Raw genomic sequence first — 109,403 nt, forward strand, 5'->3', positions numbered from 1 at the left:
GGAAGTGACCGATGCCGACGACACGCACGCCACCCGCCTGCGGCTCCATCCTCCGGTCGTCGAGGAAGTGGCGGAGGAGTAGGCGCGCTTTCGGTTCGATACGCGCGATTCGCGCTCGACAACGCCGCGGCGCCCTTCCATCGTTGCCGCCCATGACCCGTCGCCTGCCCCCCCTTCGCGCGCTCGAGGCGTTCCTGCGCGTGGTGCGCCTCGGCTCCGCCCGCGCGGCCGCGACGGAGCTCGGCCTCAGCCCGTCGGCCCTTTCGCGGCGGATCGGCACGCTGGAGGAATTCACCGGGCGCAAGCTGTTCACCCGGGCCCACCAGGCCATGCAGCTGACCGACGAAGGTCGCTCGTTCCACGATGCCGTCGCTCCGCACATCGAGGCGCTCGCTGCGGCGGTGGAGGCGCAGTCCGATGCCATCGGCGTCATGCGCCTGCATCTCGGCGTCCTGCCCCTGTTCGGCGGCCAGCGGCTGTTTCCCCGCCTGCCCGAACTGCGCAAGCTGCACCCGCGGCTTCACATCGACATCGACACCGGCCCGCACCTGCTGGACCGTGTGGGCGACACGCTGGACGCCGCCATCGTACTGATGGCCGAGCCCGAGAAATCGCTCCATGCGGTGCGGCTCGACCACAACTACGTATACGCGATCGCTTCGCAGGCATTGGCAGAAGAAATCGGCAAAACCCCGGATGCCAAGGTGCTGTCGAAGCAGACCTTCCTCGTCCATAACGAACTGCCCGACAGCTTCACCGCCTGGCGCGAGGCGATGGGCCTCAGGAATTTCGAGCCGGCGGCGATCGACCATTACGATTCCGGCCAGCTCATCCTCGAGGCGGCAGCGCAGGGACTGGGTGTCGCGATCATGCACGACGACCACATGAAACGCGCCGGAGACCGCCGGCTGGCGCGGCTGTTCGACGTCGATGTCGAGAGCCCCTATTCCTATTGGTTCGTCTGCCGCCCGCGCGATCTCGAACAGCGCCCGGTGCGCCTGTTCCACGAATGGCTGATCGGCGCAGGGCTGTAAGGAACGCAACCGGCAGTTCGTGGGTTCGCGCATCATGAACAGGATCGAAAAAGAACAGGCCGCCTATCGCAACGCCAGGCCCAGCATGCTGGGCCGCGGGATCGAGCGGCTGACGAACCCCTTCGGCAAGGCCATCGCCAGCGTCGTCCCGAACTCCGTCGTGGAGGCCGTGGTCAAGGGTATCGACCGCGCGGCCGGGTCGCCGTCGTTGGCCAAGCTTCGCCACGATCCCGCCGATCTGGAATCGAGCCGTGCGGCGGCCCGCCGGATCGAGCGCCTCTACAAGAACGTGAACGGTGCGACGGGCGCGGCAGCCGGTTTCGGCGGCGCGATCTCGGCAGGTCTCGACGTGCCTGCGACCATCGCCCTCGCTCTGCGGAACATCCGCGATACGGGGCGCGCCTTCGGTTACGAGGGCGGCGGAGAAGCGGAGAAGGTGTTCCGACTGCAGATCCTCGAACTCGCCGCGATCGACGATCCGGACCTGCGCGCCGACCGCATCGCCGCGCTGGAAGCGGCAATCGAGCCGGGCGGCACGCTGCGGCCTGTGACCGGCGATACCTCGACGCCCATGGTCGATGCGGTGGTGGAACGCATCAGTCGTGCGATCGCGTTCGCCAGTTTCCGCAAGCGGCTCGGCATGCTGGTGCCGGTTGCCGGTTCGGCGGTCGGCCTGATGGTCAACCGGTCGTTTCAGGAAGACGTGTCGAAGGCGGCGCGCTTCGCATTCCAGGCGCGCCGCCTCCGGGCACAGGCGACTTAGGAAACGGTCGCCTTCACGATCTTGCCGGGTTCGCGCGGCGGCTCGCCCTTGGGCAGCGCGTCCACGTGTTCCATGCCGCTCTCGACCTGACCCCACACGGTGTACTGCTTGTCGAGGAAGCGCGCGTCGTCGAAGCAGATGAAGAACTGGCTGTTCGCGCTGTCGGGGTTGTTGGTCCGCGCCATCGAGCAGGTGCCGCGCACGTGCGGCTCGGAATTGAATTCCTGCTTGAGGTCGGGCTTGTCGCTGCCGCTCATGCCGGTGCCGGTCGGGTCGCCGCCCTGCGCCATGAAGCCCGGGATGACGCGGTGGAACTTCACCCCGTCGTAGAATCCGTCGTTGGCGAGTTCGGTGATGCGCGCGACGTGATTGGGCGCGAGGTCCGGGCGCAGCTTGATGACGACGTCGCCGCCTTCTCCGTTGCCGGTGTCCAGGGTAAAGGTCAGGGTGTCGGCCATCGGTATCTCCTTGTGTGACTCGGCGCCGGATATAGGCACCTCCACCGCGAAGTCACCCGTGCGCTTGCGTTTCCGGAAGCCCCGCTTAAGGCCACGCGCATGGCGGACGAGCAGCTCTTGATCGAAGACGACCTGCGCCCCGGCGAGGAAGCCGGCCGCCCCGACGACCGGGTCGACGACGAACGCCACGACGAGGACAACCGGCTGAAGCCCGAATACGTCCGCAGCGTCGTCGAGGCGATCGATGCCGAGGACAAGGCCCGCGCCTACGACCTCGTCGAGCCGCTGCACCCGGCCGACGTGGCCGACCTGTTCGAAATCCTCGACGCCGACGATCGTCCGCGTCTCGCCGCGGCGATCTCCGACCTGCTTTCGGGCGAGGTGATCGCCGAACTCAACGATCACGTTCGCGAGGACATGATCGAGGCGCTGCCCGCCCACGCGGTCGCCGGCATCGCCGAACAGCTCGACACCGACGACGCGGTCCAGCTAATCGAGGACCTCGAGCCCGCCGACCAGGCCGCGGTTCTCGCGGAAATGGAACCGGCCGATCGCGCGGCGATCGAAAGTGCGCTGGCCTATCCGGAAGAAACCGCCGGCCGCCTGATGAGCCGCGAGTTCGTGGCCGTGCCCGAACACCTGACCGTCGGTGACCTCATCGATTACCTGCGCGAACCCGGCGCCGGCGAACTGCCGACCGAATTCTTCGAAGTCTTCGTGGTCGATCCGGCACACAAGCCGGTGGGGACCTGCCAGCTGAGTTGGATCCTGCGCACCCCGCGCGGCATCGCCCTCGCCGACGTGATGAAGCGCGACCAGACCCTGATCCCGGTGACGATGGACCAGGAAGAAGTCGGCAACATGTTTCAGAAATACGCACTGATCTCGGCCGCCGTGGTCGACGACGGTGGGCGTCTGGTGGGCCAGATGACGGCGGACGACGTCGTCCACATCGTCAGCGAGGAAGCCGGTGAGGACGTACTGCTGCTGTCGGGCGCTGGCGACGGCGACATCAACGAACCGATCCGCGAGGCCTATGCCGCGCGGGTCCGCTGGCTGGTCGCCAACCTCGGCACGGCGGTCGTCGCATCCGCGATCATCGCGATGTTCGGCGCGGCGATCGAGCAGCTTGTGGCGCTGGCAGTTCTAATGCCCATCGTCGCCAGCATCGGCGGCAATGCGGGCACGCAGACGATGGCGGTCACCGTGCGCGCGATCGCGATGAACCAGCTCACCCGCGCCAACACCCGCCGGATGATCTGGCGCGAGATGCGGGTCGCGATGCTGAACGGGGCCACGGTGGCGGTGCTGATCGGCGCGGCGGTCGCATTGCTGTTCACGCCGCAACTCGGTGTGGTGATCGCGGCTGCGATGATGGTCAATATCATGGTTGCGGGCTTCGCCGGGGTGGCGGTGCCGGTGGTCTTCGAACGGCTCGACCAGGACCCTGCCGTAGCGAGCAGCGTGTTCGTGACCATGATCACCGATTCGATGGGCTTTTTTGCCTTTCTGGGGCTCGCGGTGGCGGCAGGGCTCGCAGGCTGAGCGGTCACCGGGGTTGAGCGCGGGGTTGAGCGCGGCGCCGACCGGCCTATCTGGCATTCGTGCCGCTTCACATGACCAAGATCGCCTACACCTCGAAAAGCATCGGGGAACTGCGCGCATGGGTCGAGACGGGCGAGGAAGCGCACATGCGCACCCGCTATCGTCCGACACGGCACGAGGAGATGATCGGCGGCTCGCTGTACTGGATCATGGACCACGCAATCGTCGCGCGCACCGAGATCCTCGGGTTCGAGCAGCGTCCCGACACGCACTGGACCATCCGCCTGAAGCCGCAACTGGTGCTGGTGGATCCCAAGCACAAGCGCGCCCACCAGGGCTGGCGTTACCTGACCGAACGGCAGGCTCCGCGCGACCTCGAGGAAGGGGAGGAAGCGGGCGACGCGATCCCCGGCCGGCTCGCGGGCAGGCTGACGAGGCTGGGGCTCATCTGATCGTTACAGAGCCGGGATTTTCGGAACGCCGTGCTGCCGGCACCCGTTGGTCGGGAAAGGAGAAAACCATGCCCGACAGACAATCCATGCATCCCGACAACGAGATGATCGACGAAGTGACGAAGCCGGAACAGTCCGACGCGCAAGGCAGCCGCGCGGGCGGGACCGTCAACCGCGATGTCGGAACGCGCGCAGAGAAAAGGCAGGCCGAGGGAGACCTGACAGGCGACATGGTCGAACGCGCGACCGGTTCCGACAATCCGGAGCAGGACGCCGAGAAGGGACCGAAGACCCGCGCGGCCATCCAGGACGAGCGCAACAGCTAGCTTGTCTCGCTACGCTCGCTTCGACACCACCTTGCGCAGGACGTTGACGTAGGTCTCCGGCTCCTGCGCGCCGGGGACGATGAACTGCCGGTCGATCACCATCGCGGGCACGCCCGAGACGTTGTTCTCCCACGCCAGCATCTCTTCCCCTCGCACCGCGGCGGCGACTTGCGGATCGTCGAGTGCGGCCGCCGCACCCTCGCGGTCTAGGCCCTGTTCCGCCGCGATGTCGAGCAGCACCGCCCGATCGCCGACGTTGCGGCGCTGCTGGAAGTGCGCCGCGAACAGTGCGAGCTTGAGTGACGTCTGGGTCTTGGCCCCGTGCGCCTCGCGCGTCCAGTACAGCAGTTTGTGCGCATCGAACGTATTCCACAGCATCGAAGGCGGCGGATCGCCCTCGCCGATATAGTCGAACGGGAAGCCGGCGTCGGCGGCCCGCCCGGCCATCATCGCGCGCCCGGCCTCGGCCTGTTCGGGGGTCCGGCCGTACTTGCGGGCGATGTGCGCCCGGCTCTCCTCCCCCTCGGGCGGCATGTCGGGGTTGAGTTCGAACGGCAGCCAGCGGATCTCGGCCGCGATCTCGCCATTCAGCGACTGCAGCGCGGTCTCGAGATTTTTGTACCCGATCACGCACCACGGACACATCACGTCCGACCAGATGTCGATGGTGACACGCACCGGCCCTGCGTCACTCATCGGTCGAGCCACCAGTCGACGAGAGTGCGGGCGATGGCGAACGGACGGGGGAAGATAAGGTTACCCGTGCCTGCGTCGCCTGCCTTCTTCGCTTCCATCAACTCCTCCCGTGTAAACCAGCGCGCTTCCTCGAGCTCAGTGTGATCGATGGTGAGCGCGTCGTCCTCCGCAACCGAATGACATCCGATCATCAGCTGGCTGGGAAACGGCCACGGCTGGCTGGCGATGTACTTCACATCGCGCACGCGCACGCCGGCTTCCTCGAATACCTCGCGCGCGACAGCTTCCTCGATCGTCTCGCCGGGCTCCACGAAACCTGCGAGCGCCGAGAAGACCCGCGGCGGGAAGCGTGGCTGCCGGCCGAGCAGCAGGCGGTCGCCATGTTCGACCAGCATGATCGTGACGGGGTCGGTCCGGGGGAAATGGGGCGCACCGCAGTTGCCGCAATCGCGCTGCCAGCCGCCCTTCGCGACCTTCGTCGGCGCGCCGCAGCGGGCGCAGAACCGGTGCCGCGCGTGCCAGTCGACGAGGCTGCGCGCACCGCCGTAGAGCGCGAGGTCGCCGGGGCTCAGCACCTGCATCGCCTGCCATACCTGCGGCTGCGCGTAGGCGGGACCGTCGGCCCCCTCGCCCGGCACGGCCGCGAAACAGGCCTTGCCATCCAGCAGGCCGAGGAACACCAGATCGGCATCCTCTGGCGCGTCCGCCAGCGTGCCCCACCCCAGCGCGCCCGTCGCCGCATCGAACGTCGGCAGCAGCCCGTCGAGCCGCAACAGCCGGGCCTTCCAGTTGGTCAACCCGGCGAGCGCGTCGGGATCGCAGCGGATGTGGTCCGCCCGGTCGAGCGGCGAACCGCTGAAGGCGATCACCGGCCGGCCATCGCCACGAGGTCGCTCGCGACCGCCTTGCGGAAGCCGTCGTTGAGCGGATAAGTGCTGTCGGGCATAAACTGCGTCATCATCGTGGCGCGCAACTGGTGGCGGAAATCAACGAACCCGACCGTGCCCGCGGCCCCCGCCCAGCCGTAGGTGCCGGCCTGGTCGCCCAGCCCCACGCGGCCCCCCGCGCCGAAGCCGCCGCCGTCGACCCACGTACCCTTGAGGTCGACGCCATCGGGCAGCAGGTTCGACGTGCCGACCCGCACCGCCAGCTCGCTCATCACCCGCTTGCCGTCGATCGCGCCGTAGCCCAGCAGCATCCGCAGGAACCGGTCGTAGTCGCGCGCCGAGGATACCAGTCCCGCGCCGCCGAACGGGAATGCGGGCTTGTCGGCGTAGATCGAGTTCGTCGCCGGATCGATCGGCAGCAGCTGCCCGCCGACCACGCCGTAGTTCGTCGTCAGACGCGAAAGCTCGCTGGCCGGCACGGTGAAGAACGTGCTCGACATGCCGGCGGGATCGAAAATCGCCTGCTTGAGATAGGCGTCGAACGGCATGCCGCTTGCCACCTCGATCACCCGGCCCATCAGGTCGAGCCCCATCGAATAGATCCAGCGCGTGCCCGGCTGCGCGACGAGGGGCATCTTCGCCAGACCGTCGGCGAACAGCTCCAGGCTGCCCACCGGTTTGCCGCGCCCCAGTTCGGCAGGCAGTGGAAGCTTGCTGACCTGCCCGGCGATCAGACCGGCATCCTCGTAGGCCGTCTTGATCGGCCCCTTCTGGATGATCGTGTAGCCGATGCCGGCGGTATGGGTGAGGAGGTGTCGGATGGTAACCGGCCTCGCCGCCGGCTCGAGATCGCCCGCCCCGATGCCGCCGTCGTAGGTCTTTTGCACCTGCATGTTCGCAAAGGCGGGCAGGATTTCCGCGAGCGGCTGGTCGAGACCCAGCTTGCCCTCGTCGATCAGCATCATCGTCGCCATGCCGGTGACGGGCTTGGTCATCGAATAGATGCGGTAGAGGCTGTCGATGTCCGCTGCCGCCGTGGTGCCGATCGTCTGCATCCCGGCGGCGATCACCTCGGGCGGCATCTGCCCCCGCCCCATAGCCGCCACGATGTTGGCGAGCTTCCTGCTGCCCACGTAGTCCGTGACAAGCTTCGTCACCGCCGGCCAGCTCGTTTCCGCCGCCAGCGCAGCGCCGGCAAAGGGCAGCCCGCCCACCAGCGCGCCCGCGCCGAGATAAGCTCCGCCGCGCAGCAGCGAACGGCGAGAGAGCTGGGGGGTGTCGAATTCGCGAAATGCCATTGGGGATCCTCCCGGTTCCTGTTTGCAACGGATGTGCGGCATGGCGGCAGGTCGGTCAATCGGCTTGCAGCGCGGCATCGCGAGAGCCTGTCTTGGCGAGCGGACGCGAACTGCGCTAGCGGGGCGGGATGCGCCGCCTTTTCGTCGCCCTACGCCCGCCCGAACCTGTGCGCGAGGCGCTGCTTTCGGTCGCGGGCGGTGTCGAGGGCGCGCGCTGGCAGTCCGACGACCAGCTGCACCTGACTTTGCGGTTCGCCGGGGACGTGAGCAGGCGCGGCGAAGACGACCTTATCGAGTCGCTGTCGAAGATCGAGCACGAGCCGTTCCCGCTACAAGTCCGGGGGGTCGGTCATTTCGAGAAACGCGGACGCGCCAACGGCCTGTGGGCGGCATTCGCACCGTCGCCCTCACTCGCCTCGCTCCAGCGGAAGGTCGAGCGCGCATGTCGAGGCATGGGGCTCGCCGCGGAACCGCGGACGTTCGTCCCCCACGTCACCCTCGCCCGCCTCGGCGGCCGGGCGATCGGCGGCGGTGAATGGCTGGCGCGGCACGGCGATTTCGTCGTACCCGAATGGCTCGTCGAGGACTTCCGCCTCTACGAGAGCACGCTGCACCCCGACGGTTCGCGCTACACTCCCATTGCCGGATGGTCGCTTGGCCCAGATCGCTAACGAGAATGGCCGACGAACGACCTAGGAGACCCGACGAAAATCCGACGCGGCGCTTGCTTCGCAACCTATTGCCGTTCCATGCGTAACCATATCGTCGCCCGTCCGCCCCTCCGCGGCACGGGCTCAATCCATAACCGTCTTCCGAGGGACCGCAGACACATGAAACTTCGCCTTTTCGCCACGGCCGCGACGGCCGCACTGCTTGCAGGATGCACCACCATGGAAGCCGACCAGACTGTCGCCGCCGCGTACAATCCGCAGATTCCCGCTGCGACCGGATACTTCGCGCAGGACAGTGATCTGCCGTTCCATGCGCCCGACTTCACCAAGATTTCCGAGGCCGACTACATCCCCGCCTTCGAGCAGGGCATGGCGATCCAGAAGGCCGAGGTACAGGCCATCATCGACAACCCCGCCCCGCCGACGTTCGAGAACACCATCGTCGCGCTGGAGAAATCGGGCCGCTCGCTCGGCCGCGTGAGCCGGGTCTTCTTTCAGCTGACCGGCACCGTCACCAACGACAACCTCGACGCGATCGAGGAAGAGATCGGTCCCAAGCTGACCGCGCACGGCGACAGCATCACCCTGAACCCGGCGCTCTTCCAGCGGGTCAAGGCGGTCTACGACAACCGCTCGGCAATGAGCATGACGACCGAGGACGCCAAGCTCCTCGAGGACACCTACGAAGGCATGGTCCACGCCGGCGCGCTGCTGACCGAGGCCCAGCGCGACCGCGTGAAGGCGATCAATTCGGAACTGACCACGGTCACCACCGAAATGTCGCAGAAGATCCGCGCCGCGATGACCGACCAGCCGCTGATCGTGAACGACCGTGCCGCCCTCGCCGGCCTGTCGGACGCCGACATCAAAGCGGCCGCCGACCTCGCGACCGAACGCGGCCAGCCGGGCAAGTACGCCATCGCGCTCCAGAACACGACGCAGCAGCCGCTGCTGCCCTCGATGAGCGACCGCGCCACGCGGGAGGCTTTGTTCATGCGCAGCTTCCACCGCGCCGATGGCACGACTGCCATCGACACCCGCCCGCTGGTCGCCAAGATCGCGACCCTGCGCGCCGAGAAGGCCGCGCTGTTCGGAGCTCCCGACTGGGCGACGTATGCGATGTGGGACCGGATGGCCGAAAAGCCGAAGACCGCGCTCGACTTCATGGAAGGCATGGTCCCCGCCCTCGCCGCCACCCAGCGGCGCGAGGCTGCCGTCCTCAACGATGCGATCAAGGCCGACGGGCAGAACTTCACCGTCAAGCCGTGGGACTGGTACCGCTACGCCAACAAGGTGAAGGCGGAACGCTACGACCTCGACGAAGACAAAATGATGGAATACTTCCAGCTCGACAAGGTGCTGGAAGACGGGGTGTTCTACGCCGCGAACCAGCTCTACGGTCTCAGCTTCAAGCGCCGGACCGACATCCCGGTCTACAACCCCGACGTCTCCACCTACACCGTCTACGACCGCGACGGCTCGGAACTGGGCCTGTTCTACTTCGATCCGTTCCAGCGCACCGGCAAGCGCGGCGGCGCGTGGATGAGCAACTTCGTCGACCAGTCGAAGCTGTGGAACAACAAGCCAGTCATCTACAACGTGCTCAACATTCCCAAGGCGCCGGCCGGCCAGCCGCAGCTCGTCAGCTTCGACAACGTAAACACCATGTTCCACGAATTCGGGCATGCGCTGCACGGGTTCTTCGGCAACCAGACCTACGAGAGCCTGTCGGGCACCGCGGTCGCGCGCGACTTCGTTGAGTATCCGAGCCAGGTCAACGAGATGTGGGCGACCTACCCCACGGTGCTGGCGAACTATGCCAAGCACTACAAGACCGGCGAGACCATTCCGCAGTCGATGATCGACAAGATCGAGGCCGCAAGCCAGTTCAACCAGGGCTACGACTTCGGCGAGACGGTGGAAGCCGCGCTCCTCGACATGAAGTGGGCCGCGCTCTCGCCCGAACAGGCGCGGGCCATCGACACGCCCGAAAAGGTCGACGAATTCGAGCGCAAGTCGCTGCAGGACCTGGGGCTGGAGATCGACCTCGTGCCGCCGCGCTATCGCAGCACGTACTTCAGCCACATCTTCTCCGGCCCGATCGGGTATTCGGCGGGCTATTACAGCTATCTGTGGACCGCGATGCTCGATTTCGACAGCCGCAAGTGGTTCATGGACAACGGCGGCCTGACCCGGGCGAACGGCGATCACTACCGCGCCACCGTGCTCAGCCAGGGCGGCACGCAGGACTACTTCGACATGTACCAGAAGTTCGCCGGTCGCCAGCCGGACATCACCCCGCTGCTGAAGGCGCGCGGGCTGCTTCCCGGCGACGGTACGGCCGACAGCACGTCGGACGACGGCGCGGGCGCGGTGAGCAGCACGGCGACTACGCCGGGCGCCACGACTCCGGGCGCCAACTGACCGGGCCTATCGGCGGGGCGGCGCCCGGCGCTTGCCCCGCCACCCGAGCGACTTGTCGTTGAGCTCGGCAAGGTCGGCTTCCCCGCGAAGCGCGGCCTCGCCGAGCGCCACGGCCCGCCCCAGTATCGCATCGCTGGCGTTACGCCATGCGGGCGCGGCGATTTGCGTGCGCCACGCGGCCTCCACCGCGTTGTCGAGCAGGATGCGGTGGAAGCAGTGATCGAGGTGGACCGGCCAGCCTTTCTCCCGCGCCGCGGCGGGCATTCGGTTGCGGGTCAGGTCGAACCACAATTCGACGAGTTCGTCCCGCGTCATAAGGCGACCAGTGCCCGCGCGCCCGCTTCGCCGAGCCAGTTGGCCGAAACGCCCCAGACTTGCTCGATCGTCTCGACACACAGCGCGGTCTCCGGGGCTCCGTCGGCAGCCAGCGCACCCTCGTCCAGCACCAGGACCCGATCGGCGTGGTTCATCGCCAGCGCCAGATCGTGCAGCACGAGCACCACCCCCGCCCCGCCATCCGCCGCTCGCCGGAGGTGCCGCAGCAGGCCGAGTTGGTGACCGAGGTCGAGAGCGGCCAGCGGTTCGTCGGCGAGGATCCAGTTCGGCTCGCCCGCCAGCACCCGCGCCAGCAGCGCTCGCGCCCGTTCGCCGCCAGACAAGTGGGACACAGGGCGGGCCGCGAAGGGTTCCAGATCGAGCGCGGCCATCGCGGCGGTTACCTGCGCGTCGCCGCGGTCGCGGTGGGGCAGCCGGCCGAGCGCGACAAGGTTGCGAACCGACAGGTCCCACGCGATCTCGCCATCCTGCGGCAAATACCCGATCGCCTGCGCGCGTGTCCGGGGATGCAGGCCGGTCATATCTTCGCCACCCAGCGATACCGTGCCGCTGTCAGGAGCAAGCAGGCCGGCGAGACATTGCAGCAGGCTGGACTTCCCCGCCCCGTTCGGCCCGCAGATCGCGGTGATCGTGCCGGGCTCCAACGCCGCCGACACGTCGCGCAGGCGCCCGGCCAGCGACAGGTTGTGCGCCGCCAGCGTCATGCCGGCCACCCCCCGCCGCCGCGGCGCATCCGCATCAGCAGCCAAAGGAAGAACGGCGCGCCGATCAGGCTGAGCGCGATGCCGAGGCGTAGCTCGGTGACAAGCGGCAATATGCGGCACACGCAGTCGGCGACCAGCACCAGCAGCGCACCGGCAAGCGCGCTCGGCACGATGAGTTGCGAAGGCCTGCGGTCCGTGAAGGGGCGCACGAGGTGGGGCACGATCAGGCCGACGAAGCCCACGATGCCCGCCACCGCGACCCCGCCCCCGACCGTCAGCCCCACGCCCGCGATCAGCCACACCTGCAAGCGCCGCGGCTCCATCCCCAGGCTGCGCGCCGCCGCCTCGCCCAGCACCAGCGCGTCGAGACCGCGCGCCGCCACGAGCAGACAGCCGAGCCCGGCGACCGTCAACGGCGCAGCGATACGCACGTCGTCCCAGCTCCGGTCGGTCAACGCGCCCATCAACCAGGTGACGATGGCGCTGGTTGCGAAGGCATTGGGCGCAAGGCTGATGGCGAGGCTGGTGAGCGCGCCCGCCAGGCTCGCGATCATCATGCCCGCCAGCGTGAACAGCGCAATGCCCCCGGTCCTGCCCGCGATGGCGACGAGGAGCGCCATCGCACCCGCCGCCCCCGCTAGAGCGAAGGCCGGAAGCAGCCACGGCGAGGCAGCATAGCCGAACCACATGCTCGCCACTGCTCCCAGCGCGGCGCCGGGCGCAATGCCGAACAGCCCCGGATCGGCGAGGGGGTTGCGCAGGTATCCCTGCATTGCCGCCCCGCTGGCCCCCAGTCCCGCGCCGATCGCCAGCGCCAGCACCGCGCGCGGCAGGCGCAGTTCCGCAAGGATGGTCGCGGCATTGGGGGTCGTCGCGGGATCGAGCCAGATCCGGCCCGCCAACAGCGACAGCGGCACCGCGAGCGCCAGCAGGACAAGCAGGACGGCGACGGGCCGGGTCATGCCGCGCCCCGCCGGATCTCGGCCAGTCGACCGGCGGCGCGCTCTATGGTCGGCCCACCGCAATAGAGCAGCGAAGGATCGAAGGTGGCACGGCGGGTGCTCGAAAGCGCCGCCAGCGCCGGATGCTGCTGACCGCGCTCGTCGCCCGCCACGAGAAGAACCGCGGGCGGGTCCGCCAGCAGGTGTTCGAGCGAGAGATAATCCGCCTGCCCCATCCCGTGCGCCGCGGTCTGGTTGGAGAAACCCGTCCTGCGCATCAGGTCGCTGACGAGCTCGCTTTCCCCCGGTACGATCCCATCGGGCTGCCACAGCACGGCCGCGACCGGGGACTTGTCCGTAGAGGCGCGCGCGAGTGCCGTCTCGATCCGCGCCACAAGAGCGTCCCCGCGCGACGGATGACCGGATAGTTCCGCGAGCCGACGCACTTGCGCCATGCTGTCTTCCACGGTGTTCGCGATACCCATCGTCTCGACCTGGATGCCCAACCGGTCGAAAGCGGCCCGGGTCGCGGGGGCCATGAAGGTCGAGCCGACGACGATGTCCGGGTCCAGCGCCAGAACCTCCTCCACCGTGCCGCCGGTCGCGCGGAAACGGCGCGCCTGCGCCAGCGGCATCGAGGTTGCGCGGGGATCGTGGCTGTAGTGGCTGATCGCGAGGATCTGCCCCGCATCGGCGACTTCGGCGAGGATCGCGTCGGTGCAGGGATTGAGGCTGACGATCGTCGGCCCGCCCCCGGCCCGTTCCCCGGTACCGCCGCCCGCGCGCATTGTGGGGGGCGCGGCGCACCCCGCCAGCAGCAGCACGCAGGCGGCGAGCAGCGCCTTCACAGCTTGATACGCGCACCCACGAATGCGGTCCGTCCGCGCGTGCCGTAGCCGGCAACTTCGACATAGTCGGCATCGAACACGTTCTCGATGCGGCCATAGAGTTCCAGCCGCTCGCCCAGCGGCACGCTGGCGCGCACATCGACCAGAACGTGCCCGTCGATCCGCGTCGTGTTGCCGGCATCGTCGAAGCTGTCGCCTACAAGACGCACGTCACCCCCCAACGCCGCGAGGAACGGCGTCTGCCAGTCCGCCGAGGCGGTGAGCGCGTGTCGGGGGCGGCGGGCGAGATCGGTGCCCGCGTCACGGTCGATCGCTTCGACGTAGCTGTAGGCGACCTGCGTCCGCAGCGTCTCGGTGGGCGTCAGGCCGAACTCGACCTCGAAGCCCTGCGCCCGGGCGCGGCCGACATTGTCGTACGTACCGAACGGCCGGCCGGCGCAGATGCCGACGCTCGAACCGAAACACGATACGTAATCTATGAGGTCGGTGCTCGTCCGGCGGAACACGGTGACCCCGGCCCACGACGGATCGCCCCTGCCGCGCCATTCGAGCCCGGCATCGATGCTGCGGCTACGCTCCGGCTGCAGCGCCGGGTTGCCGTAGTCCGACAGGAGCTGGAACAACGACGGTGCCTTGAACCCTTCGCCATACGATGCGCGTAAGCGGATGTCGCCCGCCAGGCGGTAGCTGGCGTCGGCGCCGAAGCTCGTTTCCCCGCCGAAATCGGCATGTTCGTCGCGCCGCAGGCCGGCATGGGCGGCGATCCCGCCGAACTCGATCCCGGCCTGGGCATAGACGCCCCAGATGTGCGTCCGCTGCTCGGCATCGAACATGGTGGAGAATTGGGTCCACTCACCCTCGCCGCCGAAGTGCACGACCAGCGGACCGAGCGGCCGCCATTCGCCGCGCAGATCGACGCGCTGCGACTGCCCGTCGGTGGTGTAGGTCGGCGCGCTTCCGCTGGCCGGATCGAAGTTCTCGCGCGCCGTGTCCGACAGCGAGAAGGCGGCGCGCAGGAAAAGCGGCGCGGTCTCGTAGATCGCACCCAGCGCACCCGTGTATTGCCGGGTCTCCTGCGTCTCGGCGGTGTCGGCGAAGGCGTAGAGAGGGGGCGGGAAACCGTCGATATCGAGATCGCCCTTTGCGTAGCGCCCTTGTGCGAACAATTCGAAACGGTCCGACAGATAGGCCCGCGCCTGTCCGTTTACCGACCATTGCGCGAACCCGTCGGGCTCGGTGCCGGTAGCGGCGGCGGAAAAGCCGTCGGTCCGCTGCCAGCCGGCCGATCCGCCGACGAAGAAGCGGTCCCCGCCCGCGCCACCGCTGGCGGTCAGATAGCTTGAATCGTCGCCGCCGTATTCGGCACTGGCGGACAGGCCGCGGCGTGCGCGGGTGGTGACCGCCAGGACGCCGCCGATCGCATCCGACCCCCAAATCGTGGAGTTCGATCCCCGCAGCAAGTCGAGACTCTCGATCTCGCCGGCGGCCAGGTTGCCGAAGTCGAACCCACCGCTGGGTGCGGCAGGATCGGCCACGCGCACACCGTCGATCAGGACGAGCAGTTGCTCGGCCCCCGCGCCGCGTACCCGGACGCCGGTGAACGACCCCGGCGGGCCGTTGCGGGTGATCGTGACGCCGGGGGCCCGGCGCAAGACGCGGGTGAGGTCGGGGCCTTGTACCGCATCGACCTCTTCCTGGCCGATCACGGTGACCGACTGGCCGGTATCGGCGACATTGCCACGCGAACCGGTCGCGGTGACGGTGATCGTCGTGTCGAGGCCGTCCGCCGGCGCTTCCTGAGCAACGACCGGGGTAACGAACAGGGCGGAACTCAGAAGAAACAGGTATTTGGGCATGATGCCTCCCACGTTGGACGAAATGCCGTCCATGGCGGGAGGCGCGCCCCTGCGGGCGCGCCCTCGCTTGCATCCCGGTACACCCCGCCCGGCTGCGGAACGACCGTCGCGGGCAGGTCTCCTGACTCCCGGATCGCGGCGCCGCCCCGCCTTCCCATTTCCCGCCTCGCGCGAAACAGTGGCATTTGGGGACGGCACTCCCCGGTCACAGTTGCGGGGGCAGCGGAGGCATCGCACCCCCTTCCCTCTTCGGTCCATCCAGCCTGCCGAAGCAGGCCAGCCGGACAACCCATGACGTGGCGGCGCCGATAAGCGGAGATCGCCGCCCGTGCAAGTTTACCGCGCGGCAAGCATGCACCTTAATCGGCACTTGCGGCCTGTTCCGCCAAGGGACACCCGGCGAACCGCGTCTCGCGGCCAGACAACTCGCCCGCTACGCGCCATGCGCGGACCGAACCGACCGCCAGGCCCTGCAAGGATACGAATGACCCGAACGGCTACCCGACCTGCCTCTCTCCGCCGTGCGAAACGGCGGAGCTGGCGGCTGCCGCTCGCCTTCGATGGGCCGCATCGCGGGCGGCGGCTGCTGGCGCTCGCGGCCGCCGTGGCGGTACCCGCGATGGCCGCGCCGGGCGACTGGTCGGCGTTCGCCTTCGATCCGCAATCGGCTGCGCAGAAGCCAGCCCCGATGCCTTTCGAGACCGCCGGCGAGAGCTTCCCCGGATCGGCCTTCTTCTATCTCGAGGATCTGCCGCAGGCGCCCCAAGGCGAACTCGTGCTGTCGGACGATCTTCCGCCGCCACTCGACACGGGTGCGCATTCCGATGCGCAGCCCGCACCGGTCGGTCCCGGCGCCGCTAGCGCGTTTTCGGCGGCGGGTAGCGGCATCGACAAGGCGCGCGCACTCCAATGCATGACGTTGGCGCTGTACTACGAGGCGGCCAACGAACCGACCGACGGCCAGCGTGCGGTCGCGCAGGTCATTCTCAACCGCGTGGCGCATCCCAGCTACCCCAACAGCGTCTGCGGCGTCGTCTTTCAGGGCAGCGAGCGCAGTACGGGCTGCCAGTTCAGCTTCACCTGCGACGGGTCGCTTGCCCGAAAGCCCGCCCGCGCGACGTGGGACCGCGCGCGCTCGGTCGCAGCGGCCTCGCTCGCGGGATACGTCTATGCGCCGATCGGGCTCGCAACGCATTACCATGCGACTTATGTGCTGCCCTACTGGGCCTCGAGCCTCCAGAACGTCGGCACGATCGGCCTCCACACTTTCTACAAGTGGCGCGGCATCGCCGGCCGGTCCGACGCCTTCGCTGCGCGCTATCGGGGAGCAGAACCCGTCGCCGCGCCGCATTCGCGCAGCTTCACCGATCCCAAGGGGTCTGCGCCCGACCCGGTCGTGCTGGCCCAAGCCTACGAGGCGGCGCGTCGCCAAGCCGTGACTGCCACCGCCGCCGCCTACGTTCCCCCGCCCCCGCCGCCGGCTTATTCTCCGGCGGTCGAGGCACGCGGCGGGGACAGGCAGTTTACCGCGCAGGACCTGCCGGAAGCGAGCGGGATCAAGGCGGAATACGCCAACACGGGGCGCTGGATCACCAAGCCGAACTGAGGAAGCAGGCGTAAATATCGGTTTACCCTGCACTTTGCAGATTGCGTAACCCTGTCGGCACACCCGGGATTAGGCCGGCGCGACTAGAGGTCTTGCTCGTCCCAAACCCGAAGGATCGCAAACCGGATGTCCGTTCGCTTCGCCGCCGCCCGCCACGCCGCCCGCTCGCCCGTCGCGCGCGTGCTGGCCCGACCGGTCATCCTGCACGTCGCCAACGATGACGGAGACGCCGCCGCGGAGGAAACGCGCATTCTGCATGAGACCTTGCGCCATTTCGCAATTCACGGCTTGGGATCGTTCGCACAGGCGCGCCTTCGGGCCGATGCGGCAATGAACCGGGGGGACCGGGCCGAACACGCCCGTTGGATGAAGATTTGTCGATTACTGGACCGACGGCTGGCAGAACAAAAGAGGGTACCATACCGGCCGAGTTAGAACCCTGCCGATCCCGCCGCGACAATAGTCGAGGCAGTTGTTGCTAACGCGAACTATTCGCAAAGATAGTGCCGCCCCGCTCGTCTTTGCCGGTTGCAATACACACCCTGCGCGCCTAGGTCCGTGACCGAATTCTCGGGCCGCTCCCCTTTGCGGGACAGGTGCGCGCCCTTCTCGAGGCCGTTCCCGCGCGACGGAAGGATACGCTCCCCCCATGGCCCGCAAGAAGATCGCGCTCGTCGGCGCAGGAATGATCGGCGGCACACTCGCCCATCTCGCCGCCAAGAAGGAAATGGGCGACATCGTCCTGTTCGACATCGCCGAGGGCATTCCTCAAGGCAAGGCGCTCGACCTGTCGCAGTGCGGGCCGATCGAGGGATTCGATGCGCGGATAACCGGCACCAACTCTTACGAGGGCATCGCCGGCGCCGACGTCGTGATCGTCACCGCCGGCGTGCCGCGCAAGCCTGGCATGAGCCGCGACGACCTCCTCGGCATCAATCTCAAGGTCATGAAGGCGGTCGGCGAAGGCATTCGCGACAACTGCCCCGACGCGTTCGTGATCTGCATCACCAACCCGCTCGACGCAATGGTCTGGGCGCTGCGCGAATTCAGCGGCTTGCCGCACCACAAGGTCGTCGGCATGGCCGGAGTGCTCGACAGCGCCCGCTTCGCCACGTTCCTGGCCTGGGAATTCGGCGTATCGGTGAAGGACGTGAACGCCTTCGTACTCGGCGGCCACGGCGACACCATGGTCCCGGTCACCAGCTACACCACCATCAGCGGTATTCCGGTCAACGATCTCGCCAAGATCAAGGGCATCGACGCCGGCAAGATCGACGAGATCGTCCAGCGCACCCGCAGCGGCGGCGGCGAGATCGTCGGCTTGCTGAAGACCGGTTCGGCCTACTACGCGCCGGCCACCAGCGCGATCGCGATGGCCGAAGCCTATCTCGGCGACCAGAAGCGCATCCTGCCCTGCGCCGCCTACGTCGACGGCAAGTACGGGCTCGACGGCCTTTACGTCGGCGTCCCGGCGGTCATCGGTGCGAACGGCATCGAGGACGTGGTCGAGATCGAACTGAGCGATGAGGAAAAGTCCAATCTCAAGGTCTCGACCGACGCGGTCGAGGAACTGCTCGAGGTCTGCAAGGGCCTCGACGAGTCGCTCAAGTGACCCGCACGGCATTGTTTGCGGCTGTCGCGGCGCTTTCAGTCGCAGCGCCCGCTGCGGCGCAGGAGAAGCCCGCGACGACCGCCCAGATCGTGGAGGCGATCAATGCCTGCAAGGCGATCGTCAGTTCGACCTGGGTCGACCTCAAGAAGCTGCCGTCGATGGGGTGGGAGCCCTATCGCAAGAGCACGGGCTCGCGGCAGATGAAGGTCGGCGGCGCTTACGAGAAGCGCGGCAACGAAGCGCTTCTCGTGGTCGGTCATGACGAACTGAAGGACAAATCCTGCGTCGTTCTCGCACGGCTTGGCGGGGGCGGCGCCTACGGTGCCACCGCGCAGGGCGTGAGCGAGGTCATCGGCATGCCGATGGGCCAGCAGGACTTCACCTACACCTGGGACCAGGGCGCGCAGCGCGTGACGCTGGATCCGAGCGGCGACAAGGCGGCACCCAAGGCTCGCTTCGCCGTCATTGCAGTCAAGGGAGACGCCCGATGAGCATCCTCGTCGACAAGAATACCAAGGTCATCACGCAGGGCATGACCGGCGACACCGGCACGTTCCACACGCAGCAGGCGCTCGACTACGGGACGCAGATGGTCGGCGGCGTTACCCCCGGCAAGGGCGGCACGACGCACATCGGCTTGCCGGTCTACGACACCGTGGCCGAAGCCGTCCGCGCGACCGGCGCGACCGCGAGCTGTATCTACGTGCCACCACCGTTCGCCGCCGATTCGATCCTCGAGGCGATCGACGCCGAAGTGCCGCTGATCGTTTGCATCACCGAAGGCATTCCGGTGCTCGACATGGTGCGCGTGAAGCGCGCCCTGTCGGGATCGAAGAGCCGGTTGATCGGCCCGAACTGTCCGGGCGTGCTGACGCCGGGCGAATGTAAGATCGGCATCATGCCGGGCAGCATCTTCCAGAAGGGCACTGTGGGTGTCGTCTCGCGCAGCGGCACGCTGACCTACGAAGCCGTCCACCAGACCACGATGGTCGGTCTCGGCCAGACTACCGCGGTCGGCATCGGCGGCGATCCCGTCAACGGGACCAACTTCATCGACGTGCTCGACCTGTTCCTGTCCGACGACGCGACCAAGTCGATCATCATGATCGGCGAGATCGGTGGTTCGGCCGAAGAGGAAGCGGCCGAATTCCTCGCGCACCAGGCGAAGAAGGGCCGCACCAAGCCGGTCGTCGGCTTCATCGCCGGGCGCACCGCCCCCCCGGGTCGCCGGATGGGCCACGCCGGCGCCATCGTCAGCGGCGGCCAGGGCGGCGCGGAAGACAAGATCGCGGCGATGGAGGCGGCGGGCATCCGCGTCTCTCCCAGCCCCAGCGAACTCGGCACGACGCTCGACGCGCTGCTGAAGGAACTCGCCTGACGGACCGGGCGGCGTATCTCCTCCCCGGGACCGCCGCCACCGTTCGGGCATTACCTTTACAAAGGTAGGCCACCCGATGGGTAACGAAGCACACGATTTCCTCCCCGACGCCGAAGACGCGGGTCCGCAACCGGGCCCGAGCTGGGCGAACGCGCGCTGGCCGCTGGTCGGCGGCGAGAGCGAGGACGAGCTTACGCAGGCGCTCGATCCCACCGCGATGCAGATCGCGGTGAAGGCGGCCGCCGCGAAGGCTGGCAAGCCGATGGACGAGAAGGCGGTCGAGCAGGCCGCCGCCGATTCCATTCGGGCGATGATGCTGGTGCGGACCTACCGCGTTCGCGGACACCTTGCGGCCAACCTCGACCCGCTCGGCCTGAGCACGCGGGAATTGCCCGCCGACATGACGCCCGAATATCACGGGTTCTCCGGCGCCGCGCTCGAACGGCCGGTCTACGTCGGTGGCACACTGGGTCTCGAATGGACGACGATCACCGATCTCGTCGCGATCCTTCGCAAGAACTACTGCGGCGACATCGGCTTCGACTACATGCACATCGCCGACGTCGAGGAACGGCGCTTCATCCAGGAGCGGATCGAGGGCCCGGACAAGGTCATCACGTTCACCCCCGAGGGCAAGCGCGCGATCCTGGCGGCGGTGATCCGCGGCGAGCAGTACGAAAAATACCTCGGCAAGAAGTACGTCGGGACGAAGCGCTTCGGCCTCGACGGCGGTGAATCGATGATTCCCGCGCTCGAAAGCGTCATCAAGTACGGCGGGCAGCTCGGCGTGCGCGAGATCATCTACGGCATGGCCCACCGCGGCCGGCTGAACGTGCTCGCGAACGTGATGGCCAAGCCTTACCGCGTGATCTTCCACGAGTTCAGCGGCGGCAGCGCCAACCCCGACGACGTCGGCGGTTCGGGCGACGTGAAGTACCACCTCGGCACCAGCACCGACCGCGAGTTCGACGGCATCAAGGTTCACATGAGCCTCGTGCCCAACCCCTCGCACCTCGAGGCGGTGGATCCGGTCGTGCTCGGCAAGACCCGCGCGCAGCAGGCGATCCGCGACGATCTGAAGAAGCACGAACAGGTCCTCCCCGTTCTGATCCACGGGGACGCCGCCTTCGCCGGCCAGGGCATCGTGTGGGAGTGCCTCGGCTTCTCGGGCGTGCGCGGTTACAACACCGGCGGCTGCATCCACTTCGTCATCAACAACCAGATCGGCTTTACCACCAGCCCGCAGTTCGCGCGCAGCTCGCCCTACCCGAGCGACGTCGCGAAGGGCATCCAGGCGCCGATCCTGCACGTCAACGGCGACGATCCGGAAGCGGTGACCTTCGCCTGTAAGCTCGCCATCGAGTATCGCCAGCGCTTCGGCCGCGACATCGTGATCGACATGTGGTGCTATCGCCGCTTCGGCCACAACGAAGGCGACGAACCGAGCTTCACCCAGCCGCTGATGTATGCGGCCATCCGCAAGCACCCGAAAGTCAGCGAGCTCTACGACGCCCGCCTGCAGAAGGAAGGCGTGGTCAAAGCCGGCGATGCCGACGCGATGTGCGAGGAATTCAACGCGCATCTCGACGAGGCGTTCGACGGGGCCGACAGCTACAAGGCGAATGCCGCCGACTGGTTCGGCGGTCGCTGGGCCGGCCTCAACAAGCCCGCCGATCCCGAAGAGTCCCGTCGCAACGTCGACACCGCGATTTCGCGCAAGCTGCTCGACAGCTTGGGCCGGACGCTTACGACCGTTCCCGAAGGGCTGACGATCCACAAGACGTTGCAGCGCGTGCTCGACGCCAAGCGCCAGATGTTCACCGACGGGCAGGGTTTCGACTGGGCGACGGCGGAGGCACTCGCGTTCGGCAGCCTGGTGACCGAGGGCCACGGCGTGCGTCTGTCTGGTCAGGATTCCGGTCGCGGCACCTTCAGCCAACGGCACGCCGTCTGGACGGATCAGACCGACGAGCACAAGTACATCCCGCTTACCCAACTGCCGCACGGCAAGTTCGAGGTCTACGACAGCCCGCTGTCCGAATACGGAGTGCTCGGGTTCGAATACGGTTTCGCGATGGCCGATCCCAAGACGCTGGTCCTGTGGGAAGCGCAGTTCGGCGACTTCGCCAATGGCGCGCAGATCATCATCGACCAGTTCATCGCGAGCGGCGAAGCCAAGTGGCTGCGCGCAAACGGCCTCGTGATGCTGCTTCCGCATGGGTACGAAGGTCAGGGTCCGGAGCACAGCTCGGCGCGGCTCGAACGCTTCCTGCAACTGTGCGCAAACGACAACCTGCAGGTGTGCAACATCACCGTGCCGGGGAACTACTTCCACGTCCTGCGCCGCCAGATGCTGCGCCCGTTCCGCAAGCCGCTCATCATCATGACGCCCAAGTCGCTGCTGCGGCATCCGATGGCGAAAAGCGCGGTGGACGAGTTCACGGGGGAGAGTCATTTCCGCCGTATCGTCAGCGACACGATCGACGTTCCCGACGCGAACGTGAAGCGCCTCGTCCTGTGCAGCGGCAAGGTCGCCTACGACCTCATCCAGAAGCGCGACGAGGCAAAGCTCGAAGACGTGTCGATCGTGCGTATCGAACAGCTCTATCCCTTCCCCGGCGAACCGCTGGCGGTCCGGCTGAAGCGGATGACGGCGCTCGAAGAGGTCATCTGGTGCCAGGAAGAGCCCAGGAACAATGGCGCGTGGTTCTTCGTCGAGAGCAAGATCGAGGCCGCGCTCGCCGAAGCGGGTCGTGCCGGAATGCGCCCAACCTATGCCGGGCGCGAAGTTGCGGCCTCGCCGGCGACCGGCTTTGCCAAGCGGCACGAGGAACAGCAGCGCGCGCTGGTCGGAATGGCGCTCGGCCTCAATGACGGCGGTGAGGCTCTCCGCTCCGCCCCCAAGAAACCCGCCTGAGGAGGCGACAGATGTCCAAGGAAGTCAAAGTCCCCACGCTGGGCGAATCGGTCACCGAGGCCACCGTCGGCGAGTGGCTGAAGAAGCCGGGCGACCCGGTGAAGGTCGACGAGCCGATCGCCAGCCTCGAGACCGACAAAGTGGCGGTCGAAGTGCCGAGCCCGGTCGCGGGCGTCATGGGCGAACAGAAGGTCGGCGTCGGCGACACGGTCGAAGTCGGTGCGCTGCTGGCCACCATCGAGGACGATGTCGCGGCCGGCGAAACGACGACGATCGAACCGCGCGAGGCACCCCAGCCGGCCGCAACGGCCGCACAGGAAGCCGCGCGGGAACCCGCCCCCACCGGCGGCGCGCGCGCCGATGACGGCACGCTGGAAGACACCGCGCCCGCGCAGGGGAAGCTCCACGATCCGGAAGCGACCCAGACGCTGAGCCCGGCCGTCCGCCGCGCCGTTCTGGAACACGGTGTCGATCCTTCGAGCATCAAGGGCAGCGGCAAGGACGGTCGGTTGACCAAGGAAGACGTGCTCGCGGCGGCGGCAACCGCGAAGGCACCTGCACCCTCCCCGACGCCGGCAGCGACCTCGGCTGCGCCCGCTTCGACCGATGCCGCCATGCCGCAGGGCGAGCGCCGCGAGGAGCGGGTCAAGATGACCCGCATGCGCCAGACGATCGCCAAGCGCCTGAAGAGCGCGCAGGACACCGCAGCGCTGCTCACCACCTTCAACGACGTGGACATGACCGCGGTCATGGAGGCGCGCGAGAAGTTCAAGGACACGTTCGCCAAGAAGCACGACATCAAGCTGGGCTTCATGTCGTTCTTCGCGAAGGCCGCCTGCCTCGCGCTCAAGGACATCCCCAGCGTCAATGCGCAGATCGAAGGCGATGAAATCGTCTACTTCGATTACGTCGACATTTCCGTCGCGGTCAGTGCGCCCAACGGGCTCGTCGTGCCGGTGGTGCGCAATGCCGATGCCAAGTCCTTCGCGCAGATCGAGAAGGACATCGCCGACTTCGGCAAGCGTGCCAAGGACGGCACGCTCACCATGGAAGACATGAAGGGCGGCACCTTCACGATCTCCAACGGCGGCGTGTTCGGTGGCCTGATGTCCACCCCGATCATCAATCCACCGCAGAGCGCCGTGCTGGGCCTCCACCGCATCGAGGACCGCCCGGTCGTCCGCGACGGCGAGATCGTGATCCGCCCGATGATGTACATCGCGCTGTCCTACGACCACCGCCTGATCGACGGGCGCGAGGCGGTGACCGCATTGAAGACGATCAAGGAAGCGATCGAGGATCCCATGCGGATGCTGATCGACCTTTGAGGAACAGATAATGGCTGAATACGACTACGACGTCCTCGTCATCGGTGCCGGTCCGGGCGGCTACGTCGCCGCGATCCGCGCCGCGCAACTGGGCCTCAAGACCGCCTGCGTCGAAAGCCGCGAGGCGCTCGGCGGGACCTGTCTCAACGTCGGGTGCATCCCGTCGAAGGCGATGCTGCATGCCAGCGAGTATTTCGACGCGGCCGCAAACGGCACGATGAGCAAGATGGGCGTCGTGGTCGAGCCAAAGCTCGATCTGGAGGCGATGCACGCGCAGCGCCTCGACGCGATCAAGCAGCTGACCGGTGGCATCGCGTTCCTGTTCAAGAAGAACAAGGTCGACTGGAAGAAGGGCCATGCGACCTTCGTCGACCCACACACCGTGGATGTCGGCGGCGAGACCGTTACCGCAAAGAACGTGATCATCGCGACCGGTTCTACAGTTACCCCGCTCAAGGGCATCGAGGTCGACAACGAGAAGCAGGTCGTCGTCGACAGCACCGGCGCGCTCGAACTGCGCGAAGTGCCGAAGAAGATGGTTGTCATCGGCGGCGGCGTGATCGGGCTTGAGCTCGGCTCGGTCTGGCGGCGTCTGGGGGCCGAGGTGATCGTGGTCGAATTCCTCGACCAACTGCTTCCCGGCATGGACATGGACGTTCGCAAGGACGCGGCGAAGATCTTCAAGAAGCAGGGCATGACGATGATGCTCGGCCACAAGGTCACCGGATGCACGGTCGAAGGCGACACGGCGAGGCTAACGATCGAGCCCAGTGCCGGCGGCGAAGCGCAGGCCATTGAGGCGGATTGCGTCCTCGTGTCGATCGGACGACGCCCGAACACTGACGGTCTCGGCCTCGACAAGATCGGGCTAGAGGTCAACCAGCGCGGCCAGATCGAAACCGATCACGACTTCCGCACGAAAGTGGCCGGCGTGTGGGCGATCGGCGACGTGATCCCCGGCCCGATGCTGGCGCACAAGGCCGAGGACGAAGGAATCGCCTGTGCCGAGAACATCGCCGGGCAGACCGGCATCGTGAACCATGCGGTGATCCCGGGCGTGGTCTACACCTGGCCCGAGATGGCCGGTGTCGGTCTGACCGAGGACGAGGCGAAGGAAACCGGCAATGCCATCAAGGTCGGCAAGTTCCCGATGCTCGCCAACAGCCGCGCAAAGACCAATCACGAACCAGACGGCTTCGTGAAGATCATCGCCGAAGCGGAGAGCGACAAGGTGCTCGGCGTGTGGGCGATCGCCAGCGTCGCGGGCACCATGATCGCCGAGGCCGCCCTCGCGATGGAATTCGGCGCGACCAGCGAGGATATCGCCTACACCTGTCACGCGCACCCGACGCACTCGGAGGCGATCAAGGAGGCGGCGATGGGGGTTCAGGGCAAGCCCATCCACGTCTGATCCGACGGCAACATGCGCGTGTATCGGACACCATTCGACCGATACCGGCTCATGCTGGCGCTGGCGCTTCCGGCGCTCGGCGGGGTGTTTTACCTCGTTACGAACGGAGCGCCGCGCTCGTACGCAATTGCCAATGGTGCGGCGCTGGCGGTGGGTCTTGCGTGGATACGCTTCGGGCGGTTGCCGGACGGTCTCGGAGCGCGTCGTGCGTTCACTGGCGTCCTGCTTGTCCTGCTTGCCCTGCCGCTGCTGACGGGGCCTCATGTCGACGGAGTGAGCCGTTGGCTGCCCGCTGGCCCTTTCGCGCTTCATTCGGGCATGCTCGCAGTGCCGTATCTTTGCTTGCTTACTGCGCGCGACGAACATTGGGGCCCATTAGCATTGGCGATGGCGGCCTTCCTGTCTGCAGCCCAGCCGGATGCGGCCACCGCTTTGGCAATTGCATCGGCTGCCGCAGCGATCGCCTTGGCGAAGCGAGAGTTTGCATTCGTTGTAGTAGCAGCGCTCGCCGCCGCCGCTGCGATCTACAGCTACGGGATCGGCGACCTGCCACCGCAGCCGTTCGTCGAGGGTGTAATCCAAGAACTCTGGGCGGATCGCCCGATCCAGGCTTTCGCGGCCATGTTGCTGCTCGTGTCGAGCGCATGGCTTTTCCTCGTAGAGCCGCAGCTTCCGCGAGCAGAAGGCTTCGCACTCGCCGGAGTACTTGCAGGCTTCGTAGTCATGGCGATGATCGCGCCCTATCCGACACCGCTGATCGGATATGGCGTGGCTCCGATCCTGGGGTTTGCGTTGGCGATCGGTGCAGTACCCGGTAAACGCCAGCGCTCGACGGGCGACCTTCTGGATATCGCCTGGCGCGTCCGGCCATGAGACATACACGGGGGAAGCAATGCCGATACCGACACTGACCGACGAACCGGGCGCGATCCAACTCGCGGCGCAAATCCGCGATGGCGCCCTCTCGCCGCTCGAAGCCGTCGATGGCTGCATTGCACGGATCGAGGCGCTTGACGGGCCCATCAATGCAGTCGTCGTGCGCGACTTCGACCGGGCACGCGAGCAAGCGCAGCATTACACCCGGCAAGGCCCGGGCGTCGACCAGCCCCTGTTCGGCGTGCCGATGACGATCAAGGAAAGCTTCGACGTCGCCGGCTTGCCGACGACCTGGGGCCATCCCGAATACAAGGACAACGTCGCCCGGTCAGACTCGCTGGTCGTCCGGCGCCTGTTGCAGGCCGGCGCGATCATCGTCGGCAAGACGAACGTGCCGCCCGATCTTGCCGACTGGCAATCGACCAACCCGATCTACGGCCGGACGGCGAACCCTCACGATCTGTCACGCAGCCCCGGCGGTTCCTCCGGCGGATCGGCCGCCGCGGTCGCAAGCGGCATGGTGCCGTGCGAATTCGGCACCGACATCGGGGGATCAGTGCGCGTTCCGGCCCACTTCTGCGGTGTGTGGGGCCACAAGACCAGCTGGGGCGTCATTTCCAAACAGGGCCACGACCACCCCGCCTTTGCCGGCATCGGCGCCCATGACGGCGCCTTGTCGATCGCGGGACCGATCGCACGCAATGCTGACGATCTCGCGCTGTTGCTCGAACGGACCGCCAGCTTTCCGCTGCGCCGCTCGGACGATCCGATGCATCTGGCACGTTTTCTTGTGATCGACGACCTGCCCGGCAGCCCGGTCGCCGACGGCGTTCGCGCGCAGGTGCATGCCGTGGCCGATGCATTGGAGAAGGCCGGCGTGACCGTCGATCGAACGCCTCGCCGCACGATGCCCGATTTCGCCAAGGCCCATGCCGATTACCTCAAGATGCTCAACGTCGCGATGGCGCGCGGGGCCCCCGCCCCGGACGGCACGCGAGCGACCGCGACCGACTGGTTCGACCTGCTAGACGCGCAGGCCCGGCTGGAAGCGGCCTGGCAGGAAGTTTTCTCTGGGCACACATTTGTCCTCGCCCCGCCCGCCCCGGTCGTCGCGGTGCCCGAGCGCGAGGGACGCGTGTTCGACGGAACCATCGACATCGACGGCTGCGAGGAAAGCAGCGCGGCGGCACTCGCATGGGCCGGTATCGCGACGTTCCCGAACCTGCCGTCGACCGTCCTACCGGTGGGCGAGGTGGGCGGTTTGCCGTGCGGCCTGCAGGTCATCGGCGAGCGGTATGCCGACCTCGACTGTATCGGCGCGGCCGCCGCCATCGCGAAGATCATCGGCCGCTGACGTGGCGCACGGACGTTGGATGCGGCGTTACGCGCGCTGGCATATCTGGCTGGGCTGGCTGATCGGAGGTCCGCTACTGCTATGGACCGCCAGCGGGGTCGTCATGGTGCTGAAGCCGATCGAAGAAGTGCGCGGAAACGACCTTCGGATCGAGCGACCCAAAAAGACGATTGCCACCCCGCCGAACCCCGTCGCCTTACCCGCTGCTTCCTCCGACGGACCAATCGAATATCGCACCTTCGTCCAACGTCGGACGGCGGTGACCTTGCTTAGCTTTGCCGACGGTCGTGTCGAGCGGTATTCGGCCGCCACCGGCCGCCCCATTCCGCCCATGGACGAATCCGAGGCCCGCGCCGCCCTGTCGAGCGACATTCGCGGTGGCGAAGCTGTCTCCTCGTTGCGTGCCTTCCCGGCCAGCGCCCCGCCACTCGACTTTCGCAAGCCGGTCGATGTCTGGCAGGCGACCTTGCCGGACGGCGCGCATGTTTATCTCAATCGCCATACGGGCGAGATCGAGGCGGTCCGCACACGGTGGTGGCGCTTCTACGACTTCATGTGGGGCCTTCACATCATGGACCTCCGCACGCGTGAAGATGCGCACAACCCCTTTACCATCGCCTTCGGCATCCTGGCTTTTCTGGGCACCTTGATGGGGTTCGTCCTGCTGTTTCGGCGCCGCAGGGCGCGGGCCGCTGCGCGATGATGCCTGCCGCCGCCCCTGTCCTGCCGCCCCTCCTCGATCTCGCCGGAACCGCGATTTTCGCTCTCACGGGTGCGCTCCTCGCGGCGCGCTTGCGGCAGACTTTCGTTACGATGGCGTTCTTCGCGCTGGTAACCGGAGTCGGTGGCGGGTCCCTGCGCGACATGTTGCTAGGCGCTCCGGCTTTCTGGCTCCGCAATCCGTGGGTCGCCGCAGTGATCTTCGCAACGGCGCTGATCGCATGGTTCACGCCGCGCCGCTGGTGGGAGAACGAGTTGCTCGAATGGGCCGATGCGGCGGGCCTTGCCGCATTCGCCGTGCTGGGCGCGGCCAAGGCGCTCGCATTCGGCGTCGCGCCGCTGCCTGCGGCGGTGCTGGGCGTGGTCACGGGATGCGCGGGCGGCGTCGCGCGCGACGTCATCGCGGGCGTGCCGTCGATCATCATGCGGCCCGAGATTTACGTGACAGCCGCCGCCGCCTCCGCACTGCTGACGGTGCTGGGCACTGCAGCGGGACTACCCAACGCTGTGACCTGGACCATTGCATGGATCGTCGGGTTCGCACTGAGGGGCGCGGCGATACGCTGGAAGCTGGCGTTGCCCGCTTACGCCGAACGCACGGACGATCCAATCGCGTGAGGGCGAAGAGTTGCGCGAACTCTAGGCAGGTTGTATCCAAAAAGGCGGCCCAAGCTCATACAAACCTGGGCCGCCTCCTTGTTACCGGACAGTCTTACCAGCCGTAGCGGCCGGTGCCGTATCCGTAGCGATTGCGATACTGGCTGCTCGACTTCAGACCGCTGTAATCGAGGTCGACGACTCGGCCGTAGCGAACGTCGCAGCTGAAGTTGCCCTTGTCGTAATCGCGGCCGCCGTAGCGATAGTTGTAGTCGCGGCTCCAGCCGTTGTTGCGCTCGTTGACGACCAGTGTGCCCTTTACGCGGTACCCGTCGCGCTTCCGATCGATATCGCGCACGTCGGTCACCCGCGCGCCGCTGTAGCCGCGACGGCTGAGGTCCGAGCGAGCGGCATTGACGCACTGCTCGACCGCCTGCCGCGAGTTGCCGTACTGGTTGTAATTGTAGCCGTAACCGTTGTTGTACCCGGTATTGGAACCGCCATAATACGGACCGCCGTAAGTTCCGCCGTTGTAACCGCGGTTCTTGCCGATCGAACCGGCAACGGCAGCGATGCCACCGATCACGAGCGCACCGGCGATGATGTCACCCGCATCGATCCCGTCGTTGTTCCGGTTCTGGGCCAACGCGGGCGTGGCGGACGCCAGAGCCATCGCACCAGCCGCGACGGTTCCGACGAGGGCTTTTGAAATGGTCTTCATGGCTTCACCTCTAAGTCTGTCGAGAGAGGCTCTCTCGTCTTGCATCACCCGTTTTAGCGAACTGCCATGATCTTGGTCTGAATTGCGCCGTTACCTGCGGTTAAGATAACGAAGTGAGAACCTGAACGACCATGGCTCGATGCGCGCATAGGAAGGGTTTGGAAAACGTCGAGTGCAAACCCGAGTTCCCACGCGTGATGAGCGGTTGAACGTGACGGGTAGTTCCGTGATCCGTAACTTTTGCGGACGACGAGAAAGGGCCGGAGGATCGCCCCCGGCCCTTTCGCTACTCAGGCAATATCGGAGATGCCTTAGGCGTCCTCGAACTCGTCCTCGTCGGCGTTCATCACCGGGCCGGAGTCCTGGCCCTTGGCATCGACGTCGCGGTCGATGAATTCGATGATCGCGATGGGCGCGGCGTCGCTTTCGCGGATACCGGCCTTGATGATGCGGGTGTAGCCACCTTCACGATCGGCGTAGCGTTCGGCGAGCACGTCGAACAGCTTCTTCAGCTGGGTCTCGTCGCCCAGGCGGCTCATGGCCAGACGCCGGTTGCTGAGCCCGCCGCGCTTGGCGAGGGTCACCAGCTTTTCGACGTAGGGACGCAGTTCCTTCGCCTTGGGCGTCGTGGTGAGAATCTGCTCGTGCTTGACGAGCGCGGTGGCCAAATTGCGCAGCAGGGCGGCGCGATGGCCGGACTTGCGCTGCAGTTTGCGGCCCTTGATGCCGTGACGCATTATTCGTTACTCCGTTCGTAGGGGGCCCGTGCGAGGTAGCCCGATGCAGGCCGGAAGAAGGGGTCCGGCCCATGCCCCGTCAGGCTATCAGCCGAGCAGCTCCTGCTCGAGCTTCTTCGCCATTTCCTCGATGTTCTCGGGCGGCCAGCCCGGGATGTCCATGCCGAGGCGCAGGCCCATCGAGCTCAGGACTTCCTTGATCTCGTTGAGGCTCTTGCGGCCGAAGTTCGGCGTGCGGAGCATCTCGGCCTCGGTCTTCTGGACCAGGTCGCCGATGTATATGATGTTGTCGTTCTTGAGGCAGTTGGCCGAACGCACCGACAGCTCCAGCTCGTCCACCTTCTTGAGAAGGTAGCGATTGAGCTGGTTGGCATCCGATTCCTCGGGCTGCGCAGCCATGCCGATCATCGGGCTCGAAGCGGCCGGGATGCCTTCCTCGAAGTGGACGAAGAGCGCGAGCTGGTCCTGGAGGATGCGCGCGGCGTAGGCCACGGCATCTTCGGGGGTCACGGTGCCGTCGGTCTCGATGGTCAGCGACAGCTTGTCGAAGTCGAGCTCCTGCCCCACGCGGGCGTTCTCGACCTTGTAGCTGACCTGGCGAACCGGCGAGTACAGGCTGTCGACCGGAATGAGGCCGATCGGCGCATCGACCGGGCGGTTGCCCACGGCCGGCACGTAGCCCTTCCCGCTGTCGGCGGTCAGTTCCATGTTGAGGTTCGCGCCTTCGTCGAGGTGGCAGATCACGAGGTCCTTGTTCATGACCTCGATGTCACCGGAAACGGCGATGTCGCCGGCCTTGACCTCGCCCGGGCCGGTGGCGGCCAGTTGCAGGCGCTTGGGGCCTTCGCCCTCCATCTTCAGCGCGATCTGCTTCACGTTGAGGACGATGTCAGTCACGTCCTCGCGCACGCCGGCGAGCGAGGAAAATTCATGAAGTACATTCTCGATCTTGATCGAGGTGATTGCCGCGCCCTGGAGGCTCGACAGCAGCACGCGGCGCAGCGCGTTGCCGAGGGTGAGGCCGAACCCGCGCTCGAGCGGCTCGGCCACGAAGGTGGCCTTGCGGCCCTTGGCGGCATCCTTGACCTCGAGGGTGTTGGGCTTCTTGAGTTCCTGCCAGTTCTTGGTGTTGACGGCCATGGATATCCCCTGGGGTTCAAATGGGTTCAGGACCGGCGCCGGGCGGCGTCCGATCCTGCGAAAAGGCGGCGGCGGGGCCGGGCCCCTGCCGCCGGGCAGGCAATCAGACGCGGCGGCGCTTGGACGGCCGGACCCCGTTGTGCGGGATCGGGGTCACGTCGCGGATCGAGGTGATCGTGAAGCCGACCGCCTGCAATGCGCGCAGCGCGCTTTCGCGGCCCGAGCCGGGGCCCTTGACCTCGACCTCGAGCGTGCGGACACCGTGTTCGGCGGCCTTCTTGCCGGCATCGTCGGCGGCGACCTGGGCGGCATAGGGAGTCGACTTGCGGCTGCCCTTGAAACCCATCATGCCGGCCGAAGACCAGCTGATCGCGTTGCCCTGTGCGTCGGTGATGGTGATCATGGTGTTGTTGAAGCTGGCGTTCACGTGCGCGACGCCGCTGGAGATGTTCTTGCGCTCGCGCCGGCGAATACGCTGGGGTTCACGTGCCATGTGGGAATTCCTGTCCTAAATCCAAGAGAGAAGCTGCGCGCCCCGATGCGATCGGACGATCGCGAGGCGCAGCGACTTACTTCTTCTTGCCGGCGATCGGCTTGGCCTTGCCCTTGCGGGTACGGGCGTTGGTGTGGGTGCGCTGGCCGCGGACCGGGAGGCCCTTGCGGTGGCGCAGGCCGCGATAGCTGGCGAGATCCATCAGACGCTTGATGTTCATCGCGGTGTCGCGGCGAAGGTCGCCTTCGACCTGGTGGTCGGCGTCGATCGTCTCACGGATTTGCAGCACCTCGGCGTCGGTCAGGTCCTGCACGCGGCGGGTGTGATCGATGCCCAGCTTGTCGGCGATCTGGACGGCCGTCGTGCGGCCGATACCGTGGATGTAGGTCAGCGCGATGATCACGCGCTTGTTGGTGGGGAGGTTTACCCCGGCAATACGAGCCACTTAGTTCTCCATGCTCCACAGGGACACGAGGCGTAAGCCGTCCCTATCTCATCGCGGTTCGATACGGGGCCGGTCGGCCTTACGGCAAAAAGCCCGGTTGGCGCGCAAGGCACCGCCGGACCCGTTCCGCTGTATCGAATGTGCGCGCGACTATAGCGATTCGCCGCGCGGGTCAATGCCCGAGCGCGCATAAACGGACATGGCCACCCTATAGGGCGCCGTCAGGGTCACGGTCCTACACGCTCGGGGAGAGAAGGTCAAAACCTCGCACCGATCATACGGCCGATTTCAGGGTTCTGCTCCGCCCCGCCGGACCGACCGCTCGGCAGAACCGACAATCAGCTGGCGAGAATTTCCGCGATCGCCTCGCTCACGGCGTCGATGTCCGCCATCCCGTCGATCCGGTGGACGATCCCGCGCGCTTCGTAGACCGGCAGGATCGGCGCAGTCTTGGCTCGGTATTCGGCCATGCGGGTGCGGACCGTTTCCTCGTTGTCGTCCGGCCGCCGCTTGAACTCGGCCGATCCGCACTTGTCGCACACTCCGGCGACCGCCGGCTGCTTGAAAACATCGTGATAGCCCGCGCCGCAGTTGGCGCAGGTGAAGCGGCCGGTGATACGCTCGACCAGAGCGTCCTCGTTCACCTCGAGTTCGATCACGTGATCGAGCGTCCGACCGTGTAGCGCGAGGATTCCGTCGAGGGATCGGGCTTGTGCCTCGGTGCGGGGATACCCGTCGAAGATGGCGCCAGCGCCCTCGCCCATCGCGGCCAGTTCGGCGTCGATCAGCTTACTGACGATCTCGTCGCTGACGAGTTCGCCGCGCTCCATCACCGCTTTCGCCTCGAGCCCGACAGGCGTGCCGGCCTTGACCGCCGCGCGCAGCATGTCGCCGGTCGAGAGCTGGCGCATCCCGCGACGCTCCTCGAGGCGCTGGGCCTGGGTTCCCTTGCCCGCGCCCGGCGGACCCAACAGGATGATGTTCACGTCGCGCTTCCCCTTCGCACGCTCAATGCCCCAGCCAGGGCGGCCCTTCAACCCGGCCGTGCGCGACTAGCGCAAACGGCCCTTGAGCTTCGCCTTCTTGATCAGGTCGCCGTACTGGTGCGCCAGCAGGTGCGACTGGATCTGGCTGATGGTGTCGACGGTCACGTTCACGACGATCAGCAGGCTGGTGCCGCCCATGACCATCTGGATGCCCGTCTGGGTGAACATGAATTCGGGTATCACACAGACAAGCGTCAGGTAGATCGCGCCGATAACGGTGATGCGGGTGAGGACGTAATCGAGATAGTCCTGCGTCCGCTTGCCCGGGCGGATGCCGGGGATGAACCCGCCGTTCTTCTTCAGGTTCTCCGCCGTCTCCTCGGGGTTGAAGACCACCGCGGTGTAGAAGAACGCGAAGAAGATGATGCCCGCCGCGTACAGCGCGAGATACAGCGGCTGCCCATGCTGGAGGTAGAAGTTCAGCGTGTTGATGATCGAACCGCCGGTGCTCTCGGGATCGATGGCCTGCCCGGCGAACTGGCTGATGGTCAGCGGCAGCAGCAGCAGCGAACTCGCGAAGATCGGCGGAATAACGCCCGCGGTGTTGAGCTTGAGCGGGAGGTGGCTGCGATCGGCCTGCATCATGCCCTTGGCGCTCGCGCGCTTTGGGTACTGGATCAGCAGGCGGCGCTGGGCACGCTCCATGAAGGCGATAAACAGCACGAGGCCGACGATCATCACGATGAGGCCGACAATCACGAACCCACTGATCGAGCCCGAGCGGGCGCCTTCGAAGATGTTGGCGCCGAACTTCGGGAACTGGGCGACGATGCCCGCCATGATGATGAGCGAGACGCCGTTGCCGATGCCGCGACTGGTGATCTGCTCGCCCAGCCACAGGAGGAACATCGAGCCGCCGACGAGACTGATGACCGCGGTGACGCGGAACATCACGCCGGGTGCCACAACCGCCTGCAGTCCGCTCGACGCGCCATAGGCCTCGAGACCGGAGGCAAGGAACCAGCCCTGCACTGCGCACAGGAATACAGTGCCGTAGCGGGTGTACTGGTTGAGCTTCTGCCGGCCGCTGGCCCCTTCCTTCTTCATGGCGGCGAGCGCCGGATGGAGCGAAGCGGCAAGCTGTACCACGATCGACGCGGTGATGTAGGGCATGATGCCGAGCGCGATGAGGCTCATGCGCTCCAGGCTGCCGCCCGAGAAGGTGTTGAACAGGTCGAGGATGCCGCCCTGCGTCTGCGCGTACAACTGCTCCAGGATGAGCGGATTGACGCCCGGCAGCGGCACGAAGCTGAGGAAGCGGAAAACGATGAGCGCGGCGATCGTGAACCAGATGCGGTTCTTCAGTTCGGTCGCCTTGCCGAAGTTCGCGAGGGAAAGACTGCTCGCGATGTTGTCGGCGCGTGATGCCATGGGACTACCCGTAAATCCTTGTCAGCGCCGGCCCCTCCCGGCTTGGGGGGCTACATAGGAAGCGCGGGGTCCGATGTCGAACCCCGCGCCGCCGTTTTTCGTCAGGCGTTCTTCTTGGCCTTGTTGGCCGCGGTGCGCTCGGCCTTTTTCTCGGCTTCGGTGCGCGCGGCCTCGATAACCTCGACCGAACCGCCGGCCTTCTCGACAGCTTCGATCGCGCCCTTGCTAGCGCCGGTGACCTTGAGGCTGACCTTGCTGGTCAGTTCGCCCTTGCCGAGCAAGCGGACGCCGTCCTTGCCGCCACGCGCGAGGCCGGCGGCCTTGAGCGCGTCGTGGTCGAGCGTGCCGTCGGCCTTGAGGGTGCCGGCGTCGATGAACTTCTGGATCATGCCCAAGTTCACCTCGGCGTAGTCCTTGCCGTTCGGGTTGTTGAAGCCGCGCTTCGGCAGGCGCATGTGGAGCGGCATCTGGCCGCCCTCGAAGCCCTTGATGGCCACACCGGAACGGGCCTTCTGGCCCTTCTGGCCGCGGCCCGCAGTCTTGCCCTTGCCCGAACCGATGCCCCGGCCGACCCGCATCTTGCGGTGACGGGCGCCTTCGTTGTCGCGGATGTCGTTCAGTTTCATGTCAGTGCACTCGCTTTCGCTTTTGTCGCGCTATCCCCGCCCGGAGGCGGGGATACGATGTCAGTCGACGATCTCGACCATGTGGGGCAGCTTGGCGATGGCGCCGCGAACTTCCGGAGTGTCCTCCAGTTCGACTTCGCGGTGCATCTTGCCGAGACCCAGGCCGACCAGGATCTTCTTCTGGCTTTCCGGGCGGCGGATCGGGCTGCCGATCTGCTTGAGCTTGATCTTCGCCATTGCAGTTACTCCGTGATCGCGAGGGCGTCGGCTTCCGCCTCGGTCTCGCTCGCACCGCCGCGACCCAGGAGGTCGGCGACCTTCTTGCCGCGACGCTGCGCGACCGACTTCGGCGAAGTCTGGTCCTGCAGCGCGGCGAAGGTGGCGCGGATCATGTTGTAGGGGTTCGACGTGCCGACCGACTTGGTCACGACGTCGGCCACGCCCAGGCTCTCGAACACGGCGCGCATCGGGCCGCCGGCGATGATGCCGGTACCCGCAGGCGCGCTGCGTACGTTGACCTTGCCCGCACCGAAACGGCCCTTGCCGTCGTGGTGGAGGGTGCGGCCTTCCTTGAGCGGAACGCGGATCATCTTCTTCTTCGCCGAAGCGGTCGCCTTGGTAATGGCCTCGGGCACTTCGCGCGCCTTGCCATGACCGAAACCGACACGGCCCGAACCGTCGCCCACGACGACCAGCGCCGCGAAGCCGAAGCGCTTGCCGCCCTTCACCGTCTTGGAGACGCGGTTGATGTGGACCAGCTTCTCGATGATGCCGTCGTCTTCTTCCTCGCGGCGGTTGTCCCGGCGGCCATCGCGGCCGCCACGGCCACGACCGCCTTCGCGGTTGCCGCCCCGACCGCCCCGGTCGCCGCCGCCCCGGCCGCCGCGGCCACGCGGCTGCGTCGGATCGCCGCTCTCGGCGCTCTGGGTCTCGGCCGCTTCGGACGGCGTGTCGGCGATCGCCGGCTTCTCGTTGACGACAGCGTTCTGCGTTTCGGCAGTGGCTTCGTTGGTGGTGTTTTCGTCAGCCATCATCAGAACTCCAGGCCGCCTTCGCGGGCGGCGTCGGCCAGCGCCTTGACGCGGCCGTGGAACAGGAACCCGCCGCGATCGAACACGACGGAGAAAACGCCGGCCTTCTTGGCGGCTTCGGCGATATCCTTGCCGACCTTGGCGGCGGCATCGACGTTCGCACCCGATGTGTCACCGCCAAGCGTGCTGGCGGCGGCGACGGTCTTGCCGGCGGCATCGTCGATGATCTGCGCGTAGATGTGCTTGCCGGTGCGGTGCACCGACAGGCGGGGACGCGTGCCCGCACGCGCCTTGATCGCGGTGCGCACGCGGCGGCGGCGGCGCTCGAAGAGGGAAAGCTTGGCCATCTTACTTCTTCTTCCCTTCCTTGCGGAAGATGTACTCGCCGCGATAGGCGATACCCTTGCCCTTGTAGGGCTCGGGCTTGCGCCAGCGGCGGATTTCGGCGGCGAACTGGCCAACGGCCTGCTTGTCGATGCCCGAGACCTCGACCGTGGTCTGGTCCGGGGTCTTCACCTCGAGCCCTTCCGGCACGGGGAGATCGACGTCATGGCTGTAGCCGAGCTGCAGCTTGAGCGTCTTGCCCTGCGCCGAGGCGCGATAGCCGACGCCCTTGATGTCGAGCGTCTTCGAGAAACCCTCGGTGACGCCTGCAACCAGGTTCGAGACCAGCGTACGCTGCATGCCCCAGAAATTGCGAGCGGTGCGCGTGTCGTTGGCCGGCCTGATCGAAATCTTGCCGTCCTCGAGCGTATAGGTGACGTTGTCGCTAAGACCCATCGACAGGGTGCCCTTCGGCCCCTTGACGGTCAGCGTATCGCCTTCGATCCGGGCATCGACCCCGCTGGGGATCGTCACCGGCACTTTACCGATGCGGCTCATCAGAACACCTCCGCGAGCACTTCGCCGCCGACGTTCTGAGTCCGTGCCTCGGCATCCGAGAGCACGCCTCGGGGCGTCGAGACGATGGTGATGCCGAGGCCGTTGCGCACGATCGGCAGTTCCTTCGAACCCGAATAGACGCGGCGGCCGGGCTTCGAAACGCGGGCCACGTGCTTGATCGCGGGCTCGCCTTCGAAATACTTCAGTTCGATCCGCAACTGCGGATGCTTGCCCGAAGCGTCGTCGGAGAAGCCACGGATGTAGCCTTCCCGCTGGAGCACTTCGAGAACGTTCGCGCGCAGCTTGCTGGCGGGAGTCAGGACGCTGTCCTTCTTCGCCTGCTGGCCGTTGCGGATGCGGGTGAGCATGTCACCCAGGGGATCGGTCATAGCCATCGGTCAGTTCCTCACCAGCTCGACTTCGTGAGACCGGGGATCATGCCCTTGTTGCCAAGGTCCCGGAGCTCGACGCGGCAGAGGCCGAACTTGCGATAGTAGCCGCGCGGGCGGCCAGTGGTGGAGCAGCGGTTGCGCACCCGGGTCGGGTTCGCGTTGCGCGGGATCTCGGCCATCTTCAGGCGCGCGATCAAGCGCTCGGACTCGTCCTTCGACTCGTCGTCCGCGATTTCCTTCAGCCGGGCATACTTGCCGGCGTACTTCTTCACGAGCTTCTTGCGCCGCTCGTTCTTGTTGATCGAACTCAGTTTCGCCATGGACTTAAGCTCTCTTCCTCAAATCTGGGTCACGCCGCGGCCTGCTGCTCTTCAGCAGCTTCCTCGCGGGGGAACGGGAAACCGAACAGGCGCAAAAGCTCGCGCGCTTCGTCGTCGGTCTTCGCGGTGGTGGTGACGATGATGTCCATACCCCGGACCTTCTCGATCTTGTCGTACGAGATTTCCGGGAAGATGATCTGTTCCTTCAGGCCCATCGCATAGTTGCCGCGACCGTCGAAGCTCTTCGGGTTCAGCCCGCGGAAGTCGCGGATGCGGGGCATGGCGATCGTCACCAGGCGGTCGAGGAATTCGTACATCCGCTCGCGGCGAAGGGTCACCTTCGCACCGATCGGCATGCCCTCACGCAGCTTGAACTGCGCGATCGACTTCTTCGCCTTCGTGATGACCGGCTTCTGACCGGCGATCAGCGCCATTTCCTCGGCGGCGGTCTGGACCTTCTTCTTGTCCTGGCTCGCCTCGCCCACGCCCATGTTGAGCGTGATCTTGTCCAGCCTGGGCACTTCCATCGCGTTCTTGTAACCGAACTTCTCGGTCATCGCCTTCGCGATCTCGGTCTCGTACTTCGCCTTCAGGCGCGGAGCGGTGTTCTTGTCAGCCATCGATGGTCTCCCCGGACTTGACGGCGACGCGGACCTTGCGCCCGTCCTTCGTTTCGAAGCGGACGCGGGTCGGCTTGCCGTCCTTGGGATCGGCCAGCGCCACCTTGCTCATGTGCATCGGGGCCGGCTTGCGGTCGATGCCACCCTGCGGGTTCTGCTGGGTCGGCTTGCGGTGACGGGCGATCACGTTGATCCCGTCGACGACGACCTTGCCGTCCTTCGGCATCACGGTCTGGACGGTGCCGGTCAGGCCCTTGTCCTTGCCCGAGAGCACGACGACGCTGTCGCCCTTTTTGATCTTGGCGCCGGCCATTACAAAACCTCCGGTGCGAGCGAGATGATCTTCATGAAGCCGCGGCCGCGAAGTTCACGTACCACGGGGCCGAAGATACGGGTGCCGATCGGCTCCTCGTTCTTGTTCACGAGGACGGCGGCATTGCTGTCGAAACGGATCACGCTGCCGTCGGGACGGCGAACGTCCTTCTTGGTGCGCACGATCACCGCACGGTGGACGTCGCCCTTCTTGACGCGCGTGCGGGGCTGCGCCTCCTTGACGGAGACGACGATCACGTCGCCGACGCCCGCGGTCCGGCGCTTCGAGCCGCCCAGCACCTTGATGCACTGGACGCGCTTCGCGCCGCTGTTGTCCGCGACGTCGAGATTGGATTGCATCTGGATCATTGATCCGGTTCCTTCTCGTTCGGCTTACCGGGACCTCGTTCGACCGTGGCCCGGCAGTTCCTCAAAAACTCTTCTCGGGAAGTCGCTCAGCCTTCGGCTGCGGCGTCTTCCTTCTTGGCGGCCGGCTTGACCGGAGCACCGGTCGGCTTGGCTTCCATGACGTCGAGATCGGCGTCGACCGCCTGCACGCCGCCGGCCTGCACCCGGTCCTTCACGGCCCAGGTCTTGGTCTTGGAGATCGGCTTGGTCTCCTCGATGCGGACCACGTCGCCGGGCTTGTACTCGTTGCCCTCGTCGTGGGCGTGGTACTTCTTCGAACGACGGATGATCTTGCCGTAGAGCGGGTGCTTCACCTTGCGCTCGACCAGCACGGTCACGGTCTTCTCGGTCTTGTCGGAAACGACGGTCCCGATCAGGATACGCTTGGGCATATCGCTTTCCTTACTTCGCTTCGGCAGTGCGAGTACGCTCGCCCTGCAGCGTCTTGATGCGCGCGATGTCGCGGCGGACTTCCTTGATCCGCGCGGGCCGTTCGAGCTGGTTCGTCGCGGCCTGGAAGCGGAGGTTGAACGCCTCGCGCTTCAGGTCGACGAGCTGTTCGGACAGCTGGTCGTCGGTCTTGGCGCGCATGTCGGCGGCCTTGCCATTGCCGGCGTCGGCCTTGGTCGGCTTCTTGGCCATCATTCGCCTCCCAGGTGGCTGGTGTCGCCCAGGCGGGCGATGACCTTGGTCTTGATCGGCAGCTTCATCGCCGCACGCTCGAACGCTTCGGCCGCGAGCGGGCCGGGAACGCCGTCGAGTTCGAACAGGACGCGGCCCGGCTTCACGCGAGCGGCCCAGTATTCGATCGAGCCCTTGCCCTTGCCCTGGCGGACCTCGGCCGGCTTCTTCGAGACCGGAACGTCCGGGAAGATGCGGATCCACAAGCGACCCTGGCGCTTGATGTGGCGCGTGATCGCACGGCGCGCCGCCTCGATCTGGCGGGCGGTGACCCGCTCCGGCTCGAGCGCCTTGAGGCCGTACGAGCCGAAGTTCAGCGTCGTGCCGCCCTTGGCGTCGCCTTTGATCCGGCCCTTGAAGGCCTTGCGGAACTTGGTTTTCTTCGGTTGCAGCATGTCTCTTGCTCTACCTTAGCGGCGATCGCCGGCCGGGCGGACGCCGGAGGTCTGAGCCTCCATCATCAACCGGTCAGTTGCCATCGGATCGTGGCCGAGAATCTCGCCCTTGAAGATCCACACCTTGATGCCGATCACGCCGTACGCGGTCAGCGCCTCGGCCTCGGCATAGTCGACGTTGGCGCGCAGCGTGTGAAGCGGAACGCGACCTTCGCGGTACTGCTCGACACGGGCGATCTCCGCGCCGCCGAGACGGCCGCCGCACATCACCTTGATGCCTTCGGCACCGAGGCGCATCGCGGACTGCATCGCGCGCTTCATCGCCCGGCGGAACGCCACGCGGCGGATCAGCTGATCGGCGATACCCTGGGCGACGAGCTTGCTGTCGATCTCGGGCTTGCGGATCTCGACGATATTGAGCTTCACTTCGCTCTCGGTCATCGTGGCGAGCTTCGAACGAAGCTTCTCGATGTCCGCGCCCTTCTTGCCGATGATGACACCTGGGCGGGCAGCATAGATCGATACGCGGCACAGCTTCGCCGGACGCTCGATCACGACCTTGCTGATCGCGGCCTGCGGCAGGCTGTCGACGATGTGCTTGCGGATCTCGATGTCTTCGCTGAGCAGCTTGGCGTAGTCGTGCCCTTCGGCATACCAGCGGCTGTCCCAAGTCCGGTTGATCTGCAGGCGCAGGCCGATCGGGTTGCTCTTGTGACCCATGACTTAGGCCTCCTCGCTTTCGCGAACCACGATCCGGAGCCGGCTGAACGGCTTCAGGATGCGGGTCGATTTGCCGCGACCACGGGTGTGGAAGCGCTTCATGGTGACCGACTTGCCGACCGACGCCTCGGCGACGACGAGCGCGTCGACGTCGAGATTGTGGTTGTTCTCGGCGTTGGCGATCGCGGATGCGAGCACCTTCGACGCATCGCGCGCCATCGCCTTCTTGGAAAAGGCGAGGATGTTCAGCGCCTCTTCGGCCTTCTTGCCGCGGATCAGGCCCGCAACGAGGTTGAGCTTCTGCGCCGAACCACGGATCGTGGTGCCGACGGCCAGCGCCTCGTTGTCGCCCACGCGGCGGGGAGCTTTCTGCTTGCCCATCAGCGCTTGCCCTTCTTGTCGGCGGCGTGGCCGGGGAAGCTGCGCGTAGGCGCGAACTCGCCGAGCTTGTGGCCGACCATGTCTTCATTGACGGAGACCGGAATGAACTTCTGGCCGTTGTAGACGCTGAAGGTCAGACCGACGAACTGCGGCAGGATCGTCGAACGACGCGACCAGGTCTTGATCGCACCGCGCGCGCTCTTCTCCTGCGCGTCCTCGGCCTTCTTCAGCAGGTGGAGGTCGACGAACGGACCTTTCCAGACGGAACGAGCCATCTCGATTACCTCTTCTTCTTGGCGTGACGCGAACGGATGATCATCTTGTCCGTCGCCTTGTTCTTGCGGGTCCGGGCGCCCTTGGTCGGCTTGCCCCACGGGGTGACCGGGTGACGGCCGCCCGAGGTGCGGCCTTCACCACCGCCGTGCGGGTGGTCGACCGGGTTCTTCGCCACGCCGCGGGTCAGCGGACGCTTGCCCATCCAGCGGCTACGGCCGGCCTTGGCGAAGTTCTGGTTCTGGTTGTCGGGGTTCGACACCGCGCCCACCGTGCCCATGCAGTCGGCGCGCAGGTAGCGCTGCTCGCCGCTGTTGAGACGGACGATCACCATGCCGCGGTCGCGGCCGACGATCTGGACGTAGTTGCCGGCCGAACGGGCGATCTGGCCGCCCTTGCCCGGCTTCATCTCGACGTTGTGGCAGATCGTGCCGACCGGCATCTGGCCCAGCAGCATAGCGTTGCCCGGCTTGGTGTCGGTCTTCTCGCCCGCGATCACCTCGTCACCGACCGCAAGACGCTGCGGCGCGATGATGTAGGCCTGTTCGCCGTCGATGTACTTCACCAGCGCGATGAAGGCGGTGCGGTTGGGATCGTATTCGATCCGCTCCACGGTCGCGGCCATGTCCCACTTGCGACGCTTGAAGTCGATGTAGCGGTACTTCTGCTTGTGACCGCCGGCGATCCCGCGCGACGTGACGTGGCCCTTGTTGTTGCGGCCGCCCGTCTTGCGCTTGCCTTCGGTAAGCGCCTTGACCGGCTTGCCCTTCCACAGGCCCGACTTGTCGACCAGGATCAGGCCGCGGCGGGCCGGGCTGGTCGGCTTGTAGTTCTTGAGTGCCATTGCCTCAGATCCCGCTCGTGACGTCGATCGAGTCCTGGCCCTCGGCCAGCGTCACGATCGCCTTCTTCATGTCGGTGCGCGTGTAGGGACGACCCTTCCAGCGCTTCGTCTTGCCCTTGACGACGATGGTGTTCACCTTCGCCACCTTGCGATCGTAGATGGCCTCGACGGCCTCCTTGATCTGGCTCTTGGTGGCATCGCCCGCCACCTTGAAGACGACCGCGTTGTGCTCGGAAGCAAGCGTCGACTTCTCGGTGATGTGCGGGGCAACGATTACGTCGTAGTGACGCGCGTCCACCTGCTTTGCTGCCTTAGCCATTGAAACGGGCCTCCAGCTTCTCGACCGCGGCCTTGGTGAGGACCAGCGTGTCGTGCTTCAGGATGTCGTAGACGTTGGCGCCCACGGCCGGCAGGACGTTGACGCCCGGCAGGTTGCCCGCGGCCCGCGCGAACGAACCTTCGACCGCATCGCCGTCGATCACGAGGATCTTGCCGTTCCAACCGTTCTTGCCGAACTGCTCGGCCAGCGCCTTGGTCTTGGCATCCTTGAGCTCGAGACTGTCGACCACGACGAGGCCATCCCTGGCCTTGGTCGAGAGCGCCATCTTCATGCCGAGCGCACGGATCTTCTTGTTGAGCGAGATATTGAAATCGCGCTTCTTGGCACCGTGCGCCTTGCCGCCGCCGATGAACACGGGGGCCGCGCGGTCGCCGTGGCGAGCCGTGCCGCCGCCCTTCTGGCGACCGAACTTCTTGCCGGTGCGCGCGACATCGCTGCGCTCGCGCGTGGGACGCGCCGTCGCACGGCGGTTCCACAGCTGCCAGGTGACGACGCGGTGCAGGATGTCCTGCCGCGGTTCGACACCGAAGACGGCGTCGTTCAGTTCGACGTCGCCGGCGGCCCCCTGGACCTCCGTGCCGTCGAGATTCTGGACCTTCACCTTCACGGCTCAGCCCTCCTTGTTATCGTCCGAGCCGGCAGCGTCGCCGTTCTCGGGAGTTTCTTCGCCGACCGAGGGGGTGACATCGTCACCGGCGCCTGCCTGCTGCTGCTCGGCCAGTTGCTCCTGCATTTCAGGAGCGACCTGATCGACGACCTCATGCTCGGCGGCGGCTTCGACCATCCCGGGCGCGGCCTCGTCGTGCTCGGGCGCGGTCGACTTCTTGTCGAGGATCGCACCGGGGAACGGCAGATCTTCCGGCATCTTGAGCTTCACGGCGTCGCGGACGAGCAGCCAGCCGTTCTTCGAGCCCGGAACCGAGCCCTTCACGAACAGCAGACCGCGATCGGCGTCGGTGCGCACGATCTCGAGGTTCTGCTGAGTGCGCTGACGGTCACCCATGTGGCCTGCCATCTTCTTGTTCTTGAAGACGCGGCCCGGATCCTGGCGGTTACCCGTCGAACCGTGCGAACGGTGCGAGAGCGAGACGCCGTGCGTGGCGCGCAGACCACCGAAGCCCCAACGCTTCATGGCGCCGGCGAAGCCCTTGCCCTGCGTGTGACCGGTGATGTCGACCTTTTGGCCGGCGACGAAATGTTCGGCCGAGATGGTCGAGCCGACGGGGATTAGCCCGTCTTCACCTTCGACGCGGAATTCCGCGACGCGCATCTTCAGGCCGACATCCGCCTTCGCGAAAGCTTCGCGCTGCGGCTTGTTCACGTTCTTGTGCTTGGCCTCGCCCGCGCCGAGCTGGACGGCGAAATAGCCGTCCCGGTCGGAGGTGCGGTGCGATACGACCTGGCAGTCTTCCAGCGACAGGACGGTCACGGGAACGTGACGTCCGTCCTCCTGGAACAGGCGGGTCATCCCGACTTTCTTAGCGATCACGCCGGAGCGCATGATCCGTTCTCCTTACAGAGGCCTGTCGGGACCATCCCGAGAGGCTTGCTTGGCCCAGATTGTCATGCGTCGCCCCGTCCGGGCCAAAGTGCCTTCCCGAAACGGGAAGACGAGACGGGGGACGCTGCCCGGCTACGTGCCGGAGGTATCCCTTGTCCGTCGGATCAAGCCAGCTTGATCTCGACGTTTACGCCGGCTGCCAGGTCGAGCTTCATTAGCGCGTCCACGGTCTGGGCGTTGGGCTGCACGATGTCGAGCAGCCGCTTGTAGGTGCGCACCTCGAACTGCTCGCGCGACTTCTTGTCGATGTGCGGGCCGCGGTTCACGGTGAACTTCTCGATACGCGTCGGCATGGGAATGGGGCCGCGAATGAGAGCACCCGTACGACGCGCCGTGTCTGCGATTTCGCCAGTCGCCTGGTCGAGAACGCGGTGGTCGAACGCCTTGAGGCGGATGCGGATGTTCTGAGCTTCCATTACCTGTACCGATGCGAAAGAGCCAAGCGAGCCTTCACCGTCGTCCGGTTCCAACCCGCAAACAAAGAAAGGCCCGACCCGCTGGATCCCGGTTCCCCGGAACGGGCGACCTTTCCTGAAATTCGATTGTCCGAAGGTCCGCCGAAGCGACGAATCTCCGTCTGTGAGCGGGCCTATACGGTTGACGCCGGGCGCTGGCAACCCCCGATGGCCGGGAATTTGCTAGCCGGTGCTCCCTAGCGGCAAACCCAGGCGAAGGCCGCCCTGTCTCCGAAAAGGAAAGGGCCCGCCTCCCCGTAGGGAAGCGGGCCCGAACCTTGATCGGATCGCCAGTCTTACTTGGTGATCTTCGAGACGACGCCCGAGCCGACGGTGCGGCCGCCTTCGCGGATAGCGAAGCGCAGGCCTTCGTCCATGGCGATCGGCGCGATCAGCTTGACGCCGATCGTGACGTTGTCGCCCGGCATGACCATCTCGGTGCCCTCGGGGAGGACGACCTCACCGGTCACGTCGGTGGTGCGGAAGTAGAACTGCGGACGGTAGTTGGCGAAGAACGGCGTGTGACGGCCACCCTCGTCCTTCGACAGCACGTAGACTTCGGCATCGAAATCGGTGTGCGGCGTGACCGAACCCGGCTTGGCCAGAACCTGGCCACGCTCCACGTCCTCACGGCCGATGCCGCGGATCAGCGCGCCGATGTTGTCGCCGGCTTCGCCGCGATCGAGCAGCTTACGGAACATTTCGACGCCCGTGACGGTGGTCTTCTGGGTGTCCTTGATGCCGATGATCTCGACTTCGTCGCCCACGTTCACAACGCCGGTCTCAACGCGGCCGGTGACCACGGTACCGCGGCCCGAGATCGAGAACACGTCTTCGATCGGCATCAGGAACGGACGGTCGACCGGACGTTCCGGCTGCGGAATGTGCTCGTCCACGGCATCCATGAGCGCCTTGATCGAGCTCTCGCCAATCTCGGGGTCACGACCCTCGAGCGCGGCCAGGGCCGAACCCTTGACGATGGCGATGTTGTCGCCGTCGAAGTCGTACGAGCTGAGCAGCTCGCGGACTTCCAGCTCGACGAGTTCGAGGATTTCCTCGTCGTCGACCTGATCGACCTTGTTCATGTACACGACCAGCGCCGGCACGCCGACCTGGCGGGCGAGCAGGATGTGCTCGCGGGTCTGCGGCATCGGGCCGTCGGCGGCGTTCACGACCAGGATCGCGCCGTCCATCTGGGCGGCACCGGTGATCATGTTCTTCACGTAGTCGGCGTGACCCGGGCAGTCGACGTGCGCGTAGTGGCGGGCGTCGGTCTCGTACTCGACGTGTGCGGTCGAGATGGTGATGCCGCGCTCACGCTCTTCGGGCGCCTTGTCGATGTTTGCGAAGTCGACCGGGGCGCCGAGCACCTTGGTGATCGCGGCGGTCAGCGTGGTCTTGCCGTGGTCGACGTGACCGATGGTGCCGATGTTGCAGTGCGGCTTGTTCCGCTGGAATTTTTCCTTAGCCATTTTGACCTTAACCTCTGTCTGGAATTGAATTTCACCAAGTCGGGTTGCGGCACCCGGTGAATCGGGTGCCGCCCCTAGACGGATGACCTGCCTTAGGCAAGCTTCTCCTTGACTTCAGCCGCGACGTTCGCGGGGACTTCGTCGTAGTGCGAGAACTGCATCGAGTATTGCGCACGGCCCTGGGTGAAGGACCGCAGTTCGTTGACGTAGCCGAACATGTTCGCGAGCGGGACCATCGCCTCGACCGACTGCGCGTTGCCGCGGCTGTCGGTGCCCTGGATCTGGCCGCGCCGGCTGTTGATGTCGCCGATCACGTCGCCGAGATAATCCTCGGGAGTGACGACTTCCACCTTCATGATCGGCTCGAGCAGCTTGATGCCCGACTTCTGCGCCACTTCGCGCATCGCGCCGCGACCTGCGATTTCGAACGCGATCGCGCTCGAGTCGACGTCGTGGTACGCACCGTCGTAGAGTTCGACGGTGAAGTCGATGATCGGGAAGCCGACGAGATAGCCGCTTTCGGCCTGCTCGCGGAAACCCTTCTCGATCGCCGGGATGTATTCCTTGGGGATGTTGCCGCCCTTGATGTTGTCTTCGAAGACGAAGCCCTGGCCGCGCTCACCCGGGGTGACCTTGACCTTGACGCGGCCGAACTGGCCGGAGCCGCCCGACTGCTTCTTGTGGGTGTAGTCGACGTCGACCGGCTTACCGAGATACTCGCGGTAGGCCACCTGCGGCGCGCCCACGTTGGCCTCGACCTTGAACTCGCGCTTCATGCGATCGACGAGGATGTCGAGGTGAAGCTCGCCCATGCCCTTGATGATCGTCTGGCCGCTTTCGTGGTCGGTCGACACGCGGAAGGACGGATCCTCCTGCGCGAGGCGATTGAGCGCGATGCCCATCTTCTCCTGGTCGGCCTTGGTCTTGGGTTCCACCGAGAGTTCGATGACGGGCTCGGGGAATTCCATGCGCTCGAGGATGATCGGCTTGGCCGGATCGCACAGGGTGTCACCGGTGGTGGTGTCCTTCATGCCCGCCAGCGCGACGATGTCGCCCGCGAATGCCTCTTCGATGTCCTCGCGGTTGTTCGAGTGCATCAGCAGCATGCGGCCGATCTTTTCCTTCTTGTCCTTCACGCTGTTCAGGACCTGGCCCTTGGCCAGCTTGCCCGAATAGATGCGGGTGAAGGTCAGGCTGCCCACGAACGGGTCGTTCATGATCTTGAACGCCAGCGCGCTGAACGGCTCGTCGTCGCTCGAGGGGCGCTCGGCCTCCTCGTCGCTGTCGGGCAGGACGCCCTTGATCGCCGGCACGTCGAGCGGGCTCGGCATGTAATCGACGACCGCGTCGAGCAGGGGCTGGACGCCCTTGTTCTTGAACGCCGAGCCGCACGTCACGGGCACGAAGTCGCGCGCCATGGTCCCCTTGCGGATGAGCCTCTTGAGGGTCGCCGCGTCGGGCTCGTTGCCCTCGAGATAGGCTTCCATCACCTCGTCGTCCTGCTCGACGGCGAGTTCGATCATCTTCTCGCGGTATTCGGCGACCTTGTCGGCCATGTCGGCCGGCACGTCGATGAACTCGTACTTCGCACCGAGGTCTTCGGCCTGCCACACGATGCCGCGGTTGTTGACGAGGTCCACCACGCCCTTGAGCTGGCTTTCCGCACCGATCGGGAGATAGAGCACCAGCGGCTTGGCGCCGAGGCGGTCGACGATCGACTGGACGCAATAGTAGAAGTCCGCGCCGGTACGGTCGAGCTTGTTGATGAAGCACATCCGCGGAACGCCGTACTTGTCGGCCTGGCGCCAGACGGTTTCCGACTGGGGCTCCACGCCCGCGACGCCGTCGAACACCGCGACCGCGCCGTCGAGGACGCGCAAGCTGCGCTCGACTTCGATGGTGAAGTCGACGTGGCCGGGGGTGTCGATGATGTTGATGCGGTACTTCGGCATGTCCGCACGAAGCGCCTCGGGATCCGAGCGGGGGTCCATCGTGGCGTCTTCGGGCGTCCAGAAGGTCGTGGTCGCGGCCGAGGTGATCGTGATCCCGCGCTCCTGCTCCTGCTCCATCCAGTCCATCGTGGCGGCGCCGTCGTGGACTTCGCCGATCTTGTAGGACTTGCCGGTGTAGTAGAGGATACGCTCGGTCGTGGTGGTCTTGCCGGCATCGATGTGCGCCATGATGCCGATATTGCGATAGCGCTCCAGCGGATATTCGCGGGCCATTTCAAATTCCTCGGGGTCTGGGGGACGGCTGCCGAAGCAGCGCGCCCCCTATGTAGTGATTACCAGCGATAATGCGAGAAGGCGCGGTTCGCGTCCGCCATGCGGTGCGTGTCCTCGCGCTTCTTCACTGCGTTGCCGCGGTTGTTGGCGGCGTCCATCAGCTCGCCCGAGAGGCGTGCAGCCATCGTGGTTTCGGCACGGCCGCGGGCGGCGGTGATGAGCCAGCGGATGGCGAGCGCCTGGGCGCGTTCCGGACGGACCTCGACCGGCACCTGGTACGTCGCACCGCCGACGCGCCGCGAACGGACCTCGATTTGCGGGGCGATGTTGCCGAGCGCGTTGTGGAACACCTCCAGCGGGTTCGCCTTGGCACGGCTCTCGACGGTGTCGAGCGCGCCGTAGACGATGCTTTCGGCAGTGGACTTCTTGCCGTCGTACATGAGGTTGTTCATGAACTTCGACAGGACCTGATCTCCGAACTTCGGATCAGGCAGGATTTCCCGCTTCTCGGGACGACGACGACGTGACATTGTCTTGAACTCCTTCGGAGTGCGCCCCGACCTCCGTCGGGGCTTGCGGCTCCGGCCCGCTCCGCTTGTCCGGCTCTTTTGGCCGGCCACCCAAGGCACCCTTTCGTCGGGTGCCGGGCGCGGATTGAACTAGCGCCGGGCTGAAACCTTACTTCGGACGCTTGGCGCCGTACTTCGAGCGGCTCTGCTTGCGGTCCTTGACCCCTTGCGTGTCGAGCACGCCGCGCAGCACGTGGTAACGCACGCCGGGAAGGTCGCGCACACGCCCGCCGCGGATCAGCACGACGCTGTGTTCCTGCAGGTTGTGGCCTTCGCCCGGGATGTACGAGATGACCTCGCGCTGGTTGGTGAGGCGCACCTTGGCGACCTTGCGGAGCGCCGAGTTCGGCTTCTTCGGGGTCGTCGTATAGACGCGGGTGCACACGCCGCGCTTCTGCGGGTTCTGCTCCATCGCAGGGACCTTGGACTTGGCCTTCTGCGGTTCGCGGCCCTTGCGGACCAGCTGGTTGATCGTCGGCATTGAAATCTCTTCACCGGTTGGACGGTGTCACGATGGCCGAGGTGGAGAGGAAAGCACTTCCCCGTCATCCCGGCGGAAGCCGGGATCGCTCTGTCCAGGCGCAAAGCCCGAAGCATGCGGTTCCGGCACTGGCCGGAACGACGATGAAGCCGAAATCACTCCACCCGAGCCCAAGGACACCGGGTTACTTTGACGGCCGCCCCGACCTTTTGCGCCCCAACCGTCATCCCAGCGCACGCTGGGATCGCTCTCGGCAAGGCGATCAGGCCCCAATAGAAAAGAGCCCTCACGCTTGGCGTCGGGCCCCGGGACTCAACCGGCAATGTTCAGCTCTATCTACCCGAGGGAAGCGAAGCTGCCCTTGGATGGGGGCGCCCTTACGGGGATTCGGAAAGGGGGTCAAGGTTGACTGTTATTGGCGTGAGATGACACATCCGCTTATCGCATACCCGCTAGGGAGAGCAATTCCTCGACGACAACGCGCAAATCACCACGAATTGACTCAAGATCATTTTTGACGGCATTGAATCGTCGACTATGAGCGGACTTGTCACCGACATCTTTTAACTTTGGAAGAGCTCGCTTCGTGTTTCTGCTCAAGTTCCATGCCGACGAGACAATAGTTTGAGCGACTAAATCCCTCAAATAATAGAAATCTCCATCTGCATTTTGTATTTCCGAAGCTCGCCCATTTTTCTCAAAGGCTTCGATAATAAGTGTTTCAAGCAATCGGCGTATCATCACCGCAGCAGCATCGTACCAACCTGAAGAATATGCGCCGTTTGCTTGATTCGCGATTTTTACGAGATATCCGCGACTTTGTCGGAAGAGGATAGATGGAACGATGGCGTTGATGTTGCCCGCCTGCCTTCCCTCTTCGGGAGGACCCAAAGCCGTTGCAATTTCATGTTGGATCGCCTGAGCGGCACGCGCGGCGTTTCGCGAGAACTGGTCCACATCAATCTCTGCCGTACAGATGCTTCGCCATGCTCGCGAAAACTTGGTCGATTTGGTCAGCGGACGCTTCTGAGGATATGTGAACTTGCACATCAATATGGAGTGACGGCCCCCCCGAATTGTTACCGGATTTCTCCGCTGCTCTTGGAGTCACGACGGGAGCATGCAGTGTCTGTGATTCAAAATGAGTTTCACCGTCTGCCGCCCCGGCGGAGAATTCAGCTTCCGCGACTAAGTTTTTGAAAGTCGATACCGCTTTCTGAATGGCCTGCTTTCCTGCTTTGGAACTCGAGCTAAAAACGTGCTCAAGTTCTGTGCTCGATCGCAGATGTGCGTCGGGATAGACCGCGAAGAGTTCGGAGTATCCTTGACGTATTCCTTCTCCCAAAGCTTCTTTCCCTCGACCCCCACGAAATTGAGACCATCTTTCCGTGGGCAAGCCCGTAGAATCGACCAATCCCGCAACTCTTAATACGCCCACTAGAGAGCCGTCATTGCTCGACGTAAAACCTATGGTCTTTAGCCAAGCGTGAGTAACCTTTGGCGGGACCCCCGTCTGCTTAACCTTTGACAACAGCATCGGGATTTTCCCAGGAACCGTCGTGTATACCACATCGCTCATGCACCGCCTCGATTCAGTCTGATCGCCTATCCAGAAATCGCTTTCGCAACATCCGTATTCGGATCAAGAACGGGGTCAAGAACCCCCTCGGGTTTCTCACCACGAAATTCATTCCGTAACCTGTGGATACTGGCGGACAAATTACGAACCGCATCATCATATGATCGCGCTACACGACCATTGACTTTCGCGACCGTATCTTCGGAAAGTTGCAATCCCAATGTCTTTAACGAGACTTCGGCGAATCGTTGAAAAAAATCAATGCGGGCGGGTACATCATTGGGTAAGCTATCCGGTCGCCAAATACCTTTTTCAGCATTATCAGCAAGCATTCCGATATATCGGGCGTTATTTGCCGGAATATCTTTAGACTTCGGGGGTGTCTTGCTAAAATCCGGCTTCGTGATTTGCTTCACCCAGCTTAATGATTTCATCACATAGCTCGTAAAAAGCGGTTCTGATATAACGAGAGTGTCGATATCGCTATCCGTCGAGTACTCTTTATCAATATCTGACCCTTTCAAACTGCGCCCCGCCATCGCGCTTCCGACTATAAATACATTACTTGGATCAACGGAAAAGGCGTCGGCGATTGTCTTTCGAAAAAGAGCAAACTTTAGCGGCTCATCCTTGAAGACGTATGGTACTTGAGCAAGCAACAGCTTGTGAGCGATCCCCTCCGATGAAAACTGTTCGACCAGCTTCCGCCATTCGTCTGCACTTGGATATGGCTCTGCAAGTAAGCTGCCGGTCATGCCAACTCCCCTTATTTTCCTATGTGATCACGTTAGCGAGCAAACTGAAATTTTTGTAAAGAACCTGCAATTTCGCAAGATTCAATTTTCCTACACGCCCCAAATCTGCAACCTCCCCGCGGGCCATGCCCAAACCGTCCGCACCGCCCGCCCCTCCCCCGTCCCGCATCCTCCCCCTTCGACAGGTTCAGGGTAAGCAAAAGGCGGTAACCGTCGCCAAGCGCAAGACGCCGCGGCAGGCGACCTCCGCGGTTGCGCATGTCGGGGCCGAGCCGGAAGACGACGATCCGCTACTCGCGTTCGCGCCCTACCTCCACCCCGCCCCGCGCTCCAACTCGATCACGCCCGAGCGGCAGCGGCGGTTCGTCGCCACGTTGGCGGCGACGGGGATCGTGAACCAGGCGGCGCGCTCCATCGGGAAGAGCATGGAGGCGCTCTACAAGCTGCGCGCGCGGCCCGGGGCCGAGGGGTTCGCGGCGGCGTGGGACGCGGCGCTGCGATGGGGGGCGGAGCGGATCGAGGATTGCGCGCTCGAACGCGCGATGCGCGAGGACTGGGATTTCGACGGGTGGGCCGGGCGCGGCGATGCGTTGCTGCTCTACCTGATGCAGCGGCGCACCGCATGGCGCATCGACGAGCGGGAGATCGTGCCGGGCCACCCGTTCTACGAACGTATCCGGGCCGAGGTGCTGGGCGGAGCGGCCCGCTGACGCGCCCATCCCCCGCGGTCCTGCTTGCCGGCGATTGCCCGCGCCCCCGCGGTCAGGCGCCGATCATGTCGGAGAAGCGCGGGGGATAGGCGGGCGGCGGCAGGATGCGGCCGAAGCGGTCGCGCGGCGGGTCGTCCGCGCCGGGGCGGGCGCTGGTGCTCAGGGCGATGTGGAGCACGACCGCGCCGTGCAGCGGTTCGTCGAACGCGATGCCGCCGCGCCCTTCCCCCGCCCACGCGACCGTGCCCTCGATCATGCAGATGCCTTCGATCCGGATGCGCGTGCGCGCGCCGTGCCGGAGCGTCAGGTCTTCGCCCTCCACCAGGCAGCCCCCTTCGGAGATGTTGCAGATCGCGACCGAGCAGACCCCGCCGTTCGACAGGCACGTGGTCGCGTGCGCGGCCTCGCGGCGTTCGAATTGGCGTCCATCGATGTTCGACATTATCCCGACCCCAGGCATGTGATGACACATTGCGACCCGGTCGATTTCGCCCGGGTTGTAGGGGTGGCGGGTTAACGAAAGGTAATCGGCGCGCCCTCTAGGCGGAGAGGAAGGCGACGAGCGCGCGCACTTTCTTCTGGCGCCATTGCGGTAGCGGGGCGACCAGCCAGTAGGCGCGGCGCCCCTCGTCCGGGCCCTCCAGCACCTCGAGCCGGCCGGCCTCGATCGCCTCCTCCACCAGCAGGTAGGGGAGCATCGCCTTGCCGAGCCCGGCGATCGCGCTCGACAGCGCCTGGCCGGGGTTGGCGGCCTGGACCATGCCCTCGGCCCCCTGCGGCAGGGGCGCGCCGGGCCAGGCGATCCACTGGTCGGGCGCGCCGGGCGCGGCGACGACGACGCGCTGCGCGGGCGCGAGTTCCACCCCCTCGAGGTCGCCCGGGCCGTCGACCAGCCGCACCGCGACGTCGAGGTTGCTCTCGGTGAAGTCGGCGTTCTCGTCGGCGACCAGCGACAGACGGATGCCGGGGTTGGCGGCGGCGAAGGCGGCGAGGCGGTGGCTGAGCCACTGTGCCCAGAATTCGCGCGGGGCGGCGATGGTGTAGCGGTCGCTGGCCTGACCGGCCTGCATGTTCTGTACGGACTCCTCGAACTTCAGGAACCCTTCGCGCAAGGGTTCGAGGCCGGCCACCGCCTCGTCGGTGAGCTCCAGCCCCTTGCTCGTGCGGCGGAACAAGACGGTGCCGAGGTGATCCTCCAGCGCGCGGATCTGCTGGCCGACCGCGGCCGGGGTCACCGCCAGCTCGTCCGCCGCGCGGGTAAAGCTGAGGTGCCGCGCCGCCGCGTCGAATACGCGCAGGGCGTTCAGGGGAAGGTGCGTGCGCTTCATTGCAGCGCGCCACTAGCGCCGGATGCGCCCGTGCTCAACTGCGATGCGCAGCCTTCGTCAGTTCGCCTCGGCCGGGGCGGCGAGCGGGAAGAACGGGATGCGCACCTCCAGCGGTTCGCCGCCGGTGCGCCCGCCCTGCCCGTTCATCCGGCGGAAGGTGTAGAACCCCTCCATCGTGCCGTGCGGGGTGCCGAGCGGGCAGCCCGAGACGTAGTCGTGCGACTGGCCGGGTTCGAGCACCGGCTGTTCGCCGACCACGCCCTCCCCGTCGATCACGCTGACAGTGCCCGCGCCGTCGGTGATGCGCCAGTGGCGGCTGACGAGTTGCACCCGCTCGTGGCTGCCGTTCTCTATGCGGATGTGGTAGACCCAGAACCACTTGCCGTCCTGCGGGCGGGACTGTTCGGGCAGGAAGTTCACCGCCACCCGCACGGTGATCCCGTCGGTGATGGCGGCATGCTGGAAGAGCTGTTTCATTACACGGCGCAGCCTAGCGGACCGGAGCGCGGGGGTGCAAGGGGCGCACGTCCCCTTATTCGGCCGCCTCGGCCGCTTCGCGCACCGGGTCGGCGATAACCCCGCGTTCCGCCGACAGCCGCCAGACGATCCCGTCGGCCGCGAAATCGTACGTCACCTCGGCGCCGAGCCCGCGGCGGGGAATGTCCTCGATGAGCTGGCTGCCGAACCCGCGACGGGACGGCGGGGGCACGGGCGGGCCGCCACTCTCGCGCCATTCCATCTCGAACCCGTCGGGACAATCCCAGCGAATATCGACGAAGCCGCCGGGGACCGAAAGCGCGCCGTATTTGAGCGAGTTGGTGGCAAGTTCGTGCAGCGCCATCCCGACGATCTCCGCTGCGCGGGGCACCAGCGCGCAGCCGGGACCGGAATGACTGATCCGGACGCCCTTGCCCTCCACGAAGCGGAGCTGCAGGCGCACCAGTTCTTCGACGGGCACTTCCTTCCAGTCACGCCGGACGAGAATGTCCTGGTTGACCGCGAGGCTGCCGACCCGCTCGGCAAAGCGCTTCACGAGTTCCGGATCGCCCGCGATCGAGCTGCGGGCCAGCGCCTGTACCTTGGCCAGCATGTTCTTGCTGCGATGGTTCACTTCGCGCAGCAGCACGTTGATCTGTTCGGACTGCTCGCGCTGCTCGGTGATGTCGGTGTTGGTGCCGAACCAGCAGACGATATTACCGTCGGCATCGCGGATCGGCTTGGCCCGGCTCAGGAACCAGCGCCATTCCCCGTCGCAGCTCTTGAGGGGAAACAGGTCTTCCCATTCCTCCCCGGAATCGAGCGACTTGCGAAACTTCGCTTCCACCCGCTCGAGGTGATCGGCGTGATGGACCGCCCGCCAGCCCCATCCCCGCATCGCTGCCAGATCGGTGCCGGTATAATCGTACCAGCGCTGGTTGTACCACAAAATGTCGCCGTCGGCCTCGGCGATCCACGCCAGCTGCGAGATGTTGTCGGCCAGCATGCGAAAGCGATGCTCGCTGTCGCGAAGCTGGCGCTCGATGTCCAAACGCTCGCCCGCATCGCGGGCGATCTTGCTGGCGCCCACGATCCGGCCCTCGGCATCGCGCACCGGGGAGATGGTAACGACGACGGGCAACTCACTGCCATCCTTGTGCAGCCGGGTGGCGAGCGAGAGGGCGATCCTTTCGCCGTTACGGATGCGCGAGAGGATGAGGTCCTCTTCGTCCTGCCGGTCCGCAGGAAGCAGCCGCCGGATCGATTGCCCGACCATCTCCTCGCTGGACCAACCGAAAATGCGCTCCGCCGCCGGGTTCCAGCTGAGTACGATACCGTCGAGATCCTTCGCCACGATCGCATCGTCGGACGATTGCACGATCGCGGCGTAATGATCTTGCGGTTTCATCAAGCGCCTTTCGCGTCTGGGCTGCAACGCGCAATCCGACCGGCCGAACCTACACATGGATTATACGGTTGCGCAATATCGGGTGGTACGCAGTGCTTGTTTAGCGGCCCCGTCCCGTCTTCACGCTCGCCAGCACTGTCTCGGTTCGCGCGATGCGGGCGATCGGATCGTCGATAGCCTCGGCCAGGATGAACCGGTCGCCGCTGCGGGTCACGCCCTCGACGCCGGCGAGCGCATCGCCCTCGCCGCGCGGGGTAAAGGCCACTGCGGCGGGGCCGGCGTCGATCCGCTCGATCGACGCGCGCCGGGCGAGGATGCGCAGCTGGACCGCGCGCAGGAACGCCCGCGCTTCGGACGGCAGTACGCCGAACCGGTCGCGCAGTTCGGCGCGCAGGGCTTTGAGCTCGTCTTGCGTCTGGATGCGGGCGGCGCGCGCATAGAGGCCGACGCGCAGGTCATCGTCGCCGATCCAGTCGCCCGGCAGGCAGCCTTGGATGCCGAGCGTCAGTTCGGGCGCCCAGCGATCCTGCACCGGTTCGCCGCGAACCGTCCGCACCGATTGTTCGAGGAGGAAGCGGTAGAGGTCGGCACCGATCAGCTTCATGTGCCCGGTCTGGTCCGCGCCCACCAGATCGCCCGCCCCGCGCATGTCGAGATCGCGCGCGCTGATGGCGAACCCGGCGCCAAGGCTGTCGAAGGCCGACAGGGTCCCGAGCCGCTTCAGCGTATGATCGGCCAGGCTTTGCCCCGGCTCGGTCGCCAGCATGATGCTGCCGCGCCGGCGCCCGCGCCCGACCCGTCCGCGCAGCTGGTGAAGTTGGGCGAGGCCGAACCGATCGGCGTGGAGCACGATCATCGTGTTGGCGCGCGGCACGTCGAGCCCGGCCTCGATGATGTTAGTGGCCAGCAGCACGTCGCCGTCGCCCGCGGCGAAGCGGACCATCGCGTCCTCGAGTTCGGCGGCGGGCAGCTTTCCGTGGGCCTGAATGACTTCGAGTTCGGGGACGATCCCGGCGAGCTGATCGGCGATGGGGGGGAGGTCCTCGATGCGCGGCACGACGACGAAGCTCTGCCCATGGCGCACTTTCTCCCGCATTAGCGCCGCGCGCACGGTCTGGGGATCGAACTCGGCGATGCGGGTGCGGATCGGCTGGCGACGCGCAGGTGGCGTCGCGAGGATCGACAAGTCTTGGATGCCGAGCAGGGCGGACTGGAGCGTGCGCGGGATCGGGGTGGCCGACAGCGACAGCAGGTGGCCCGCCGACAGGTCGCGCAGGCGGTCCTTGTCCGCCTTTCCGAAGCGCTGCTCCTCGTCGATCACCACGAGCGCGAGATCGGCATACTCCACCGCCTTGCCGGCAACCGCGCTGGTGCCGACGACGATGCCGATCGACCCGTCCTTGAGGCCGGCGAGGACGCGCTTCTTGTCGGCTGCGCTGGTCAGGCGCGACAGCATCGCGACCTCGACCCCGCTCTTGGCGAAGCGCTGCTGGAACGTCTCGTAATGCTGGCGCGCGAGCACGCTGGTCGGCGCGGCAAGCGCAACCTGGCTGCCCGCAAGCGCCGCGGCGGCGGCGGCGCGCAGGGCGACCTCGGTCTTGCCGTAACCGACATCGCCCACGATGAGCCGGTCCATCGGCCTGCCCGATGCGAGATCCCCGAGCACCGCCTCGATCGCGCGGTGCTGGTCGGCGGTTTCGGAAAACGGAAATCGCGCGCAGAACCGTTCGTAGGCGTCGGTCTCGGGTTCGAGGACGGGGGCGGTCTGCCCGGCGCGTTCCTCCGCAAGCGCGACGAGCTTCCCGGCGGCGTCCTCCATCTCGTGTTGGATGGCGGCGCGGCGTTTCGTCCAGCTCGTGCCGTTCAGCGTATCGAGCGCGACACCGTCCGCATCGGCACCGTACCGCCAGACGCGGTCTAGGTCGAATACGGGGACCAGCCGCACGGTGTCCTTGGCGAAGGCGAGCTTGACCGCGTCGCCGCCGCCCGTACCCATCCCGTCCAGGTCGGGCATGGGCTCGATGCCGAGGACGCGTCCGAGACCGTGATCCTCGTGCACCACGACATCGCCGATGTGAATGTCCGACAGCCCGAGAAGATCGGCATGGGGGTTGGCCGCGCTTTCGGCATCGATCCGCTCGGCCCGTCCTCCCAGAAGATCCGCTCCGGCGACCGCGACGAGGCCGTCCATGCGGAAGCCGCGCTCGGCGGGTGCGGCAAGCAGGGTGACTTTCGCCTTCGACTTTTCGAGCTCCGCCCAGGAACCGGCGGTCGCGACGCGGCCGATGCCGGATGGTAGGCGCGCGGCGATGAAGCGCAGGTCGCGGTTCCCGGCAAGGATCGCGATCCGGTTGCCGGCGCCGGTTTCGGCACGCAGGAATGCTTCGGCCGCCTCGGCCGCATCGGCGCTTTCCACGAAACGCGGGACCGGTTCGCCGGCGGCGGGCAGTTCGATGCGATGGGCTTCCTCCAGCGCGCCGTTCCATCGCTTTTCAGACAGGAGCGTCTTGCATCCCGCCTTGCCCACCGTGTCCTCCGCCAGCGCGCGGACGGACTGGCGGCGGCGGTCCGCCTTCGCCGGAAGCGACAGCGCCGCGCCGGGGAGGTGATCGAGCAGCGAGACGCCGCGGGCCGGCACGTCGGGCTCGCAAGCGCGCCCGATTTCGCAAGTTTCGAGTTCGGCGACGGTCCGCTGGTCGAGGGGGTCGTAGGTGCGGATGCCGGCGACGATGCCGTCCTTCGCCTCGATCCGGAAGGGCAGGTCGCCGTCGACGGGAAAGACGTTGAGGACCTTTTCGTGAACGCCGACCTCGCCCGGCTCGTCCACTCGCTCGTCCATGACGTAACCGACCGCGACGAGTTCCTCGGCAAGCGTAGCAAGATCCACCGCCTGCCCCGCCTCGATCCGTGGGGGGAGCGCGGCGTAGGCTTTTGGATCGGCGTAGGAGTACGCCAGCGCCTCGCCGGTGGTGACGAGCGCGATGGGCGGGCGCTTCGTGCCGTCTTGCGCCTCGGCCAGCGAGCGCAGCGCGGAAATGCGCGAACCGATGTTGGTCGCCGAAGCGGGCGTCGTTTCACCGGGAAGGACGTCGGTCGCCGGCATAGTGACGACGTGGGCGGCGGGCGCAAAGGCGCGCAGCAGGCCGGCGATGGCGCGGGCCTCGGTATCGTCCTTCGCGGCGTGGACGACGTCGCCCGTCGCCAGCCGCTCGGCCAGCACCGCGGCGACATGCGCCGGGTTGAATATCGCCTTCGCCTGCCCGGCCGTTTTCCTGTCGCGCACCCTGTTGGTCGTCCTTGTCCGATTGTGCTGTACGAACCTTCGACGCGCATCTTGCGTTCCGCGCGCGTGACCCGTGGCACGCACAATGAAGGTTGCCTCCAGCGCAAGCGCGTTGATGTAGCGACCAGGGTGCGGCATGGCCGCGGAGATTACCCTCCCACAAGCCGGACCGGAGCCCTCTCTTGCGCATCGCCGTGATCGCCCATTTGCGCCATCCCGTCGCGCCTCCGTTCAAAGGGGGGATGGAAGCGCATTGCGCGACGTTATGCGCCGGGTTGGTGGAGCGCGGGCACGAGGTGATACTGTTCGCCGCACCGGGGAGCGGCTGCGCCGGCGAGGTCCGCACGATCTGCGAGGCACCCTACGAGGACGTACTCCCCTGGCACGATTGGCACGGCACCCCCGAACTCAACGACTGGCAGCGCTCCGCCTACGCGAGGGCATGGGACGCGATCGGTGACGGCGAGTTCGACGTCGTCCACAACAACACGCTGTTTCCTGCGCTGATCGAATGGGCGCGGAGCGACGGCGTACCGATGCTGACCTCCCAGCACGTGCCCCCGTTCGGCCGGATGCACGACGCGGTCATCGCCGCGGCCGGCGATGCGCGGGCGCAAGTGAGCGTCACCTCGGCCAGCCAGGTGCCGCTGTGGTTCGACGAAGCGCCCGCGAACCTGTCGGTCGTCCACAACGGCATCGACACCGCGTGGTGGTCCCCCGCCGAGCGCGGCGAGCGGCTGGTGTGGTCGGGCCGGATCACCGCGAACAAGGGTACGGACCATGCGCTCGAGGCCGCGCGCCGGGCGGATGTCGCGCTCGATATCGTGGGTACGATCGAGGATGCCGCCTACTTCGCCGCCGAGGTCGAGCCGTTACTCGACGAGCGCCGCCGCTATCTCGGCCACCTGTCCGCCGAGGCTCTGCGCGAGGCGATCGCGGGCGCGGCGGCCTGCGTGGTGACGCCGATGTGGCCCGAACCGTTCGGCCTCGTCGCCGCAGAAGCGCTGTCGTGCGACGTGCCCGTGATCGCCTACGCCAACGGTGCGATGGCCGAGGTGGTCGGCCCGGCCGGTATCCTCGTGCCGCCGGGCGACATCGACGCGCTGGCGGCCGCGATGCGCGCGGGCGTCACGCTCGATCCCGGCGCGGCACGGCAGCGGGCGCTCGATCTCTTTTCCATCCCCACGATGATCGCCGGGTACGAACGGCTTTACGACCGTGCCAAGCGCGCTACGGCCCTGGCTCCGGAGCCGGTCGCGTGACCGTGCCGCCCCCGCATCGCTACGTGTTCGTCGGCGGCCTGCATCGCTCGGGCACGAGCCTGCTTGCGCGTCTGCTCGCCGCCCATCCGGCGATCGGTGCCATCGAAGGTGCGCCGGTGCCCGAAAACGAAGGGTGCTACCTCCAGGGCGCGATCCCGCACACCGCCCGCCACGGCGTGCCCGCCCACTTCGCGACCGATCCGGCGCAGCACATGACCGAGGGGCACCCCCTCGACACGCTCGCCACCCGCGAGCGGCTGGAGGCCGACTGGGCCCCGTGGTTTCCGCAAGACACGCCGTGGCGCGTGGAGAAGTCGCCGGTCAACTGCACCCGCACCCGGCTGCTCCAGTCGCTCTACCCGCTGGCGCAGTTCGTCATCGTGACCCGGCACCCGGCCTTCGTCGACCAGGCGATGCGCAAATGGGGCATCGGGGCCGACGCCGATTTTCCTGCCCACTGGCGCGCCGCGCACGAAACGATCCTCGGCGATGTCGAGCACCTCCATGCGGCCGCAGTGGTACGGTACGAGGATCTCGTCGCCGATCCCGACCGCACGCTGGCCGCGCTGTTCGCCTTCCTCGATCTCGATCCGGTACCGGCGACGGAGGTCGTAGAGGACGGTAATGCGGCATACGCCGACGCGGCGCGGGCGAGCGATGCGGCTTACGACCGGCTCGGCTACCTGGCGGGCGGCAAGACAGCCCCCTTTACTCCGATAGTCCGCCATCCGTTGCGCGCCGTGCGCGAGAAGGCCGTGAGCCTTACTCCCGCGTCAGTTCGTCGCCCAGCTTGAGCGGCCCCTCCCCGTAAAGGTAGCGGGGATCGAACTTCGCTGTGTCTTCCAGCCGGGCCCGGTCGTGGATCGTCACCCTTCCGCGCGACAGGGTGACGATCTCGGCCTCACGCAACTGACGCACGATGCGGTTGAGATGGACGGGCGTCGTCCCGCAGGCGTCGGCCATCTCGACCTGGGTGAGCGGCATGGCATAACCGTCCTCCTCGGCCAGGCCGACGAAATTGAGCCGGTGCCACATCTCGCAAAGGAAATGAGCGAACCGCCCGTCGAGGGCGAGGTGTTCCATCGTGAGGATCCATTCGCGATGGATTGCCGCTTCCAAGGCGGACGCGAACCACAGCAACCGCCCGATATGGGGCTGGCGGGCGATCACCTCCTCCAGTTTGTCATGGGCGACATATCCCACCTTTGCCGGTCCGATCGCGACGACATCGTGATCCACACGCTTGAGGGCGAAGGCATGAAGGTCCACGAAATCGCCCGGCACTTGGAGCGAAACGATGTGTCGGCGTCCATCGCGCCAAACCATGCGGGCAATCCATCCTTCGAGAAGGATGGTGCTGCGGCTCGCCAGCGTGCCGGCCTTCAGTATCGTATGGTTATGATCCAGCCGCTCGACATCGCCGATCATATTCTCGATCGTTGCCCGCTCTTCCGGGGACAAGGCATGCCGGGCGCGACCCTTCAGGAACATCCAGGTCTTGGGGCAGACTGTCTCCACCATGGTGTCGGGGCTCGTCATGAGTCTGCTCCTACCCGATGCCCCCCGGCATACAGTTATCAATTATCAGCTCAAACCGGCGGTTCCGGTTGGCTGTGGACGGTTCATCCGACTGGCGCGGCCTCGCTTTCGAGCTGCTCGAGTACGACGCGGGTCGAGGCGTACGGCTGGTCTTCCTGCTGACGCGTCAGGGCGCGGTCGGCCTCGGTCACCTCGCGCAGGCGGGTCCAGCGGCCATCCACGGGTTCGGCCAGCCCCATCAGGCGAAACGCACGCAGCCAGTGCTGCATCGTCGGCTCGCCCCATTTCGATGCGAAGTATTCGGCATTGGCGATGACGCTGTCGACGTGATGCACCGGCGGCATGTGGTGGGGGTGGTATTGGTGATAGGCCTTGGCCCCGCGCACCCACCACAGCGGCAGCCCCTTCTCTGAGCAGACCCGGCCGAAGTCGGTATCCTCCCCGCCGTAGCCCACGTATCCCTCGTCGAAACCGCCCGACCGCGCGAACGCATCGGCGGTCATAGCGAAATTGAGCGACCAGAAGCAGCGATAGTCGCGGCAGCGGCCGAGCACGTCCTCCGGCGGGCCGGCGCGTTCCGAATGCTGGACGCCGAGTTCGTCAAGCGCCCGGAAATCGAAGGTGTCGAGCGGCGCATCCTTCGGCAGGTAGGCGACCTCGCCCATGAAGACGCCGTCCTCCTGCCCCGCGACCCAAGCGTAGTCACCCACGAGTGCAGGGTGCGGTATGCAATCGACGTCGAGAAACACCAGCAGGTCGCCGGTCGCGGCGCGCGCGGCGGCGTTGCGCGCGGCGGCGAGCGACAGCCCCTCGCCCGGACGGTGGATCTGCCGGATGGGAAAATCGGTTTCGGGAAGATCGTACAGGTCGTCCTGCAAGACGGTCACCACGAGTTCCGCCGGCTGCCATGCACTGCCGGCAAGACCGCGCACGAGGTTGACGAGATGTCCGGCGCGCCCGTGCGCCAGGGTGCAGACCGATATGTTCATGCCGCGATGATTCCGTGTTCTTCCGCCGCGGGTTCGCCGCAGCATTTGCGTGCAAGGTTCTCGAGCCACAGCGCCGCGCCCTCGGCCGCATGGGGATCGGCGAAGCCGGGGCCGAGCGCAGGATCGACCCGCGCCGCTTCGGCCCACAGGCGCGCCCATTCGTCCGCATGGGACGGCCAGACCGGTGCGAAGGCGCACACGCCCGCGGCGGCGAGCGCCTCGGCCTTGCGCTGCTGCTCGGCGAAATAGCGCCACTCGGGCACGGCGATCCACGGCTTGCCGGTAGCCAGCACCTGGTGGACCGTGGTGTTGCCGCAGCTCGACACGATGCGGTCAGCGGCGGCGATCCAGTCGTCGGCGTCGTCCACCCAGCCGCGCAGCTCGAGATTGCCCGGCGGGGTTTCGTGCCATTCGGAAAACGTCTTGCCGATGACGACCCATTGCGTACCGGGCTCCGCCCGTGCACCCAGCGTCAGCGGCGCGGTCGGTGTGCCCTGCCCGCCGCCGCCGGCCAGCACCAACACGACATCGCGCGATGGGGGAATGCCGAGCTTGCGCCGCGCGGCCTCGCGGTCCCGCGGGGCGGCGTCGATGCCGATGCCGCCGCAGTAATGCGTCTTGCGCCGCAGATGCTCGGGCCGGTCCGGCTGCTCCAGCCTCTCGTCGAAGGGGGCGAGGAGACCGACGGCCGCTTCGTAGGATGCCATATGGCCGGGATCGCCACGATCGCCGTGCTGGACGACCGCAACGTGCGGTATCGAGGCAATGCGGGCAAGCTGGCCGAGTTCCGCCGACACGTCGGTCACGAACAGCGCGGGGCGCGCCTTCGCGAACCAGTCCGTCAACGTGGCGATCGCCTGCGTAATGGTCGGCCAGCCGAGCGGCGCGCAGTGCAGTGTCGGCGGGGTCGGCTGCGCAGCGAGGAAGGGTTCCTCGGCGCCCTCCCCTTCGAACAGCGAGGGGATGCGGACGACCGAGACATGATCGGCCAAGGGCGGGAAGATGTCGTCGCGGGCTGCGAACAGCACGACTGGCCGGGTCGGCGGCATCGCGTTCGCGAGCGCGGCGATCCGTTCGGCATGGCCGCGCCCCTGGTGGTGGACGAAGACGCCGACGGGCCGCCGCCCCGCCGTGCCGCTGGCGTCAGGCTGCTGCATCGAGCACCCGCTTCGCCGAGCCGCGCCGGGCGTGCCACAGCAGCCCTTCCAGCACGCCTGCGGCATGGGCGCGGCTGGCGCGGTAGACGTGCTGGAGTTCCGCGATCCGCGCGAGGTCTGGGTCGTGGTTCGCCACCACGACCGCGCCGGGGCAGGCGGCGAGCATATCGGCGTCGTTTCCGCTGTCGCCCGCGGCGATCACCCGCTCGCACGGCAAGCCGAGCACCCGCGTGACGTGGCGCATCGCCGCGCCCTTGCCGGCGTTGGGCGGAAGTACGTCGAGCAGGCGGCCGTGGCTGTAGACGACGCGCGCCTCGATACCGTTTCTCTCCAGGGCGCGCTCGACCGCCGCGGCGACGTCGGGTCCGTCCGCGAAATAACTGAGCTTGAAGGGGCGCTGATCGATGTCGGCCTGCGGAGCGAGGCCGGGGATGGCGGCCAGTGCGGCGCCTGCGGCCTCGGGCCGCCAGGCATTCTCGATCGCTTGCCGGAAGTCCTCGTCGCGGCGGTAGTCCCGCCCGTCGCGCCAATAGATCTCGGTCCCGACCGAAGAGACGATGACGTCGGGTTCGGGCAGGCTCCACTCCAGAAGGAGCCGCCGCGCCTCGGTGAGCGAGCGGCCGGTGGCGACCCCGAACGCGGTCGTCGCAGCGTGGCGGCGAAGATAGGTCGCGAGCCGCAGCGCGCCGTCCGGGCAGCCCGTCAGCGTGTTGTCGATGTCGCTCAGCAGCAGGCGCGCGGGCGTCGCGAGGCGCAGGGCCACGGTCCGGTCGGTCAGCCGCTTCGTCAAAGTCGCAAAACCGGCGGCGTACGCATCCCACGACATCGCGGGTGCGTTGCGCCGGGCGTTGGCGGAGAATGCCCGCCAGCGCGCAGGGGTCGCTATCACGTCCTCGATGGCGCGGGCGATGGCGGCGGGGGAACGGGGATCGACGAGCAAACCGTGCTCGATCTCGCCGACGATGTCCTGCGGGCCGCCGCAATTGGTGGCGACGACCGGCAGCCCATGCATCGCGGCCTCGACAAGCGTCAGGCCATAGGGTTCGTTGAGCGCGGGATTGACGAACACGCCGCCGCTTTCGCGAGCAAGATCGTAGAGGCCCGCGACCTCGGCCTGCGTATGCCGGCGCGGGAAAGCGACCTGGCCGTGGAGGTCGTGCCGGTCGATCGCATCGACGATCCCGTGCAGCACCGCGCGCTGCTCCTCGCCGCCGTCGGCCAGCCCTTCGCGCAAGCCAGCGAGGATCACGAGATTCGCGCGGGCGCGCAGCGACGGGCTAGATGCGAAGGCTTCGACCAGGGCGACGAGGTTCTTCTTGTGCACGGGACGCGCTATCGCAAGCACCATGCGGCGGCAGGGATCGCGCAGGAACGGGGCGATGAGTGCCTTTGCGGCATCGCGGTCGACCTCTGTCGAGGGCACGGCATCGACCCCGGGGCGCAGCCGGAAGATACGCCCCGGCGCCGCGGACCGGTAATCGGGCAGCTGGCGCTCGCATTCGTCGCGCGAGGACGCGACGATCGCATCGGCCGCGCCGATCGCGCGCTCTTCCTCCAGAACCCGTGCCGCAAGGAGGTCGCCGCCGAGCCCGGTCTTGAGCTTGTCCCGGCCCAGCGAGTGGGCGGTGTAGACGAAGGGAATGCCGAACCGTTCGCGCACCGCTTGCGCGACTTCGGCGGCGTCGGCGAAATGCGCGTGAATGACGTCGGGGAGCTGCGGCTGGCGCTCGAGATAGCGGCACAACTCGGCGGTGAACGCGGGCCGGTCCTGCGCCAGCGCTTCCTTGGCGAGATAGGCGCGGTTCCCGCTGTCGATTCGCACGATGCGCAGGGTGGGCGAAAGATCCTCGACCGCGCGGGCGTATTCGGGACCGAGCGCAGGTTCTTCGAACAACCGGGTGACGACCTCGACCGCTTCGACACCGTCGAGCTCGGACAAAGCCCGCGCCGCGCCCAGCACATAGGCGATATGGCCGCCGGTATCCTCGGTCAGACCGTATGCCACTGGAGGTGCCTTGAGGCATCCGCCGAGGGCGAGGCTCATTATCCGCATATATTCCCCTCGGTAAACAACCCTAACCGGGGGTCGGCCCTATTGTTCCTGCATCAAGTCTCTTGATTCAGTAACATATGTTGGGTGAGGCCTTCGTGCTTCCAGCCATCGAGCGCCTCAGCAGCGGCATCTGCGCCGCCGAACTGGAAGCCGAGCTGGCTGCGATAGGCCAGCAAAGCGGTGCGTTTGCGCCGGGCCGGCTCGCCGCTAACGGGCACGCGCACGATTCCCCGTGGCGCAGCCGCCTCGCGCATGGCGTAGGGGTAGTCCTCCCACCAGACGACCGGAAGCGCGCTCGCGACCGCTTCCAGCGCAGCGCGGACGGCGAGGTGGTCGACATGATTGCCGACGCCGAAGGGAGCATAGATCGTATCGGGCGCGAAGGCGGCGATCTCGCGCGCCAGCGCCTCGCGCAGGGGCGGTGCGATATCGTCGCCGGGGTGCGCGCCCGCGAACAGTGCCGCCGCGCTATCGTAACCCCGGTGCGGCGCTTCGAGCAGCGGCAGATGCGCGGCCTCGGCCCCGATCGCGGCGCATGCCTCACGGTCTTCCGCGCGGCGCAGGGCCATGTAGTCGGCCTCGGCCTCCAGCCCCTTGTCGCGCTGGCACGCGAGCGCGAAGCCGGTCGGGCTCGCGACGCTACCGGTGAAGCAGGTCACCACCCGAACCGTATCGCCCCCCAGCGCATGCGCGGCGAGCGTCGCACCGGCGGAGAACACCGCATCGTCGAGATGGGGCGAGAACGCGAGGACGCGCATCGTCACAGCAGGTGCGGTTCGGCGCGGAAACGGCAGGCGGGGTCGAGCGGCAGGTTCGTCTCGAACGGCGCCGGCCCTCCCCCGGACTCGACGGCAGCGTAAATCCCGGCGATCTGCCGCGCGACGATGTCCCAGCCGTAAGTCGCGCGGCATTCGGCGAGCGCCGCATCGGCAAGCCGCCGGCGCTCCGCCGGATCGTCGATCAGGCGCTGGAGCGCGGCGGCCTGCGCGCCGATATGGCCGGGCTGGACGAGCAGCCCGTTCTCGCCGTCGCGCACACAGTCCGACACCCCGACCGCGTGACAGGACACCACGGCAAGCCCCGAGGCCATCGCCTCCAGGATCGTGTTCGAGAATCCCTCGGCATAAGTCGGCGAGGCGAAGATCGCGTGCCTGCGGTAGATCGCGGGGACGTCGGCGTATTCGGCATAACCGGTGAGCGCGATGCGGCCTTTCAGCCCGGCATCCGCGACCGCCTGCCGCGCCGGCTCGAGATCGGGTCCGATGCCCGAGATCGTCGAGCGCCACTCGCCCGACAGGCGCGCGCAGGCGGCGACGAAATCGAGCACGCCTTTCCGCCGGTCGACCCGGCCGTGGTAGAGGATCGGCGAGGGTCCGTCTGGCAAGCGACCGCCGGGCGTGAAGCGCGCGGTATCGACCGCCCCGGGCACGATGGTGAACCGCTCCATCGGCGTGCCGAGCCGTTCGTGGACTTCCTCGGCGAAGCTCGCCCCGCCGATCAGCACCGCGTCGGCATGGTCGAGCACGCGCACCATCGCGAGACGGTGGGTTTCGCAGCACGAGCCGACCCAATGCCCGTCCCCGCCCTGGATCGACACGACCACCGGCAGGCCGAGCCGCCGGCCGGCGATCACCGTCGCCCAGCCCGTGGGATAGCCGTATTGCGCGTGCAGCACGTCGAACGGCGCCGCGTCGTGCTCTGCCTCGATCCTGGCGACGAGCGTGTTGATGTCGCGCTCGAAATCCCCGCCGTCCTGCTCGCCGATCTGCTCCATCCCGACGACGCGCACGCCGGGCACATCGGGCGGCGGGCCCCCGCCGTAGACGCCGCGTCCGAATGCATCGCCGCGGTACTGGCTGATCATCGTGACGTCGTGGCCCAGCGCGACGAGTTCGCGCAGAAGGTTCGCGGCGTAGATCGACATGCCGCTGATCGCCGGAAAGAACCGCCGGCTGACGAAGCATATCCTCATGCGCGCCGCTCCGCCCCGCCCTCGCGGACACGCAGCCAGGCGATGCTTTCGGGAATGGCGAGATGCGCGCGCGGGCTCTCGCGCGAGAGTTCGACCGATACGAGCCGGTCGTAGCCGACCTCCCGCAACGCCAGAAGGATCGCCGGCACGTCCATGTCGCCTTCGCCGAAGGGCAGATGGACGTGGACGCCGCGCGCCATGTCCTCGATCGCGACGGTGCCCAGGTGGTCGGCGTATCGCCGCACCGCGTCCGCCGGGTCGATGTCGCCGCTGACGATGCAGTGCCCGGTATCGAGCGCAAGACGCAGCCGGGGGTGACGGGCCCGAAGCGCTTCCCACTCGCCGCAGGTTTCGATCAGCATGCCGGGTTCCGGCTCGAACGCGGCGACGACGCCCGCCGCCTTGGCGTGGTCGAGCACGCGGGCAAGACCCTCGTCGAGCCAGCCGCGCACCGCCGCATCCCCCACCCCGGGGCGCGGCACGCCCGCCCAGAAGCTGACCGCGTCCGCACGCCAGATTGCAGCGATTTCGCACGCCCGGGCGAGGAAGGCCACGCGGCGGTCGCGCCCGTCCGCCTCGGGCGAGATCAGCGTCGGTTCGTGCTTGGCCCGGGGATCGAGCAGGTAGCGCGCCCCCGTCTCCACAATGGCTCCCATTCCGAGGTCGTCGAGCAGGCGGCCGATCCGCTCGGCCTCGCCGCGCCAGTCGGGGGCGAAGGGATCGCAATGGTGATGGTCGAGCGTGATCGCCGCCCCGACATACCCGCTGTCGGCCATCAGCCGCAGCGCATCGTCCAGCCGGTGGTTGGCTGCGCCGTTGGTGTTGTAAGCGTAACGCAGGCTCACGCGCTTGGCCGTGCTTCGGCGGCAGCGGCGGCGTGATGCGCCTCGGGCTCGCGGTAGAGCGGATAGAGCGGCCCCACGATTTCGCGCGCCCTGGCCATGTCGAACAGCGGCCGGCCGCCCAGCCTTTCCATTGCCGCTTCGGTCACCCGCACCGGCTCCAGCCCCTCGCGCGCTTCGCCGAAGCGGATCAGCGGACTGTCCATCGCCATGAGCTTGGCGACCCCGCGCTCGCCGATCCGGCCATAGCTCATCGTCTCGACCTCCATGCCCGGCACGATCAACTTGACCGTGGAGACCGGGCAGCCCGGCGGGGTCATGTCGACGTAGAGAACGTCGAACCCCGCCGCCGCGACCCGGTCGAGCGCGATGCGCCCGCGGTCGCGCGCGCCGGGGCACGGCGTGTGCGGAAGCTCGGAGAACGGTTTGCGGGTGCGCTCCGACAGCATGTTGGGGGCCAGCCATCCGCGAATGGTCGCCGCGTCGCGCGACTGCCAGTCGATCATCGCGGCGAGCGCACGGGTGTCGCTGCTCTTCGCCGCACCGCCGCTTTCGGCGAGGAAGCGGTCCACGTAACCGGCGGGGCTCAGCGCCCGGGTGCGTGCGTCGTCGCCGTGGGCATACGCCTTGCGCGATCGGCTGGCGGCGTATTCGGTCAGCGCCTTTTCCAGCGCTGCCCAGGCATCGGGATGCGCCGCCTCGCCGCACGCCGAAACCATGATGGGTTCGGCCGGTTCGCCGCGTTCGTCGATGCCGACGCAGTAGAGATTGGCGATGCCGAACTCGTCGGTCGCGAATTTCGGGATGGGGCGCACGCCCGCCGCCTTCGTAACGGGCCAGGAGGTCCGCGATGGAAGACGGAAGATCGGCCGGAAGATCGAGCGCGACACCGCGGTCGAGCGCGCGGAACAGTAGGCCGTTGCCGTCGCGCTGGAGGATTTCGCACAGGCCGTGGCCGACCCCCCAGTCGATGTCCGGCCCCGCGCCCATCCCGTTCGAGATGATCGTCGTGAACGGCACGTAGCCGTCCGACAGCTCGGACCGGTTGTAGGCGGCAAGATCGATCGGCACGAGCACCGCCGAACCGTCGGCATGGCGCACCGCCTCCACCCATTCCAGCACGGTATCGCGGCCCACCGGGCTTCCCGCCGGCAGGCACAGCGTCAGCGGATCGGCGACCGCGCGCGGCCCCAGCGATGCGACGAGGTCGGCGTAGGACGCGCGGGTCTTCTTGCGCAGCGACAGCGACAGCGCGGGAAACGCCATCTCGGCGATCTCGCCCATTGCGCCGAGGATCGCCTGCCCGGCATCCGCGCCGTAGCCGACACCGTAAGGCATGACGCCGCGCAAGGCCCGCTCGCCATCGGGAAACAGCGCCACGATCCAGACCGGTATGCCGATCCGGTCGATCGGATCGATCGGAAAGGCGACGATCTCGCCGGCGGGAAACGCATCGAGATAGGCGCGCGCCGCGTCGGGCAGGTCGGTCGGGAGCATGCCCGAAGGCAGGCGGGCGGTCATAGCGGATACCTCGTCACTTGCGGCGGGACGGCGAGCGCGGCGTCGAGCACCGCCAGCGCCTTGGCGGTGTCGATGCCGGGGGCGTATTCTAAGGGGGTCAGCACGGCCTCGAAATCGAGCGGCGCGACCGCGTCGCGGTAGGTCTGTAGCTCGCGGTGGGTGAGGGGGATGTTGCGGTGGAAGGCCTTGTGGCTCGAGACGTGGGTCGAACGGCCGTCCGCATCCTGGTCGATCTTGAACATGTCGCCGCAGAACAGTCGCCGCCCGCGGGCATCGTGGAGCGCGGCCTGCCCGGCGTAGTGGCCGCCGACGTGGTGCAGCACGACATCGCCTGTGAGCGCAAGCGTATCGTCGAACGGCGCGGTGACGCGGAACGCCTTGGTGTAGGCGAGGTCCTCTCGCTGGATCGCCACCACCGGCGGCGCGAAGGCGCGCTGGAGCTGGAACAGCGCGCCGTAGCCGTGCGGGTGGCTCGCCGCGAGGCTGGCGATACCGCCCAGCGCCCCTATCCGCGCCAGCATCGCCTCGCTGTAATACGGCGCCGCTTCGAAGGCGATGTTGCCTTCGGGTCGGACGATGAGCCAACCGGTCCCGCCGAGGCCGAGATGCGGCGTGGTGGTGAAGGCCCACAGATCGTCGGCGATCTGTCGCGCGTCCCCTTCGTGGGTCGCGGCGACTTCGCTTTCCGGCAGGAAATGCCAGCCGTCGGGCGGCAGGTCGTTGCGCACATCGGTGCAGACCGGGCAGTCGGGCGGCGCGAAATGCTCCTGCCAGAACCCGCAGTTGGCACAGGCGTAATGGGTCAGAGGCATTGCCGGGCCTTTGCGTGGGCAGCATCGAAAAGGCGCATCAGCGCGATGTCGCGGCGGTGGGAAAAATCGTGCGAAGCGCCCCCGACGGCGTCCGCGAAGGCGGCGACCTGTGCTGCGAACGGGCTCTGCGCGTCATCGAAGGCGGCCGGTTCTGCCGGTCCGCCGTCACGCTGAAGGGTGAGCTGGCCCCCGGCGGTCTGGCCCATTGTGTCGAGCGCCGTGAGAAGGCCCGTTTCGCCCAGTACTTCCAACCGACGGCGGGGAAGCGTCTCTGCACAGTTGTAGGCGACGTGCTGCGTCAGCAGGGCCCCGCCCGCGAACCGTCCGGCCAGCGCGCCGCCGTCGTCGACCGCATAGTCGTGGATGCGCCGCTGCAGCACGATCGACAGGTCCTCGAGGGGTTCGCCCAGCAGCATCTGCGACAGATCGAGTCCGTGAAGCGCGAGATCGATCGTCGCCCCGCCGCCCGCCTCCTCCTCGCGAATGCGCCAGTTGGCGTGGCCCGGCGCGGGCGCGAACAACGGATCGACCCAGCACGCATAGACGATGCGCACCGCTACCGGGCGGCCGATGGCCCCGTCACCGATCAGGTCGGCCATGCGGCGATGCGCCGGATGATGCCGCTGATCGAAGGCGGTGGCATAAAGTGTACCGGTCGCTTCGGCCGCAGCCGCGATCGCTTCCGCATCGTCCAGCCGGGCGGCCATCGGCTTCTCGCACAACACCGGAATGCCCGCCTCGAGCGCGGCGATCGCCGGCGGGGCATGGAGGTGATTGGGGGTCGCCACGTAGAGCGCGTCGATATTGACGCTGGACAGGAGCCGCGCGTAATCCTCGAACGCGAACGCGCCGAACGCGTTCGCGGCTGCCCGCGCATCGACCGACGGATCGGCAACGGCGAGGAGGTGGTGGCCTGCCGCCCTAATGGCCGGCGCCACGAAGTCGCGGGCGACCCACCCGAACCCGGCGATACCCCAGCGCATCACCACCGCTCCGGCAGGGCGACGCGCCGCCGGTCGCGCTCGGGCGGGAACGGGCTGGCGGGATCGGTCCACGTCGCCTCGGGCCCGTACTCCGCCTCGTAGCGCGGCGACGGCCACACGGGGCCGTGCGGCCCGATGAGTGGATTGGCGACGAGACGCGCACTCCCGGGCGGAACGGAGACCCCCGCCGCCATTGCGCGGGCCGGCTGGCAGGTTTCGGCGATTGCCCAGGCTTCGACTGCGGGCGAACGCTCCCAGTCGCATGGCACGGGCGTGTCCGATCGCAGCAGCGCGCGCCGCAGGGCGCGCTCGTCGTAGACATGCGCCTGCGGAAACAGCGCCTGCCATTCCCCTGCGGTGCGCGCGGGGCCCATCGCGCCGCCAGCAACGTCCGCGTTGTGGAGATGCCCGACGGCGAGCGTCCCGGCCACGCCGACGGCGGACCGCAACCGGTCGGCGACCTCCTCCTGCGAGGGCAGGAAATAGAACGCATCCTGGCAGTGGACGAGATCGAACCGGCGATCCCCGATGGGCCACAGGTCGCCCGCGTCGAACACCGCGTATTCGGCGTCGGGCGCGACCCAGTGGCGGGCCAGCCAGCACTTCGCAAACACGATGTCCGCCGACGTGCAACGCACGCCGCGCTCGCCCAGCGCACGGGCGTAATGACCGATCCCGCCGGCCAGTTCGAACGCGGTTTCGGGCGCGGTCCAGTGCGCTTCCAGCAGCGCCAGCCCGGCGAGATACGTCGGATCGCTCCAGCGATGCGCGAAGTAGTCCGCGACCGCGCCGAAGCGCAGCAGCCCCATCGCCTCGCGCAAGGTCAGCGAGTCGCGTTCGGCAACCAGGCGGCGCAGTTCGTCCCGATCGGTCTGCGCGCCTTTCCACCACGGATCCTGGTCGGCCAACAACGCGACCAGTGCTCCATCGCCGTCCCCGTCGTCGAGCAAGGCGAGCGCTTCGGCGACCAGCCAGCCGCGCCCGGTGCGGAGGTAGGCGATGCCGTCGACCACCGGCCAACGCTCCCCCTCTCCGTCGCCGAGCGAATGGGGCGTATCAGGCACCAGCCGCTTGCCGGAAATGGGGGAGTGCCAGGCGGCTGGCGTCTTCACGGGAGGCCGACCTCGGCCAGCACCGCATCGTGGAACGCCTTCACCGGACCGTCGTGGACCAGTCCGTACTGGCCGAGCACGGTGTCCATCGTCACCGCGCCGCGCTTGAGATGCTGTTCGATCTCGAGCACGCGGTCGATCACGTCGGCGGCGTGGAACGCCTGAGCGGCAGGCGTCCGCGTCCCCTCGATCGCGCAGAGGTGGTGGCGGCATTCGGCCGCTTGGACATCGGGCAAGGCGGCGAGCGCCAGCATGCGCGCGCGCTCGATCACGTGGCCCAGCCGCTCGCCCAGCAGCACTTCGCCCGAATAGCCGGCATCGGGCATGGCGGCACTGTGCAGGTGGTGAATCATCCCGTGCCAGAAAGCCGTCGCAGGGTCCGCATCGTAGGCGGGGGCGAGAAGCCCCGCGTAAACGGCGACCACGAAGCTGTGCTCGGCGTGGTTCTCCTCGGGCTGCAGCATGATGCGCGGCCGGCCCGGCGCGGTCACGCCCGCACGCGGCTGGTCTCGCAGCGCCGCGATCGGCGCGGGGATGCTTTCCGCTTCGTCCAGCGGGTTGCCGAGCGCGGCCTTCAGTCCAGCGACGAGCCCGGTGTCGAGCGCATCGGCCACCTCGTCCACCGCCCGCGCGAGCGTCGCGGTTGCCTCGCCAGGCGAAAGACCGAGCTCCACGAGCTTGCGGTGATCGAGATCGCCCATACGCGCGGCCGCCACGGCGGCGGCCATCGCGCGCCATGCCGTTTCCCCGAAGTCGGCGTCTGCCAGCCACGCCGCCCACGCGGCCTCGAACAGGCGCGTCGCGATCGAGCCGTCGCGCCCCGCCGACCGCACCCGCTTGAGGTCGCCCAGTTCCCGCAGCAGCGGCAACGGAGCGCCGGTCAGCGGCATGTCAGGCGCGTCCCTGCGCCAGCCACCCGTCGAGCATGGCCTGCTGGCGGTCGAAGGCGTGCTCGGGCGCTCCGCCGGCGGTCTGCGGCGCCTTGAAGAACACGCTCAGTTCCTCGCGCACCCCGCCCTCGCCCCGCCTGTCGGCAAGGTCGAGGCAGCGGGCGATCTCGATCGCCAGCGGCGCGGCCAGGATCGAGTCCTTGCACAGGAAATTCAGCTTGAGCTGCATCGTCTGGCCGAGGAACCCGGTCAGATCGACGTTGTCCCACGCCTCCTTGTCGTCGCCGCGGGGCGGGTAATAATGGATCATGATGATGTGGTTCTTCACCTCGTAACCGAGGATATCGTCGAGCACGCTGCCCTTCGTCCCGAGCTTGGAGGCGAGCGACTTGGGATCGTCGAGCGCGAGCCCGTCGGAATTGCCGAGGATATTGGTGGAGAACCAGCCGTCGACATGCAGCGACCGGTCGCGCAGCGCCGGGGCGATCACGGTCTTCAGGAACGTCTGTCCGGTCTTCCCGTCCTTGCCGGCGACAGGCACGTTGCGTGTCGCCGCGAGCGCCGCCAGCGGGGCCGCGTCGGCGGCGACCGACGGGGTGAAGTTCGCATAGGGCGTGCCCGAATCGATCGAGGCGTAGGCATAGAGCATCGCCGGGCTGATGGCTGGGTCGTTGGCATCCAGCCCGCTCTCGAACGCGTCGAGCGAGGCCAGGCTCGCGGCGTCGGCGTCGGGCATCTTCTCGGTCGAGGCGAGGTTGAGGACGACGACGCGTTCCAGCCCGCGCTCCTCCTTGAAGCGGTCGAGATCGGACTTGATCTGGGCGATTGCGGCGCGGTGTCCGTCGGCCATGCGGTTGTTGCCGTCGATGTTGGCGCAGTGCGCGGTGCTGCCGACCGCCGGCCATGCGCGCATGCCCTTCAATGCGCTCGCCCCGTCGGCGAGTTCCGCGTCGCCGAGAACGCCGTGGCGCAGCGCGCAGGTGCCGAGATCGTCGCCCGACAGGTCCCAGCCGCCGAACTCGATGTCGCGGTAGGCCGCCATGCCGGCGACATCGCGGTCGGCGAGCGGCAGGCCGGCGAAGCTGTTCGATCCGGCCTTGATCATCTCGATCCCGGCGATCGCGGTCGTCGCGACCGCCCCGCCCGCACCGATCACGGCGACGCCCAGTTTCTCTGCCATTCGATGTGCCTTGCTGCATCCCGGAGCCCGTTGACTCCGCGATGGCCTTAGGAACGAAAGCAGGACGCGCGATCGAACGGGCGCTTCGTGGGCAAAATAAACCCTTCGACCGATAACGTATGTTCGCCGCTTACCGGCCGCCAAGTGACCTATGTCACATTCTCGAGCGCCATCTTAACCGGAGGCAGCCAGTCGATGGCGATGATGTGGCGGTCCTTGAACTCGATCCGCTGCGCGAGCGCATCGGCATCGAGCAGCCGGATGAGGCGACCCTCCCGCTCGATCCAGCCGTCCGCCTCCATCTGGCGCAAGGTTCGGTTGACGTGGGTCTTTGTGAGCCCGACCGCATCGCCGAGATCCTGTTGGGTCAGCGGCAGTTCGAAGGCGGTGTTGGGCGCCCCGTCGATCAGCCGCAGGCGCGAACGAATGTCGAGCAGCAAGGTCGCCACGCGCGTGAGCCCATCCGTCCGCCCAAGCGAGGCCACCCGGTCAGCCATCGCGACCTGTTCCGCCGCACTGATGCCGTAGAGAACTGCCGCCAGCCGCGGAAAATCGCGGAACAGGCGGGCCAGCGCATCGCGCGGCAACTCGTAGAGCCGGCACGCACTCACCGCCGTCAGCGTGGCGGAACTGTAGCCCCACACGATCGCGGACGTGGTGACGATGTCGCCCTTGAAATAGAACCGCAGGATCTGCCGCGCGCCGGCGGGCAGGTCGTTCGATCCGTGCAGCCAGCCCGCCGCCACGATGTGCAGGCAATCGGCGAAGTCGCCCTCGCGAACGACGATCTCGCCTGCCTCGAACCGTCGCTCGCGGCGTTCCAGCCAGCGCAGCGCGTCGCGTTCGGAATAGGTGAGGTTGATATGCCGGCCGATGCGGGTTTCCAGAACGCCTTCGGCACCGTCGTTGGTCATGCGATCGATCTCCCCTGCTCGGTCCCGAACGGCATCACCGCCTGCCGCGTTCCCCGAAAGCAGCTCTGGCGCCCTCATTCCACGCAGCCGCCAGACCTTCGCGACTCCGGGTTACGACCGATGCGATATCGCCGTCGTAGAGCGAATCCTCGACGTCCTCCGAAAAGATTTCCAGCACGTAGGGCCGGTCGTAGCCGGCAGCGCGGGTGGCAGCGACGAGTTCGGCGAGCGGAATCTCCCCGTCGCCGGGGACGATACGGTCGGCGAAAGAGCGCGGGGTGCGCCAGTCGCTGGCCTGGACCGAGAGGATGCGACCCGCAGCCCGCGCGATTGCGGCGAGGACGTCGGGCGATTGCCAGACGTTCCAGTAATCGAGGCATCGGCCCACCCGGTCGCTGTTCGCGCGATCGACGATCTCCAGCCCCTGGTCGATCGTCCAGATCGCGCTCTCGACGTTGAGCGACACGGGATGGAGCGGCTCGATCGCGAGTTCGACGCCATTGTCGGCAGCCACGCTGGCCAGTTCGCCGAGCGCGTCTCCGACGACCGCGATCGCTTCCGCCATGTCGCCGCCCGGATGCGCGCCGGTGTTGGTGAAGAACGGCGCGCCCTGCGCGTACGGGCCCAACCGCTCGATCGACCCGCGCAGGCGCGCGGTGCGCGCGGCGACGCCCTTCGGTTCGGGCACCATGCGGCTGTCGAAGAAGGTCCGCACGCTCGGCTGCACGCCGCTGATCGCGAGGCCAGCGGCGGCAATCGCGGCCATCTGCTCCTCCCACCGGTCGGCGTCGAGCTTGTCCTCCACGACTTCGATCGCATCGACGCCGAGGGCGGCATACCGCTCGACATCCTCGTCGAACGACCACGGCTTGGTGGTGAACTGGCTGACGCCATAGCGTAAGCGCAAGTCGGTCATGCGGGCGACCTCGAGTAAAGAACGGATTGAGTGCCCAACGCTCCGACCGCTTGCGCGTTCTCGCCAAACAACGGGAACCGTCGCAGGCGCGGGCAGCTTGGCTTGACGAATGTGAATCGCCTTATCTTTCCGGAAGCCTCCAAGATGATCGACAATTCCTTCCTGGCCACGTTTTCCGTCGCCGACCTCGAAGATGGAAAGCCGATGGGGATCGAGATCGACGGTAAGGATGCCGTCGTCGTTCGTCACGGGGGCAAGCTGTGTGTCGTACCTTGAGGCGCTGGAGAAAGAAGCCGGATGGAGCCGATAGGCCGGCCGGCGCTGTTCCTCCTCCACGCGCTTGGAATGTCGAGCCGGGAATGGGATCGGGTCGTCGCGGAACTGGGCGATGCGTTCGAGTGCCACGCGCTCGACATTCCCGGCTTCGGGGATGCAGCGGGCGATCCGCGCCGGTCTGTCGAGGAGATGGCGGACTGGCTGGCGGACGAAATCCGCGCGTGCGATCCGGCGAACTGGATGATCGCCGGGCACAGCATGGGCGGCAAGCTCGCCACGTTGATCGCGGCGCGTACGGCGAATGCCTGCCGAGCGACGCCAACCGCCTCACGCTCGCCGACGAAACCGACGCGGTCGGTATGAAGCGCGCGCGCGTCGATTTTTCTTATGATGCGAATGAAAAGGCGATGGACCGCCACGCGATCGCCCGAATGAGCGCGATCTGGGAAGCCGCAGGGGCCAGAGATGTATTCTCGGTTCAGCGCTCCGCCCACACGATCGGGACCTGCCGCATGGGGGCGGACAGCGACGGTGCCGTGGTCGATCCGCATGGGCGCAGCTACGATGTGCCGAACCTCTACGTCTGCGACAACTCGGTCTTCCCGAGCGCGCTTGCGGCCAATCCGGCGCTGACGATCATGGCGCTGTCGCTGCGCACCGCCGACCGCTTCCTCGCCGGCTGAAGCGGCTCAGCCGCGGCGGCGGCGGAGCGTCGCCCGGCAGGGCACCCGGTCGTTGTGCGAATAATAGAGGTAGATGAGGTCGCCATCCACGATGAGGGAGTTGGCGAAGGCGATGGCGCGGTCCTCCGGGGCTTCCTCGTCGCCGTCGTCGTCGCGATCGTCGGGCGTTATCAGGGGTTCGTCGCAGCGTTCGATCAACGTCCGGCAGTCGCGCTTGAACCGCGCCCAGCCGATCGACCAGCGGGCGTCCTCGGTCGACCCGTTGTAGAACATGATGACCGTGTCGTCCTCGCGCAGCAGCGGGCCGGTCGACAGGTGGTAGCAGTCCCATTTGTTCGGGCGCGGTTCGATCGGGTCGGGCCGGTCGTCCCACGGACCGGTGGGCGAAGGTCCGAAGGTGAGGCCGATCCACGACCGGTCGTCGCGCGAATATTCGAAGAAGAGCCGCCAGACGCCGTCGTCGCCGATCTCGACGCTGGCTTCCTTGGTGTTCTTTTCCGTCTTGGAGCAACTGTAGGCGACGCCGTGCTTTTCGAGGCTGGCGGCATCGGGGCCGGATGCCCACAGCATCTCGGCAGCGCCGCTTCGGTCCACGCCGGTGTAGAACACCACCAGCCGCTCGCCGTGCTCGATCAGCGTCGGGTCCTCGCATCCGCCGATGTCGAGATGCTCTATGCTGGGCGCGAGCGCCGGTTCGTCGGCCATGGTGAAACGGATTCCGTCGGTGCTCTCCCCGCACCAGATGCGCCCGGTGGGCTCCATCCCGTCCGGGACCGCGCGGAGCAGCAGGCGCCACATCTCTCCGTCGCGCCAGACGTAGGGGCTCATCAGTTCGCGGTTGTCGCGATTGATGGGCCCGTCGATCTCCAGGTCCACGATCTCGAGGACCTCGAACAGCGGGTCGCTCATGCGCCGGTCGCCTGGATAAGCGACAGGCCGCCATCGATCACGATCTCGGCCCCGGTGATGTAGGCCCCCGCCGGCGAAGCGAGATAGACGGCGAGCGCGGCCACCTCAGAGGGCTTGCCCGCGCGGCCGGCCGGGATGTTCGCCTCCAGCTTCGCGCGGTAGGCTTCGTCTTGCATCGCCTTTTCGTTCATGGGCGTAAGAATCATGCCCGGCGCGATCGCGTTCACCGTGATACCGTCGCCCGCCACTTCGATCGCCAGAGTGCGCGTGAGGTTGACCTGTCCGCCCTTCGCCGCATCGTAGTCCGCCCCGCCCGCGCGCATCGCGAACGAATGGATCGAGGTGATGTTGACGATCGCGGCGGGCCGCCCGGTTCCCTTCAGGTTGCGCACGAACCGGCGGCAGGTGAGGAACGAGCCGGTAAGATCGGCGCCGAGCAGCTTCTCCCACTGCGCCAGTTCCATGTCAGCGACGTGGACGCCCGACATGTTGAGGCCAGCCGAATTGACGAGGATGTCCGCCGTGCCGAGTGCTTCGACCGCACCATTGAAGCCGGCTTCGACCGAACCCTTGTCGCTCACATCGACCTCCGCGGCGAACCCGCGGCGCCCTGCCTTCTCGACCTTCGCTTTCAGCGCGTTCGCCGCGTCCGCATCGTTGTGATAGAAGATCGCCACGTCGGCCCCGGCTTCGGCCAGCGCCTCCACGCAGGCCGCACCGATGCCCGAGGCGCCGCCGGTCACGATGGCGAGGCGCCCCACGAGTATCTGTTCGGTCATGTGGGGCGTTCCGTTCTTTCGCTTGCGTCAGCAGCAGGCCATCGTCGGCCAGTCGGTGTAACCCTTCTCGCCGCCGCCGTACCAGTATTCCTCCGGCGCATCGGCCAGCGGCGCGTCGGTCGCCAGCCGCTCGACGAGATCGGGGTTGGCGATGAACGGGCGGCCGAATGCGAATAGGTCCGCGCTGCCCTTTTGCAGGTGCTCTTCGGCAAGGTCGAGCGTGTAGCCGTTGTTCGCGATGTAGGCCCCGCCGAACCGCTTGCGCAGCGCGGCGAAATCGACCTCGGGATCGTCGCGCTCGCCCCGGGTCACGCCCTCGATGCAATGAATGTAGAGGAGGCCGCGGACCGACAGCTCGTCGATGTAGCGGCCGTATGTCTCCATGACCGTGCTGTCGAGCGGGGTTTCGCCCGGCTGCGTGGTGGCCGGCGACAGGCGGATGCCGACCCGGTCCGCGCCCCAAACGCCTATGACGGCATCGACGACCGCGAGCGGGAAGCGCAGGCGGTTCTCGATCGATCCGCCGTAGCGATCGTCGCGGCGGTTGGTGCTGTCGCGGACGAACTGTTCGAGCAGGTAGTTGTTGGCCGAATGGACCTCCACCCCGTCGAACCCGGCGGCCTTCGCGTTGGCGGCGGCCTTTGCGTAATCGTCGACGATTGCCGGGATTTCGTCGGTTTTCAGGGCTCGGGGCGTGACGTGGTCCTTCATGCCGTCCTTCGTGAACGCCTGACCCTCCGGCTTGATCGCAGAGGGGGCGACCGGAAGCTCACCGCCGTGAAGATCCGGGTGCGAGATGCGCCCCGTGTGCCAGAGCTGGAGGAAGATGAGGCCGCCGGCGTCGTGCACCGCGTCGACCACCGGCTTCCAGGCCGCAACCTGTTCGTCGGACCAGATGCCCGGCGTCAGGGCATAACCGACCGCCTGCGGGGAGATATTGGTCGCCTCACTGATGATGAGCCCCGCGCTTGCCCGCTGCGCGTAATATTCGGCAGCGAAGGACGGAGGGACGCCCGCATTGTCGGACCGGCTCCGCGTGAGCGGTGCCATGACGACACGGTTCTTGAGCGAAAGTGGTCCCAGCCCGGTGCCTGCAAGCACCGGGCTGTCGCGGCGGTAGGCCATGATGGTGGGCTTACTTCGCGTTATGCGCGCCGATGAACCACGCGTCCTTGTCGACCGCGCGGCTGACACCGGTGAAAAGGTCCGCCGTGTCCTCGTCGCCCGCTTCGCTAGCGGTATCGATCGCCTCGCGGCACTTGGCGCCGAAGTCCTTGAACCGCTCCGTCAATTCCTTGACGTGATCCTTCTGGTCGTGAATCGAATCCGGGTATGCCTTGAGCGAGCTGTCCTTCTCGACGTTTTGGGTCGTGCCCTTGGCGATGCCGCCCAGGATCACGCAGCGTTCGGCTATCGTGTCGACATGGTCGCGCATCCGGTCGGCGACATCGTCGAGCAGCTCGTGGATGCCGATGAAGCTCGGCCCCTTGATGTTCCAGTGCGCCTGCTTGACCGCGTTGGCGAGGTCGATGCCGTCGGCCAGCCGATCGTTCAGAAGACCGATCATCTTTTTGGCGGTGTTGTCCTCGACACCCGAGGCGAATTGTTCAGGCATGATATGCTCCTGCTAAGGGGAAGTCTCTTGGGCAAGCGAGCGCCGGACGCGCCCCGTGCCGATCACTTGAAAGAAAGCCCGGACCCGCGCATCGTTCCGTAGTGAATGCGCGGGCCCGGGCGTAGAATTCCTATGCCTTTGATCGGCAAAAACGATTATTCCGGCATTGCCGCCAACACGCGGTCGGGCGACATCGGATAATCGAATACGCGGGCGCCGCACGCGTTGTAGATCGCGTTGGCAATGGCCGCCGCGCCGCCGCACATTCCGAGTTCGCCGATCCCCTTGGCCTGGATCGGACTGGCGGCGGGGTCGCGTTCTTCGACCAGCACCACGTCGAGATCGGGCACGTCGCGATGCACCGGCACGTGATACTCCGCCAGGTCGCAGTTTACGAGATGGCCATCGACGGGATCGAATTCCAGCATCTCGGTCAGTGCTAGGCCGATGCTCCAGGTAATGCCGCCGATGCATTGCGATCGTGCAGTCGTCGGATTGAGCACCCGGCCGAACCCGAACGCGCCGAGCATCCGGTTGACGCGCGTCTCGCCGGTCCAGCGATTGACGCGCACCTCGGCGAAGAACGCGCCGAAGCCCGATGCGGTGAAGTCGTCGGTAATATCGCCCGGTTCGTAGTGTCCTTCCTTCGCGATGTCCTTGCCTTCGAGGACTTCGACGAGGGACTTTCCTCCGGCAACGGCTCCGTCGCGCAGTTCCATGTCCTTCTCGGCCATGTCGAGGCGTCCGGCGATCTCTTCGCGGATCGCGGTGCAGGCGACATAGACTGCCGAGCCGATGGAGGCCGCGCCCCAGCTGCCCCCCGAGCCGGGTCCGCGCGGATGGCGCGTGTCGCCCAGTTCGACGAGCACGTCGGCCGGATCGAGCCCCATCATCTCGCCCGCGATCTGCGCAAGGATGGTATAGGTGCCGGTGCCGATATCGGTCATGTCGGTTTCGACGAGCGCGGTGCCGTCGGCCTTCAGCGTGACGCGGGCCTTGGCTTCCTCCACGTTGTGCACGCGCGCGGCGCTCGCCATGCCGGTCCCGACCCACCATTCGCCGTCGCGGCTCTGTCGCGGTTTGCGCGGGCCGCTGTCCCAGCCGAACGCCTCGGCGCCCTGCCGCAGGCACTCGGCCAGCTTGTGCGACGAAAACGGCAGGTCTTCTTCCGGGTTCTTGTCGGGAATGTTGCGCAGCCGCAGTTCGACGGGATCGATGCCGGCCTTCTCCGCGAGGATGTCCATCGCCGCTTCGAGTGCGGGCATCCCCACCGCTTCGCCGGGCGCGCGCACGGAGCCTGCGGTCATGCGGTGGATGCGCGCGACCTCCAGCATGAGTTCGCGGTTCTCGCCCCCGTACATGAAGTGCGAGGACTGCAGCACCGGTTCGGCGAACTCCTCGCCGGGCAGGTTCGAGACCAGCGCGTGGTGGCCGAACCCGGTCAGCTTGCCGTCGGCATCGGCCGCCAGCCGCAGCCGCTGCTTCGTTTCCGAACGGCGCATGATACACTGAAAGACCTGCTGGCGGCTCAGGACCACCCGCACCGGCCGTCCGAGTTCCATTGCCGCGACCGACGCCGCGACGACATCCTCGCTGATGCCGAGCTTCGAGCCGAACCCGCCGCCGACGAACCGCGAGACGAGGCGGATCTGATCCTCCTCGAGGTCGAGCGCGTCAGCCAGTTCGGAGATGTTGTAGTTCAGCATCTGGAGCGACGCATGGACGGTCAGCTTGGTGCCGTCCCATTCCGCGATCGAGGCGTGCGGCTCCATCGCCGCCGAGGCGTGCCCCTTCGTGGTGTAGGTCACGTCGACGCTGTGCGCGGCTTCGGCCATCGCGTGGGCGAGATCGCCCTGGTGAACGGTATCCTCGTCCTGTTCCTCGGGCTCCGCATCGGCGGGATCGAGCGGGGCGCCTGCCTCCTCGCGGTACTCGACCTTGAGGTGCTTGGCCGCATCGCGCGCCTGTTCGAACGTTTCGGCGACGACCAGCGCGATCGGCTGGCCCCAGTAGCACACCGTCGCCGGATCCTGCTGCGGCGCCTCGTCGGCGGTGCCCTGCGCTGCGCGCGTCGTCAGCTTCGCATCGTCGAGCACCGCGATCACGCCCGGCATCGCGAGCACGGCGTCCTTGTCCATCGACACGACTTCGCCCCGGGTGATGGTGGCGGTCACGAGGACCCCTTCGGCGCACCCCTCGACCGGGTATTCGGCGGCGTAGGGCGCGGTGCCGGTGACTTTCGCAAGCCCCTCGACCCGCGGCATCGGCTGGCCCACGACACCCTGCTTCATGCCGTCGAGACGGTTGGAGGTATCGGGCTTATCCTGCTTGAAATGTACGGTCATTCCGCCGTCTCCGTCGCCTGCGACAGGACCGCGTGCATTGTGCGGCGTGCCAGCGGTATCTTGAAATCGTTCTCGCCGTAGCCTTGCGCTCCCTCGAGGAGCAGGTCGGCCGCACGGTCGAACAGCTCAGCCGACGGCGCACTGCCTACAAGCAGGTCGGCAATGCGCGGATCGTGCCACGGCTTGTGCGCGAGCCCGCCGAACGCAAGGTCGGCGCGCGCGAACTTGCCGTCCGCCACTTCGATAACGGCGGCGACGGAGACGAGCGCGAATGCGTAGCTCGATCGTTCGCGCACCTTGCGATAAATCTGTGTGCCGCCGACCGGCTTCGGCAAGGTGACGGCGGTGATGACTTCGCCGCGTTCCAGCACGTTCTCTATCCATGGCGTATCGCCGGGCAGGCAATGGAAGTCGCGGACCGGGACCGTCCGGCTACGCCCCCCCTCGCCCGCGATCTCGACATCGGCGTCGAGCGCGCTCAGCGCCACGGCCATGTCGCCGGGGTAGGTCGCGATGCATTGCGAACTCGTGCCCAGAATAGCGTGGAGGCGTGCGATGCCGTCCAGCGCGCCGCAGCCGCTGCCGGGGTCGCGCTTGTTGCAGGGCTGGTCGATGTTGGTGAAGTAGTAGCACCGCGTGCGCTGGAGCAGGTTGCCGCCCGTGGTCGCCTTGTTGCGGAGTTGTTGCGTCGCACCGGCGAGGATCGCGCGGGAGAGAACGGGATAGTCCGCTCGCACGCGCGCATGCACTGCGGTCGCTGTGTTGGTCGCCAGCGCGCCGATGCGCAGGCCGCCGTCGTCGGTGTCGTCGATACCGGCAAAGCCGATGCGGTTCACGTCGACGAGTTCGCCGGGCGTTTCCACCTGCAGTTTCATCAGATCGAGGAGGTTGGTCCCGCCCGCGATGGCCTTTGCACCGTCGCCGGCGGTCAGCCGCGCGGCATCCTCGATCGTGCGCGCGCGTTCGAACTGGAACGGCCTCATGTGCCCTGCTCCGCTGCGACGTCGCGGATGGCGGCGACGATGTTGGCGTAGGCGCCGCAACGACACAGGTTGCCGCTCATGCGTTCGCGGATTTCCTCGCCGCTCGCCTCCACCGTGCCGGTCAGGGTTTCGCTGGCATCGCTAGGCCAGCCGTTGGCGATTTCCTGCAGCATCGCGGTCGCCGAACAGATTTGCCCGGGCGTGCAATAGCCGCACTGATACCCGTCGTGCGCGATGAAGGCCTGTTGCAGTTCGGACGGGTCGTCCTGCGTGCCCAGCCCTTCGGTCGTCGTGATCTCGTCGCCGTCGTGCATCGCCGCGAGCGTGAGACAGCTGTTGATCCGCATGCCGTCGACGAGGACGGTGCACGCGCCGCACTGCCCGTGGTCGCAGCCCTTTTTGGTGCCGGTCAGGCCGACATCGTGGCGGAGGAAATCGAGCAGCGACGTGCGCGGGTCGGCGGGAACGGGATACGCGGTCCCGTTGACTGAAATCGTATCGGGCAATGACGCCTCCTTCGAAGCGTCAACGAGCGGAGGCGAAAAGGTGTCCGGGAATTTGTCGTAACACTGACGGACCAATTCCTTGACGCTGCCTCGTCTTCGTGAGCGCTGCAAGAGACCCGTTGCGATGAGAGGGTGACGCGGTTCGGGTCGCACGCACTTCTATGACTGGAGGTGATTCGAATTACCGTAACAAGCAGATCTGGAGACCATGGCGTTAGAGTTGCGCTGGAAATCCCTCCGAGATTGACCGGCTTCGCGTTGAAATTACTGGTTTATTCTAGGCATTGCTCGCCGCGTTTTTCTGCTGTGCAACATCGCGCGCAAAGTGTATTTTGCACGGCGAATAAGCACCCGGGTCGCTTTCCACGGGGTTCGACCAGGGGCAGGCGCATGATTATTCGATTTCTTCGCGATGAAACAGGCACGTCAGCGGCCGAGTATGCGCTGATCCTTGCGGTCGTCGGTGTCGGCATGGGTGCCGCGTCGTTGGCACTCGGAACAAACGTGACCGCAGCGGTGGAACGTCAGGCTTCTTCGATTACCGATGGAGCTCCCGGAACCGACCCGTGGGGTGCCGATACCGGGGGTCTCGTGCTCGTTGCAAACAACGGCAATGGCAGTTCCGGCGGCGGTGGGTCGAATACCGGCGGCGGCACCACTACGGGCGGCGGTACCACTACGGGCGGCGGTGCGACAACCGGTGGTGGCACGACAACCGGCGGTGGCACGACAACCGGCGGGGGCACAACTACGGGCGGCGGCAACGCAAACGGAAACGGGAATACGAAACCTGGCGGCGGGCCTGCGACCTGCAAGGGTTCGAAATGCTGATGACGAACCGGTTGGTTCGACTTCAGCAAAATCGAGACCATACCTTAAACTGGATCGCGCACCGCTTGTTCAGCCGGGCTGGCCTCGTCAAAGCTGGCTGAAAATTGCGTTCGCCGTCACGGTTCGGCACGCAGCTCCCGCTGCCCGATCGCCGATAAGGCAGGCTTTGCGAGCCTGCGCTGCACAGCTTTCGCCGCGACAAGGGGCACAACGACCGAGGCAGCGATCCCCAACAGCGAACTGATCCCCAGCCAGATGGCCATAGCAGTCCCGCCGGCCTGGTACATTCCGTATAGCACGGGCACCGCAAGCACGAGCCCGCGCACTTCGTTCAGCACGAGAGCAACCGCTCCCAATTTCAGGAATACGCCGAGGAGTGATGAGATCGTCCCTAACATGGGCCGACATATGACCGAACTGGCTTGAAATTCGGTTAAGCCGAGCGTCGTTAAATTATCGAGGCTGCAGTAGGGGAAGCGAATGCCTTCCGCTCGGGAGCTTACCTCGCCGCAAGCGGATCGACGGGCCTTCCCGACTGGCGGACTTCATAATGGAGATGGGGCCCGGTCGAACGGCCGGTCGAGCCGACGAGACCCAACAATTGTCCACGCTCGACCCGCTGCCCAGGACTGACCATCAGACGAGACAGATGGGCAAACCGGGTCTGAACGCCGTTTCCGTGCTCGACGGTAACGAGCAGCCCGTATCCCCCGTTCCAGTTGGCGAAGGACACAATCCCGGCAGCCGGTGCCGCGACCGGCGAACCGGCGGCAGCTGCAAGGTCGATCCCACTGTGCATGCGCCGTCCGCCGAGCACGGGATGCGATCGCATCCCGAAGCGGCTCGTCAACGATCTTGCCGCTACCGGAAGACCACGAGGCGTATCCATCGCCGAAGGCAAGCTGCTCGCGCCGTTTGCAATGGTCTTCGGGCGCTCGGGAAGGATTATGGGCGCTCCCAGCCCGTCGCCTGCGCGGCTAACCGTAATCGTTGCCGTCCTGTCGATGGGCTCAATCCCGACCGTTACGGTGTCCGCCCACGCCGGCGACGCGCCGATCAGCGCTAACGTCCCGACGGCAAGAGCGCGCTCGCGCATCATGCCAGCGCAACCGCGATCAGCCCGCCGACCCCGATTGCGACACCGTACGGCAGCTTGTCGAAATCGCTTACCGCTTGGTCCTTTTTCCGAATCCGGCCCCGCCGCATCACTAGGAATAGCGCGAGGAGGACCAGGCCCGCCAATGCCACCGAGACCAGCAGGTAGAGACCCGCCTGGATTGGCAGCCAGGCCGCCAGTCCGGCATAGAACTTCGCGTCACCTGCGCCGACCACCCCGAGTGCGGTCAAGGCCATTCCCACGACGAGCGCGACGACGAAATGCGCCGCGGCCCAGCCGAGCGCCACAGCCCCCGCAGTCAAAAACACGGCAACAAGGCCGGCGGCTAGCGTAGCAGCCGACGTCCAGTTGCGGATGCGTCGCTGCCTGATGTCGGTCCAACCGGCAACTGCAACGAGGGCCGCCAAAATCATCATGGCGATGATCGAAACTGGTGTAGCGGGTTCGAGCATCGCTAGTTGCGCGAACCCGCATTGAGGTCGATGCGAATGGGATATTGCGTCTTTTTCGCGATCGCGCCGTCAACAAGACCGAATCTAATCACAGAGTTGGGCCTGCCTCCCCCGACCTCTATGACAGCCTGGCGGCGAATGATTGTGTCGCCTTTCGGAGCGGCACTCGCGCCGCCTCTGATCGCGACCTCGCGATCCGATATCCGACGAACGCGGGACCCGCCGGTTTGGACCGTCACTCCGCCGCCGAGCGCCTGCACTTTGGGCTCGTCGATCTCGACCAGAGCAACTGCGACTGGTGCGGGTGCTTCGACATGGACCGGTTGCGAAAAGCTCGCGACCGCGAGCGCCGTTTCATTCGCACGCACTACTGGATTGCTGGAATAGAACAGCGCGAGATTACCGCGATAGCGATCTTCGTTTGGCGCAAGCATGACGGCGGTCTGGAAAAACCGCTCGGTCAGGTCCGTGCGCCCGGTTCGGCTGTAAGCCACCGCCAATCCGTTGTAAGCTGCCGCCGCTTGCTCTGGATAGAGCTTGGCCAGCATGAAAGCCTCGATCGCTTCCACCGTGTGCCCCTTGGCGAGGGCGGCACGGCCCAGTTCGAGCTGCTGCGTACCGAAGTCGTCGGAGAGCCGTTCAGTCAGCGATGCGGTCGATGTAATCGAATGGCTACCCATGCCGAGCGCCTTGCAGCCGCCGAGGGCAGGCACGATTGCGAGCACGAGCGCGGCACGCATGGCACTTTGCCTGAGCATGATTTTCAGCCCCCCACCATTAGCGGAAAGATCTTGCGGATCATGAGAATCGCCGCAGGCAGCATGAGCGTGCCGATCATCGTCGGCAGCATGCACGCCACCAGGGGGATCGAGATCAGCACCGGCAACCGGTGTGCCTTTTCCTCCGCCCGCATCTGTCGCCGCTCCCGCATTTCGGCAGCGTATACGCGCAACGTCGTCGCGATGCTCGTGCCGAGCTTGTCCGACTGGATTATCAAAGTGCAGAACGAGCGGATTTCGTCTACGCCCGAAGTCTCTGCCATTTTGCGAAACGCCTCGTCGCGCGAGGAACCCGCGCGAAGCTGGAGGGTCGTAATCGAAAGCAATTGCGCCACCAGCGGATGCGAGGTCACCATTTCCCGCCCGACGCGATCCATTGCGGCCTCCAGACCGAGCCCGGACTCCACGCACACGAGCAGGAGATCGAGGCAGTCGGGGAAACCGTTTATGATTTCTTCCCGGCGCCTGTCCGCTTTGGCTCGAACATACAGATTGGGCAGATAAAGGCCGATCAGAGCCAGGATCGAACCGACGATGTACACCTTCAGAAACGAAGGTGGCTCCGGGCTCGAGAACGCGAGCAGGACATAACCCAAGGGCAGCACGAAGATGAGAGCCAGGCGGATCATCGTGTATACGCGCGGGGCCGAAGGCGAGGTGTAGCCTGCGCTGCGCAGCAGGTGGGTCAGGCGCTCGCTTTTAGTGTCGGTCAGGTTGAGACCGGCCTTTTCCACGAATTCGGCCATCTTCGCCCAAGCAGTGGCGGTTTCTCTGGACCGAAGGCTTTCACCGTGAGTGATAGCGATCGTATCCATCGCTTCGAGCTTGGTCAGCTGCGTACGCAGCGCAACCCGACGATTGGCGGCGGCAAGCGCCAACAAGGCGATCGCCGCGACGAACGCGAAGATGACCAGCAGGACGAGGATCCTGAAGGTGCTGTTCTGGGCCGCGAGTTCGATCATGTCAGACCTTGATGTCCACGAGTTTGCGGATCCAGAAGACCCCGATGAAATACCATAGAATGAGCCCCGGAAACCCGACGACGAAGATGATGTCGCGCGACACGTCGGTGTAGAAACCCGGGTTGATCAGGAACATGCTGACGAACGTAATCAACGGCAGCACCGTGAGGATCCAGCCGGTCATGCGTCCTTCCGAACTCAGCGCACGAACTTTCAGGAACAGGCTTGCTCGAGCGCGGATGACCCCGGAAAGGTTCTCGAGAATTTCGGCGAGATTGCCCCCGGTCTCGGCCTGAACCGCGAGCGAAACCACGAACATGCGAATGTCTTCCATGTCCCACCGATCGGCCATCGCATCGAGCGTATCGGTCAATTCCGCCCCGTACGCGATTTCGTCCCCGACGATTCCGAACTCGCTGCCGATCGGATCTTCCATCTCGTTGGTCAGCAGGTTGATCGCGCCGGCCACGGGGTGACCCGAGCGCAGGGCTCGCACGAAGATGTCGAGCGCCACCGGGAACTGCTGTTCCATTTTCTTGCGGCGCCGCTGGGCGATGATGTTGATGACGACGACGGGAATTCCGATGGCCACGCTGGCCGCAAGCGCCATCGCGAGGATCACCACCCCGGGCGCGATCGCCACGCCGTAGATGGACATGATTAGCAGCAAGCCAATGGTCAGAATGACCATGGCGAGCCCCATCCAGAAGAGCAGCTGCCCGATCGTGAAGTTCACCGCAGACGCGAACAAGGCCGACTGGAGCGAACGGAGTATCCCGCCCACGATCAAAGGATACTCCGAGAAGTCCCGCGGAGCGTTCTTGCGTAGTTGAGCCGCGACCGTCGCCCTGTCCGACCCTTGCCTGATCAGTTCGAGCCGGCGGTTGACCGCCGCGAAACGTGCCCGGTTTCGCCAGGCACCCCCGAGCACGACCTGGCTCAGGAGGAAGACGGACCCGAAGATCGCCAACAGCGCTACAAGACGAACGATGAGATCGGTCATCTCAGTCGAACTTCAGTTCGGGTCGAAAGAGTTCGGACGGCAGGTCGATACCGGCCGCCGAGGCTTCCGCGAGCATCTTGGGCCGGATGCCGGTCGCTTCGAAATGACCGATCACTTCGCCTTGCTCGCCGCGCCCCGTCGTCTTGAAGCGGAAGATTTCCTGCATTGTGATCGTCTTGCTTTCCATACCGGTCACTTCGGCAAGGCTCACGACCTTGCGCTTTCCGTCGGCAAGGCGCGCCACCTGGACAACGACGTCGATGGCAGACGCAATCTGAGCGCGGGCGGATTCGGGCGATACTTCGATCCCGCTCATGCCGATCATCTGTTCGATCCGGCTAAGCGCATCGCGCGGCGTGTTCGCGTGGACCGTGGTCATCGAACCATCGTGGCCGGTGTTCATCGCCTGCAGCATGTCGAACGCCTCGCCGGCGCGGACCTCGCCCACGATTATGCGGTCGGGTCGCATGCGCAGTGCATTCTTGACGAGATCGCGCTGCGAAACCTCGCCGCGCCCTTCGATGTTTGCGGGTCGTGTCTCGAGCCGGGCGACGTGTTCCTGCTGGAGCTGCAGCTCCGCCGAATCCTCGATCGTGACGATCCGTTCGCGATGATCGATGAACGACGACATGGCGTTTAGCAGGGTCGTCTTGCCCGAGCCCGTACCGCCGGAGATGAGCACGTTGCGGCGCGACCGCACCATGGCATTGATGACCTGCGCCATCGCATCGGGAACGCTGCCGTACTCGATCAGCTTGTCCATCCCGATCCGCTTCTTGGCGAACTTGCGGATCGACAGGAGCGATCCGTCGATTGCGAGCGGGGCGATGATCGCGTTGACGCGCGAACCGTCAGCCAGGCGTGCGTCGACGAACGGAGAGGATTCGTCGATCCGCCGCCCCACCGCGCTTACGATCTTCTGGATGATCCGGATCAGATGCCTCTCGTCCTGAAAACGAGTGGCGACGCGTTCGAGCAGACCGTTACGCTCAACGAACACCGTCTTGTACCCGTTGACCAGGATATCCGTAATCGATTCGTCCTGCAGCAACGGTTCCAAAGGACCCAGGCCGAGCAATTCGTCGAGCACCTCGACGACAAGCTCCTGCCGCTCCTGCGTGTTCAGCAACTCGCTTCGTTCTTTGAGCAATTCGCTGACGATATCGGATATTTCGGACTGGATTTGAGCCCGAGGCAATTGGTCGAGCGCAGCCAGATTGATCTTTTCGAGCAAGGCCCGATGGATCGAAACCTTCAGGAACAAGCGGGAATCGGTCGGGGCTGGCGACTGGACCGGCGCGACCATCGGCACGGACTCATCGGACTCCGCCGTTTGCGCGGGCCTCTTCAGTGACCAGATATCCATCTCAGTGAGCCCCCACAGCTTCGACCAGATGCTCGGCCAGTTTGTCGACATCCCGTGCGAAGCGCGCCTTCGCCGAAAGGTCTCCGACCAGTTTCCCCTGATCCTGGGCCTCGCCCAATAATCCGGGCTCTGCGGCGAGTGTCGCCACGACTTTTCCCCCCAAGGCGTTAGCGATGTGGTCGCTGCTAATCGAACCGAACAGCTTGCGCTCCATCCGGTTCAGGACGACGTCGATGCGCGAGCGAGGAATGTCGACTTCATTGAAAAGGCGCAGCCGACGGTTCGCCTGACGGACGCTCGAGATCGCTGTGTCGCTCACCATTACCAAACGGTCGGAAGCGCGTGCGATTGCGATCGTCCAGCTACTCCAGACGGGCGGCAGATCAACCAGTACGAAGTCGTAGAGCGAGCGGGTCAGGCGAAGCAGTTCGATCACTTGCCCGGGATCGACCGTGTCCATCGGCTTGATGGCTTCCGGTGCCGAGATGAAGCCCAGTCCGGCACGAGCATCGGTAACCGTGCTGCGAACCAGTTCGAGGTCCATGCGCGAACCGGCTTCGAGAAGGGAGTCCACAGACGCTTTGGAGGTGACGCCCAGGTACGACGCGATATCGCCGCCCTGCAGGTCAAGGTCGAGCAGGCAAACGCCGCGCGAACCGTGGAAACGGTTCGCAAGCGCCCCGCCCAAGTGCGAAAGAACCGTTGTCGCACCGCTACCGCCGGTTGCTCCGATAATCGACACCATCGGCGCAAGCTCGCGAGGCCGAACATCAACCGTGCGCCGCGATAATGCGTCGAGAATCTGGGTCGAAAGCACGCTGGGGACGAAGGGCAGTTCGGCCACGTCGGCGACGCCTTGGCGGATCAGCGTACGGACCAGCGAAACGCTCGCGTCTCGCAGCGCAACGATGATCGAAAGGTCCGGATAGTCGATGCGTGCGCTGGCCAATCTCTGAAGCGAGGCATCGTCGGTCTGGTCTACCTCGAGAACCAATACGCCGGCGTCGCGGAGGCGGTTCGCAGGGAGAGGAGCCGTAGGGTCCAAAGGTACGAACGCCGCCCCGTCGCAGCCATCCAGCACCCCGCCCCTGATCGTGGACAGGTGGTGTTCGCTCGCCACGATCATCGCCGCGTCCGATGATTGCGGGCTCAAACCATCTCGAAGATTGAAGGGGACGTTGTAATTGCTCATAAATTTTTCCGGTCAATAGGAGACCTGGCCGTCTCCGTCTTCGAGGGTCTGCGAATAGCTGAAACCCGGCAACGGAATGCTTCCGCCCAAAAGAAACAGTGCCCGCATCCTGGCTCGATCGACCGCCACCGTGACGACCGGAGCTGCATCGGCAAGCGCGTTCCCGTCATCGTCCTCGGAAGGGTCGTCTGCGTATCCGATACCGGAACCGCTGTAGGTAATCGTCACCTCGTCATCGCCGATCGACGGATCGACGACGCGCATGCGGCTGACGATGCGATCGAACGCGGCCGCATTGCCCTGCTCGTTTCCGCAGCTCACGTTCGTACCGCTCTTCGCACAGATGAGTGTCGGTACGGCTTCCTTGCAGATGGGATCGCCCGGCTTGATCACCGTCGTGTCGCCTGTCGGCGTTCCATCATCGTTGTAGGTGGGGCACTCGACCGGGGTCGCCGTGTAGTTGGCCGTATTCAGACTACTCGCCACGACGTTCGTTACGACGGCCGTTCGCGTGCCCATTTGCACCGCTTTCTCCAGGCGGTTCACCGACCAGAGGTAGCGCCCGCCGTCGATCACGCCGAAAAACAGCAGCAAGGCGGCCGGCAGGACGAGCGCAAACTCCGCCGCGCCCGCAGCCTTCTCGTCGCGAAGGAAGTGCGCGTATCCCGTCACAGCCCGATACCCGGAGAGTTCGACGAGGCGGACAGCGTCAAGCCGCCTTGGCCGCTGTTTGAGATTCCCGACATGACGCTGCCGAGCGCATTGAACATCCATGGGTAGGTGACGTTGGTCGCGCTGACCACGATGACCGGGCCGCGGACGTCATCCCCGGAATCGTAGGCCGCAGCATACTCTGTATAGAGGCCGGTATTGACGAACTGGTCGTTGTCGCAATTCGGATTGACCACCACCTGCGCATCGGTCCAGCCAGGCACCTTCGGATTGGCGGAAGGATTGACCACTTGGCCCGTCCGGGTCAGCCGCTTGATCCGCGCGATTGCCTCGGTCGAGAGAACCTGGGCGGTGCCATCGCACACTTCGTCGATCGGCAGCCGCGCCCCATAGCGCGCGCCGTCGCGGACGGCTTCGGCCAGTTTATGCTGGGTCCACACGAAGTGCCCAGCTTCCATTCCTCCGAACAGCAGGATCAGCATCAACGGCACCACGAGCGCGAATTCCGTGGCGGCCGAGCCCTTGTCCGAACGGATGGCATGCCCGATCGTCATCGGATCAGCACGGCCTTGCGCCGCGAAAGCTTCTGGAAGGCGGAACGGTCGCCAGCCAAGCGCGCGGGACCCTTGATCTCGGTGAAAAATTCGCGCTCGCTGCCCGTGTCTTCGACCGTCTTGACAAGGAACAGATCGACCCATTTCACGATGTACGGCTTGCTATGACCGCTTAAGGCCCTGTCGGGTTCATCGGCGGTGCGGCTGCAGTCGACCGCGGCCACTGTCAGGATCCGGCGATCCTTCTGGTCGCTGGTCGGCGCGATGCCCGTGCCGTTGACCGGTCTGGGAAACGAGCAGTACTTCTTGCCGGTCGATGCGGAGGTGAACATCTTGTCCGCCAGCAGCGTTGCGGGGTTGGTCATTTCCCACTTGTAGACTTCGTACCGGGTGACGCGGCCGTTACCGTCGTAATCGGGCACGTCCGCCAGCGAATAGCCGGAGTGTGTCGCGGGTATCCAGCTGCTCGAGTTCCAGTCGTTGTTGTTGTTGCCGACAACATTGCAAGCACCGGTCTTGAAGCAGTTGTCCTTCGGATATCCCTGATCGGGCACGTCGGACGGCGGGGTGACAAATTCCTGGGTCGGACCTTGCCCCTGCCCCTGCCCCTGTCCCTGGCCGCCCGGCCGGTTGCAGTTGTTGTTCGTCTCGACCATCACGCTCTTGCGGGTGTTGGTCGATGGACAAAAGTCCCCGGTCGTCGCGTTGCACGAGTTCTTCGGCGGCGGATAGAAGTCCAGCCGGGAGTTGAGCGCGGCACCCTGCGGCGTGCGATAACCCGGCAGCGTTGCCGGAGGTTCGCCGAAGCATTTCAAAAAGTCCGAGTTCAGACCCAGTGTACGGTTCTTGTCGGATTCCGAAATGCCAGGAAACTCGATTTCGAGGAACCCGAAGTTGCCCGGGGCCCAGATGGTCTCGTCCGACTCAGTCCCCTCTTTCTTGCACGCGGGGCTGTTCGAGTTCGGCGGACAATCGGGGTTCGAGCCGCCATTCGACTTGAAGTGCAGCATCAGCCCCTTGCCGACGTCGTCCTCGGTCGGAAAGGCGCTATCGACGGTTCCGTCGGGCTTTTTCGGCTGACAGAACATCATCGGCGGCGCGTTGCAGGTCGCCTCGAGCAGCTTGGCCGCCGCGCGGCCGCGGGCGATGCCCCCGTTGAATGCCGCCATGACCGGCGTGAGTGCGTAGCGGACGCCGCGGTCTTCCACCGTCACGAGCACCACCCGGGCATCGCCGTCACCGCTTGCCGCGGGTCCGAACTGGTCGCCGGAGTAACTCTGAAAGAACTCGTACCCGTCGTCTTCGGAATCGGGCGCTTCGGGGTCGCCGAGCACAGTGATCGTGCGGCCGTCGCCGTCGTTGGCGAAGCGGGTCTGGTTGCCGAGCGCGTTGTTCGCAGCGGTGATCGCATTGGCGCGCGAACCTGCGCTGCCGTCGAGTTGGGTCGCCGCGGCCAGCGCAGCCTGATCGGCGGCATTCTGCAGCTCGGTATCGAGGCCCATCATCCGGCCGTAGTCGAAGGCCACCCCGGCCATGACGACGAGCGGCAGGATCGCGATCGCGTAGAGCGAAGAGATCGCGCCGCTTTCGTCGTTGCGAAAGAACCCTCCGAGCTTACCGTGCATCGCCTTTCACCTTGTCCGTCACTGCGGTCCGCCGCCGCCACCGCCCTGGGTCTGCGTGCTCGACGTGCGGACGGGCCGCTTGACCTTGTCGGTGCGATAGCGTTCGGCCGCCTGGCCCGAGTGTTCGCCGCTCGTCGGCGGGTTTATATCCTCGTAATACGGATCGGGATCGACCACCTGCGCGGCGAACGTCACGCGGTTCGCGTCGCCCAGCCGCGAGGCGCCGGCCTGCTGCAGGGCGGACGTCTCGCACCCGGCCAGCGCGGGAAGCACCAGCGCGGCGAGCGCGAAGCGGCGCGGATCAATAGTCATATCCGTCTCCGTTGGTTCGGGCGTTGGCCGGCAGTTCGGCCGGGGTGGCGGCGGCCTGCGGCGACACTGTGCCGAGCGGCATCGCGCCGGGCTGCGGCGGCAGCGGCACGCGCACATATCCGTCGCCGCCGGTCAGCACGTCGACCGCCCTGGGATCGGCGATGCCGTCGGTCGGCAGCCGCACCTGGCTTGGCCGCAGCGGAGCGACGAGGCGCGGGGTGACCACGATCATCAGTTCGGTCTCGCCCTTCTGGAAGCTCGTGGAGCGGAACAGAGCGCCGAGGATCGGAATGCTTCCGAGCAACGGCACCTGGCGAACCGAGTTCTGGGAGTCGCTGCGGATCAGGCCCGCAATCGCGAAGCTTTCGCCGTCGCGCAGTTCCACCGTCGTGCTCGCGCGCCGGGTTTGCAGGCCCGGCACGACGAGGCCGTTGACGGTGACCGACGCGCTGGGATCGATCGAGCTCACCTCGGGCTCGACGATCAGGCTGATGACCTTGTCGCCGAGGACCGTGGGGGTGAAGCCGAGGCTGACGCCGAACGGCTTGAATTCGACCGTGATGGCGTTGCCTGCGCCGGCCGCCCCGGTGCTGCCGCCCTGCGCCACGGGGATCGGAAATTCGCCGCCGGCCAGGAACGAAGCACGCTCGCCCGACAGGGCCACCAGCGTCGGGTTGGCCAGCGTCTTGGCCATCCCCTTGTTCTCCAGCGCGTTCAACGTCGCGTTGATGCCAAGGGTGCCGATGTTGAACGAGGTCCCCAGGATGCCGAACGAATCGACGATCGCGCCGAGGGTGGGCGGGCCCGCCCCCTGCAGGCCCGCCCCATCGCCGAGCACCCCACCGAAACGGTTGCCGTTGAGGGAAAAGTCCACGCCCAGGCGCTCGCCGACCTGACGGTTCACCTCGGCGAAGCGGACTTCCAGCATGACCTGCTGGCTGCCGCCCACGGTGATGAGGTTGATCACGTTCTCGCCGGCATACGCCTTGGCGAGCTGCGCCGCGCGGTTGGCCGCGCCGGGATCGTTGACCATGCCGGTCAGGAGCAGCTTGCCGGCCGAAATGCGCGCCTCGATCGGCTGGCCGGGCACGAGGTCGCCGAGCTGGGCCTTGAGCCCGTCGACATCGGGGCCGACCTCCACGTCCATCACCGCGATCACGCGGTTGGCGCGGTCGTACAGCGTCAGGCTGGTGGTGCCGAACGCCTTGCCCAGCACATAGACCGATCGTTCGGAGATCGGGACGACATCGGCCACTTCGGCATTGCCGACCATGGCGCGCGCGATCGCGCGGTCGGCGGAGACGACCTGGCTTTTGTTGACCGGCACCTCCACGGTGCCGGCGTGGACGCCGTACTCCTGCGCGGCCACGGGGGCGGCGATGCCGGCCCCGGTTGCAGCGAGCGGAAGGGCGATGGCCGCGATGGCGGTGCGAAAGCGGTTCATCAGCGGCCTCCCAACGTGCCGACCTGGTAGTTGGTGGGTTCCGTCCCGCGGACCACGGTCATCGCCGGGCCGGCATAGGCCGGCGCGATCGCTACGTTGGCAGGCGGTGAAACGGATACGAGCGTGGGCGCGGGCGCGGGGCGCGGAGCGGGCTGCCCGCCGCCACCCCCACCACCACCACCGCTACCGCCACCGCTATTCTTACGGCCGATCACGAGGCGCGGGAGGCCGAGCTGGCGGCTGGTGACGGTGCGGGCGAGGCGCTGTTCGGCGTCGATCTCGCCGTCGACGAGGACGGCATCCTCGACCTTGCGCAGGGTCAGCTGCAGCGTGCCCATGCGGTTGGCGATCGCGAGGCGCGAGGCATCCTGCGGTGTCACCGCCAGCGTGACGGTGCGGCTGGGCTTCGGCTCGCCATCCTTGTCGTTGGCGCTCTGGTCGACCGCGAGCACCTGTGCGCTTTCGAGGATGACGTCGGCGCGCTGGTCGTTCTGGTCGGAACCGTCGCCTTCGATCTGGCGCAGCAGCAGCACGTCCACCGTCATGCCCGGCAGCACGAACCCGGCGACGCCGTTGATGTTGTTTACCGGCATCGACACGGCGCGGAAGCCGTCGGGCAGCAGCGCGGCGAGCGTGGCACGGCCATCGCTGCCGCTGACCTTGCTGGCCAGGATCGGTTCGCCGGGGACGAGCGGACGAAGCGCCACGCGCCCGTCCCTCAGCACGTCCGGAATAGACGTGAAGGCCCCTTCGGGAACCGAAGAGACCGGGAAATTCTGGAGGCGCACATTCTGTTCGGTGAGCGCCGTACCGAATTCGAGAGGTTGGGTCGCAACGACGATGCGGACCATCTTCTGCTGCTGGGCGATCGCGGCCTGTTTCTCCTCGACCCCGGAGAAATAGGCATTGGCCAGGACAACGGCGATCAGGCCGATGACGATGGCGGCGCCGACGATAATGACGTTGCGGTTCACATCTGCCCCCTCAAGCAGGAAAAGAATGGGGCCGACCCCGAAAGACCGGCCCCCTTTTTATCGCGGTCGAATGCAAAGGCCTTAGCCTTCGCCCCCGGCATCGCCGCCGCCGGAACCCGCGCCGAAAGATGCACAGTCCGTAGCCGGATTGTAGGGAGCCGACGCCCCTGCCGGCTTGTCCACATTGCAGTTGTGAACGTCGGTCGCGGCACCACCAATCGCTGCGGTCACGTTGTTGCCCAGAGCCAGAGCCGCAGCGCCGATGCCAACGCCAACAATGGCGATAATCAGAGCATACTCAGCGGCCGAGGCGCCCGACTCGTCAACAATAAACTTCTTGATGAACGCCATGTCGAACCTCCTTTCTAAGTCCAGATGGACACCAGTTTGATCAGCAGGTCGCCGAGGCAACGTAAGGCGACGACGTGCCAGCAGTCGCGCCGCTGGGAGCCTTCTTGTCATTGCAGTTGTGCACATCGTTCGCGGCGCCACCGATAGCGGCCGTGACGTTGTTGCCCAGCGCGAGGGCAGCGGCACCGATGCCGACGCCAACGATGGCGATGATGAGCGCGTATTCAGCAGCCGAGGCGCCCGATTCGTCGGCGATGAAGTTCTTGATGAAAGCCATGTCAAAATTCCCCGTATCTTGCGCCGCGGTGGATGGTCCGCGACGCAATGTGTCCAAAGGCCCCCGGCGATTCCGGTGGACCCCTGCCCGAAGATGCGATGACCGAAGCGACCCTGTTATGTTTCCGATTGTCAAACCGGACTTACCGCCCGCTTCGACCATCAACGCTTCGTGACCCCCTAAGAATCCCCGTTAACGCCCAAAACGTCAAACCGAAAAAGTTCCAAAAAAGTTAAGTCGTATTTTCAGAGACTTAGCATTTTTCTTTGCTAAAGTTTTTGGTTAAGCACCCCCTTGCGCTGCTAAAAAACAACATCCAGCGGTTAACGAATCGCGCCCCCGAACTGTCCTGCGAATGCCGGAACGCCCCTGTCGCGATTCGCGAAGTTTCCTTAAGCTGCCACCCGTCGGCACGGGGAATCGTCCCCGGCCCGGGGGATAGACAGAACCGAATGGCAAATTTCCTCGTCCGTTACCGCGAGAAACTGATGCGCCGGAGCGAGGCGATCCCGCCCGCGCTCGAACGGATCGCGCTGGCGCTCGCGATCGGATGGGCCGGGGTGTTCTTCCTCTTCGCATCGCTGCGGATCCTGGCGTCGCCCCGATTCGCGAACGACAGTTCGCAGTGGCTCGGCGTGCTGCTGCCCTATGCCGCGATCGCGCTGGCGCCGCTCGCCGGGTTCGTGATCGGGGAGGCGGCCTTCCCCCGCGGGCACCGGACCGACCGGTCCCTCGCCCTCAGCCGCTGGGGCCGCTGGCGGCAACTCCGCATCGGCGAGGTGCGCCTCCACCGCCTGTTCGGGCCGGCGGGCTTCATGGCGTCGCTGCTGGTGGGCCTGCTGCTCAACGTAGTGATCCGCAGCGGCGAATTTCTCCTCTCCATCCCGGCACTCGCCAGTGACGCGCCGGCCTGGGCGCGCGAACTGTTCCTGCTGATGGCGGCCGACGTCGCGGTGATGGGCTTTTTCTACATGGTGAGTTTTGCCTTCGCGCTGCGTTCGGTCACGCTGTTCCCGCGGATGCTGGCATTCACTTGGCTGCTCGACGTGGCGATCCAGCTCCTCATCGCGCAGCGGATCGGCGCGATGCCCGGCCTTCCCGCCGAGGTGGCCGCCCCGCTCGCGGACCTGTTGCGCGGAAATATCCAGAAGGTCCTGATCAGCGCTTTCGTGTGGTTGCCGTACCTGATCCTGTCGGAGCGGGTGAACGTGACCTACCGGCACCGCACGCGCGCGGATTGAACCGCAGCGGCAAAGGGGCGGCTCTATCGCTCCGTCCGCCAGCGCCGGACGGTCTGTTCCAGCAGCTCCGCATCCGCCTGGTCGTTCGACCAGCTCTTGCTGAACACCGGGTCGGCGGATGCGGGTCGCTTGTGCTCTTCCAGCGTGTCGATCAGCACCCGCATCGGGATCGGCACCCCTTCGCCGCTGACGATGCATTCGCGGTTGCGCAAGGCCCCTACGCTTCCGGCGATGCTGCGCGCGCCTTCGGTCAGCGCGGCGACGAGGTCGCGCTGGTCCGACTGGTTGTTGAGCCGCAGCGACATGATCGTGCCGCATTGCGACAGCGCGGTCTCCGACAGTTCCGACGGGCGCTGGCTGATGAGGCCGAGGCATACCCCGTACTTGCGCCCTTCCCGCGCGATCCGTTCGAGCTGCCGCTCTACCGATCGGGTCGCCTCGCTCTTTGCGCGAGGAAGATACCGGTGCGCTTCCTCGCAGACGAGGAGGATCGGCGCGCGGCGATCGCGCGGGGCCCAGATCGCATAATCGAGGATCAGCCGCGCGAGCGTGGCGACGACGACGTTCACGATCTCGGTCGGCACGCCCGCCAGGTCGACGATCGAGATCGGCTTGCCGTGGTTGGGTATGCGCAGCAACTGGCCGAGCAGGTCCTGCAAGCTCGCATCGGCGAGGTCGGGGTTGAAGATGAAGTTGTAGCGGCGGTCGTGGAAGAACTGCTCGATCGTCAGCCGCAGGTGCGTGTAGTTCTGCGCGTTGGCGAGCTTTTCCAGGCGGCCCGCCTCTTCCTCCAGCACGTCGGTCAGATCCTTGAGCTGGTACGAAACCGGCGTGTCGGCGGTGATCCTGCCCGGTGCCTCTGCATGAATGTTGCGCTGGCGAGCGCGAAGCAGGACCTTGGCCATGATGTTCGCATCCACCGTGCGCTCCTCGCCCGTCGCCGCGATGAAGGCATCGCAATGCTCGTCGAGGTTGAGCGCCCAATACGGCAGCTTGAGGTTCGAAACGTCCCATACCTGCGCCGCATCGCCGAATGCATGCGCGTATTCGCCGTGGGGGTCGAAGATGATCACGTGCCCGTTATCAGAACGGCCGACGATCCGGTCGAGCATGAGAGCCACAGTGGTCGACTTGCCAGCCCCGCTCGAACCGACGACCGCGAAGTGTCGGCCCATCAGCATATCGAACAGGATGGGGGCGCGCACGCCTTTGGTGGGATAGACCGTCCCGAGCTGGATGTGCGGGGCATCCGGCGGCGCGAAGATCGTCGCCAGTTCCCCCTCGATCGCGAAGCGCAGCGGGTCGCCGGGCTGCGGGAACGAGGTCACGCCGCGGCGAAACGACTCGAGCGTGCCATCAGGCGCCAGACTTCCTTCGCCGATGTATTCGAGCACGCCGACGACCGCCGAGCCCGCGCCTGCCTCGCCGCGCATCTCCACCAGGTTGGCGAAGACCGCCGCATCGCCGACGTCGACACGGATAACGGCCCCGATCGAGCTACTCTCTCCGATATCCGATCCGCCGCCCCGCCCCGCGGAGAGGGCCTGCCGGTCGATCAGGCAGTGCGCCAACTGGCCGTCTGTGCCAAGGATGGTGCCGAGCTGCTCCGGTCCGGTCATGTAGTCCCCCAGTTCGCGATCCAGGTCGCACCGCCAGGCCCCCCGCCCGGTCCGGCGATCTTCGTAGCCAATCCATCCAAGATCGACAACGGGATGCGAAAGCCACCATCATGAACGAGCCCAAACGCGGCGCGCTCGTCATCTGCGGCAGGAAGGCTTATCGATACCGGGTGACTCAGCACGACTCGATCCTGCCTCGCATATTTCAAGGTAAATCCGGTCTTCACGGCACGACCGTTCGTTTGCGCTGCATGTGCGTCCTGCAACGGGATCTGGCGTGCGGTCACGATGCCATGTCTCTCGAGAGCGAGATCGAGCACCGATGATCGGCGGGATCGAGGCGGGCGGCACCAAGTGCGTGCTGGCGGTCGGCCACTCCCCCGATGCTATCACCGCGACCCACACCATTCCTACACGCGCGCCGCGAGAAACCATCGCCGAAACTACAGCCTGGTTCGCCGCGCAGCCCGCCATTTCGGCGCTCGGTCTCGCTACCTTCGGCCCCGTGGGACTCGATCCGCGGCGGCCCGACTTCGGCCACATCCTCGCCACCCCCAAGCCGGGCTGGAGCGGGTTCGATTTCGCAGGGGCTTTGGCCCGCGAACTGCGCGTCCCGGTAGCAGTCGAGACCGACGTCAACGCGGCCGCGCTCGCGGAAGCGCGAGCCGGTCTCGGCGTTGGATCGCTCGCCTACATGACCGTCGGCACCGGCATTGGCGTCGGACTGGTCGTCGAAGGACGCTGCGTCCACGGCGCCGCGCACCCGGAAATGGGCCATTACTATCCGCGCCGACCGGCCGGCGACGACCCGTTCGCCGGCGTATGCCCGTTCCACGGCGATTGCCTCGAAGGGCTGGCGAGCGGACCGGCGATCCTTGCGCGCTGGGGCGCGACGCTGTCCGACCTGCCCGGCGATCATCCCGCGCACGAGCGTGTTGCATATTACCTCGCGCAGGCCTGCCATACGTTGTTCGCGGCGACATCGGTGGAAACGGTGGTCGTCGGCGGGGGCGTTTTCGACACACCCGGCCTGCGGGATCGGATCGCGCGCATCTGCACCGAACTCGACGCCGGTTACCTCCCCGGCGGCAAGCGCCACCGCGTGGCCGCGCCGCATCTGGGTCATCGATCTGGCATCACCGGTGCGCTCACCCTCGCGCAACACGATCGCTAGCCCGCCGGCGCGCCCGGCTGCAAAGTATTCGGTGTCGCGTTTAGGTCAGAAGCAGTCCGTAGGGTGACTTCGTCTTCCTATCCGGTGTACGATCGACTGCAGATCTCACGGATACCGGCCGCCATGAAATCGGCCATGCGAGCCTTGATCGCAGGGAAATCGTCCGAGCGGCATAGGCCGTCCGACAACTTGTCGATCCTGCCGGTCCGCGCCAGCGTGAGCATCAGGGCACCCGTGGTAAAATGGTAGCCCCAGAACAGGTCTTCCTCGGCGGCTTCGGGCAGGGCTTTCTTCAGCAGGCCGATCAACCGGAGGATGAGCGGATCGAAATGCTCGTCCATCAGTTCGGCGCCCCATTCCGGGGTGTTGGAAACCTGCGCACCCAGCTTGGCATAATTCTGCCAGCCCTCGCCGCCCTCGATGTAGGTGTCGAGATCGGTGTCGAGGAAGGCGTGCAACGCGCCTTCCACCGTTACCGCATCGCCCACCGCGGCCTCGTACTCGTCGAGCGCGCGCTGGCGCCTCTCGCTGGTAACGACGGCGCGGCGCGCGAATACCGCGTCGAACAGCGCCTTCTTGTCGTCGAAATAGTAGTTGAGAAGCGTGTGATGGACGCCGACCTTGGTCGCGACATCCTTCAGCGTAACGCCGTGCAGACCGTGCTGCGAAAACAGTTCTTCAGCCGCATCGTAGATTTGTTCGAGCGTCTCGGCACGTTGCTCCGCCTTGCGAGAACGGCGCACCGGCTTCCTGGTTGCTGTCGTCATGGTCCGCTCACTCCCGCCAAACCGGTGTGCCGTCAAGGCAAGCTCCGTCCAACACGTTCACACACGAGAGAGCGTATATTGACAGGCCTGTGAATGTATTGTCAAACGACCGGCATAACGACATTGGGAGATGGACCGTGGAACAAGCGAACCCTGCGGCAGGGACCGCGCCGGTGCTCGCAACGGGCGGCGGTAAGAGGGCAAAGCCGGGTCTCGTGCTCGTCGTCCTCACGTTCGTCTACATCCTCAATTTCCTGGACAGGCAGCTTCTCGGCATCCTGGCGAAGCCGATCCAGGACGAATTGCAGATCACGGACGGGCAACTGGGCCTCATCGGCGGTCTCTATTTCGCGATGTTCTACTGCTTCATCGCAATCCCGGTGGGCTGGCTCGCCGATCGCACAAGCCGGGTCGGCGTATTGTCGATCGCCTGCGGCATCTGGAGCGCGGCGACCATCGCCTGCGGACTCGCCCGCACATTCCCGCAACTCGTCTTCGCCCGCATGGCCGTGGGTTTCGGCGAGGCGGGCGGCGTGCCGCCGTCCTACGCGCTGATCACGGACACCTTTCCGGCCGGACGGCGGGGCTTCGCCTTCGGCATTTTCAACCTCGGACCGCCAATCGGGGCGGCGCTCGGCATTGCGCTCGGCGCGACGATCGCGGCAGTTTTCGATTGGCGCGATGCGTTCATCGCGATCGGCGCGATCGGCGTCGTCACCGCGGTCGCCCTCCCCTTTCTCATCCCCGAACCGCGGCGCGGAGCGACGGACGACGGCCATACCGGAACGCCACCGGAAGCCGCGCCATTCTGGGGGACGGTCCGCGCATTCTTCGCCAACCCGGTCCTGACGCTCGCGGCCTTCGGAAGCGGCGCGACCCAGTTCGTCACGTACGGCCTCGGCAACTTCGCGGTGCTGTTCCTGATGCGGGAAAAGGGCATGACGCTGACCGAAATCGCAGGCTGGTACGCGCTCGTTATCATCGTGGGGATGGGCGGCGGGATGATCGCGTCCGGCAAGCTGATCGACCGGTTGAGTCTGCGATCCCGCAAGGCCTTCGCAACCGCGCCGGCGGCATCGCTCGCGATAGCAGCGCCGTTCTACCTCGGGTTCGTCTGGGCGCCATCCTGGGAACTCGCGCTGGCGCTTCTGACGATCGTGATGTTCTTCAACTACTTCTACCTGTCGTGTTCGGTCACGCTGGTGCAGGAGGAGGTCGCGCCCAACCAGCGCGTCCTCGCCGGCGCGCTGCTGCTGCTGGTCATGAACTTCATCGGCCTCGGCCTCGGCCCGACGTGGGTCGGTGCGGCGAGCGACTGGTTCGCGGCACACGGATCGAGCGCGAACTCGCTGCAACTGGCGCTCTACACCCTGACGCCGTTCTACCTCGTGGCCATCGCGTTGTTCATGTGGCTGGCCCGGGTAATCGGCAAGCAGGAAGCCGCCCGGTAGGATACTCTCACTCGAGAGAGTGAATGTTGACACGAGAGTGAATTGCGTATCTATCGCTGACTTATCGGCGGCCGAGAACCGCCACGAATCGGGAGAGAATGTATGAGGAGCCGCCTGCTCACGTCCGCCGCGCTCGTCGCCGTCCTGTCGGCGGCCCCGGCCTACGCCCAATCCACGACCGCCAGCACCAGTGCGCCAAACGATCCGCGTCAGGAACGCGCTATCGAGGATATCTCGCCGGCCGCGGAAGAGGCTGCCGATAACCAGATCGTAGTCACCGCGACTCGGCGGCAGGAACGGCTGCAGGATGTGCCGCTGTCGGTCACCGCGTTCCAGCAGGAAGCGATGAGCGAGAAGGGCCAGGTCGGATACGAGGATCTCGCCCGAGAGACGCCGGGCGTGGTAATGAACAAGCCGACCGCCAACTTCAACAACTTCACCGCACGCGGCATCGCCACCAACGGTTACGGCGCAAACCTTGCCAGCAACGTCGCCATCTATATCGACGAACTGCCGATCTCGGCCAACGGCAACTCGACGATCCTCGACCCCACCCTGTTCGACGTGGAGCGGGTCGAGTTCCTCCGCGGACCGCAGGGCACCCTGTTCGGCGCGAACTCGCTGGCCGGCGCGATGCGGATCATCACCCGTGCGCCCAACCCGAACAAGTTCGAAGCGGCGGCCCTGGTCGACTTCGGCCTGACCGACGGCGATGCCCTGCGCCAGCGCTACAACGGGATGGTCAACATCCCGCTCATAGACGGCAAGCTCGCCTTGCGCGGCGTCGGCTATTACCGGCACGAGGAAGGCTGGGTCGACAACGTCGGCACCGGAATCAAGAACGCCAACACGCTCAAGGCCTATGGCGGCCGGGCCAGCATTCTTGCCGAGCCGGTCGACGGCCTGTCGATCCGCGCGACGCTACTCCACGAAAACAGCAAGCCGGAGGATTCGGGCCTCATCAACCCGCTGCGCGGCGACTACGTCCGTCTGTCGGATCGGCCGGACCGCTTCTGGGCGAAGTTGACCAGCGCCAACGTGACGGTCAACGCCGACCTCGGGTTCGCCGACCTGACCAGTTCGTCGACCTACGCGACGTTCGATCAGACGTTCATTCTCGATCTGGCCGGTACGTTCGCGCAGGCGTTCCCCTTCGCGCTCGATGCCTACGCCTACGACGACATCTTCGTGCAGGAAACGCGCCTTGCCTCTCAGAGCGACGGGCCGTTCGAGTGGTTGATCGGCGGCTTCTTCTACGACAAGCGCCGCGACGTCGACTACAACTACCGCTCGCGCAGCGACTTCCTGCAGGCGCGCGGCCTGACCGGCCTGCCGGGCGAGGTCTACAATCAGTTCGGCGTCCACATCAACCAGCGCGAACTCGCCGGGTTCGGCGAATTGACCTACCGCTTTTCCGACCGGTTCTGGGTGACCGGCGGGGCGCGTTACACGTCGAACGAAACGCAAGGTTTCACCGAGGCGGGCGGCTACAACAGCAACTACCTCGTCGCCGGCATCCTGGGCCTCAGAAACATCCCGCTCACCGTCACGCCCGTCCCCGCGGCGGCAGGTCGCCGGCTGTCGGACGGGCAGCTGTCCTACAAGGGTAGCGTATCGTTCAAGCCGGTGCCGAGCACGACAGTCTATGCGACGATCTCGACTGGCTTCCGCAGTCCGGTGGTGAACGCCAATGCCGGACGCGTCAGCCTCGTCAATCCGAACGACATCGTCATTCCGGCTGGCGCGGATTCGGACGATCTCACGAACTACGAGATCGGCGCGAAGGGTAGCTGGCTGGGCGGCAAGCTCTCGGCAGCGATCGCGGCGTATTACATCGACTGGAAGAACATCCAGGTGCAGGTCAACCGCACGTCCGACCAGCTCCAGTTCGCCACCAACATCGGTGCCGCGGTCAGCAAGGGCATCGAGTTCGAACTCGCCCTGCGCCCGGTCGCCGGCCTCAGCCTGCTCGCCAACGGGTCGATCAACGATTCCAAGATCACCGAGCTGACCGCGCAGGAAGCGGCCATTTCGGGCGCGGTCGACGGCCTGCAGCTTTCGGGGCCGAAGTTCCAGGGTTCGGCGACGGCGCGCTACGACTTCCCGATCGGCGCATCGAGCGACGCGTTCGTGTCGGGCACGGTCCAGCACGTGGGCAAGTTCCCCGGCCTGTTCCCCAACCTTCCGGGCAACCCGGGCGTTCGCAACCCGACGTTCGACTTCACCGAAACGTATGACGTGGTGAACCTGCTGGCAGGGGTGGAGATCGGCGCTGCGAAGATCACCGCCTATGTCGAGAATCTGCTCGACAGCAAGAAGATCACCTACGTCCATCCCGAGGCGTTCCTCGACAGCCGGTATGCCCGGCTGCGTCCGCGGACCTTCGGCGTGCGCGTCGGCTACGACTTCTGATCGTCCGATGAAGGGACTGGGCTTCGCCGCGATGGCCGCCGGGGCGCTGGCGGCGGGGGGATGCGCGAGCATGCCTTCCCCGCCCCTCGCCGCCGAGCCGCTGGCAACCGCGCCGGCCGGCTCGTTCCAAGGCACGGCCGATGGCGATGTGCGCGTGTGGCGCGGCATCCGGTATGCCGAAGCACCGGTGGGACCGCTGCGGTGGAAGCCGCCGGTGGCTCGGGCGGATGCGGACAGCGAAGTCGCCGCGACCGAGTTCGGTGCATCGTGCGTGCAGCCGCCTGCACGGGCGGACCTCGCTACCATCTATCTCGACGACCCCGGGCCGCTGAGCGAGGACTGCCTGTCGCTCAACGTCTGGTCGCAGAAGGGTGCGCGCAAGGCGCCGGTCATCGTCTGGATACACGGCGGCGCGCTCGTCAGCGGATCGAGCCGGCTCGGCATGTACGACGGCGCGCATCTCGCCCGCAAAGGCGCGGTGGTCGTCTCGATCAACTACCGCCTGGGCGTTCTTGGTTTTCTCGCACACCCCGCCCTCAGCGCGGAATCGCCCGAGGGAATCTCGGGCAATTACGGACTGCTCGACCAGATGGCCGCGCTGCGCTGGGTCCGGCGCAACATCGCGGCGTTCGGCGGCGATCCCGAGAACGTGACGATTGCCGGTGAATCGGCTGGCGCGTTGAGCGCGATGTACCTGATGGCATCGCCCCGGGCACACGGACTGTTCGACAAGGCGATCGCGCAGAGCGCCTACATGGTTTCGGTGCCCGGCCTGAAGGCGCCGCTCAACGGACATCCCGCAGCCGAGGCTGTCGGCGCAGCGGTGCAAAAGGCCGCGGCGGCGCCCGATCTCGCCGCGCTGCGGGCCGTCCCCGCCGACGAACTGGTGGCGAAGGCCCCGACCGCCGGTTTCTATGCGCAAGCGACGATCGATGGCAAAGTCCTGCCGCGCCAGATAACCGACGTGTTCGACCGCGGCGAACAGGCGAAAGTCCCCCTGATCGTCGGGTTCAATCAAGGCGAAACGCGTTCGTTGCGCGGGCTCGTACCTCCGGTGCCGGCCAGCGCGCG

Annotated in this window: 122 protein-coding genes, 1 pseudogene and 1 riboswitch (2 of these 124 cut by a window edge); of the genes and pseudogenes, 32 read left to right on the forward strand and 91 right to left on the reverse strand. The window is 66.2% G+C overall.

Annotated features, from left to right (window positions below; all coding sequences use genetic code 11):
* The 3 genes from D4766_RS01920 to D4766_RS01930 all read left to right on the forward strand — a co-directional run.
* Nucleotides 1-82 carry the 3' portion of a hemolysin family protein gene (locus D4766_RS01920; protein WP_120715929.1) on the forward strand. 833 nt of this gene lie to the left of the window's left edge, so the window shows 82 of its 915 coding nt (coding positions 834-915); the start codon falls outside the window, past its left edge; the stop codon is at nt 80-82.
* A gap of 70 nt (nt 83-152) precedes the next feature.
* The gene (locus D4766_RS01925) at nt 153-1,034 is read left to right on the forward strand and encodes a LysR substrate-binding domain-containing protein (RefSeq protein WP_120715930.1); all 882 of its coding nucleotides are present in this window, start codon (nt 153-155) and stop codon (nt 1,032-1,034) included.
* Nucleotides 1,035-1,068: 34 nt separating this feature from the next.
* Entirely contained in the window at nt 1,069-1,797 is a 729-nt protein-coding gene (locus tag D4766_RS01930) for an EcsC family protein (RefSeq protein WP_120717999.1), read from the forward strand.
* Here the strand turns inward: D4766_RS01930 and D4766_RS01935 are convergent.
* Nucleotides 1,794-2,255, reverse strand: a complete 462-nt coding sequence (locus D4766_RS01935) for a peptidylprolyl isomerase (protein ID WP_120715931.1) — start codon at nt 2,253-2,255, stop codon at nt 1,794-1,796. The genes D4766_RS01930 and D4766_RS01935 overlap by 4 nt on opposite strands.
* 99 nt (nt 2,256-2,354) lie before the next feature.
* Here D4766_RS01935 and mgtE point away from each other — a divergent pair, with 99 nt between their 5' ends.
* The 3 genes from mgtE (at nt 2,355) to D4766_RS01950 (ending at nt 4,578) form a co-directional block, all read left to right on the forward strand.
* Nucleotides 2,355-3,800: a magnesium transporter gene (mgtE, locus tag D4766_RS01940; protein WP_120715932.1), complete on the forward strand. Its 1,446-nt coding sequence runs from the start codon at nt 2,355-2,357 to the stop codon at nt 3,798-3,800.
* Between the two features lie 59 nt (nt 3,801-3,859).
* A complete protein-coding gene (locus tag D4766_RS01945) occupies nt 3,860-4,252 on the forward strand; it encodes a DUF1489 family protein (RefSeq protein WP_120715933.1) in 393 nt (130 codons plus the stop codon).
* A 68-nt stretch (nt 4,253-4,320) separates the two neighbouring features.
* A complete protein-coding gene (locus D4766_RS01950) occupies nt 4,321-4,578 on the forward strand; it encodes a hypothetical protein (protein WP_120715934.1) in 258 nt (85 codons plus the stop codon).
* Nucleotides 4,579-4,587: 9 nt separating this feature from the next.
* On the opposite strand, the gene D4766_RS01955 is transcribed toward D4766_RS01950, so the two are convergent.
* From D4766_RS01955 to D4766_RS01965, 3 genes are read right to left on the reverse strand one after another with little or no spacing between them, the layout of a single operon-like run.
* Nucleotides 4,588-5,274: a DsbA family oxidoreductase gene (locus tag D4766_RS01955; RefSeq protein ID WP_120715935.1), complete on the reverse strand. Its 687-nt coding sequence runs from the start codon at nt 5,272-5,274 to the stop codon at nt 4,588-4,590.
* Nucleotides 5,271-6,143, reverse strand: coding sequence for an NAD(+) diphosphatase (gene nudC / locus D4766_RS01960; RefSeq protein WP_120715936.1), 873 nt, complete (start codon nt 6,141-6,143; stop codon nt 5,271-5,273). The genes D4766_RS01955 and nudC overlap by 4 nt, the downstream gene beginning before the upstream one ends.
* Complete coding sequence (locus tag D4766_RS01965) at nt 6,140-7,459, reverse strand: serine hydrolase domain-containing protein (RefSeq protein ID WP_120715937.1); 1,320 nt, start codon at nt 7,457-7,459, stop codon at nt 6,140-6,142. Before D4766_RS01965 ends, nudC begins: the two co-directional genes overlap by 4 nt.
* A 128-nt stretch (nt 7,460-7,587) precedes the next feature.
* Here D4766_RS01965 and thpR point away from each other — a divergent pair, with 128 nt between their 5' ends.
* Together thpR and D4766_RS01975 are read left to right on the forward strand one after the other, a co-directional pair.
* Nucleotides 7,588-8,130, forward strand: a complete 543-nt coding sequence (gene thpR / locus D4766_RS01970) for an RNA 2',3'-cyclic phosphodiesterase (RefSeq protein ID WP_120715938.1) — start codon at nt 7,588-7,590, stop codon at nt 8,128-8,130.
* Between the two features lie 159 nt (nt 8,131-8,289).
* Nucleotides 8,290-10,554, forward strand: coding sequence for a M3 family metallopeptidase (locus tag D4766_RS01975; RefSeq protein WP_120715939.1), 2,265 nt, complete (start codon nt 8,290-8,292; stop codon nt 10,552-10,554).
* A gap of 6 nt (nt 10,555-10,560) precedes the next feature.
* Here the strand turns inward: D4766_RS01975 and D4766_RS01980 are convergent, their stop codons facing one another.
* Genes D4766_RS01980 through D4766_RS02000 form a run of 5 tightly spaced genes read right to left on the reverse strand, consistent with a single transcriptional unit; the run spans nt 10,561 to nt 15,239 of the window.
* Nucleotides 10,561-10,869, reverse strand: coding sequence for a GCN5-related N-acetyltransferase (locus D4766_RS01980; protein ID WP_120715940.1), 309 nt, complete (start codon nt 10,867-10,869; stop codon nt 10,561-10,563).
* Nucleotides 10,866-11,594 carry an ABC transporter ATP-binding protein gene (locus D4766_RS01985; RefSeq protein WP_120718000.1) on the reverse strand — a complete coding sequence of 243 codons (729 nt, stop codon included), beginning with the start codon at nt 11,592-11,594 and terminating at the stop codon, nt 10,866-10,868. Before D4766_RS01985 ends, D4766_RS01980 begins: the two co-directional genes overlap by 4 nt.
* Nucleotides 11,591-12,556, reverse strand: coding sequence for a FecCD family ABC transporter permease (locus D4766_RS01990; RefSeq protein ID WP_120715941.1), 966 nt, complete (start codon nt 12,554-12,556; stop codon nt 11,591-11,593). The genes D4766_RS01985 and D4766_RS01990 overlap by 4 nt, the downstream gene beginning before the upstream one ends.
* A complete protein-coding gene (locus D4766_RS01995; protein ID WP_234024855.1) occupies nt 12,553-13,383 on the reverse strand; it encodes an ABC transporter substrate-binding protein in 831 nt (276 codons plus the stop codon). The genes D4766_RS01990 and D4766_RS01995 overlap by 4 nt, the downstream gene beginning before the upstream one ends.
* On the reverse strand, nt 13,380-15,239 hold the full coding sequence (locus D4766_RS02000) for a TonB-dependent receptor plug domain-containing protein (RefSeq protein WP_120715942.1): 1,860 nt from the start codon (nt 15,237-15,239) through the stop codon (nt 13,380-13,382). The genes D4766_RS01995 and D4766_RS02000 overlap by 4 nt, the downstream gene beginning before the upstream one ends.
* Before the next feature lie 94 nt (nt 15,240-15,333).
* A riboswitch (cobalamin riboswitch) is annotated at nt 15,334-15,525 on the reverse strand.
* A 198-nt stretch (nt 15,526-15,723) separates the two neighbouring features.
* Here D4766_RS02000 and D4766_RS02005 point away from each other — a divergent pair.
* The 12 genes from D4766_RS02005 (at nt 15,724) to D4766_RS02060 (ending at nt 29,059) form a co-directional block, all read left to right on the forward strand.
* On the forward strand, nt 15,724-16,845 hold the full coding sequence (locus D4766_RS02005) for a cell wall hydrolase (RefSeq protein WP_234024856.1): 1,122 nt from the start codon (nt 15,724-15,726) through the stop codon (nt 16,843-16,845).
* Between the two features lie 126 nt (nt 16,846-16,971).
* Nucleotides 16,972-17,280: a hypothetical protein gene (locus D4766_RS02010; RefSeq protein WP_120715943.1), complete on the forward strand. Its 309-nt coding sequence runs from the start codon at nt 16,972-16,974 to the stop codon at nt 17,278-17,280.
* A 214-nt stretch (nt 17,281-17,494) separates the two neighbouring features.
* Nucleotides 17,495-18,457, forward strand: coding sequence for a malate dehydrogenase (mdh, locus tag D4766_RS02015; protein WP_120715944.1), 963 nt, complete (start codon nt 17,495-17,497; stop codon nt 18,455-18,457).
* Nucleotides 18,454-18,948 carry a hypothetical protein gene (locus D4766_RS02020; RefSeq protein WP_120715945.1) on the forward strand — a complete coding sequence of 165 codons (495 nt, stop codon included), beginning with the start codon at nt 18,454-18,456 and terminating at the stop codon, nt 18,946-18,948. The genes mdh and D4766_RS02020 overlap by 4 nt, the downstream gene beginning before the upstream one ends.
* A complete protein-coding gene (gene sucD, locus D4766_RS02025) occupies nt 18,945-19,835 on the forward strand; it encodes a succinate--CoA ligase subunit alpha (RefSeq protein ID WP_120715946.1) in 891 nt (296 codons plus the stop codon). The genes D4766_RS02020 and sucD overlap by 4 nt, the downstream gene beginning before the upstream one ends.
* Before the next feature lie 76 nt (nt 19,836-19,911).
* A complete protein-coding gene (locus D4766_RS02030) occupies nt 19,912-22,752 on the forward strand; it encodes a 2-oxoglutarate dehydrogenase E1 component (protein WP_120715947.1) in 2,841 nt (946 codons plus the stop codon).
* An 11-nt stretch (nt 22,753-22,763) separates the two neighbouring features.
* Nucleotides 22,764-24,080, forward strand: coding sequence for a 2-oxoglutarate dehydrogenase complex dihydrolipoyllysine-residue succinyltransferase (odhB, locus tag D4766_RS02035; RefSeq protein ID WP_120715948.1), 1,317 nt, complete (start codon nt 22,764-22,766; stop codon nt 24,078-24,080).
* 10 nt (nt 24,081-24,090) lie between these two features.
* Nucleotides 24,091-25,491: a dihydrolipoyl dehydrogenase gene (gene lpdA, locus D4766_RS02040; protein ID WP_120715949.1), complete on the forward strand. Its 1,401-nt coding sequence runs from the start codon at nt 24,091-24,093 to the stop codon at nt 25,489-25,491.
* A gap of 51 nt (nt 25,492-25,542) precedes the next feature.
* Nucleotides 25,543-26,364: a hypothetical protein gene (locus D4766_RS02045; RefSeq protein ID WP_120715950.1), complete on the forward strand. Its 822-nt coding sequence runs from the start codon at nt 25,543-25,545 to the stop codon at nt 26,362-26,364.
* A 19-nt stretch (nt 26,365-26,383) separates the two neighbouring features.
* Entirely contained in the window at nt 26,384-27,721 is a 1,338-nt protein-coding gene (locus tag D4766_RS02050; protein ID WP_120715951.1) for an amidase family protein, read from the forward strand.
* A gap of 19 nt (nt 27,722-27,740) precedes the next feature.
* Nucleotides 27,741-28,424 (forward strand): PepSY domain-containing protein, encoded by a 684-nt coding sequence (locus D4766_RS02055; protein WP_120718003.1) that lies wholly within the window; start codon nt 27,741-27,743, stop codon nt 28,422-28,424.
* Complete coding sequence (locus D4766_RS02060) at nt 28,421-29,059, forward strand: trimeric intracellular cation channel family protein (RefSeq protein ID WP_120715952.1); 639 nt, start codon at nt 28,421-28,423, stop codon at nt 29,057-29,059. Before D4766_RS02055 ends, D4766_RS02060 begins: the two co-directional genes overlap by 4 nt.
* Before the next feature lie 94 nt (nt 29,060-29,153).
* Here D4766_RS02060 and D4766_RS02065 read toward each other — a convergent pair whose 3' ends face one another.
* The 35 genes from D4766_RS02065 to D4766_RS13675 form a co-directional block, all read right to left on the reverse strand.
* On the reverse strand, nt 29,154-29,759 hold the full coding sequence (locus D4766_RS02065; RefSeq protein ID WP_120715953.1) for a hypothetical protein: 606 nt from the start codon (nt 29,757-29,759) through the stop codon (nt 29,154-29,156).
* A gap of 311 nt (nt 29,760-30,070) precedes the next feature.
* The gene (rplQ, locus tag D4766_RS02070; RefSeq protein WP_120715954.1) at nt 30,071-30,496 is read right to left on the reverse strand and encodes a 50S ribosomal protein L17; all 426 of its coding nucleotides are present in this window, start codon (nt 30,494-30,496) and stop codon (nt 30,071-30,073) included.
* Between the two features lie 87 nt (nt 30,497-30,583).
* Entirely contained in the window at nt 30,584-31,636 is a 1,053-nt protein-coding gene (locus D4766_RS02075) for a DNA-directed RNA polymerase subunit alpha (protein WP_120715955.1), read from the reverse strand.
* A 103-nt stretch (nt 31,637-31,739) separates the two neighbouring features.
* Entirely contained in the window at nt 31,740-32,129 is a 390-nt protein-coding gene (gene rpsK / locus D4766_RS02080) for a 30S ribosomal protein S11 (protein ID WP_047820301.1), read from the reverse strand.
* A 76-nt stretch (nt 32,130-32,205) separates the two neighbouring features.
* Nucleotides 32,206-32,574 (reverse strand): 30S ribosomal protein S13, encoded by a 369-nt coding sequence (gene rpsM, locus D4766_RS02085; RefSeq protein WP_120715956.1) that lies wholly within the window; start codon nt 32,572-32,574, stop codon nt 32,206-32,208.
* Nucleotides 32,575-32,912: 338 nt separating this feature from the next.
* A complete protein-coding gene (locus D4766_RS02090) occupies nt 32,913-33,560 on the reverse strand; it encodes an adenylate kinase (protein ID WP_120718004.1) in 648 nt (215 codons plus the stop codon).
* A gap of 66 nt (nt 33,561-33,626) precedes the next feature.
* The gene (gene secY, locus D4766_RS02095) at nt 33,627-34,991 is read right to left on the reverse strand and encodes a preprotein translocase subunit SecY (RefSeq protein ID WP_120715957.1); all 1,365 of its coding nucleotides are present in this window, start codon (nt 34,989-34,991) and stop codon (nt 33,627-33,629) included.
* 101 nt (nt 34,992-35,092) lie between these two features.
* Nucleotides 35,093-35,617, reverse strand: a complete 525-nt coding sequence (gene rplO, locus D4766_RS02100; RefSeq protein WP_120715958.1) for a 50S ribosomal protein L15 — start codon at nt 35,615-35,617, stop codon at nt 35,093-35,095.
* A 60-nt stretch (nt 35,618-35,677) separates the two neighbouring features.
* Nucleotides 35,678-35,854, reverse strand: coding sequence for a 50S ribosomal protein L30 (gene rpmD / locus D4766_RS02105; RefSeq protein WP_120715959.1), 177 nt, complete (start codon nt 35,852-35,854; stop codon nt 35,678-35,680).
* A gap of 5 nt (nt 35,855-35,859) precedes the next feature.
* Nucleotides 35,860-36,651, reverse strand: coding sequence for a 30S ribosomal protein S5 (rpsE, locus tag D4766_RS02110; RefSeq protein ID WP_120715960.1), 792 nt, complete (start codon nt 36,649-36,651; stop codon nt 35,860-35,862).
* Nucleotides 36,651-36,995 carry a 50S ribosomal protein L18 gene (gene rplR / locus D4766_RS02115; protein WP_120715961.1) on the reverse strand — a complete coding sequence of 115 codons (345 nt, stop codon included), beginning with the start codon at nt 36,993-36,995 and terminating at the stop codon, nt 36,651-36,653. The genes rpsE and rplR overlap by 1 nt, the downstream gene beginning before the upstream one ends.
* A gap of 1 nt (nt 36,996) precedes the next feature.
* Nucleotides 36,997-37,530 carry a 50S ribosomal protein L6 gene (gene rplF, locus D4766_RS02120; protein ID WP_120715962.1) on the reverse strand — a complete coding sequence of 178 codons (534 nt, stop codon included), beginning with the start codon at nt 37,528-37,530 and terminating at the stop codon, nt 36,997-36,999.
* Nucleotides 37,530-37,925: a 30S ribosomal protein S8 gene (gene rpsH / locus D4766_RS02125; RefSeq protein WP_120715963.1), complete on the reverse strand. Its 396-nt coding sequence runs from the start codon at nt 37,923-37,925 to the stop codon at nt 37,530-37,532. Before rpsH ends, rplF begins: the two co-directional genes overlap by 1 nt.
* A gap of 11 nt (nt 37,926-37,936) precedes the next feature.
* A complete protein-coding gene (gene rpsN, locus D4766_RS02130) occupies nt 37,937-38,242 on the reverse strand; it encodes a 30S ribosomal protein S14 (protein ID WP_120715964.1) in 306 nt (101 codons plus the stop codon).
* A gap of 29 nt (nt 38,243-38,271) precedes the next feature.
* Nucleotides 38,272-38,862, reverse strand: a complete 591-nt coding sequence (rplE, locus tag D4766_RS02135) for a 50S ribosomal protein L5 (RefSeq protein ID WP_120715965.1) — start codon at nt 38,860-38,862, stop codon at nt 38,272-38,274.
* Nucleotides 38,855-39,175, reverse strand: coding sequence for a 50S ribosomal protein L24 (gene rplX / locus D4766_RS02140; protein WP_120715966.1), 321 nt, complete (start codon nt 39,173-39,175; stop codon nt 38,855-38,857). The genes rplE and rplX overlap by 8 nt, the downstream gene beginning before the upstream one ends.
* Nucleotides 39,175-39,543, reverse strand: a complete 369-nt coding sequence (rplN, locus tag D4766_RS02145) for a 50S ribosomal protein L14 (protein ID WP_057884052.1) — start codon at nt 39,541-39,543, stop codon at nt 39,175-39,177. The genes rplX and rplN overlap by 1 nt, the downstream gene beginning before the upstream one ends.
* Before the next feature lie 86 nt (nt 39,544-39,629).
* On the reverse strand, nt 39,630-39,974 hold the full coding sequence (gene rpsQ / locus D4766_RS02150) for a 30S ribosomal protein S17 (protein WP_120715967.1): 345 nt from the start codon (nt 39,972-39,974) through the stop codon (nt 39,630-39,632).
* Between the two features lie 10 nt (nt 39,975-39,984).
* Entirely contained in the window at nt 39,985-40,224 is a 240-nt protein-coding gene (rpmC, locus tag D4766_RS02155) for a 50S ribosomal protein L29 (protein ID WP_120718005.1), read from the reverse strand.
* On the reverse strand, nt 40,224-40,658 hold the full coding sequence (rplP, locus tag D4766_RS02160; protein ID WP_120715968.1) for a 50S ribosomal protein L16: 435 nt from the start codon (nt 40,656-40,658) through the stop codon (nt 40,224-40,226). Before rplP ends, rpmC begins: the two co-directional genes overlap by 1 nt.
* Nucleotides 40,659-40,673: 15 nt before the next feature.
* Entirely contained in the window at nt 40,674-41,378 is a 705-nt protein-coding gene (gene rpsC, locus D4766_RS02165; protein WP_120715969.1) for a 30S ribosomal protein S3, read from the reverse strand.
* Between the two features lie 3 nt (nt 41,379-41,381).
* A complete protein-coding gene (rplV, locus tag D4766_RS02170; protein ID WP_120715970.1) occupies nt 41,382-41,759 on the reverse strand; it encodes a 50S ribosomal protein L22 in 378 nt (125 codons plus the stop codon).
* Nucleotides 41,759-42,034, reverse strand: coding sequence for a 30S ribosomal protein S19 (gene rpsS / locus D4766_RS02175; RefSeq protein ID WP_057884058.1), 276 nt, complete (start codon nt 42,032-42,034; stop codon nt 41,759-41,761). The genes rplV and rpsS overlap by 1 nt, the downstream gene beginning before the upstream one ends.
* Before the next feature lie 5 nt (nt 42,035-42,039).
* Entirely contained in the window at nt 42,040-42,876 is an 837-nt protein-coding gene (gene rplB / locus D4766_RS02180; RefSeq protein WP_120715971.1) for a 50S ribosomal protein L2, read from the reverse strand.
* Nucleotides 42,877-42,880: 4 nt separating this feature from the next.
* Nucleotides 42,881-43,195 carry a 50S ribosomal protein L23 gene (locus D4766_RS02185; RefSeq protein ID WP_120715972.1) on the reverse strand — a complete coding sequence of 105 codons (315 nt, stop codon included), beginning with the start codon at nt 43,193-43,195 and terminating at the stop codon, nt 42,881-42,883.
* On the reverse strand, nt 43,188-43,823 hold the full coding sequence (rplD, locus tag D4766_RS02190; protein ID WP_120715973.1) for a 50S ribosomal protein L4: 636 nt from the start codon (nt 43,821-43,823) through the stop codon (nt 43,188-43,190). Before rplD ends, D4766_RS02185 begins: the two co-directional genes overlap by 8 nt.
* 3 nt (nt 43,824-43,826) lie before the next feature.
* Complete coding sequence (gene rplC / locus D4766_RS02195; protein WP_120715974.1) at nt 43,827-44,717, reverse strand: 50S ribosomal protein L3; 891 nt, start codon at nt 44,715-44,717, stop codon at nt 43,827-43,829.
* A 164-nt stretch (nt 44,718-44,881) separates the two neighbouring features.
* Nucleotides 44,882-45,193 (reverse strand): 30S ribosomal protein S10, encoded by a 312-nt coding sequence (gene rpsJ / locus D4766_RS02200; RefSeq protein ID WP_006831877.1) that lies wholly within the window; start codon nt 45,191-45,193, stop codon nt 44,882-44,884.
* A 335-nt stretch (nt 45,194-45,528) separates the two neighbouring features.
* Nucleotides 45,529-46,704 carry an elongation factor Tu gene (tuf, locus tag D4766_RS02205; RefSeq protein ID WP_120715975.1) on the reverse strand — a complete coding sequence of 392 codons (1,176 nt, stop codon included), beginning with the start codon at nt 46,702-46,704 and terminating at the stop codon, nt 45,529-45,531.
* Nucleotides 46,705-46,796: 92 nt separating this feature from the next.
* Nucleotides 46,797-48,929: an elongation factor G gene (gene fusA / locus D4766_RS02210; RefSeq protein WP_120715976.1), complete on the reverse strand. Its 2,133-nt coding sequence runs from the start codon at nt 48,927-48,929 to the stop codon at nt 46,797-46,799.
* A gap of 59 nt (nt 48,930-48,988) precedes the next feature.
* The gene (gene rpsG, locus D4766_RS02215; protein WP_120715977.1) at nt 48,989-49,459 is read right to left on the reverse strand and encodes a 30S ribosomal protein S7; all 471 of its coding nucleotides are present in this window, start codon (nt 49,457-49,459) and stop codon (nt 48,989-48,991) included.
* Between the two features lie 148 nt (nt 49,460-49,607).
* Nucleotides 49,608-49,979 (reverse strand): 30S ribosomal protein S12, encoded by a 372-nt coding sequence (gene rpsL, locus D4766_RS02220; protein WP_019831557.1) that lies wholly within the window; start codon nt 49,977-49,979, stop codon nt 49,608-49,610.
* Between the two features lie 438 nt (nt 49,980-50,417).
* Nucleotides 50,418-50,936, reverse strand: coding sequence for a DUF4145 domain-containing protein (locus D4766_RS02225; protein ID WP_199798094.1), 519 nt, complete (start codon nt 50,934-50,936; stop codon nt 50,418-50,420).
* Between the two features lies 1 nt (nt 50,937).
* Nucleotides 50,938-51,558 carry a DUF5343 domain-containing protein gene (locus D4766_RS13670; RefSeq protein ID WP_199798095.1) on the reverse strand — a complete coding sequence of 207 codons (621 nt, stop codon included), beginning with the start codon at nt 51,556-51,558 and terminating at the stop codon, nt 50,938-50,940.
* A 26-nt stretch (nt 51,559-51,584) separates the two neighbouring features.
* The gene (locus D4766_RS13675) at nt 51,585-52,313 is read right to left on the reverse strand and encodes a hypothetical protein (RefSeq protein ID WP_162935623.1); all 729 of its coding nucleotides are present in this window, start codon (nt 52,311-52,313) and stop codon (nt 51,585-51,587) included.
* Nucleotides 52,314-52,438: 125 nt separating this feature from the next.
* On the opposite strand from D4766_RS13675, the gene D4766_RS02230 reads away from it, so the two are divergent.
* Nucleotides 52,439-53,023, forward strand: coding sequence for a hypothetical protein (locus tag D4766_RS02230; protein WP_194955781.1), 585 nt, complete (start codon nt 52,439-52,441; stop codon nt 53,021-53,023).
* A 52-nt stretch (nt 53,024-53,075) separates the two neighbouring features.
* Here the strand turns inward: D4766_RS02230 and D4766_RS02235 are convergent, their stop codons facing one another.
* The 5 genes from D4766_RS02235 to D4766_RS02255 form a co-directional block, all read right to left on the reverse strand.
* A complete protein-coding gene (locus D4766_RS02235; RefSeq protein WP_162935624.1) occupies nt 53,076-53,465 on the reverse strand; it encodes a PilZ domain-containing protein in 390 nt (129 codons plus the stop codon).
* A gap of 97 nt (nt 53,466-53,562) precedes the next feature.
* Entirely contained in the window at nt 53,563-54,351 is a 789-nt protein-coding gene (locus tag D4766_RS02240) for a LysR family transcriptional regulator (protein ID WP_120715980.1), read from the reverse strand.
* A 57-nt stretch (nt 54,352-54,408) separates the two neighbouring features.
* Entirely contained in the window at nt 54,409-54,828 is a 420-nt protein-coding gene (apaG, locus tag D4766_RS02245) for a Co2+/Mg2+ efflux facilitator ApaG/CorD (RefSeq protein WP_120715981.1), read from the reverse strand.
* Between the two features lie 55 nt (nt 54,829-54,883).
* Entirely contained in the window at nt 54,884-56,236 is a 1,353-nt protein-coding gene (locus D4766_RS02250) for a PAS domain-containing HWE histidine kinase family protein (protein WP_120715982.1), read from the reverse strand.
* A 100-nt stretch (nt 56,237-56,336) separates the two neighbouring features.
* Complete coding sequence (locus D4766_RS02255) at nt 56,337-59,519, reverse strand: DEAD/DEAH box helicase (protein WP_234024858.1); 3,183 nt, start codon at nt 59,517-59,519, stop codon at nt 56,337-56,339.
* Nucleotides 59,520-59,761: 242 nt separating this feature from the next.
* Here D4766_RS02255 and D4766_RS02260 point away from each other — a divergent pair, with 242 nt between their 5' ends.
* On the forward strand, nt 59,762-60,781 hold the full coding sequence (locus tag D4766_RS02260) for a glycosyltransferase (RefSeq protein WP_120715984.1): 1,020 nt from the start codon (nt 59,762-59,764) through the stop codon (nt 60,779-60,781).
* Complete coding sequence (locus D4766_RS02265; RefSeq protein ID WP_120715985.1) at nt 60,778-61,575, forward strand: sulfotransferase family protein; 798 nt, start codon at nt 60,778-60,780, stop codon at nt 61,573-61,575. The genes D4766_RS02260 and D4766_RS02265 overlap by 4 nt, the downstream gene beginning before the upstream one ends.
* Here D4766_RS02265 and D4766_RS02270 read toward each other — a convergent pair.
* From D4766_RS02270 to D4766_RS02340, 16 genes and pseudogenes are all read right to left on the reverse strand, one after another.
* Complete coding sequence (locus D4766_RS02270; RefSeq protein WP_234024860.1) at nt 61,544-62,320, reverse strand: Crp/Fnr family transcriptional regulator; 777 nt, start codon at nt 62,318-62,320, stop codon at nt 61,544-61,546. The genes D4766_RS02265 and D4766_RS02270 overlap by 32 nt on opposite strands.
* Nucleotides 62,321-62,403: 83 nt before the next feature.
* Nucleotides 62,404-63,309 (reverse strand): glycosyltransferase family 2 protein, encoded by a 906-nt coding sequence (locus D4766_RS02275; RefSeq protein WP_120715986.1) that lies wholly within the window; start codon nt 63,307-63,309, stop codon nt 62,404-62,406.
* Nucleotides 63,306-64,466 carry a glycosyltransferase family protein gene (locus D4766_RS02280; protein ID WP_120715987.1) on the reverse strand — a complete coding sequence of 387 codons (1,161 nt, stop codon included), beginning with the start codon at nt 64,464-64,466 and terminating at the stop codon, nt 63,306-63,308. Before D4766_RS02280 ends, D4766_RS02275 begins: the two co-directional genes overlap by 4 nt.
* A complete protein-coding gene (locus tag D4766_RS02285) occupies nt 64,453-66,510 on the reverse strand; it encodes an HAD-IIB family hydrolase (protein ID WP_162935626.1) in 2,058 nt (685 codons plus the stop codon). Before D4766_RS02285 ends, D4766_RS02280 begins: the two co-directional genes overlap by 14 nt.
* Before the next feature lie 62 nt (nt 66,511-66,572).
* Nucleotides 66,573-67,277 (reverse strand): PIG-L deacetylase family protein, encoded by a 705-nt coding sequence (locus D4766_RS02290; protein WP_120715989.1) that lies wholly within the window; start codon nt 67,275-67,277, stop codon nt 66,573-66,575.
* A 2-nt stretch (nt 67,278-67,279) separates the two neighbouring features.
* On the reverse strand, nt 67,280-68,491 hold the full coding sequence (locus tag D4766_RS02295) for a glycosyltransferase family 4 protein (protein ID WP_120715990.1): 1,212 nt from the start codon (nt 68,489-68,491) through the stop codon (nt 67,280-67,282).
* Nucleotides 68,488-69,336, reverse strand: coding sequence for a sugar phosphate isomerase/epimerase family protein (locus tag D4766_RS02300; RefSeq protein ID WP_120715991.1), 849 nt, complete (start codon nt 69,334-69,336; stop codon nt 68,488-68,490). Before D4766_RS02300 ends, D4766_RS02295 begins: the two co-directional genes overlap by 4 nt.
* Nucleotides 69,333-70,148, reverse strand: coding sequence for a YcaO-like family protein (locus D4766_RS13965; RefSeq protein WP_234024861.1), 816 nt, complete (start codon nt 70,146-70,148; stop codon nt 69,333-69,335). The genes D4766_RS02300 and D4766_RS13965 overlap by 4 nt, the downstream gene beginning before the upstream one ends.
* Before the next feature lie 58 nt (nt 70,149-70,206).
* Nucleotides 70,207-70,854, reverse strand: a pseudogene (locus D4766_RS14130) (YcaO-like family protein); the annotation flags it as partial.
* Nucleotides 70,851-71,666: a hypothetical protein gene (locus D4766_RS02310; RefSeq protein ID WP_120715992.1), complete on the reverse strand. Its 816-nt coding sequence runs from the start codon at nt 71,664-71,666 to the stop codon at nt 70,851-70,853. The gene D4766_RS02310 and the pseudogene D4766_RS14130, both read right to left, overlap by 4 nt.
* The gene (locus D4766_RS02315; RefSeq protein ID WP_120715993.1) at nt 71,657-72,649 is read right to left on the reverse strand and encodes a Gfo/Idh/MocA family protein; all 993 of its coding nucleotides are present in this window, start codon (nt 72,647-72,649) and stop codon (nt 71,657-71,659) included. Before D4766_RS02315 ends, D4766_RS02310 begins: the two co-directional genes overlap by 10 nt.
* The gene (locus tag D4766_RS02320; RefSeq protein ID WP_120715994.1) at nt 72,649-73,761 is read right to left on the reverse strand and encodes a class I SAM-dependent methyltransferase; all 1,113 of its coding nucleotides are present in this window, start codon (nt 73,759-73,761) and stop codon (nt 72,649-72,651) included. The genes D4766_RS02315 and D4766_RS02320 overlap by 1 nt, the downstream gene beginning before the upstream one ends.
* The gene (locus D4766_RS02325) at nt 73,758-74,651 is read right to left on the reverse strand and encodes an HD domain-containing protein (protein WP_120715995.1); all 894 of its coding nucleotides are present in this window, start codon (nt 74,649-74,651) and stop codon (nt 73,758-73,760) included. The genes D4766_RS02320 and D4766_RS02325 overlap by 4 nt, the downstream gene beginning before the upstream one ends.
* A 1-nt stretch (nt 74,652) precedes the next feature.
* Nucleotides 74,653-75,831: an inositol-3-phosphate synthase gene (locus D4766_RS02330; protein ID WP_120715996.1), complete on the reverse strand. Its 1,179-nt coding sequence runs from the start codon at nt 75,829-75,831 to the stop codon at nt 74,653-74,655.
* 149 nt (nt 75,832-75,980) lie between these two features.
* A complete protein-coding gene (locus D4766_RS02335; RefSeq protein WP_162935627.1) occupies nt 75,981-76,745 on the reverse strand; it encodes a Crp/Fnr family transcriptional regulator in 765 nt (254 codons plus the stop codon).
* Nucleotides 76,746-76,779: 34 nt separating this feature from the next.
* Nucleotides 76,780-77,661, reverse strand: a complete 882-nt coding sequence (locus D4766_RS02340; RefSeq protein WP_120715998.1) for a sugar phosphate isomerase/epimerase family protein — start codon at nt 77,659-77,661, stop codon at nt 76,780-76,782.
* A 144-nt stretch (nt 77,662-77,805) separates the two neighbouring features.
* On the opposite strand from D4766_RS02340, the gene D4766_RS14095 reads away from it, so the two are divergent.
* From D4766_RS14095 to D4766_RS02350, 3 genes are read left to right on the forward strand one after another with little or no spacing between them, the layout of a single operon-like run.
* Nucleotides 77,806-77,937, forward strand: a complete 132-nt coding sequence (locus D4766_RS14095) for a Rieske (2Fe-2S) protein (RefSeq protein ID WP_267896436.1) — start codon at nt 77,806-77,808, stop codon at nt 77,935-77,937.
* 21 nt (nt 77,938-77,958) lie between these two features.
* Nucleotides 77,959-78,300, forward strand: a complete 342-nt coding sequence (locus D4766_RS02345) for an alpha/beta fold hydrolase (RefSeq protein ID WP_120718007.1) — start codon at nt 77,959-77,961, stop codon at nt 78,298-78,300.
* On the forward strand, nt 78,297-78,620 hold the full coding sequence (locus D4766_RS02350; RefSeq protein WP_234024862.1) for a GMC family oxidoreductase: 324 nt from the start codon (nt 78,297-78,299) through the stop codon (nt 78,618-78,620). Before D4766_RS02345 ends, D4766_RS02350 begins: the two co-directional genes overlap by 4 nt.
* A 6-nt stretch (nt 78,621-78,626) precedes the next feature.
* On the opposite strand, the gene D4766_RS02355 is transcribed toward D4766_RS02350, so the two are convergent.
* From D4766_RS02355 to D4766_RS02385, 7 genes are all read right to left on the reverse strand, one after another.
* Nucleotides 78,627-79,529 (reverse strand): glycoside hydrolase family 130 protein, encoded by a 903-nt coding sequence (locus D4766_RS02355; RefSeq protein WP_120715999.1) that lies wholly within the window; start codon nt 79,527-79,529, stop codon nt 78,627-78,629.
* Nucleotides 79,526-80,308, reverse strand: a complete 783-nt coding sequence (locus D4766_RS02360; protein WP_120716000.1) for an SDR family NAD(P)-dependent oxidoreductase — start codon at nt 80,306-80,308, stop codon at nt 79,526-79,528. The genes D4766_RS02355 and D4766_RS02360 overlap by 4 nt, the downstream gene beginning before the upstream one ends.
* A gap of 27 nt (nt 80,309-80,335) precedes the next feature.
* Nucleotides 80,336-81,433, reverse strand: a complete 1,098-nt coding sequence (locus D4766_RS02365) for an alkene reductase (protein ID WP_120716001.1) — start codon at nt 81,431-81,433, stop codon at nt 80,336-80,338.
* A gap of 10 nt (nt 81,434-81,443) precedes the next feature.
* Nucleotides 81,444-81,923 (reverse strand): DNA starvation/stationary phase protection protein Dps, encoded by a 480-nt coding sequence (dps, locus tag D4766_RS02370; protein WP_120716002.1) that lies wholly within the window; start codon nt 81,921-81,923, stop codon nt 81,444-81,446.
* Between the two features lie 155 nt (nt 81,924-82,078).
* Entirely contained in the window at nt 82,079-84,268 is a 2,190-nt protein-coding gene (locus D4766_RS02375) for a molybdopterin cofactor-binding domain-containing protein (protein ID WP_120716003.1), read from the reverse strand.
* Nucleotides 84,265-85,251, reverse strand: a complete 987-nt coding sequence (locus tag D4766_RS02380) for an FAD binding domain-containing protein (protein ID WP_120716004.1) — start codon at nt 85,249-85,251, stop codon at nt 84,265-84,267. Before D4766_RS02380 ends, D4766_RS02375 begins: the two co-directional genes overlap by 4 nt.
* A complete protein-coding gene (locus D4766_RS02385) occupies nt 85,248-85,757 on the reverse strand; it encodes a 2Fe-2S iron-sulfur cluster-binding protein (RefSeq protein WP_120716005.1) in 510 nt (169 codons plus the stop codon). The genes D4766_RS02380 and D4766_RS02385 overlap by 4 nt, the downstream gene beginning before the upstream one ends.
* A gap of 390 nt (nt 85,758-86,147) precedes the next feature.
* Between D4766_RS02385 and D4766_RS13680 the strand changes: the two genes are divergently transcribed.
* The gene (locus tag D4766_RS13680; protein WP_162935591.1) at nt 86,148-86,588 is read left to right on the forward strand and encodes a Flp family type IVb pilin; all 441 of its coding nucleotides are present in this window, start codon (nt 86,148-86,150) and stop codon (nt 86,586-86,588) included.
* A gap of 116 nt (nt 86,589-86,704) precedes the next feature.
* Here the strand turns inward: D4766_RS13680 and D4766_RS02395 are convergent, their stop codons facing one another.
* The 16 genes from D4766_RS02395 to D4766_RS02470 all read right to left on the reverse strand — a co-directional run bounded on the left by D4766_RS02395 (nt 86,705) and on the right by D4766_RS02470 (nt 99,668).
* Entirely contained in the window at nt 86,705-86,986 is a 282-nt protein-coding gene (locus D4766_RS02395) for a hypothetical protein (RefSeq protein ID WP_120716007.1), read from the reverse strand.
* A 101-nt stretch (nt 86,987-87,087) separates the two neighbouring features.
* On the reverse strand, nt 87,088-87,687 hold the full coding sequence (locus tag D4766_RS02400) for a M23 family metallopeptidase (protein ID WP_120716008.1): 600 nt from the start codon (nt 87,685-87,687) through the stop codon (nt 87,088-87,090).
* Nucleotides 87,684-88,157 carry an A24 family peptidase gene (locus D4766_RS02405; RefSeq protein WP_120716009.1) on the reverse strand — a complete coding sequence of 158 codons (474 nt, stop codon included), beginning with the start codon at nt 88,155-88,157 and terminating at the stop codon, nt 87,684-87,686. Before D4766_RS02405 ends, D4766_RS02400 begins: the two co-directional genes overlap by 4 nt.
* A 2-nt stretch (nt 88,158-88,159) precedes the next feature.
* Entirely contained in the window at nt 88,160-88,897 is a 738-nt protein-coding gene (locus tag D4766_RS02410; protein WP_162935628.1) for a hypothetical protein, read from the reverse strand.
* A 23-nt stretch (nt 88,898-88,920) separates the two neighbouring features.
* Nucleotides 88,921-89,898 (reverse strand): type II secretion system F family protein, encoded by a 978-nt coding sequence (locus D4766_RS02415; protein ID WP_120716011.1) that lies wholly within the window; start codon nt 89,896-89,898, stop codon nt 88,921-88,923.
* A 1-nt stretch (nt 89,899) separates the two neighbouring features.
* Complete coding sequence (locus D4766_RS02420) at nt 89,900-90,901, reverse strand: type II secretion system F family protein (protein WP_120716012.1); 1,002 nt, start codon at nt 90,899-90,901, stop codon at nt 89,900-89,902.
* Nucleotide 90,902: 1 nt separating this feature from the next.
* Complete coding sequence (locus D4766_RS02425; protein WP_120718009.1) at nt 90,903-92,207, reverse strand: TadA family conjugal transfer-associated ATPase; 1,305 nt, start codon at nt 92,205-92,207, stop codon at nt 90,903-90,905.
* A gap of 61 nt (nt 92,208-92,268) precedes the next feature.
* On the reverse strand, nt 92,269-93,459 hold the full coding sequence (locus tag D4766_RS02430; RefSeq protein ID WP_120716013.1) for a CpaE/TadZ family protein: 1,191 nt from the start codon (nt 93,457-93,459) through the stop codon (nt 92,269-92,271).
* 12 nt (nt 93,460-93,471) lie between these two features.
* Nucleotides 93,472-94,131, reverse strand: coding sequence for a TadE/TadG family type IV pilus assembly protein (locus D4766_RS02435; RefSeq protein ID WP_162935629.1), 660 nt, complete (start codon nt 94,129-94,131; stop codon nt 93,472-93,474).
* Entirely contained in the window at nt 94,128-94,685 is a 558-nt protein-coding gene (locus D4766_RS02440; RefSeq protein WP_120716015.1) for a TadE/TadG family type IV pilus assembly protein, read from the reverse strand. Before D4766_RS02440 ends, D4766_RS02435 begins: the two co-directional genes overlap by 4 nt.
* On the reverse strand, nt 94,682-96,310 hold the full coding sequence (locus tag D4766_RS02445) for a TadE/TadG family type IV pilus assembly protein (protein ID WP_120716016.1): 1,629 nt from the start codon (nt 96,308-96,310) through the stop codon (nt 94,682-94,684). Before D4766_RS02445 ends, D4766_RS02440 begins: the two co-directional genes overlap by 4 nt.
* 18 nt (nt 96,311-96,328) lie before the next feature.
* A complete protein-coding gene (locus tag D4766_RS02450; RefSeq protein ID WP_120716017.1) occupies nt 96,329-96,622 on the reverse strand; it encodes a hypothetical protein in 294 nt (97 codons plus the stop codon).
* Entirely contained in the window at nt 96,612-98,066 is a 1,455-nt protein-coding gene (locus D4766_RS02455; protein ID WP_120716018.1) for a type II and III secretion system protein family protein, read from the reverse strand. The genes D4766_RS02450 and D4766_RS02455 overlap by 11 nt, the downstream gene beginning before the upstream one ends.
* Nucleotides 98,066-99,040: a Flp pilus assembly protein CpaB gene (cpaB, locus tag D4766_RS02460; protein ID WP_120716019.1), complete on the reverse strand. Its 975-nt coding sequence runs from the start codon at nt 99,038-99,040 to the stop codon at nt 98,066-98,068. The genes D4766_RS02455 and cpaB overlap by 1 nt, the downstream gene beginning before the upstream one ends.
* An 81-nt stretch (nt 99,041-99,121) precedes the next feature.
* A complete protein-coding gene (locus D4766_RS14135) occupies nt 99,122-99,391 on the reverse strand; it encodes a Flp family type IVb pilin (RefSeq protein ID WP_325049103.1) in 270 nt (89 codons plus the stop codon).
* A gap of 40 nt (nt 99,392-99,431) precedes the next feature.
* Complete coding sequence (locus D4766_RS02470) at nt 99,432-99,668, reverse strand: Flp family type IVb pilin (protein ID WP_120716020.1); 237 nt, start codon at nt 99,666-99,668, stop codon at nt 99,432-99,434.
* A 452-nt stretch (nt 99,669-100,120) separates the two neighbouring features.
* Here D4766_RS02470 and D4766_RS02475 point away from each other — a divergent pair, with 452 nt between their 5' ends.
* A complete protein-coding gene (locus D4766_RS02475; RefSeq protein ID WP_120716021.1) occupies nt 100,121-100,909 on the forward strand; it encodes a DUF2569 domain-containing protein in 789 nt (262 codons plus the stop codon).
* A gap of 23 nt (nt 100,910-100,932) precedes the next feature.
* Here D4766_RS02475 and D4766_RS02480 read toward each other — a convergent pair whose 3' ends face one another.
* Together D4766_RS02480 and D4766_RS13685 are read right to left on the reverse strand one after the other, a co-directional pair.
* Nucleotides 100,933-102,528: an ATP-binding protein gene (locus tag D4766_RS02480; protein WP_120716022.1), complete on the reverse strand. Its 1,596-nt coding sequence runs from the start codon at nt 102,526-102,528 to the stop codon at nt 100,933-100,935.
* The gene (locus D4766_RS13685) at nt 102,525-102,815 is read right to left on the reverse strand and encodes a hypothetical protein (RefSeq protein WP_162935630.1); all 291 of its coding nucleotides are present in this window, start codon (nt 102,813-102,815) and stop codon (nt 102,525-102,527) included. The genes D4766_RS02480 and D4766_RS13685 overlap by 4 nt, the downstream gene beginning before the upstream one ends.
* Before the next feature lie 35 nt (nt 102,816-102,850).
* Between D4766_RS13685 and D4766_RS02485 the strand changes: the two genes are divergently transcribed.
* On the forward strand, nt 102,851-103,702 hold the full coding sequence (locus D4766_RS02485) for an ROK family protein (protein ID WP_120716023.1): 852 nt from the start codon (nt 102,851-102,853) through the stop codon (nt 103,700-103,702).
* 77 nt (nt 103,703-103,779) lie between these two features.
* Here D4766_RS02485 and D4766_RS02490 read toward each other — a convergent pair whose 3' ends face one another.
* Nucleotides 103,780-104,469 (reverse strand): TetR/AcrR family transcriptional regulator, encoded by a 690-nt coding sequence (locus tag D4766_RS02490; protein WP_120716024.1) that lies wholly within the window; start codon nt 104,467-104,469, stop codon nt 103,780-103,782.
* A gap of 137 nt (nt 104,470-104,606) precedes the next feature.
* Here D4766_RS02490 and D4766_RS02495 point away from each other — a divergent pair, with 137 nt between their 5' ends.
* The 3 genes from D4766_RS02495 to D4766_RS02505 all read left to right on the forward strand — a co-directional run.
* Nucleotides 104,607-105,920 carry a spinster family MFS transporter gene (locus D4766_RS02495; protein WP_120716025.1) on the forward strand — a complete coding sequence of 438 codons (1,314 nt, stop codon included), beginning with the start codon at nt 104,607-104,609 and terminating at the stop codon, nt 105,918-105,920.
* Between the two features lie 102 nt (nt 105,921-106,022).
* Complete coding sequence (locus D4766_RS02500; protein ID WP_120716026.1) at nt 106,023-108,332, forward strand: TonB-dependent receptor; 2,310 nt, start codon at nt 106,023-106,025, stop codon at nt 108,330-108,332.
* Between the two features lie 7 nt (nt 108,333-108,339).
* Nucleotides 108,340-109,403, forward strand: partial view of a carboxylesterase/lipase family protein gene (locus D4766_RS02505; RefSeq protein ID WP_199798097.1) — the 5' portion only. 595 nt of this gene lie beyond the right edge of the window; 1,064 of the gene's 1,659 nt are visible here — the first part of the coding sequence; the start codon lies at nt 108,340-108,342; its stop codon lies off the right edge, out of view.

The organism is Tsuneonella amylolytica (assembly GCF_003626915.1).
GTDB classification, from domain to species: Bacteria; Pseudomonadota; Alphaproteobacteria; order Sphingomonadales; family Sphingomonadaceae; genus Tsuneonella; species Tsuneonella amylolytica.

What these genes read in the sequence shown, in the direction of transcription:
- D4766_RS02280 (WP_120715987.1), bottom strand. Translation starts at nt 64,466, where the DNA reads ATGCAGCAGCCTGACGCCAGCGGCACGGCGGGGCGGCGGCCCGTCGGC.
- rplN (WP_057884052.1), bottom strand. Translation starts at nt 39,543, where the DNA reads ATGATCCAGATGCAATCCAATCTCGACGTCGCGGACAACAGCGGCGCG.
- D4766_RS01965 (WP_120715937.1), bottom strand. Translation starts at nt 7,459, where the DNA reads ATGGCATTTCGCGAATTCGACACCCCCCAGCTCTCTCGCCGTTCGCTG.
- secY (WP_120715957.1), bottom strand. Translation starts at nt 34,991, where the DNA reads ATGGCATCACGCGCCGACAACATCGCGAGCAGTCTTTCCCTCGCGAAC.
- sucD (WP_120715946.1), top strand. Translation starts at nt 18,945, where the DNA reads ATGAGCATCCTCGTCGACAAGAATACCAAGGTCATCACGCAGGGCATG.
- D4766_RS02400 (WP_120716008.1), bottom strand. Translation starts at nt 87,687, where the DNA reads ATGATGCGCGAGCGCGCTCTTGCCGTCGGGACGTTAGCGCTGATCGGC.
- D4766_RS14095 (WP_267896436.1), top strand. Translation starts at nt 77,806, where the DNA reads ATGATCGACAATTCCTTCCTGGCCACGTTTTCCGTCGCCGACCTCGAA.
- D4766_RS02060 (WP_120715952.1), top strand. Translation starts at nt 28,421, where the DNA reads ATGATGCCTGCCGCCGCCCCTGTCCTGCCGCCCCTCCTCGATCTCGCC.
- rpsL (WP_019831557.1), bottom strand. Translation starts at nt 49,979, where the DNA reads ATGCCGACGATCAACCAGCTGGTCCGCAAGGGCCGCGAACCGCAGAAG.
- rplF (WP_120715962.1), bottom strand. Translation starts at nt 37,530, where the DNA reads ATGAGCCGCATCGGTAAAGTGCCGGTGACGATCCCCAGCGGGGTCGAT.
- fusA (WP_120715976.1), bottom strand. Translation starts at nt 48,929, where the DNA reads ATGGCCCGCGAATATCCGCTGGAGCGCTATCGCAATATCGGCATCATG.
- rplE (WP_120715965.1), bottom strand. Translation starts at nt 38,862, where the DNA reads ATGGCTGACAAGAACACCGCTCCGCGCCTGAAGGCGAAGTACGAGACC.
- D4766_RS01985 (WP_120718000.1), bottom strand. Translation starts at nt 11,594, where the DNA reads ATGACGCTGGCGGCGCACAACCTGTCGCTGGCCGGGCGCCTGCGCGAC.
- D4766_RS02470 (WP_120716020.1), bottom strand. Translation starts at nt 99,668, where the DNA reads ATGGCTTTCATCAAGAACTTCATCGCCGACGAATCGGGCGCCTCGGCT.
- D4766_RS02325 (WP_120715995.1), bottom strand. Translation starts at nt 74,651, where the DNA reads ATGCCGCTGACCGGCGCTCCGTTGCCGCTGCTGCGGGAACTGGGCGAC.
- D4766_RS14135 (WP_325049103.1), bottom strand. Translation starts at nt 99,391, where the DNA reads ATGGCGTTCATCAAGAAGTTTATTGTTGACGAGTCGGGCGCCTCGGCC.
- rpsC (WP_120715969.1), bottom strand. Translation starts at nt 41,378, where the DNA reads ATGGGTCACAAGAGCAACCCGATCGGCCTGCGCCTGCAGATCAACCGG.
- rpmD (WP_120715959.1), bottom strand. Translation starts at nt 35,854, where the DNA reads ATGGCGAAGATCAAGCTCAAGCAGATCGGCAGCCCGATCCGCCGCCCG.
- D4766_RS13670 (WP_199798095.1), bottom strand. Translation starts at nt 51,558, where the DNA reads ATGAGCGATGTGGTATACACGACGGTTCCTGGGAAAATCCCGATGCTG.
- D4766_RS02450 (WP_120716017.1), bottom strand. Translation starts at nt 96,622, where the DNA reads ATGACTATTGATCCGCGCCGCTTCGCGCTCGCCGCGCTGGTGCTTCCC.
- D4766_RS02485 (WP_120716023.1), top strand. Translation starts at nt 102,851, where the DNA reads ATGATCGGCGGGATCGAGGCGGGCGGCACCAAGTGCGTGCTGGCGGTC.
- D4766_RS01955 (WP_120715935.1), bottom strand. Translation starts at nt 5,274, where the DNA reads ATGAGTGACGCAGGGCCGGTGCGTGTCACCATCGACATCTGGTCGGAC.
- rpsQ (WP_120715967.1), bottom strand. Translation starts at nt 39,974, where the DNA reads ATGCCCAAGCGTATCCTGATCGGGACCGTCGTTTCCGACAAGACCGAG.
- D4766_RS02045 (WP_120715950.1), top strand. Translation starts at nt 25,543, where the DNA reads ATGCTGGCGCTGGCGCTTCCGGCGCTCGGCGGGGTGTTTTACCTCGTT.
- mdh (WP_120715944.1), top strand. Translation starts at nt 17,495, where the DNA reads ATGGCCCGCAAGAAGATCGCGCTCGTCGGCGCAGGAATGATCGGCGGC.
- lpdA (WP_120715949.1), top strand. Translation starts at nt 24,091, where the DNA reads ATGGCTGAATACGACTACGACGTCCTCGTCATCGGTGCCGGTCCGGGC.
- rpsH (WP_120715963.1), bottom strand. Translation starts at nt 37,925, where the DNA reads ATGGCTATGACCGATCCCCTGGGTGACATGCTCACCCGCATCCGCAAC.
- D4766_RS02295 (WP_120715990.1), bottom strand. Translation starts at nt 68,491, where the DNA reads ATGAGGATATGCTTCGTCAGCCGGCGGTTCTTTCCGGCGATCAGCGGC.
- rpmC (WP_120718005.1), bottom strand. Translation starts at nt 40,224, where the DNA reads ATGGCCAAGAAGCCGACCAAGGCCGACGCCGGCAATGGCAAGGCCGCC.
- D4766_RS02500 (WP_120716026.1), top strand. Translation starts at nt 106,023, where the DNA reads ATGAGGAGCCGCCTGCTCACGTCCGCCGCGCTCGTCGCCGTCCTGTCG.
- D4766_RS02335 (WP_162935627.1), bottom strand. Translation starts at nt 76,745, where the DNA reads ATGACCAACGACGGTGCCGAAGGCGTTCTGGAAACCCGCATCGGCCGG.
- D4766_RS01990 (WP_120715941.1), bottom strand. Translation starts at nt 12,556, where the DNA reads ATGACCCGGCCCGTCGCCGTCCTGCTTGTCCTGCTGGCGCTCGCGGTG.
- D4766_RS02360 (WP_120716000.1), bottom strand. Translation starts at nt 80,308, where the DNA reads ATGACCGAACAGATACTCGTGGGGCGCCTCGCCATCGTGACCGGCGGC.
- D4766_RS02420 (WP_120716012.1), bottom strand. Translation starts at nt 90,901, where the DNA reads ATGACCGATCTCATCGTTCGTCTTGTAGCGCTGTTGGCGATCTTCGGG.
- D4766_RS02405 (WP_120716009.1), bottom strand. Translation starts at nt 88,157, where the DNA reads ATGCTCGAACCCGCTACACCAGTTTCGATCATCGCCATGATGATTTTG.
- D4766_RS02365 (WP_120716001.1), bottom strand. Translation starts at nt 81,433, where the DNA reads ATGGCCTACCGCCGCGACAGCCCGGTGCTTGCAGGCACCGGGCTGGGA.
- D4766_RS02275 (WP_120715986.1), bottom strand. Translation starts at nt 63,309, where the DNA reads ATGAACATATCGGTCTGCACCCTGGCGCACGGGCGCGCCGGACATCTC.
- D4766_RS02055 (WP_120718003.1), top strand. Translation starts at nt 27,741, where the DNA reads ATGCGGCGTTACGCGCGCTGGCATATCTGGCTGGGCTGGCTGATCGGA.
- D4766_RS02375 (WP_120716003.1), bottom strand. Translation starts at nt 84,268, where the DNA reads ATGACCGTACATTTCAAGCAGGATAAGCCCGATACCTCCAACCGTCTC.
- D4766_RS02395 (WP_120716007.1), bottom strand. Translation starts at nt 86,986, where the DNA reads ATGTTAGGGACGATCTCATCACTCCTCGGCGTATTCCTGAAATTGGGA.
- D4766_RS02345 (WP_120718007.1), top strand. Translation starts at nt 77,959, where the DNA reads ATGGAGCCGATAGGCCGGCCGGCGCTGTTCCTCCTCCACGCGCTTGGA.
- D4766_RS02315 (WP_120715993.1), bottom strand. Translation starts at nt 72,649, where the DNA reads ATGCGCTGGGGTATCGCCGGGTTCGGGTGGGTCGCCCGCGACTTCGTG.
- D4766_RS02410 (WP_162935628.1), bottom strand. Translation starts at nt 88,897, where the DNA reads ATGCGTGCCGCGCTCGTGCTCGCAATCGTGCCTGCCCTCGGCGGCTGC.
- D4766_RS02430 (WP_120716013.1), bottom strand. Translation starts at nt 93,459, where the DNA reads ATGAGCAATTACAACGTCCCCTTCAATCTTCGAGATGGTTTGAGCCCG.
- apaG (WP_120715981.1), bottom strand. Translation starts at nt 54,828, where the DNA reads ATGAAACAGCTCTTCCAGCATGCCGCCATCACCGACGGGATCACCGTG.
- D4766_RS02010 (WP_120715943.1), top strand. Translation starts at nt 16,972, where the DNA reads ATGTCCGTTCGCTTCGCCGCCGCCCGCCACGCCGCCCGCTCGCCCGTC.
- D4766_RS02425 (WP_120718009.1), bottom strand. Translation starts at nt 92,207, where the DNA reads ATGGTCGCGCCGGTCCAGTCGCCAGCCCCGACCGATTCCCGCTTGTTC.
- D4766_RS02490 (WP_120716024.1), bottom strand. Translation starts at nt 104,469, where the DNA reads ATGACGACAGCAACCAGGAAGCCGGTGCGCCGTTCTCGCAAGGCGGAG.
- rplQ (WP_120715954.1), bottom strand. Translation starts at nt 30,496, where the DNA reads ATGCGTCACGGCATCAAGGGCCGCAAACTGCAGCGCAAGTCCGGCCAT.
- D4766_RS02030 (WP_120715947.1), top strand. Translation starts at nt 19,912, where the DNA reads ATGGGTAACGAAGCACACGATTTCCTCCCCGACGCCGAAGACGCGGGT.
- rpsE (WP_120715960.1), bottom strand. Translation starts at nt 36,651, where the DNA reads ATGATGGCTGACGAAAACACCACCAACGAAGCCACTGCCGAAACGCAG.
- D4766_RS01980 (WP_120715940.1), bottom strand. Translation starts at nt 10,869, where the DNA reads ATGACGCGGGACGAACTCGTCGAATTGTGGTTCGACCTGACCCGCAAC.
- D4766_RS02455 (WP_120716018.1), bottom strand. Translation starts at nt 98,066, where the DNA reads ATGAACCGCTTTCGCACCGCCATCGCGGCCATCGCCCTTCCGCTCGCT.
- D4766_RS02260 (WP_120715984.1), top strand. Translation starts at nt 59,762, where the DNA reads ATGGAAGCGCATTGCGCGACGTTATGCGCCGGGTTGGTGGAGCGCGGG.
- D4766_RS01950 (WP_120715934.1), top strand. Translation starts at nt 4,321, where the DNA reads ATGCCCGACAGACAATCCATGCATCCCGACAACGAGATGATCGACGAA.
- D4766_RS02440 (WP_120716015.1), bottom strand. Translation starts at nt 94,685, where the DNA reads ATGACGATCGGGCATGCCATCCGTTCGGACAAGGGCTCGGCCGCCACG.
- D4766_RS01925 (WP_120715930.1), top strand. Translation starts at nt 153, where the DNA reads ATGACCCGTCGCCTGCCCCCCCTTCGCGCGCTCGAGGCGTTCCTGCGC.
- D4766_RS13675 (WP_162935623.1), bottom strand. Translation starts at nt 52,313, where the DNA reads ATGACCGGCAGCTTACTTGCAGAGCCATATCCAAGTGCAGACGAATGG.
- rpsK (WP_047820301.1), bottom strand. Translation starts at nt 32,129, where the DNA reads ATGGCACGTGAACCCCAGCGTATTCGCCGGCGCGAGCGCAAGAACATC.
- D4766_RS02415 (WP_120716011.1), bottom strand. Translation starts at nt 89,898, where the DNA reads ATGATCGAACTCGCGGCCCAGAACAGCACCTTCAGGATCCTCGTCCTG.
- D4766_RS02185 (WP_120715972.1), bottom strand. Translation starts at nt 43,195, where the DNA reads ATGGCTAAGGCAGCAAAGCAGGTGGACGCGCGTCACTACGACGTAATC.
- D4766_RS02330 (WP_120715996.1), bottom strand. Translation starts at nt 75,831, where the DNA reads ATGGCAGAGAAACTGGGCGTCGCCGTGATCGGTGCGGGCGGGGCGGTC.
- rpsS (WP_057884058.1), bottom strand. Translation starts at nt 42,034, where the DNA reads ATGGCTCGTTCCGTCTGGAAAGGTCCGTTCGTCGACCTCCACCTGCTG.
- rpsG (WP_120715977.1), bottom strand. Translation starts at nt 49,459, where the DNA reads ATGTCACGTCGTCGTCGTCCCGAGAAGCGGGAAATCCTGCCTGATCCG.
- D4766_RS02250 (WP_120715982.1), bottom strand. Translation starts at nt 56,236, where the DNA reads ATGAAACCGCAAGATCATTACGCCGCGATCGTGCAATCGTCCGACGAT.
- D4766_RS02340 (WP_120715998.1), bottom strand. Translation starts at nt 77,661, where the DNA reads ATGACCGACTTGCGCTTACGCTATGGCGTCAGCCAGTTCACCACCAAG.
- tuf (WP_120715975.1), bottom strand. Translation starts at nt 46,704, where the DNA reads ATGGCTAAGGAAAAATTCCAGCGGAACAAGCCGCACTGCAACATCGGC.
- D4766_RS02310 (WP_120715992.1), bottom strand. Translation starts at nt 71,666, where the DNA reads ATGCCTCTGACCCATTACGCCTGTGCCAACTGCGGGTTCTGGCAGGAG.
- rpsJ (WP_006831877.1), bottom strand. Translation starts at nt 45,193, where the DNA reads ATGGAAGCTCAGAACATCCGCATCCGCCTCAAGGCGTTCGACCACCGC.
- dps (WP_120716002.1), bottom strand. Translation starts at nt 81,923, where the DNA reads ATGCCTGAACAATTCGCCTCGGGTGTCGAGGACAACACCGCCAAAAAG.
- D4766_RS02475 (WP_120716021.1), top strand. Translation starts at nt 100,121, where the DNA reads ATGGCAAATTTCCTCGTCCGTTACCGCGAGAAACTGATGCGCCGGAGC.
- D4766_RS02350 (WP_234024862.1), top strand. Translation starts at nt 78,297, where the DNA reads ATGAAGCGCGCGCGCGTCGATTTTTCTTATGATGCGAATGAAAAGGCG.
- D4766_RS02240 (WP_120715980.1), bottom strand. Translation starts at nt 54,351, where the DNA reads ATGAAGCGCACGCACCTTCCCCTGAACGCCCTGCGCGTATTCGACGCG.
- D4766_RS02230 (WP_194955781.1), top strand. Translation starts at nt 52,439, where the DNA reads ATGCCCAAACCGTCCGCACCGCCCGCCCCTCCCCCGTCCCGCATCCTC.
- D4766_RS02355 (WP_120715999.1), bottom strand. Translation starts at nt 79,529, where the DNA reads ATGAGCGACCCGCTGTTCGAGGTCCTCGAGATCGTGGACCTGGAGATC.
- rplP (WP_120715968.1), bottom strand. Translation starts at nt 40,658, where the DNA reads ATGCTGCAACCGAAGAAAACCAAGTTCCGCAAGGCCTTCAAGGGCCGG.
- rplC (WP_120715974.1), bottom strand. Translation starts at nt 44,717, where the DNA reads ATGCGCTCCGGCGTGATCGCTAAGAAAGTCGGGATGACCCGCCTGTTC.
- D4766_RS02005 (WP_234024856.1), top strand. Translation starts at nt 15,724, where the DNA reads ATGACCCGAACGGCTACCCGACCTGCCTCTCTCCGCCGTGCGAAACGG.
- D4766_RS01935 (WP_120715931.1), bottom strand. Translation starts at nt 2,255, where the DNA reads ATGGCCGACACCCTGACCTTTACCCTGGACACCGGCAACGGAGAAGGC.
- D4766_RS13680 (WP_162935591.1), top strand. Translation starts at nt 86,148, where the DNA reads ATGATTATTCGATTTCTTCGCGATGAAACAGGCACGTCAGCGGCCGAG.
- D4766_RS02445 (WP_120716016.1), bottom strand. Translation starts at nt 96,310, where the DNA reads ATGCACGGTAAGCTCGGAGGGTTCTTTCGCAACGACGAAAGCGGCGCG.
- D4766_RS02285 (WP_162935626.1), bottom strand. Translation starts at nt 66,510, where the DNA reads ATGAGCCTCGCCCTCGGCGGATGCCTCAAGGCACCTCCAGTGGCATAC.
- rplO (WP_120715958.1), bottom strand. Translation starts at nt 35,617, where the DNA reads ATGAAACTGAACGACATCCGCGACAACGAAGGCGCCCGTCACCGCAAG.
- odhB (WP_120715948.1), top strand. Translation starts at nt 22,764, where the DNA reads ATGTCCAAGGAAGTCAAAGTCCCCACGCTGGGCGAATCGGTCACCGAG.
- rplB (WP_120715971.1), bottom strand. Translation starts at nt 42,876, where the DNA reads ATGGCACTCAAGAACTACAAGCCGACCAGCCCGGCCCGCCGCGGCCTG.
- rplX (WP_120715966.1), bottom strand. Translation starts at nt 39,175, where the DNA reads ATGGCCGGCGCCAAGATCAAAAAGGGCGACAGCGTCGTCGTGCTCTCG.
- D4766_RS02050 (WP_120715951.1), top strand. Translation starts at nt 26,384, where the DNA reads ATGCCGATACCGACACTGACCGACGAACCGGGCGCGATCCAACTCGCG.
- thpR (WP_120715938.1), top strand. Translation starts at nt 7,588, where the DNA reads ATGCGCCGCCTTTTCGTCGCCCTACGCCCGCCCGAACCTGTGCGCGAG.
- D4766_RS02270 (WP_234024860.1), bottom strand. Translation starts at nt 62,320, where the DNA reads ATGACGAGCCCCGACACCATGGTGGAGACAGTCTGCCCCAAGACCTGG.
- mgtE (WP_120715932.1), top strand. Translation starts at nt 2,355, where the DNA reads ATGGCGGACGAGCAGCTCTTGATCGAAGACGACCTGCGCCCCGGCGAG.
- D4766_RS02380 (WP_120716004.1), bottom strand. Translation starts at nt 85,251, where the DNA reads ATGAGGCCGTTCCAGTTCGAACGCGCGCGCACGATCGAGGATGCCGCG.
- D4766_RS01930 (WP_120717999.1), top strand. Translation starts at nt 1,069, where the DNA reads ATGAACAGGATCGAAAAAGAACAGGCCGCCTATCGCAACGCCAGGCCC.
- rpsN (WP_120715964.1), bottom strand. Translation starts at nt 38,242, where the DNA reads ATGGCGAAACTGAGTTCGATCAACAAGAACGAGCGGCGCAAGAAGCTC.
- D4766_RS02235 (WP_162935624.1), bottom strand. Translation starts at nt 53,465, where the DNA reads ATGTCGAACATCGATGGACGCCAATTCGAACGCCGCGAGGCCGCGCAC.
- D4766_RS02075 (WP_120715955.1), bottom strand. Translation starts at nt 31,636, where the DNA reads ATGGCCGTCAACACCAAGAACTGGCAGGAACTCAAGAAGCCCAACACC.
- D4766_RS02480 (WP_120716022.1), bottom strand. Translation starts at nt 102,528, where the DNA reads ATGACCGGACCGGAGCAGCTCGGCACCATCCTTGGCACAGACGGCCAG.
- rplV (WP_120715970.1), bottom strand. Translation starts at nt 41,759, where the DNA reads ATGGGCAAGCAGAAAGCTCCCCGCCGCGTGGGCGACAACGAGGCGCTG.
- D4766_RS02290 (WP_120715989.1), bottom strand. Translation starts at nt 67,277, where the DNA reads ATGCGCGTCCTCGCGTTCTCGCCCCATCTCGACGATGCGGTGTTCTCC.
- D4766_RS02065 (WP_120715953.1), bottom strand. Translation starts at nt 29,759, where the DNA reads ATGAAGACCATTTCAAAAGCCCTCGTCGGAACCGTCGCGGCTGGTGCG.
- rplR (WP_120715961.1), bottom strand. Translation starts at nt 36,995, where the DNA reads ATGGCCAAGCTTTCCCTCTTCGAGCGCCGCCGCCGCCGCGTGCGCACC.
- D4766_RS01975 (WP_120715939.1), top strand. Translation starts at nt 8,290, where the DNA reads ATGAAACTTCGCCTTTTCGCCACGGCCGCGACGGCCGCACTGCTTGCA.
- D4766_RS02000 (WP_120715942.1), bottom strand. Translation starts at nt 15,239, where the DNA reads ATGCCCAAATACCTGTTTCTTCTGAGTTCCGCCCTGTTCGTTACCCCG.